This is a genomic window from Kitasatospora sp. NPDC058218 (assembly GCF_042882445.1).
Lineage (GTDB): Bacteria > Actinomycetota > Actinomycetes > Streptomycetales > Streptomycetaceae > Kitasatospora.
In genome coordinates, this window is sequence record NZ_JBHVWC010000001.1 from 104,671 (window position 1) to 185,509 (window position 80,839).

The following is an 80,839-nucleotide window of genomic DNA, read 5'->3' on the forward strand; positions in this document are numbered from 1 at the left end:
GGTGCAGGGGCCGGATCATCCGGACACCCTGGGTGCACGGTGGTGGCAGGCCTCGACGCATCGGGAGGCCGGGGATCACCGGCGGGCCGTCGAGCTGTTCGGGGCCCTGGTCGCGGACCGTTCCCGGGTGCAGGGGCCGGATCATCCGGACACCCTGGGTGCACGGTGGTGGCAGGCCTCGACGCATCGGGAGGCCGGGGATCACCGGCGGGCCGTCGAGCTCTTCGAGGCCCTGGTCGCGGACCGTACCCGGGTCCAGGGGCCGGACCACCCCGAGACGCTGAACACCCGCGCGGGCCTGGCCTGGGCCTGCCGGGCAGCCGGGCGGTACCGCCGCTCCGTCGAGGTCTGCGAGGCGCTGATCGCGGACCTCACCAGGATCGAGGGCCCCGACGGCCCGGGGACGATGGAAGCCCGGGCCGGTCTGGCCTGGGCGCGCCGGGACGCGGGGGAGCACGGGCGGGCCGTGGAGCTCTGCGAGGCCCTGGTCGCCGACCGGGCCAGGGTGCACGGCCCCGACCACGCCGAGGCGCTGAACGCGCGGGCCGATCTGGCCTGGGCCTGCCGGGTCGCCGGGCGGTACCGCCGGGCCGTCGACCTCCACGAGGCCCTGGTCACGGACCGCACCCGCCTCCAGGGCGCCGACCACCCCGAGACGCTGGAGGAGCGCGCGTCGCTGGCCCGCGCCCACGACGATGCCGGCGACGGCCACCGGGCCCTCGCCCGCTACGCGGAGCTGGTCGCCGACCGCACCCGCACTCTCGGGCCCTCGCACCGGGACACCCTCAACACCCGCTGGTGGCAGGCGGTGGCCCAGCTGAAGGCGGGGGAACCCCGCCGCGCGATCGGGCTCTTCGAGGCCCTGCTCGCCGACTGGGCACGCGTCACCGAGCCCGACCATCCCGACATCCTCAACACCCGGTCCCGCCTGGCCGGGGCGTACGGCGCGGCGGGCGACCGGCTGCGCGCCGTGGAGCTCTACGAGGCCCTGCTGGCGGACCGGCTCCGGTACCAGGGCCCCGACCACCCCGAGACCCTCAACGAGCGCGGTCTGCTCGCCCAGGCCCGCGAGGAGGCCGGGCAGTTGCGCCGGGCCCTCGGGGACCGGGAGCAGCTGGTCGCCGACCGGGCCAGGGTGCAGGGCGCCGACCACCCGGACACCCTCGGTGAGCGCTACCGGCAGGCGCTGGCGGTCCGCGAGGGCGGCGCCCACCTGCGGGCGCTCGACCTGTACACCGCCCTGCTGCGGGACCGGGAGCGCATCCAGGGGCCGGACCACCCGGACACGCTCGGGGTGCGCGGCGCCGTGGCCCGGATCAGCCGGGACGTGGGCGACCACCGGCATGCCGTCGAACTCATCGAGGTGCTGATCGCGGACCGTACCCGGGTCCAGGGCGCGGACCACCCGGACACCCTCGACGAGCGCGGCAGCCTCGCCCACACCCACCGCGTCGCCGGTCGCAGGCGCCGCAACGCGGTCGACCGGGAGCGGCTCGTCGCGGACCGCACCCGGGTCCAGGGCCCGTCCCACCCCGAGACCCTGGAGGAGCGGCACGCCCTCGCCCACGCCCTGCGGGCCGGCTGGGACCACACGGCCGCCGCCCGGCTCCTCGAAGCGGTGATCGCCGACCGCACCCGCGTCCTGGGGCCGGACCACCCGGACACCCTCGACGCCCGGGACAGCCTCGCGCTCAACCTCGACGAGGCGGGCCGGTACGCCGAGTCGGTGGACCGCTACCGCGAGCTGGTGGCCGCGGCCACCGCGGCGCTCGGCCCGGACCACCACCAGGTGCTGGGCAGCCGGGGCAGCCTCGCCGACGTCCTCGGACGGGCCGGCGACTACCGGGCCGCCGTCGACGAGTGGTCCGCGGTGGCGGCCGCCTGCGGCCGGGTGCTGGGCGCCACGCACCCCGACGTGTTCCTGAGCGGGCAGCGGCTCGCACTCGCCTGTCACCTGACCGGCGACACCCGGGCGGCCGTCGGCCTGCTGGAGTCGCTCGCGGACGGGGCGGCCGCATCCCTCGGCGACGCCCACGACCTGACGCTGGCCACCCGGGACATCCACGCCCTGCTGCTCGCCGAGGGCGGTCGCCCGCTGCGGGCCGTCGTCCTCCTGGAGGAGCTCGCCGAGGACGGCGCGGCGAGCCACGGCGCGCGCCACCCCGTCACGCTGAGCATCCGTCAGAGCCTCGCGCACGCCCGGCACCGGGCCGGCGACCACGCCGGTGCGGTCCGGGTGTACACGGAGGTCGTCGCCGGCCACGCGCCGGTGGCCGGCCCGCACCCGCCGGGCCGGACCGCGCTGATCGCGGACGGCCACCGCGGGACCGACGAGCCCGTGCTGGCGGTCGGAAGCCGGTACCCCGGGGGCGTCGAGTTCCTCCCCACGCTGGCGGTCGGGCTCGCCCAGGCGCTCGCGGCGGCCGGCCGGCCGCAGCCGGCGGCGGACCTGCTGAACGCCGTCTGCGCGGGGCGGGACGCCGTCATGGGCCCCGGCCATCCGCTGGCCGTGGAGAGCCGGACGGCGCTGGCCCAGCTCCGCCAGGGCGGCGCCGGGCCGCTGCCGGTCGAGCCCGCGAGCCTCGCCCCGGCGCTGCCGCCGTCGGCGTCCGCCCCGGTGCCTCCGCCCGCCCCGGTTCGTGCGTCCGCCCCGGATCCTGAGCCCGCCTCTGCACCTGAGCCCGCCGCCCCGGCTCCTGAACCCGTCGTCGCCCGGCGCGGTCCGGGCACCGAGGCGGTGCGCACGGCCGCCGGGTCGGACCTGCCGACCGGCCCGACCCCCGCCCGGACGGCCTGGCGCCCCCGGATCACCCTGCTCGACGAGCCCGAAGCCGGCGCCCCGGCGCGGCTCGAACTGCGGCTGGAGCCCGCGGCCGACGGAGACCCCGCCGACCGCGACGCCGCCGACCCGGGCCGGCTGCCGGACCTCCACCTGGTGGCGGCCGTCGCCTCCGACGCCGTGATCGATCCGCCGGTCACCGCCTACCGGCCGGCCGGTGCGCCCGCCGCGTTCACGCTCACCCCGGCCGTGGCGGGACGGCACCCGGTCCGGATCACCGTCTACGACCGCGGGCACGGCACCGCCCTCCAGGACCTGGAGGTCGTCGTGGACGCCGCCCCGGCCCGGCCCGCCACCGCCGTCCCGGGTCGGAGCCACGAACCCGGCGGGCGCCACGAACCGAGCCAGGATCAGGACCAGGAGTAGATCGACCATGCCCCGGGACCTCCTCGTCGAGATCCACCAGAACCCGTCCGCCGACTACACCGTGCTGCCGCGCCAGGCCGGCCCGGGCGATCCGCCCGGCACCCGGACGCCGGCCCCGCTGGACCTGGTGGTGGCCCTGCGCCGCCACCGCGACGACGTCCTGCACATCTCCGCGTACCGGCCGGGCCGGCCCTCGCCCCGCACCCGTGAGCACCAGGCCTACCTGACGGTGTCCGTGGCCGAGCTGCTACGGATGGCCGCCCGCCTGCGCGGCATCTGGCGGGACCGCCTGGTGGGCTACTGCGAGGTGGACGAGGACGGGATGCCCGTCGACTACCCCTTCGCGGACGCCGTCGACGTGTCCCACCTGGCACCGGCGGCGGAGCGGCAGATGGCCGAACTCGCGGAGGAGGGCCGCTACCTGTTCGAGCGGATGCTCAAGGGGACGGACCCGAACCTGGGCGCGTTCCGGGCCTTCCTCGGCGAGGCGCTCGCCGAGCACGGGCTGCGGGTGCGGTTCGACTCCGAGCTCCACCTTCCGTGGCCCATGCTCGCCGTCGACACCGGCTCAGGGGAGCCCTGGACGGACTTCCTCGGCCACCGGCACCAGATCGAGCAGACCGGCGCCGCCTACCCGGCCGTCCAGGCGCCCTACCCGCCGCGTGAACGGCCCGTGACCAGTCTCAACACCGACGACACGCTCGAACTCGTCGGCCGCGCACCGGAGGTCCGCAAACTGCTGGAGGACCGCTCCCAGCTGACGGTCCGCACCGAGTCCACCGGCCTCCTGGAGGCGCTCTCCTGCGCGGTGCTGGACGAGGACGTCATGTACTTCTGGTGCCACGGCCAGTTCATCGAGAACGACTCCCCCTACGCCCAGCTAGCCGTCCGGCTCTCCGACGACCGGCCCATCGACGCCGACCTGGTGCGGCGCCACCGCGAACGCCACCGCGACCTGCCCGACGCCACCTTCAACCCGTTCGTGCTGCTCAACGCGTGCCACACCGGGCAGGCGGCGGCGGCCGAGCTGGAACACCTGGGCCAGGCGCTGGTGGAGCTGGGGGCGGACGGCGTGCTCGGTCCGCAGATCGAGATCCCGCAGGTGTTCGCCTCCGAGTACGCGCTCGCCTTCCTCGACCTCTACCTGGCGGGGGGCCGGACGGCGGGCGAGATCACCCGGGAACTGGTCCGGCGCTTCACCCGCGACTACCGCAACCCCCTCGCCCTCACCTACTCGCTGCACTGCGGGATCGACAGCATTCTGGAGCTTTCGTCATGACGGCCACCGTCCGCACCGCCCGCGCCGTCCGCCGCGACGCGAACCTCCGCCGACCGTCGGCGGCCACCGTCCGACCGGTGACGGTGGACCTCGACGAGCAGGGGCGCCTGCTCGTCCCGGGCACCCGCACCCCGGTGCCGGAGGCCAGGGTCGCCGAGCACCTCGCCCGCCACCTGCGGGTGCCGGCCCGGGCGACCGACCTCTACGTCTACGTCCACGGCTGGCAGACCGCGCCGGCGGCGGCGGACCGTTCGGCGGCCGCGCTGATCGCCCGGGCCACCGAGCTCCACCGCACGGCGCCGGTCGACTACCCGGGGCTGGAACGCGGCTACCGGCCCTGGTGCGTGGTGGTGCGCTGGCCGTCGTCCAGCGCCCCCTCGCCGGCCGGCTACCGCCGGATCCGCGACCGCGCGCACGCCATGAGCGCCCCCGGCCGGGGGCAGGCGGGCTACGTGCTCGGCCATCTGCTCGGCTACCTCGACGCCGGCCGCACCGATCCGGCCGACCCCGCGGTGCTGGCGAACCGGGCCGGCCAGTACCTCCACCTGGTCGGGCACTCCTTCGGCGGCCGGTTCCTCTGCGAGGCCGTCCAGCGCGCCGCCGACCGGCCCACCAGAGGGCCCAGGGTGCTGGGTTGGAGTGCGGCCGCGGACCCCGCGCGGCCGTTCACCGCGGACAGCGCGCTGATCTTCCAGATGGCCGCTCCGCGCGACGCCTTCGACCGGCTGTTCCCCGACCTGTTCGCGGCGCCCGGCCGGTCCGGCGCGCCGCTGCGCGGCCCGCTCGTCCTCACCCACTCCCGCTGGGACCGGGCGACCGGCTTCTGGCACCTGCGGGCCGAGGGGCGGCCCGGCATCGGCCACTCCGGCGCGGGGGTGGCCCCGGTGCGGCAGTACAACGCCGCGCTGCGGCCGACCGGCGCGCCGTACTCCCGGCAGATGCTGGACCACCCCCTGGTCAACATCGACGCGAGCGACGTCTACCGGGGCGGCCTCGCCGCCCGGCTGGCGCCGGCCGGTGCGCACTCCGACTTCCACCACCCCGAGTCCGCCCACCTGTTGCTCAGCCTGGCCTCCCTCTCGCGCTGACCCCGGGGCACCGGTCGGCACGCCGGCCCGTCCGAGTGCGCGGACGGGCCGGACCGGGGCGGGCGGGCGGCTCAGGCGTCCTGCCGCGCTGCCCGGGTGACGGTGCAGCGCAGGCCGCGGAAGGTGGAGGAGCCCATCTCGGCGTTCTCGTCCTCGTTGGTGGTCAGCAGGTTGACGTTGGCCTCCCGCCAGCCGCCGTCGGCGCCGCGCTCCGGGTACCACCAGGCGGCCGGGGCCATCACCACCTCGGGGGCGATCCGGTCGGTGAGCAGCACGCGCAGCCGGATGCGGCCGGTGCGGGTGGCCAGCTCGGCCCAGTCGCCGTCGGCCAGGCCCTCGCGGGCGGCGGCCTCGGGGTGCATCTCCAGCCGGGGCTCGGGCTCCTTGGAGCGCAACGAGGGCAGGTCGCGGAACTCGGAGTTGAAGTAGAACGGCGAGTGCGCCGAGGTGAGCAGGTAGGGGCCGTCGTCAGGCCCGCCGACCGGCGGGCCGGGGACGGGCAGCGGCGGGTAGCCGAAGGCCCGCAGGGCGTCGCACCGCAGGCCGACCTTGCCGCTGCGGGTGCCGAAGCCGCGGCTGCGGTACTTGTGGTACTCCAGCGTGGTGGCCCGGTAGTGGAGTTCGGCCAGCTGCCGCCAGTCCATGCCGATCGGCTCCAGCCGGGTGTCCAGGGAGTCCCGGGCGTCGGGCCAGAAGTCGGCGGACAGGCCCAGCCGGTGGGCCAGCTCGGTGAGGATCCACTCGTCGGAGCGGGTGTCGCCGACCCGGGCGAAGGCCCGGCGGGCCGCGACGTAGTGGGCGTGCTCGACGATCTGGTCGCGCTCCAGCCAGCCGCCGACCGGGAGGACGACATCGGCCATGGCGGTGGTCGGGGTGAGCCGGAGGTCGGCGACGGCGAGGAAGTCCAGCCGCTCCAGGGCCCGCCGCACCCGGTCGGAGTCGGCGTAGTTGAGCAGCAGGTTGCTGCCGTGCACCAGCATGGTGGTGACCGGGTGGGGGGCGGTGGGTTCGAGCACGGCGTCCCAGACGGAGCCGGGGTGGGCCCAGCCGGACATGGCCAGGATGCGGTGCCGGTCGCCGCCGAGGCGCTTGGCGGCCTGCTCCGGCGCCAGCAGTTCGGCGCGCGGGAAGGACCGCCGGCCGTCGATGCCGGGCGGGTCCCACAGGACGTCGCCGCCGGGCGCGTCGAGGTTGCCGCAGATCGCCGAGAGCAGCAGGACGGCCCGGCAGGTGTGGAAGGAGTCCCGGTGCTGCTGCGGGCCGGTGCCGAGCTCGATCGCGGCGCTCGGCGCCGCCGCGTAGGCGAGGGCGGCGGCCCTGATCCGCTCGGCCGGCACGCCGGTCCGCTCGGCGACGGCCTCGGGCGACCAGTCGGCGACGTGGGCGGCGAGGTCCTCGAAACCGACGGTGTACTTCTCGACGAACGCGTGGTCGTAGGCGTCGGCCTCGATCACGGTGTGGATCATCGCCAGCGCCAGCGCCGCGTCCCCGCCCGGGCGGACCTGCAGGAACTGCTCGGCGCGGGCGGCCAGCGACGTCCGCCGCGGGTCGACCACGATCATCCGGGTGCCGTCGCGCACGGCGGCGAGCAGCCGGGTGCCGATCACGCCGTCCCCGTGGGTGAGCGCCTTGTTGGAGCCCCAGACCAGCACCAGGTCGGGCCGGCCCTCGTAGTCGCAGAAGGTGAAGCCGCCCGCGGTGAGGATGCCGGCCATCACCCGGGGGTAGAAGCAGACGTGCGCCGGGCCGAGCACGTTGGGCGTGCCGAAGCTGTTGGCGAACCGGAAGAGCCACTCCTGGTAGTTGCGGTCGGTGCCCTGGGCCAGCACCACCGCCTCCGGGCCGTGCTCGACCCGGGCCCGGTCGAGGGCGGCGACGGTCCGGTCCAGCGCCTCGTCCCACCCGATCGGGCGGAACTCGCCGCTGCCGCGCGGTCCGGTGCGCAGCAGCGGAGTGGTCAGCCGGTCGGGGTGGTTCAGGTGTTCCAGCGAGGCACGGCCCTTGGCGCAGAGGAAGCCGTGGTTGTTCGGGTTCTCCGGGTCGCCCTCGATGGCGGTCAGCCGGCCCTCGTCGACGGTCACGATGGCGCCGCAGCCGCCGTGGCACATCCGGCAGATCGTCCGGTGCCGGCCGTCCTCGGCGAGCACCTGGACGACCGGGAGCGGCCGGCGGTGCCGGTCGGCGGGACTCTGGGCGGTCATACGGGCCTCCGGGGCGGGCGGTGGACGGGCGCGGACGGGGAGCGGGCGGTCAGCCGCGCGGGCGGCGCCCGCCGAGTTCGGCGTGCTGCTGCAGGAGGCTCCGGCAGGTGTCGTCGTCGATCGGCCGGATCGCCTCGCGCAGGGTGAGTCCGGAGACCCGGGGCAGGCGTGCGCGCAGCCAGTCGGCGATCTCCTCGGGGTGGTGCTTGGCTCCCTCGCGCAGTGCCCACCCCAGCGCCTTGCGCACGAAGAACCGGGAGTCGGTGAGCAGCGGGTCGGCGAGGTCGGCGAAGGCGGGGAAGTAGTGCGGGAACTCGCCCCGGTCGCGCAGGGCCAGCAGGTAGGACAGGATGCCGCCGCGCCGCACCCACTGGTCCTCGTCCCGGCTCCAGCGCAGGAAGTCCTCGGCGGTCTCGGGCAGCCGCAGCAGCAGGGCGCCGGCGCCCTTGGGGGCGATCAGGTCGACGTGCGCCCAGGTCTCGCACTCGCGCAGCAGCTGCTCCAGGTAGCCGGTGTCCGCGCGGACCAGCAGGTCGGAGCGGGCCTCCAGGAGCAGTGCGGCGCAGGAGCGCGATTCGTGGACCGGTGGCGCCCAGAGCTCCTCGGTGAGCTCCAGCAGGGTGTCCCGGTCGAGCCCGGGGTGGCGGCGGACGAAGCCGCGCACCACGGTGCGCATGGCGGGCAGCGGCACGCCGATGTGCTCCAGGCTGCTCTTCAGGTAGGCCTTCTCGCCTTCGGCCCGGCCGGGCACGGCGCTGTCCTCCAGCTCGGACCTGAGCCGGTCGGCCAGGACGGGGGCGGGCGGGGTGTCGAACGTCTGGGGGGTCTTGCGGGTCACCGAGGGAACTCCGGTCGGACGGGGCCGGACGGGCCGGGCGCCAGGGCCCGACCCGTCCGAACGCTGATGGTTCTCTTGGGGATTGACGTTACGTCAGTCTGCGTCGTGGTACGGGTAGCGGAGCTCGCCGGCCCACAGGTACTCGGAGGCGGGGCGGCCGCTGCGGCCCTCGGTGTAGCGGAACACGTCCTGCCAGATCGCGCTGACCTTGTCGTTGCGGTAGGCGATGCTGGGCCCCTGCTGGTCGTACCAGCGGACGATCTCCAGGAAGAACGGGCCGGTGGCGTCCTCGCCGAAGTAGACCACGGCGCGGTCGCCGGTGGTCAGCTTCTCGTCGCGCAGGGTCGGCCAGTCGCGGGACATCAGCTCGTGGAACTCGGCGACCTTGTCCGGGCGGACGAGGTAGTGGGCGAGCCCGGTGTAGGCGTCCTCCTCCGGGAGGTCGGGCTCGTCCTGGAAGTAGCCCATCCGGTGCACGATCGGGTAGTCCACCGGCGGCCGGCCCTCGCGGGCCTCGGTGATCGCCGCCATCTCCTGCCAGATCGCGTTGACCTCGGGGGTGTTGAAGGCGCGGCTGACCGCGTTCTCGTCCACCCAGGTGACGATCTCGAAGAAGACCGGACCGTGCTCGCTCTCGCTGTGGTAGACGGTCGCGGGCTCGTCGGTGACCAGGCCGTGGGCCTTCAGGGCGGGCCAGTGACGGGCGATGATGTCACGGGCCTGCTCGGCACAGCCGGGCTTGACCATGTACGTCGCCATCATGTGCGTGGACAGCACCACGGGGGGCTGGGACATCGGGTGACTCCTCGGTTCTCTTCGTTCGGTGCGGATCGGTCGGTGTGGGTCGGATCGGTGCGGGTCGGTGGGGACGGGTGGGACGGGTCCGGTGGGCTCAGGCCTGCTCGGCCGCCGCCGGGGCGCTGCCCGTGGCCCTGGCGGCGGGTGGTCGCGGGGCCCCGAAGGCCGGTGCCGGGACGTCCCGGATGAGCAGCAGGGCGAGCACCCAGCCGACGGCCAGCAGGCCCACCGGCAGCAGCAGGCCGCTGTGCATCGCACTGGTGAAGGCCTGGGCGAAGGCGTCCTGGACCTTGGCCGCCTGGGCCGGGTCGGCGCCGGCCAGGGCGGGCGGCGGGCCGCCGCTGCCGATCTTCAGGGCGCCGTCGGTGAGCGGGGCGAACGCCTGCTTGAAGCCCTCCCGGGCCTCCGGGGGGAGTGCGAGGGCCTGCTCGTCCACCCAGCCGCGCAGGCCGCTGGAGAGCCGCAGCGACAGGATCGCCCCGATCGCCGCACTGGCCAGCAGCCCGCCGATCTCCTGCGCCGTGTTGACCAGCCCGGACGCCACCCCGGCCTGCGGCGGCGGGACTTGGCGCATGCCGACGCTGAACAGCGGCGAGAACACCAGGCCCATCCCCAGGCCGGCCAGCACGAACGGGCCGAGCAGCGCGAGCGTGCCGGTGTCCGTCCCGGTGACCAGGACGAACGCGCCGAGCCCGGCGGTGAAGCAGGCCAGCCCGGTCAGGATGACGGCCTTGCCCGAGCCGCGGTCGGAGAGCTTGCCGCCGACCCCGGCGACCAGTGCCGAGGTGAGCGGCATCGCCGCGATGGTGAAGCCGGCCCGCAGCGGGGACATCCCGAGCACGGTCTGCAGGTAGAGCGAGATCGGCAGGAAGGCGCCGAGCATCGAGAAGCCCATGATCGCCGCGACGATGTTGGCGGAGGCGAAGTTCCGCAGCCGCAGCAGGTCGAACGGGATCAGCGGACCGGAGCGCTGGTGCCTGCGCTGGTCCAGCACGAAGTAGGCCAGCACCAGCAGCCCCGCCGCGATCGCCGCCCAGGCGGTGGCGTTCCACTCCAGGCGTTCGCCCTCGATCAGGCCGAAGGCGAGCGCGGTGAGGCCGAGGACGAGCAGGGCGGTCGGCACCACGGCGAGCGGCTGCCGTTTGCCGGGCCGGTAGTCGTGGACGTGCCGCAGCACCAGGTAGGCGGTGGCGATGCCGATGGGCAGGTTGAGGTAGAAGATCCACCGCCAGTCCAGGTAGCTGACGATGACGCCGCCCAGGGTCGGACCGGTCAGCACCGCGAGCCCGGAGAGCGCGCCCGTGAACCCGAACGCCGCGCCCCACTTGGAGGGCGGGAAGACCATGGTGACGATCGGCAGGATCTGCGGGGCGAGCATGGCCCCGCCGATGCCCTGGACGGCACGGGCCGCGATCAGCACGCCGGCGTTGGGCGCCACCCCGCACAGGCAGGAGGCGGCCACGAACACGGCCAGGCCGTAGAGGTAGACCCGGCGCGGGCCGAACAGGTCGCCGAGCCGGCCGGCGACGATGAGCAGGGTGGCGTAGCCGAGGATGTAGGCACTGAACACCCACAGGCCCTCGTCCAGCGAGGCGTGCACGCCGGACATCACGTGAGGCAGCGCGATATTGACAATCGTCATATCGAGCAGCGTCATGAAGAAGCCCATACTGAGCACGCCGAGGATGAGCCAGGGACTTTTGTCCCGGCTTTGCGGGGTGGGCATAGGTGGCTCATTTCTTGGAGCGCCGGAAGCCGTCGGACGAAGCGGGCACCGGGCTCCGGAAACGGGGAAGCACGGAATGTCCGCCGGTCTCGGCGGGCCGGCGCGAAACGGTCGCGAAGGGTGGTCGCGGCGGGTGGCCGCCCCCGGATCGGCCGACGCGGATCAGTTGACGCGGATCGGTCGGCGCGGTTCAGTCGGCACGGCGCAGGACCACCGCGTTGGCGTCCAGCTTGAGGACGTCGGTGTGCAGCTGGAAGGGCATCAGCGGCCCGGTGCTGAACCGGTCCGCGGGGAAGTGCCGGGTGAGCGCGGGGGCGTCCACCGGCTTGAACGGGAACATCTCCTGCCGGCTGCCGCGCAGGTAGAGCAGGCCGCCCGGGCTCAGCAGCCGGGCCACCTCGGTCGCGTAGCGGTCGCGGTCCTCCGGGCCGAGGTGGTGGAAGCAGCCGCGGTCGACCAGCAGGTCGAACTCCTCGTCCGGCAGGTCGAGTCCGCGGACGTCGCCGACCGACAGCTCGATCTCCAGGCCCAGTTCGGCGGCCCGCGCGGCGGCCAGGCCGACGGCCTCGCCGCTGATGTCCACCCCGGTCGCGCGGTACCCGGCCCGGGCCAGCGCGACGGTGTCCCAGCCGGTGCCGCAGCCGAGGTCCAGGGCGCGGGCACCGGGGGCCGGCGGGGTGGCGGCGAGGAAGCCGACCAGGTCGGGGGAGGGAGCGCTGAGCTCCCAGTACTGGTGGTGGTCCCCGGCCCTGTAGGCCCGGTCCCAGTCCATCGTGGTCGTCGTGGTCACGGTCGTTGACCCCTTCCGGAGGCGCGCCGGACCGCACCGTACGGTCGGCGGGGCACGCCGGCGGCGGGCGTGCGCGGGGGGAGGAGGCTGCCGCCCACGGCGCCGGCCGCGGGGGTCGCGGTGGCGTACCAGCCGATCACCTCGGGGCGCCCGGGCGTCAGCACGGGCGAGCCCCGGTAGACCTCGTACCGGGGCCAGTTGGCGCGCAGCGTGAGGTCGGCGGCCGGTGTGACGTGCCGGTGCCGGACGGGCGGTTCGGCCTGGGCCGAGCCGCCCCGCCACAGCATCAGCCGCTCGCTCAGGACGGGCAGCACGCGGATGCCCAGGCTGTCCCGGCGCGGATCGAGCAGGGACAGCCCGGCGACCCGGTCCCGGGGCACCGACAGGCAGGCGTCGAAACGCCGCCGGTCGGGCGCCGTGGACTCCGGGTCGTCGTACAGGACTTCGATACCGACGGTGCGGTCGTCGGAAATCCCGCGATTGAACAGAAAGGCGGTGAGGCGAAGCCAGGTCGCCTCCCGCGGAGTCCCGTTGGACGGATGGCGGAGACTGATCACGAGAAGTGGTCTGGGGAGCACCGGGAACCATTCTCCGGCCCCCTGGAAATGCGCACCCAATGTGTGCGTCTTATTCACAGGGGTGACGCTATCAACGCGTCAGCGCCCGCGTTTGACTGTCCTGGACACGTTCGGAACTTATTCCGGACCGATCCGGCCCGGCCGGGCCGACGCCGGGGCCGAAACCGGGCCCGACGCCGGGGCCGCCCCGGGCCGCAGCAGCGCCGCCGCCCGGGCCACGCTGCGGGCCAGCTCGTCCACCCGCGCGCCCAGCTCGGGATCGGCCGGCTCGCCGCCCGGCAACGCCGTCCGCGCCTGCGGGACGGCGACCTGCTCGGGCACCATCCAGGCCCGGTACCAGCGCGCCACCAGGCGCAGGTGGTTGAGCGCGTTGGAGTTGTTGCGGCCGCCGAGCGCGCAGATCGCCCCGAAGACCTTCCCCTCGACGTGCTCGAAGTCCAGCAGGTCCAGGGCGTTCTTCAGAGCCCCGCCGATGGTCCCGTGGTACTCCGGCCCGGCCAGGATGATGCCGTCGGCGGCCCGGAACTCCTCCCGCAGCAGCTTGACGTCGGGGCGGCTCGGCCACGGGTCCTGCTTGTCGCCGTTGCAGAACGGCAGGTCCAGCTCGCGCAGGTCCAGCACGGAGGTCCGGCAGCCGTCGGCCTCCAGCACGGCGATCGCCCGGCGCAGCAGCAGCTGGCTGGTCGAGCCGGGGCGCAGCGAGCCGCCGAGACCGAGGATCCTCGGCCCCGGCGGGCGGGCGCTCACTCCGCCTCGCAGATGGCGTCCGCCGGGCAGCAGTCCATCGCCTCGTACACCAGCTCCTCCTCGTCCTCGTCGGCCGGCTGGCGGGCGACGAACGTGTAGCCGGCCTTGTCGTTGCGGACGAAGGAGTCCGGGGCGATGCACCGGCAGGTGTCGCAGTCGGTGCACTCCGCGTTGACGTAGAACCGCCCGGGCGCGTTCTCCGGCAGCCGGGCCGGTACCGGGTAGCCGGTCATGCCTGAACCCGGCCGGCGTGGACCAGTTCCAGCACCCGGTCGGTGTCGGTGCGCAGCAGGTGGCCGTAGGTGTGGCCGAGTTCGTCCTCGGGGGCGTAGGCCAGCACCTCGACGCCGTCGAAGCCGGCCAGGTAGTCGAGCACCCGGCGGACGTGGTCGGGGGTGTCGACGCTGAGGCCGAGGTGCGACATCAGCGCCCGCTTGCGCTCGGGCGGCTCCTCGGCCCAGGCACCGTAGGCGCGGCAGGTGAAGAACTCCACCTCGGTGCCGTGCTCGGTGGTGAGGTTGATCCAGTGCCCGGGGGTGCCGTGCACCCGCGGCGCGATGTGCGAGGGGCCGGCGGACACCCGGCCGAGGCCCGGACGGGCCCGGACGGTCTCCAGCCAGGCCTCGTACTCCTCCTCGGCGCGGTAGTCGCCCAGGTAGACGGCGACGTGGTGCAGGCCGGTCAGCCGCAGGGTGCGCGGGTCGAGAGGCTGACCGAAGAAGGCGAGCAGCGCGTCGGCGGTGCTGGTGGCGGCGGCGCGGTCGGCCCAGTCGAGGACCTCCTTCAGGGCGGGCTCGCGGTCGGCCCCGGTGGGCAGGTGCTCGGCGGCGGGGTAGAGCAGGCTGGGTGCCATGGCGAATCAGCTCCGTGGGGCGGTCAGGTAGTCCGTGATCAGGGTTTCCAGGTCCTGGTGGCCGGCGTACGGCTTCAGCAGGTCCTGGTACAGCTCGGGCCGGCGGCCGTGCAGGCAGAAGTAGAGGCTCTTGCGGAACGACAGGTCGACCTCCCGCAGTTCGCGGATCCGGTCGAGGTCGAGCTCGGCGATCAGCACGCCCTCCTCCTCGTCCAGCGAGCCGACCAACTGCTCGGGGGAGGCGACGGTGCTGTGGCCGGCCACCGAGATGGAGACCGTCCGCCCGGCGCGCTCGCCGGTCACCTCGCCGACGGCGCTGGCCAGCAGGGTGTAGCAGACGTTGAAGGAGGAGTTGGCCTGGATGCACGGCCGGGTGATCTGGATGTTGCCGCGCAGCGCCGCTCCCGGCACCGCGATGATCTCGGCGCCGCGCATCGCCAGCGTCCGCGGCACCTCGGGGATCCAGAAGTCGGAGCAGACGCAGATCCCCAGTCGCCCGAACGGGGTGTCCACGATGACGAGTTCGTCGCTGGGCGAGACGGTGACCATCTCGGCGGCGAAGCGGTGGGTCTTGCGGGCCTTGGCGGCGATCCGGCCCTGGTCGTCCAGCAGCACGGCCGTGTTGTAGTACCGGTCGTCCTCGCGCTCGACGACCGTGCCGCAGAGCAGGTAGCAGCCCTTGGCGCGGGCCACCTCGGCGAGTTGGTCGAAGACCGGGCCGGGCACCGGCTGGTCGATCACGCCCTTGAGGTGGGCGCGGCCGGGGAAGTAGAAGGGCGGGCCGAGGAAGAACTCCGGCAGGATGATCAGCTCGACGTCCTGGACGGTGTCCAGCAGGGCGAGCGTCCGGGCCAGGTTGACCTCCGGGTCCGGGTCCCAGAAGGTCTGGATCAGCGCGACCCGGGGCCGGCTGGTGGCGAGGTTGCGGTCGACGGTCATCGGGTCAGGCTCCGTCCGGGGTGCCCGGGGACGCCGGGGCGTGGTCGGGGGTGTCCGGGGCGCTCCGCACCCCGAGGGCTTCGGCGGCCCAGTCGGGCAGCGGCCCGTCCGGGTGGGTGGCGGCGGTCAGCGCGAGGCCGAGCGGCGAGCGGCGGAAGTCGGCGGCGAACGGCGCCGCCTCGCGCATCCGGCGCAGTTCGTGCAGGTCCAGATCGGCGGTCAGCAGCACCTCCTCGCGGTCCGCCTCGGCGAGGACCGGCTGCTGCTTGCGGAAGTCCCGCGAGTAGGCGCCGATCGCCAGCGGGCTGCGCAGGATCGCGCTGCGGCCCATGTAGGTGAGCCCGGCGAGGGTGTTCTCGCCGGTCGCGCTGGCGAACAGCACGTAGGCGCAGTTCTCGGCGGCCCGGGCCAGCAGCATCTGTCGCACCGGTTCGGCGAACGGCCGCAGCAGCACCGAGGGGGCCACGATGACCTCCGCCGACGCGGCGAACAGGCCGCGCAGCACCTCGGGGAACTGCACGTCGTAGCCGAGCGCGAAGCCGATCCGGCCGAGCGGGGTCGGGAAGACGCGGGCACCGGTGGCGCCCGTGATGAAGTGCGCCTCCAGGTCGTAGACCATGGTGCGCCGCGCGGTGCCGACGAGCACCCCGGTGTCGTCCAGCAGCACGGCGGTGCTGTGCACGTGCTCGCCGGCGCGCTCCAGCACGCCGGCGGCGATCCAGACGCCGAGCTCGCGGGCCAGGCCGGCCAGCCACTCGGTGAGCGGCCCGGGCACCGGCTCGGCGATCTCGTGGCTCTTCGGCAGGTTGAGCGCGGTGGCGAACACCTCGGGCAGGACGACGAGCCGGCAGTCGTCGTCGGCCGCGGCGCGCACCAGCTTCTCGGCCCGCGCCAGGTTCTCCGCACGGCGGTTGGTGGCGACGGACAGCTGGACGACGCCGACCCGGTACCGGCGCAGGTCCGCGGTGGGCATGGTCGTGCTCCTTCCGAAGGAGGGGAGGTGCGGTGCCCGCCACTGCGGCGGGCACCGCACCCGTGCCGGGGCGGACCGTCAGTCGAAGATCCGCTCGTAGATGCCGGGTTCGCCGACGGTGTACCCGGTGTCCCGGGCCCGGGAGGAGACCACCAGGTTGATGCCTTCCTTGGTGACGCTCCAGTCGCCCAGGCCGACCTGGTCGAGCAGCTCGCGCATCTCCTCGGTGGAGTACGAGGCCCGCAGCGAGGTCATGAACGCGTTGGCGTCACCACCGGCGTACTGCAGGACGAAGGAGACCATGCCCTCGTCGGCGTCGCGGGCCAGGTCGTACAGCAGGACGGCGCCGCCGGGGCGGCAGACCCGCGCCAGCTCGGGCAGGATCCGGGCCGGCTTGTCCCAGCGGTTGATCGCGCAGAAGCTGAACACCACGTCGAAGCTGTCGTCCGGGTACGGCAGCCGGCTGTACCGGGCCCAGTCGCAGGCGAAGTCGCCGCCGTAGGAGACCAGGTTGGCGAAGATGGTGTTCTCCCGGGCGACCTCCAGGAAGGAGTCGTTGCTGTCCAGCCCGGTGAAGGTGGAGTCGCGGTGCTGGGCGGCCAGGCGCAGCGACAGCAGCCCGCTGGCGCAGCCGATCTCCAGGACGTCCTTGTCGGGCCCGCAGTCCGGTCCGATCAGCTTCATCATGTGCTGCATCGGGATGATCATCGAGGTGCGCACGCTGCGGTCGTACGCGCGGCACTCCTCGGCGGTCTCGAACGGGTCGCCCTGCGGGGCCCGTTCGGCGAGGTCGAAGATCCGGCCCCGGCGGGCGCGGCGCGCGGTGGTCTCAGAACTGGACAAGGGGGAGCCCCTTCCGGCCGTCGGTGCGGTCGATCTGCCACTTGAGGATCTCGGTGCTCGCCGAGGTCGGCTGCGGGAGCCGGTAGTTGGCGTCCGAGTAGAAGCTCTTGGAGATGTTGTCGATGTAGTACCAGCCCTTGGGGTAGGTGACCTGGATCGCGTCGTCGTCGACCTCCAGCAGCCCCTTGGCCACCAGGTCGTCGACCTTGTCCTTGAAGTACTCGTACGGGTCGACGCCGTGCCGCTCGCGGTAGACCGAGCGCTTGACCCGCAGCAGCTTCAGCCCCAGGACGAGGCTGCGGCAGCGCTGCTCGTGCTCGTCGGTGTAGGCGCCCATCACCACCGGCAGCCGGCCCTCGTTGCAGCGGCTGATGTACGACTCGATGTCCGGCTCGTTGAGGTACATGTGGTTGTTCAGGTAGCCGTAGGCGCCCGAGCCGATGGCCACCATGTCCCCGCACCGGCCCCAGATCTGCGACAGGTGGTCGGTCAGGTAGAAGGTGTCCGTCTCCAGGCCGCGGTACGGCTTGCTGCCGTCCTTCACGACCGGGTAGGTCTTGACGCCGGCGGCCTCCCACTCGGGCCGCATCGGCTCGATGAAGTCGTTGTAGGTGAGCGCCAGGTAGCCCGCGTCCATCAGCGTGGTGTGCAGGTACTGGTACATCTCGTCGGCCTCGCGGGTGCTCGGGCAGGGTGGGGTGGCGCCGCTCTGCAGCGCGAAGAACACCTCCGAGCCGGGCATGACCGCGTAGTTGTAGACGGAGAACGACGTCACCGGGAGGTCCATCAGGGTGCGGATGTCCTGCGCCCACAGGTCCGGGGTCTGGCCGGGGATGCCGATCATGTAGTCGATGCAGAGGTTCTCCAGGCCGCTGCGGTCGATCAGCTCGATGGTGCGGGTGGCGGACTCGCCGGTGTGCGCCCGGGCCCGGCCGAGGTAGCGCAGCAGCGGGTCGTGGAAGGTCTGGACGCCCAGGCTCATCCGGTTGACGCCGTGCTTGAGCAGCACGTCCAGCTTCTGCTGGTCGACGTCGACGGGGGTCGACTCGATGGTGATCGAGCAGTCCGGGCTGAAGTTGAGCCGCTGCTTCATGTAGCCGAGCAGGTCGTCGAGCTCCTCGGCGCGCAGCGTGGTCGGGGTGCCGCCGCCGAAGTAGCCGGAGGTGAACACGGTGTCCCGGACGTGCGGCAGCTGCGAGTACAGGTCGATCTCGCGCTTGAGCGCCTGGATGTAGCGCCGCACCAGGGTGTTGCGGGTGGAGAACTTGTTGTACGGGCAGCTGGTGCAGACCTGGTTGCAGAACGGGATGTGCACGTAGAACGAGGTGGTCTTGGGGAACTTCTCCCGGGTGGCGTAGATCTGGTCCGCCGTCAGCGGCTTGACGTCGCACGGGTACCAGCGGACGAACTCGATGTCCCGCTCCGGGTAGTCGCGCCAGAAGCTCGGGGTGTCGAGGAAGTTCCGGGTGATCGCTTCTTGGGTCATGTGTCTCTCCGGTCGTCAGGTGGCGCGGTGGTGCTCGACGGTGAGTGCCATCGGGCCGTCCGGGCCGACCGCCCAGTCGGCCATCCCTGCGGCGTCGAGCCGTTCGCGCAGTTCGGCGCCGGTCCAGGCGCCGCGCAGGGAGTCCAGGTAGGTGCGCAGGCGGTACCGGCCGTCGGGCGAGTCGTCGGCGGCCATCTCGCGCAGGGTGTATTCGAGGATGAACGGGTCCGGGTCCCGGCGCAGGTCGTTGACCAGCAGCCGGCCGCCGGGGGCCAGGGCCTGCGCCAACCCGCGCAGCAGGGGGGCCGGTTCGACGCACTCGCCGAGCGCGTGCACGCTGTAGACCAGCGGGTGGCGCCGGGCGAGGGCGGCGGGCAGCGGGCTCCCGGCCGGCCAGTGGTCGACGGGTGCCGCGTCGCCGAGGCGCTCGCGCAGCGGGGCGACGGCGCCCGGGTCGGTGCAGAGCACCCGCAGGTCGAGCGGGCGGCGCGCCAGCAGCAGGCCGGCGAACCCGCCGTAGCCGGGGCCGACCTCCAGCACCGGGCCGTCCGTGCGGGTGCTCTCCAGCAGGTCGAGGAACTCCTCCTTGTACTGGTTGCGGGCGGCCACGTACCGGTCGTACGCGAGGCGGTCCGCCTCGTCGGAGAGCCGATGGCGGGTCGGCGTCCGGACGGCCGGCAGCAGACCGGTGGTCACGTCGCTCACACCTCCCTCAGCAGGGCGAACAGCTCCCGCTCGGTCTCGGCGACGGAGCTCAGGGCCGCCCGCAGCTCGCCGGCCAGCCGCTCGCGCACCGGGCCGAGCCCGGCCGCCGCGGCGGCCCGCAGCCCGGGCAGCCGCTCGCCCAGCAGCGCGGCCCGGGCGAGGGCGGCGGCGCCGCCGTCCAGCAGCTCCGCCTCCCGGGCCCGGTAGGCGGCGCCGAGTTCGGCGAAGTCGGGCGTCCAGTCGGGCAGCAGCAGCGCGATCACCCGCTCCCAGCGTCCGGCGCTGTCGGCGCAGAGCAGGGCGGCGTCGGCCAGCCGGTGGTCGTCGGTCAGTTCGGCCGCCTCGGCCAGGAACGCCCGGAAGAGGTTGCGGAAGGCGTTCCCGCCGGTGCCGGCCAGCTCGAAGTCGACGTAGGCTCCGGCCAGTTCCTCCACCACGGCGTCGGCGGCGGTGTCGCTGAGCAGCAGGTGCTGCAGGCCGGCCCCGTAGGAGTCGAGGCCGCGCAGCCCGAAGCTGGGCACGGGCGGGTGCAGCATCGCGCGGCAGGAGTGGCGGATGCCCTGGCGGATGTCGTCCTCGGTGGGGTGCCGGGCGGCCTTCCAGTCGGCGCGCAGCAGGGCGTGGCGGGGCGGGAAGGGCTGGTGGGCGGAGGCCCGGGCGGTGGCGAGTTCGGCCGTGGTGAGGGTCTGCGGGCGGGCCGGGCGGTCCGAGACGGTGACGGTGCCGCGCTCGCGGTCGTGTCCGAGGACGACGATCGCGTGGCCGCCGAAGTGCCGGGTGGCCTGGAAGTACGGCAGGTGGAAGAGGTCCGCGTAGATCACCGCCGGGCCGCCCCGGTCGAGTTCGGCCAGCAGGTCCTCCCGGGCCCGGTCGGGGTCGTCGGTGACGGCGACCTCCAGGTCCAGGCCGACGCCGGCCGCCATCCGCCGGGTGAACTCCGGGAACGGGCCGTTGCGCCCGCCGGTGAAGCCGCGCCCGCCGGGCGGCGCGGGCATGTGCATGAAGTTGATGCCGCCGGCCACGCCGAACAGCATCGCCTCGCTGACCGGCAGGCCGTGGGCGGCCAGCTGCTTGCGCATCGAGGCGGTCTCGCAGTGCGCGCCGCCGTGCGGCACGTCCGGCGGGGTGGTGGTCATGCGGGTCCTCCCGGGGTGACGGGGCGCTCGGCCCAGGCGGCCCAGCCGAGCGCGTCCGGCGGGACGAGGGTGGTCGGCGGGGCGGCGGGCACGACGGTGATCGGTGGAGCGGCCGGCGGCCGGGCGGCGGCCGTGGCCTCGGCGGCGATCTCCTCCAGCACCGAGCGGGTGTAGGGGTTGGCGTCCGAGGGCGGGTAGTCCAGCGCCGTCCCCACGAAGACGTTGCGGACCGCCGCCCGCACGATGTCGGTGGGCAGGCCGCGCCCGGTCAGTTCGGCGGCCAGGTCGGCGCAGGCGCGCAGGGCGGCCTTGGTGGCGGCCCGGTTGGCCGGGCCGACGCACGCCTCCGGCCCGAGCACCACCTCGCCGAGGTCGGCGGCCAGGGTGCGCAGCAGTCCGATCCGGCGCGGCGCGGAGGTCACCAGGACGGTCTTGAGGCCGAGCGCCACCGCCGTGAACTGGCAGACCGGTTTGAGGCCGACCACCTCCACGCCCAGGTCCGGCAGGTCCTCGGTGGGCACGCTGGTCGCCATGTTGACGAACAGCGCCCGGCGGCCGACCTGCCCGGTCAGCGCGGCGAGCCGGCGCAGCGCGGCCGCGGTCTCCTGCGGCGGGACGCAGAGCAGCACGGTGTCGGCGGCCGAGAGGATCTCGCGCTGGTCCATGTCGGGCAGCGAGAGCTCGGCGGCGACCCGCCGGGCCACCGCGGGGTCGCTGTCGTTGAGCAGCACCGGGAAGCGCTCGGCGAGCCGGTCGGCGAGCACCGCGCCGAGCCGGCCGAGGCCGACCACGGCGATCGTCCCGGGGTCGTTGTGCCGGGGTTCGGCCGGGTTGCCGGGGCGCGGGCCGAGCGTCATGAGACCGCCTCCAGGTCCTCGATGGTCAGGCTGCCGGGCTTGAGCATCCGGTCCATCGCCCGCCGCACCTGGGCCCGGTCGATCGGGGCGACCGCCGCGGGCACCCCGAACTCGGCCGTGACCCGCTCGGCGACGGCGGCGCAGAGCGCCGTCGGGTCCTCGCCCTCGGCCTCCACCCGGATCTCCAGCCGGTCCCCGGCGACACCGGAGGCCCAGTAGAGGCCCGCGCCCCCGGTGGCGAGCACGGTCTGCTCCAGCGCCAGCTTGTTGATCCGCTGCCCGCCGACGATCAGCTGTTCGCTGACCCGCCCGTGGTGCGAGAGCACCCGGCGCGGGCTGCCGCAGGCGCAGGGCTCGGCGGAGACGGTGACGAAGTCCCCGCTGCGGTAGCGCAGCAGCGGCATGGCCCGGCCGGCGAGCGAGGTGATGACCAGTTCGCCGGCGGTGCCGTCGGGCACCGGTTCGGTGGTCTCCGGGTCGATCACCTCGAACAGGTGCCGGTCCTCCGTCAGGTGCAGGCTGCCCCGTTCGCAGACCAGGCCGAGCGAGTTGGTCTCGGTGGAGCCGTAGGCGTTGGAGAGCCGGACGCCCCAGAGCGCGGCGATCTTCTCCAGCTTGGCGGGCGAGCAGGTCTCGCCGACGTAGAGGAAGGTCCGCAGGCCGATCTCGGCCGGGTCGCGCCCGGTGTCCTTCAGCATGTCGTAGAGGCGCAGCGCCCGGCTCGGCGTGCAGACCAGGGCGGTCGGGCGGACGGTCCACATCATCTCGACCATCCGCTCGAACGGGCAGACCAGGCTGAGCGTGCCGACCGGTACCACGGCCGCGCCGTTCTGCTCCAGCGCCCGGTCCAGGTCGTAGGAGGCGAAGGCCAGCTCGTAGGGGATGGCGATGAAGGCGAGGTCGCCGGGGCCCAGGACGTGGCCGACGGACTGCTCGACCGCGACGTTGCCGCGGATCCAGTCCTCGTAGGTGATCATCGACGAGGTGGGGCTGCCGGTGGTGCCGGTGGACTCGCCGTAGCGGATCAGCTCCTCGCGGCCGACCGCGAGCAGTCCGAACGGGTAGGCGCCGCGCAGCTCCGCCTTGGTGGTGAAGGGCAGCGTCCGCAGCTCCTCGACGGTGCCGGGCCGCAGCGTTCCGTGGTGCTCGGCCCAGTGGTCCCGGTAGAACGGCGAGTTGGCGAAGGCGTGGTCCAACTGGCGCCGCAGCAGCGCGAACTGGTGGTCGGGCACCTGGTCGGGGCTGAGCTTCTCGAAGGCCGCCAGATCGGCGAGCGCGGCCTCGCGGATCTCCGGATAGCGCAGGTGCGGGGGGCGGTCGGCGGTGGTCACCGGGCATCCTCTCCAAACATCAGCTGGGTCTTGATCCGGGTGCGGGGGTCGAGTGCGAAGGCCTCCGCCGCCCGCTCGGCGGGCAGTCGGTGGGTGACCAGCAGGGCGGCCTCCTCGCGGTGGCCGGCCAGGAACTCCTGGGCCCGGTCGAAGCCGCCGGTGCCGCCGATCGAGCCGACCAGCGTCAGCGCGTTGGCCACCAGCAGGTCGGTGCGCAGCGCCGCGCTGCGGCGCAGCCCGAAGCAGAGCACCCGCCCGCGCGGGACGGCGCAGGCCAGTGCGGTGGCGAGGCCGTCGGCGCCGCTGGAGCAGTCCACGGTGAGGTCGTAGCGGGCGGTGGCGGTGAGCGCGGCGTAGCCGCCGGCCGCGCGCGCGGCGGCGTCCGGTTCGGGTGCCCCGGTGCGCACCCGGGCGCTCGGCAGCAGCTGCCGGACGGCGGCGGCCTTCGCCTCGTCCGCCTCCAGCAGCTCCACCTCGCCGGCCCCGTACGCCCCGGTGAGCAGCAGGTAGGAGGCGAGGCCGAGGGCGCCGGCGCCGATCACCAGCACCCGCTCGTCGGGGCGCGGGGCGATCCGGTGCAGGCCCTGGGCGGCGACGGCGAAGAACTCGGAGAGGGCCAGCAGCCCGGGGCCCAGGCCGTGGGTGTCGGGGTAGAGGTAGCGGCGGTCCACCGTCCGCAGGCGGGTCGAGAAGCCGTCCACGGTGAGGCCGAACTTCTCGATCCGGGTGCAGACGTTGCGGTCGGTGCCGCACCGGGGGCAGTCGCCGCACCAGCGAGAGCAGTCGCCGGTGACCCACCGGCCCAGCAGCGCGCGGCCGTTGCTCCCGGTGTCGACCACCAGGCCGGACCACTCGTGGCCGAAGCGCAGCGGGTAGCTGCTCGGGCCGCCGTAGGCGCCGTCGTACAGCGCCTGGTCGCTGCCGCACAGGGTGACCCGGTCGACCTCGACCAGCACCTCGTCCGGGCCGAGCGGCGCGGTCGGCGGTTTCGCCTCGTCGACGGTGAGCCGGCCGGGGCCGGTCAGCCGCAGGTCCGCCCCGGCGCTCACCGGGCACCTCCCGCGGGCGGGGTCGGGAGCGGCGGCAGGTGCTCGCCCAGCTCGGCCTCGATCCGCTCGCTCTCCGCGCGGGCCATGGTGATGCGCTCGCGCAGGCTGATCGAGTTGAGCCCCCACCACAGGTACCAGTTGTCGTTGGCGAGCACCCGCGCCTGGATCTCGTCGAGGAGGGTGTCGTCCTCGATGACCGCGCGGGAGCAGTAGTACTTGGGCACGATGAATCGCTCCGTTCCGGTGATCATTCCCTCGGCGACGGCGGTGGAGTGCAGGGCGGTGCCCCGGCAGACCCGCAGGCCGAGCGTCCAGAAGGCGTGCACGTCGGGCGTGGCGGGCGGGACGAGCTGCTCCATCACGTCGAAGGTCTCGCGGACCGACGCCCGGTCGTCGCCGGGGCTGCCGATGAACAGGCAGTGCTCGACCCGGATGCCGGCCTCGACGAACCGGCGGTGGGACTCGACGATCTGGCGCTGGCGGAAGTTCTTCTTCAGTCCGCGCAGGATCCGGTCACAGGCCGAGTCGGTGCCGAACTCCACGTAGTAGCAGCCGGTCCGGGCCATCAGCTCGACCAGCTCGTCGGTCACGTTGCCCGGGTTGACCATGCAGGACCAGGGCATCTCGATGCCCCGCCGGACGAACTCCCGCAGGACCTCCAGCGAGTAGTTGAGCGGCAGGTTGAACACCCCGTCGACGATCTCCAGGACCTCCAGGCCCTCGTCGCGCAGCCGCTCCACCTCGTCGGCCACCCGGGAGACCTCGTCGAACTTCACCCCGGTGCCGTCCACCAGGAAGTTGCTGCAGAAGACGCACTCCAGCACGCAGCCCTTCTTGGTCTGGATGGTCGCCGGCACCTTGAGGCTGCGGTCGTGCGTCTCGTACGAGTAGCTGAAGTACCGCTGGTCGTACAGCGCCGGGTCGGGGCGGGCCGCCTTGCGGTAGTCGATCCGGAAGACCGCGTCGCGCCGGTGGTAGCCGCCGCCCGGGAGTGGGCGGATCACCCCGGGCACGTCCAGCGGCTCCTCGCCCCGGGCCAGGTGGTCCAGCAGCGGCTGGACGGACTCCTCGGCGAAGCCGGTGATCCCGTAGTCGGCCCGGACGAAGTCCATCAGGTCCTCCGGGACGGTGGAGAACCCCGGACCGCCCAGCAGCACGGTGACGCCGGGCAGTTCGTCGCGCGACCAGTCGGCCACCTCGCGGGCGAGCGGGGTGTAGACGACCGGCTCCAGCATGCTCTGCGAGTCGACGTTGCGGATCGAGATCCCCACCACGTCGGGCTTGAACGCGCCGACCGCCGCCCGCACCACCGGCTCGTCCTCCTCCTCCCACATCAGGTCCAGCGTCTCGACCCGGTGCCCGGCGGCCCGGGCCTGGGTGGCGATGGTGACCATGCCGATCGGCAGCACCGGCCGGAAGGACTTCAGCTTGTTGATCGAGACGAAGAGGACCTTCACGGCCGGCCCCCGTCGACCTCGGCGAGCACCGCGACCAGGCGGCGCAGCTGCCGCTCGCTCTGGTGCCAGTGCACGACCAGCCGCAGCAGGCCGAGCCGGCGGGCCACCGAGGCGATCAGGCCGCGCTCCTCCAGGGCGTCCACCAGCTTCTCCGGGCTCGGGTGGCGGACGGTCACCACGGTGAGCTCGGGCCGCGGGGCCACCTCGAAACCGGCCCCGGTCAGCAGCTCCACCAGCAGCGCGCGCCGCTCCCAGAGCCCGGCCACCGACGCCCGGTAGCCGCTGCGGCCCTGGGCGCGCAGCGCCGCCCAGGTGCCCAGCAGCGCGCCGCCGGGCCGGGTGCCGAGCAGGGCGTGGTGGTCGAAGGTGCCGCGGTAGTGCGAGGAGGTGCGCAGCGCGTCCGGCGCCTCCCGGTCGCGGAACAGGACGTGGCCCGCGGGGATCGGCGCGCCGCCGTACTTGTGCGGGTCCAGCGTGATCGAGGAGACGCCCGGGACGGCGAACCCGATCGGCGGCAGCGGCTCGCCCAGCTCACGGGCGAACGGCACCAGGAAGGCGCCGGTGGCGGCGTCCACGTGCACCGGCACGCCGAGGGCCGAGGCGTGGGCGGCGATCGCCGGCACGTCGTCCACGGCGCCCGACTCGGAGCTGCCCGCGGTGGCCACCACCAGCGCGGTGTCCGGGGTGAGCAGCGGCAGCAGCCGCCCGGTGTCGACCCGCAGCCGCTCGTCGGAGGGGACCCGGACCACCTCCACCGGCAGCAGCGCGGCGATCTTGTCGAAGGAGAAGTGCGCGCTGTCGCCCAGCAGGACGCGGGCCGGCGCACCGGCCCCGAACCGGGCCCGGTGGCGCCGGACGGCGGCGAGCACCGCCAGCAGGTTGGCCTCGGTGCCGCCCGAGGTGGCCACCCCGGACGCCCCCGGGCCGTCCATCAGATCGGCCAGCATGGCCGTCACCTCGGCCTCGGCGCGGGGCAGCGAGGGGAAGATCCGGTTGTCGCCCAGGTTGGCCTGCTGGTGGGCGGCGAACACCTGCTCGGCCACCGGCAGCGGCGTCGAGCAGATCGAGTTGAAGACCGTGCCGTCCCGGTAGTCGTGGTCGTCCGCGCAGAGCCCGGCCAGCTCGGCCAGCACCTGCTCGACGGGCGCGCCCCGGTCGGGCAGCCCGTGCGGGCGGGTGCCGGCGGGCTCACCCGGCGGCGGGGACCCGGTGGGGGACGGCGAAGAACTGGGCAGCGTTGCCATGAGCGAGAGCCCTCACGATCTGCTCGGGGACACCATGGAGTCGGAGCCGGTGCACCGTCCGGGCCAGACCCAGCGGGTCGGCCGAGCCGAAGTGCAGGCCGGTGTTGAGCATCAGCCGCTCCGGGCCGAACCGCTCCAGCAGGCCGAGCACTTCGCGGTGCGACTGCTTCTCGCGGACCTGGAACAGCGCGTCCTGGCGCGGGGCGACGGCGATCCCGTACCCGCCGAGCCCGCGCAGCGCCGGGTGCTCGGCCAGCAGGTCGATCCGCTGCTCGTCCAGGTCGAGCAGGGCGATCGTGGCGGGGTCGATGCCGGCCCGCTCCACCGCGCCCGCCAGCGGCGCCAGCATCTCCCGGAAGGCCGGCAGTGCGGGCGGCGACTCGACCAGCACCGGCACCGCGCGCGCCGACGCCAGCTTCAGCTGCCGCTCCAGCACCTCCACCTCGTCCGGTCCGCCGCCGCGCAGCGACACCTCGCCCAGCGCCCGGACCCTCGGGTGGTCCAGGTACTGCTCCAGCACCTCGATCCCGGCCAGCGCGCCGCGCAGGCCCGCCATGTCGGCGGCGTGCACCGCGAGCGCCACGTGCAGGTCGATCCCGTACGCGGCGGCCCGGGCGGTCTCGGCCCCGGCGAGCCGCTCGAACCGGGCGGCGAAGGCGCTGGCGGAGTCCCGGGCCTCCAGCGAGGCGGAGCACGGCGCGAGCGCGGTGAGCACCCCGCTGACGGCCATCAGCTCGTAGTCGTCCGCGTTGCGCAGGTCGGTGTGGATGTGGTGGTCGAACAGCGGGGTCAGGCCGGTGCCCTGCAGGGCCCGGGGGGCGAGCGGCGGCGGGGGCGGTGGCGGGCCGGGGCGGTCGGCGGGCACGGCCGGTTCAGCCCTGCGGGCCGGCGGCCGCGGCGGCGATCGCGGCGGTCAGCACCTCGCGGCTGCGGCGCAGCGCGTGCGCGTAGCGGTCGGCGTGGTTGTACAGCTCGACGCTGACGTAGCCGTCGTAGCCGCCGCGCCCCAGCACCGAGAAGAAGCCGGCGAAGTCGATGTCGCCGTCCCCGGGGATCTCGTGGTGGTGCACCCGGCCCTTGATGTCCTCGACCTGGATGATCTTCGTGTAGGGCAGGTTCCGCTCGACCGAGCCGAGGTAGTCCTCCTCCACCACCCGGCAGTGGCCGAGGTCCTGGGCGAGGGCGAACCGGTCCGAGGCCAGCGCGTCGGCCAGCCGGGCGACCCCGTCGTTGCTCTCCAGGAAGAACTCCGGCTCGGGTTCCATCGCCAGCACCGCGTTGCCGGGGCCCTCCAGCACCTGCCGCACGCCCTCGTCCAGCCACTGCCGGGCCTGCTCCTCGCCCACCTCGGGCTTGCGCTTGCCGGTGGCGAAGTTGACGTACGGGATGCCGAGTTCGTCGGCGATCCGGACCGCCCGCAGGACGAGGTCGACGCGACGGGCCCGGCCCTCGGCGGTGGGGTGGATCAGCGAGGGCTCGAACCGCTCCTCGCCGAGCAGGTTGTCGGCGCCCGCGGCCAGGCAGCAGGCCGTCAGTCCGGTGCGCTCCAGGGCCTTGCGGATCGGCGCGGCCTCGGCGGGGCCGAAGGCGAACGGGTCCAGGTGGGCCGGGTGGAGCGAGAGTTCGATCCCCTCGTAGCCGGCGTCGGCGACCGCCTCGATCGCGCGTTCCACCGAGATCGTCCGCAGGCCGTTGGCGTTGTAGGCAAGCTTGACCACGACAGTTCTCCTTCTCCGTGCTGACGGTTCGTCAGGTGCGTTGACCGGGGCGGGCCGTCGGGGCGCGCCCCCGCGTGGTGGTCCGGTTCACTTCTCCGCGGTGGCGTGCACGTGGAAGTCGTGCCAGGTGCGCAGCTCGATCCGCCGGAAGCCGGCGGCGCGCAGCATCTCCTCCACCTCGTTCAGCGAGAAGCGCAGGTGCACCTCCTCGGGGCCGGCGCCGTCGGGCTGGCGGGCGTACCAGGCCTCGATCTCCCGGTTGCGTTCCTTGTCGGCGGTCTTGCGGTAGTCCGCCAGGGCGACCCGCCCGCCGGGGCGCAGCACCCGGTACATCTCGGCGATGGCGGCCGGTGCCTCGCCCGCCAGCTCGTGCAGCACGTAGGTGGAGATCACCAGGTCGGCGGCGGCGTCGGCGACGGGCAGTGGTACCACCGGGCTCACGGTGCGGGTCAGCCGGTCGGCCACGCCCTCCCGGGCGGCCCGGGCGGCGAGCACGTCCAGCAGCTCCGGGCTGCCGTCGACGCAGTGCACCGAGCCCTGCGGCCCGACCAGCCGGGCGGCGGGTACGGCCGCGTAGCCCGTCCCCGCGCCGACGTCGACCACCTGCTGGCCGGGGGCGGCGCCGACGCTGCGCAGCAGGTCCTGCACCTCGCCGAGGGCCCAGCGCAGCGGGCCGTCGAGCCGGTAGACCGTCTCGGCGATCTCCGGGGCATGCGCTTCGTACATGGATGACTCCTTCGGGAGGCCGAACAGGCCGTCCGGGCCTGCGGGTTCGGCGGTCGACGGTGGGCGCGGGGTGCTCCGGGCAGGGCGTTCGGGGTGCTCAGGCCTCGGCGAGGACGCTCTTCAGCAGGGGCTCGGGCACCGGCGTCTCGTGGTCGCCGTCGACGATGTGCACCCGGCCGACCTCGGGCACCAGCACGAACCGCACCGCGCTGCCCGCCCGGCGCTTGTTGTCGCTGAGGATGACCTCGACGATCCGCTCCGGGGTGAACTCCCGGGGCACCGCGGTCGGACTGCCGATCAGGGTGCCCAGCAGGTGCTCCTGGCGGGCCAGCACCTCCGGGGCGGTGATCCCGAGCCGGATGCCCAGCCGGGCCGCCGCGCACATCCCGATGCCGACCGCCTCGCCGTGCAGCAGCGCGCCCCCGGAGAGGAACTCCACCGCGTGGCCCACCGTGTGGCCGTACTCCAGGATGATGCCGGCGCCGCGCTCGCCCGGGTCCTGCGCCAGGATCCCCAGCTTGCTGCGGACCACCTCGTGGCAGACCCCGAGCAGGTCGTCCCGGATGCCCGCCACTCCGCCGGCCAGCAGGCCCTCCATCCGGTCGACCCACGCGGCGTCGTTGACCAGGCCGTTCTTCAGCGCCTCGACCAGGGCGCTGCGGTGCTGGCGCTCCGGCTCGCTGCGCAGCATCGCCACGTCGGCCCAGATGAACAGCGGCGCGTGGTAGACGCCGAACTGGTTCTTGCCGAGCGCGCCGTTGATCGCCTGCTTGTTGCTGAGGGTGCCGTCGGTGAGGTTCAGCATGGTGGTCGGGATCTCGACGAAGCGCAGGCCCCGGTAGACCATGGCGGCGGCCAGTCCGGCCAGGTTGCTGATCATGCCGCCGCCGAGCGCGCCGACGATCGAGTCCTTGGTGGCGCCGGCGGCCACCAGCCGCTCGCAGAGGGCGGTGAGTGCGGGCCAGCCCTTGACGCTCTCGCCCTCGGCCACGGTGACGAGGTTGACGGCGACGCCCGCCCGGCCGAGCCGGTGCGCGAGGTCCCGGCCGAACAGCTCGTACAGCGGCTGGCTGGTGACCAGGTAGAACTCGTCGAACGCGTGCCGGCCCAGGTACTCGGGCAGCCGGTCGCCGATGGACTCGCCCAGATAGTACGGGCAGCTCGGGTCGGTCCCGCTGGACAGCTCGATGATGGTTCCGTCGGACACGTCGGTCCTTTCGTGCAGGGTGTCGGAACGGGTGGTGTCGGAACGGGTGGTCCCGGGGTGCCCGGTGCCCGGTGCCGGAGCGCGGGGTGCCGCGGCGCGTGGTCGCGGCCCGGGTGCTCCCGTCGGCGCGCCTCGTGCGCGGGGGTGGTGCTCCGGGTGGTGCGGCCCGGCCCGGGCACGCGGTGGTGTGCTCCCGGCGTGCGTGCTCGGCGGTGCGCTTCGGGCGGTGTTCGGGCCGGTCGCGTGCGACGCGGGTCAGCGGTGCGCGAGGTAGCCGTCGAGGTCGAGCAGCCCGTTGCCGCTGACGCAGGCCACGATCACCTCGGACCGCCCGGTCTCCCGGGCCAGCACGGCCCGGTCCACGGCCGCGCGCAGCGCGTGGCAGGACTCGGGCGCGATCAGCATCCCCTCGGTGGAGAGCACCAGCCGCCCGGTCTCGAACACCTCCGCCTCCTCGTACGCGACCGCGTCCAGCAGCCCCTCGCCGCGCAGCACGCCGATGATGGGCGAGCCGCTGTGCTGGCGCAGACCGCCGACGTGGGTCTCCGGGAGCTCGTAGTCCCGGCCCAGGGTGTACGACTTGCCGAGCGGGGTGACGCCCTCCGGGTCGGCGTGGTCGTAGCGCAGGGTGCCCCGGGTGAGCCGGGGGGCGCTGGCGGACTCCGCGCCGAGCAGCAGCAGCCCGTCGCCGCGCTCCGCCTTCTCGGCCAGGTAGGGGCCCATGAAGCCGCCGAGGTTGCTGCCGCCGCCGACACAGGCCACCAGCGTGTCCGGCCGTTCGCCGAGGGCGGCCAGCTGGGCCTTGGTCTCCTGGCCGATGACGGTCTGGTGGATCAGCACGTGGGCCAGGTTGCTGCCGGAGATGTAGCGGGTCTCCGGGTGCAGCGCGGCGTGGCTGATGGCCTCGCCGATCGCGGTGCCGAGCGAGCCCAGCAGGTGCCGCCCGTCGCGCAGCAGGGCCTTGCCGACCGGCGTCCGCTCGCTGGGGGAGGCGTGCACCTCGGCGCCGAGCATCTCGATCAGCGCGCGCCGCCCGGGCTTCTGGCGGGCCGAGACCCCGGCCCAGTAGATGACGGCCCGGAGGCCGAAGCGGCGGGCGGCCCAGGCCACGGCGTGGCCCCACTGACCGGCGCCGGTCTCGGTGACCAGGGTGTCGACGCCCTGCTCGGCCGCGAAGTGGGCCTGGGCGATGGCCGAGTTGAGCTTGAAGCTGCCGGTGGGCAGCACGTCCTCGCGCTTGAGGTAGATCCGCGCCGGGGTCTCCAGGTGGCGCTCCAGGGCCCGGGCCCGCAGCAGCGGGGTGGGGCGCCCGATCGACGCCAGCTCCTCGCGCACCCGCTCCGGGATCGCCAGGAAGGCTTCGGTGGCGCCGTCCTGGGCCCGGACGGCGTCGAGCCGGATCCGCTGCTGCAGGGCGAGCCGGGAGCCCCAGGCGTCGTGCTCCGCGCCCTCGGGCTCGCGGGGCGGCGGGACGGGGCCGGGCAGGCTGGGGACGAGGTTGAACCAGTGCGAGGGGACCACATGGGGGTCCGCCGCGGCCGGCACCGACACGGGGGTCCACTGGGCGGCTGGAGTCACGATGCATCCCTCTCGTCATCCGGATGGGGGAACCGCGCACGTCAGTTCTCGCAGCGAAACGACCGGGTGAGAAGCGGTTGGAGCGTTGTTGACCGGCTCAGTCAAGCTTTGGATCGGTTGCCGGGGGAGGACTTGACCGCAACGGTGGAAAAGCCGTCCCGGACCGGCCCGCTCCTGGGCGAAGCCCGGGTCAGCGGTCCGGCCCGGCGGCCGGGCGACGGCCCGGACCGCGTCACCGGGCGCGCGGTGACCGTCGCCGCACCGTCTCGTTCGCCCCTGCGGGGGCCTCCGGCCGCCCCGACCCACCGGCGCCCCGGGCGCCCCGATCCGCAGCCGTACGGGAGTTGTGCACCATGAGTACCACCGGCAAGGCCGCCAAGACCGACCACCGCAAGCTCGGCGGCGCCCTGTACAGCGCCAAGGCCGTCCCGCAGCCGCTCGACGTCCCCGAGTTCGCGTTCCTGGCCGTCGACGGCGTCGGCGACCCGCAGCAGAGCCCCGCGTTCGGGCCCGCCGTCGCCGCGCTGTACGCGGCCTCGTACGCCCTCAAGTTCGCCGTCCGGGCCGACACCGGGACGGACTACGCGGTCATGCCGCTGGAAGGGCTCTGGCACAGCGACGACCCGCACTTCGACGCCGTCTCGGTGGACTCCTACGGCCCGGGCGACCGGGCCGGCTGGGAGTGGACCCTGCTGATCCGCCAGCCCGTCCCCTACACCGACGCGCAGCTCGCCGCCGCGCTCGCCAAGGCGGCGGCCAAGGCCGGCGCCGAGGCGGCCGGCCGGCTGCGCCGGGAGTCCTTCGCCGAGGGCCGCTGCGTCCAGGTGCTGCACAAGGGCCCGTACGAGACCGAGCCGCGGACGGTGAAGCTGCTGCACGACTACCTGCACACCGAGGGTCTGCGCGAGGCGGGCCGGCACCACGAGATCTATCTGTCGGACCCGACCAGGACGGCCCCCGAGCGGCGCCGTACCATCCTGCGCCAGCCGGTCTCCTGAGGCGTCGGCACACCCGGGCACGGGCCGGTGGCCTCCCGTGGCCGCCGTGGCGCACCTCCGCGCACCGGCTCCGGCCCGCTGGACAGCCTTGGACGCCCCCCCTAGCATCGTGAGAATCCCCGTCAGGGCCGGTAGCCCGTTCGGGGCCCGTCTTCGCCCGTCCCCGGGAGCCGCCGTCAGGGCGGTGTCCTTTTCCCCGGCCACGCTCCGGGGCGATGTGGATCCGGACGTCCGACCCTGGCGCGCACGGGGGGTTGCCGCGCAGGTAGGCATTGAGGTGCGATCGATTGACATGACATCGGTCGGTCCGTCGTCAGGCGTCGGCCCCACAGGCCCGGAATCGGCTCCGGTCGCCCGTCGGACCCCGCCCGGCGCGGACCCGAGAAGCGGAGGGCTTCAGTCTGCTATGAAGATCGACACGCTGAGCAGCCACGACGAGCGTCTGCGCCGGGCCATCCCCCACATCGTGGCCCAGGTCAGGGACGGTGAGGCGGCCGTCTCCCTGGAGGAACTGGCGATGGCCACCAACACCTCGCCCGACTATCTGCGCCGGGTCTTCCGGCACCAGGTCGGCGAGCCTATCCACCGCTACGTCCGCAGGCTCAGACTCTCCCTGGCGGCCTACCGGTTGGTCTACGGCGACCGCACGATCATCGACATCGCCGTCAGCGCCGGGTACAACTCGCACGCGGCCTTCACCCGCGCGTTCCGGTCCGCGTACGGGATATGTCCCACCGACCTGCGCACCAACCCGCAGAACACCGCCTGGCCCAGCGCCGGCGCGGCCGGCGCCGACATCCGCCCGGCCGCGATCCCGCAGCGCCGGGTCGCGTTCTACTCCCACCTCGGCCCGATCGACAGCGCCGACACCGCCTGGGAGCGGCTGCGCGGCTGGCTCACCACCCACGGCCACTGTCCGGCCCGCTCGAAGGCCCTGGGCGTCTCCTACGACGACCCGGACTTCTTCATCGGCGCCCGGACGCGGCACGACATCTGCGTCCCGGTCCCGGACCGCTTCGACCCGCAGACCCGCGACGGCATGGGCGTCCAAGTGGTGCCCGCCTCCACCGGACTGGCGATGCGTCACGTCGGGCCGCCCGAGCTGATCCCGTTCACCTACATGCACCTGGCGGTCAGCGCCGCCACCAAGGGCATGCAGCGCACCGAGCGTCCGCCGCTGCCGTACTACCTGGAGTTCTCCTCCTTCCCGTCGGCCCACCCCGAGCGCCAGGTCGCGGTGGACGTCTATCTGATGCCGCACTCCTGCCGGGGTTGAGCGGAGCGCGCCCGGGCAGCGGGCACGCCCCCCACACCCCGCGCGGGCCCCGGGCGGTCGCCCGGGGCCCGCGCACTCCTGTCGGGGCTCGCGTCAGGTGCTGTAGACCCCGACCTCGTAGAGCGAGTAGCCCCACTGCGTGCCGCGCTGGAGCCCGTGGACGCGGACGTACCGGGCCGGCACACCGGTGAACCGCGCGGTGTCCAGGCCGCCGTCACCGGTGGTGGTGGACCACACGGACTGCCAGGTGGCGCCGTCGGCGGAGACCTCGATCCGGTACGCCTTCCCGTAGGCGCGCTCCCAGTCCAGGGTGACGCGCCCGACCAGGGTGGTGGCCCCGAGGTCGATCCGCAGCCACTGGTCGTCGCTCCAGTCGCTGGCCCAGCGGGTGCCCGTGCTGCCGTCGATCGCCCGGTCGGGGGCGTAGCTCGTGAACGGGTTCCACTCCGCGGAGCCGGCCGTGGCCGAGGAGCCGGCCGCGAGGTTGGTGCCGGCCCGGTGGTGTTCGGACGCGCCCCAGGTGCTCAGGTAGGACTCGGCGCCCCGGAACAGGTCGTCCACCACGCCCTGCCCGCCGACCAGCCGGATCTCCTCCAGCCAGTCCGGCACGAGGCCGTAGTGCGCGGCGCCGTCGGTGTTGTAGTCCCAGGTGCGCTCGCCGGTGGTCTGCCGGTCGACGACGGAGCCGCCGTCGGTGGTGCGGAACGGGTAGACGACCGGGTTCGGGGCACCGGCGCCGGGCGGGGCGGGCCAGCCGCCGAGGCCGTTCATGTCGGTGCCGTAGCCGTAGCCCACCCCGTACTTGTCGCGCAGCGCGTCGGTGCGCTTGGCCTCCGAGCTGAACGCCTCGGCGCCGTTCATGTACTGGGCGACGAAGCCGCCGAGCTTGTAGACGCGCTCGGTCCAGTCGAGGTCCATCCAGCTGTGCGAGGAGATCACGCCCGGGTACGAGGCCGATTCGAGGATGTCGAAGGCGCGGTCGGCCGCCTTGACGCTCATGTGGTCGACCTCCAGCATCATCTTGCGCTGCATCATGCCGCGCACCGCGTACTCGCCGAGCTCGGTGAGGCCGCGGGTGTTGCACTGCGCGCCGGTGGCGTACGACGGGACGGCCACCCCCGGTGGCAGCGAGCTCTGGGCGCCCGGCGCCGGCGCGAGGCCGATCGGGTTGTCGTGCTGCGGCCCGGCGCACTGCTCCGTCGCCCAGAAGGTGCCGGTGGACAGGAACTGGCCGACGTTGATGGCGGTGCCGAGGGCGCCCTCGTCGAAGCGGACCCCGCACAGCGCGTTGTCGAACTTGTGGCACAGGAACATGCTGCGCACGCCCAGGCCGTAGAGCTCGTCCAGACCGCGGTCGATGTCGGCCCGGCTGCACTGCGCGACGTCCAGGATCTGCTTGCAGCCGAAGGGCTCGGAGGTCTCCACGCCGAGGACGACGGCGAGCTTGCCCTGCTTGACCACCTCGCGGGCCTGCGCGCTGTCGGTGACGATCCGGAACCAGCCCTTGCCCGCCCCGCCGTACATCCGGTCGATGTAGGCCTGCAGCTCGTACGTCTTCCGCGCCTGGAGGCGGATGGAGTCCATCTCGTCGCAGCCGCGGTCCTTGAAGAAGTAGATCGAGCAGATCACCCCGTTGGTGACCAGGTCGTCGACCAGCACCCGCTGGCCGCCGCGCCAGGCCCGCTCGACCCAGGCGTAGTAGTTCTGCTCGTGGGTCAGCGAGTCGTGGGCCGGCCAGTCCTTGAAGGTGGGCCAGCCGACCGGGTCGTGCTTGCCGTCGCCGCCCTTGGTGACGAAGTCGAAGATCGCGAGCGAGCCGTCGGGGTAGTGCTCGGGACAGTCCTTGAGCGCGTCCGCGATCCCCGACTCGGAGAACGTGCTGCCGCACAGGAGCCGGCCGCCGAAGGCCTCGTTGGACATCAGGTGGTCGTGCGCGTCGACGAAGCCGCGCACCCGCCCCTGGGCGTCGGTGCCCCGGAACGGCTCGCCGGTGACGCCGATCTGCGAGTCGGGCGCGGGCCGCGCGACCGGGTTCCACCAGCCCGTCTCGCCCGAGGCCCCGGGCGCGGGGGCGGCGAAGAGCAGGGAGAGGAGGGTGAGGAGGGAGGCCAGGGCCGTGACGAGTCTGCGCCGGCGGTGGGGCTGTGGGGGCATTGGTCACCACTTCGGTCTTCGGTGCGCGGACGACGCGGGGCAGCAGCAGCCCGGCCCGGGGCGCCTGACCGCCCGGCCGGCGACTGTCATGTCCCGCGTACTCGGTGTGACGAGAATCGCCACTGTTGGATTCCGAGTCAATAGCCGTGGACGGATGGCCCGTTGACGCGCCGGCCCGCTCGGTCCCGGGAGGCCCGACGGGTGGGGGTGGCCGGGCGTCCCGACAGCGAATCGCTGCCGGGACGCCCGCGAACCGACTCGACCCGTCGGTCGCGCGGCGGCTCCGGTGCAACGGAGCCGCCGAAATCCCCTGATGCGACGTGGCATCGGCCGGGGCGGCCAGGTCGGGGAACAGCCGCCCCTGCGGCGGCCGTCTCCCGGTCGGATGGACTGTAGACCGGCGCGGTCTGGCGATGCGAGGGGAGCGCCGGACACGAGGGGCCGGACACGAGTTTTGGAACACTCGGACACCGCTGTGGCCAGGGCGGCGACGGGTGACGGACCCCGGCCCGGGCTTCCCGCCGGTTGTGAGGCGCCGGACATCGTGAGGCATCGCCCGGGACGAGTGGTGGCGTGCCCCGGGAGGAGTGCATCATCGGGGGCAGCCCGAGGGGCCGGGAGGGGTGCAACCCACCGGACTCGACCGAGCGGTACCGGGCATGACGTGGCATCAGGTCGGCCCGGAACGAGGCGCCGCCTCGACCCGGGCCTCGAACGTGAGGACTCTTTCGTGAGTCGAGGATCCAGGGACGGCCGGGGATCGGTGAACGGCCGAGGGGCCGCAGACGGCTTCGGCGCGGCGGATCGCACCCGCTCGGCCGCGGCGGCCGGGGTGGTCGTGTCGGTGATGGGCGCGGCCGGGGCGTCGGCACTGGCGGGGATGCGGACGCAGGAGATCGGCGTGGTGCTCGGGCTGGCCGGCGCGGTCGCTGTGCTCCTGGCGCGCGAGTTGGCTCTGCGTCCCCTCGCCACGGCCGGAGTGGTAGCGGCGGTGATGGGCGAGACCGGCGCCCTGGCACTGTCCGGTCTGCAGACCCGGGCGATCGGCGCGGTCCTGGGGGTCGGTGGCGCGGTCGCCGTGCTCCTGGTCCGCGAGCTGCGCCGCACCCGGCGTCCGAACCGATGAGCGGGCCCGTCGAGCAGATCCCCGGGGCCGTGCGCCGGGCGCGTGCGCAGATCCATGTCCACCGCCTCGCCGAGGAGTTGAACCAGGCCCGGATCGCCCGGGGGATGAGCCGGCGTGCCGTCGCGGCGGTGCTGGACGGTACCGCCGGGTGTTCACCGGCCTCGGTGAACCGGGCGCTCGGCGGTGAGACCCTGGTCGGCCGGGCGGCCACCGAGGCGATCGGCGCGGCCGTGGGCGCCCCACCGGACCGGGTGCGCGCCCTGTGGGAGAAGGCGGCCGCCAACCGGACGCCCGTCTACCCGCCGCTCCCCGGTTCCGGTGGGCGGCCGACTCGGCGGACCACGCTCGCCCTGGACCGGCCGCTCGACCTGATCACCCAGCCCCACGAACTCATGGACGCGGTACGGGTGCTCCGGGCGCAGCGCGGCCGCCCCGCGCTGCGCACGATGGCCGCCGCCGCGAAACGGCGTGGGTACGCGGTGGGCCGCAGCACGATCGACGAGTTCCTGACCGGCCGGGCGGTGCCGACCTGGCGCACGCTCCAGGGCTGTCTCGCGGCGCTCGGTGTGGCCGAGCGCGAGTTCGAGCCGTGGCGGGTGGTCTGGTCCCGCGTCACCGTGGTGGCATCGGGTCGGGGGAGCGAGCCGGTCGGAGCCGTGAGCCGGCCGCCGACGGACGGGTACTACGCTCCGGCGGCCGGGTGCGGGCCGGTGGTTCCCCCGCGACCGGGCCCGTCCGTCCCGCCGCCCCGTCGCCCTGCGCCCCGGCTGCCGGACGTCTCCGCGCTACTCCGGGCGGCCCGGTCCGGGATCGTCGGCGACCCGTCCCGACGGCCCGCCGGGCGCCCGCCGGGCGTCACCGCCCTCCTGCGGTTCGCCGAGGAGGCCGCGACGGCGTACGCGGCGGAAAGCCATTTCCTCCCGGCCGTGCCCTTTCCGGGCCCGGCCGTGCCGTGGAGCGGGCACTGCGCGTCGTGCCGGCGGCCGCTGTGGGTGGTGCTGGCCGCACTACGCCCCGGTGAAGGGGCCTGCGGCCACTGTGCCGAGCGTGTGATCCGGGCCCCCCGGTCGGTCGGCTGACCGGTCGGAGCGGTGGGGCCCGGCTCGGGCAGGTGGGCGGAAGCGGGACGGCACCGACGGCGGCGCCGTCCCGTTCGCGTTCCTGGTCGACTCGGGTGGCCCGTCCCCGGTGCCGGCACCGGGGACGGGCGCCGGCCGCGCGCGGGCCTGCCGCCCCTGCGGCGGCCGTCTCCCGGTCGCGACGGCGGTGCGCCCGTGAGCAAGGCCTGTGCAGGGAGAGAGCACCGGCCGTCCCGGAGCCGCCATAACGTCCGTGGTGTTCCGCACGGCAGCCGGGTTCCGGCCCCGCCGAACCGAACCGAACCGGACCGGCCGCGGCCCGCGTCACGGCGGTCCGCGTAGCCCGTCCATCCCGTATCGGAGGAGGCACCATGACGACCAGCGAGAGATCTCCGGCCGAACCGCCCGGTGGCCGGCGCTTCGAGCCTGATCTGCGCCGGATGACGCGGATCAACCTGCGGCCGATCGCCTCACCGATGCCGCTCGGGTTCTACGCGGTCGGGATCGCCTCGGTGCTGGTCGGCTGCTTCCAGCTCGGCGTCTTCGAGGACGGCGCCCGGCGGGCGGTGGGCCTGGCGATCCTGCCGGCGTTCGTCCTGCAACTGGTGGTGGCGGTCTTCGCCCTCGGTGCCCGGGACGCCCTGGCGGCGACCCTGATGGCCTGCTTCTCCGGTCTCTGGCTGGCGAGTTCGCTCGTCCTGGTGGTCGATCCGGTCGGCGGGACCCACGTGCTGGGCGTGCTGAACGCCACGTTCGCGCTGTTCGCCCTGATGATGGCGAGCGTGGCGGGCCGCAAGCGGGCGCTCTGGCTGGTGCTGTGCACCGCGGTGCCCCGGTTCGCGGTGGCCGCGCTGGCCAATCTGACCGGCGTCGCCCGGCTGGGCACCCTCTCCGGCGCGCTCGGGCTGCTGCTCGCCGCCGTGGCCCTCTACACGGCGTTCGCGCTGATGCTGGAGGACATGCGGGGCGAGGAGGTCCTGCCGATCGGACGCAGCGGCCCCGCCCACCACGCGGTGGAGGGCGATCTGACGCTCCAACTGCGCGACCTCGAACGCCAGGCCGGCGTGCGCCGCACCCTCTGAACCCCTCCTGAAAGCGACGATCATGGCTGATTCCATGCCCGTCGGCGGCACTGTGCCCGCTGCCGGTCCGCCCCAGCACCCCGCCGACCTCGTCCTGCGCAACGCGAGGATCCACACCGGGGACCGGGCCCGGCCCGAGGCCTCCGCGCTCGCCGTCCGCGACGGCCGCGTGCTCGCCCTCGGGGACGAGCGCGACGTCGCCGCCCACGTCGGCCCGGACACCCGGGTGGTCGACGGCCTCGGCCGACGGGTCGTGCCCGGGCTCAACGACTCCCATCTGCACGTCATCCGCGGCGGGTTGAACTACGTGCTGGAGCTGCGCTGGGACGGCGTGCGCTCGCTGCGCCAGGGCCTGGCGATGCTCCGCGAGCAGGCCGCCCGCACCCCGAAGGGCCAGTGGATCCGGGTGGTCGGCGGCTGGTCGGCCGAGCAGTTCGCCGAACGCCGGCTGCCCACCCCGGCGGAGCTCGACGCCGCCGCGCCGGACACCCCGGTCTTCGTCCTGCACCTCTACCAGTCCGCGATCCTGAACCGGGCCGCCGTCCGCGCGGCCGGATTCACCCGCGACACCCCGGATCCGCGCGGCGGGCAGATCGTCCGCGGCCGCGACGGCGAGCCCAACGGCGTCCTGCTGGCCGCCCCCGGCGCGCTCGCGCTGTACTCGACCCTGGCCAAGGCGCCCGCACTGGACGAGGCGGACCGCAAGACCTCCACCCGGCACTTCCTGCGTGAACTCAACCGGTTCGGCCTGACCTCGGCGGTGGACGCCGCCGGCGGCTTCCAGAACTTCCCCGACAACTACGCCACCGTCATCGAGCTGGCCCGCGAAGGGCAGCTCACACTGCGCATCGCGTACCACCTGTTCCCGCAGACCGCCGGGCAGGAGATCGACGACCTGCGCCGCTGGGTCGAGACGGTGCGACCGGGCGAGGGCGACGAGTGGCTGCGGCTGAACGGCGCGGGGGAGAACCTCACCTGGGCCGCCGCCGACTTCGAGAACTTCACCGAGCCGCGGCCCGAGCTGGAGGCCGGCTACGAGGCCCGGTTCGAGCAGGCCGTGCGGCTGCTGATGGAGAACGGCTGGGGCTTCCGGCTGCACGCGACGTACGACGAGACCATCCGGCGCGACCTCGCGGTCTTCGAGAAGCTCGCCGCGGACGGGCTCTTCCCGGCCGGCAACCGCTGGCTCTTCGACCACGCCGAGACGGTCTCCCCGCACAGCCTGGAACGGATCGCCGCACTCGGCGGCGCGATCAGCGTGCAGAACCGGATGTCCTTCCAGGGCTCGGCGTTCGTCGACCGCTACGGCGCCGAGGCCGCCGCCCGGACCCCTCCGGTGACGGAGATGCTGGCGCTCGGCCTGCCGGTCGCGGCGGGCACGGACGCCACCCGGGTCTCCTCCTACAACCCGTGGGTGGCCCTGCACTGGCTGGTGACCGGCCGGACCGTCGGCGGACGCGCGCTCCACCCGCCGCAGCGGCTGCTCTCCCGGGAGAGCGCGCTGGAGCTGTACACCCGCGGCGGTGCCCGGATCACCGGCGAGGAGGAGGTGAAGGGGCTTCTGAAGGAAGGTTTCCTCGCGGACTTCGCGGTGCTCTCCCACGACTACTTCACCGTGCCCGCCGAGGACATCCCGCACATCGAGGCCGTGCTCACCGTGGTGGGCGGCCGCCTCGTCCACGCGGTGGCCGAGTACGAGGGCCTGGACGAGGCGGCGCCGCCGATCAGCCCGGCCTGGAGCCCGGTCGCCCACTTCGGCGGCTACCAGGCCTCCCCGCCGCCCTCGACCTCCGGCGCCCGGCAGGCCGACCGCCTGGCCGAGGTGGCGGCCGCCGGGGACGAGCAGTACCGGTGGCGGCTCGCCCGCGGCCTCGAACCCGCCGGCCCGGCCGGCTTCGTGGACCCCTGCTTCGGGGGCTGAGCCGCCGGGCGCCGCCGGGCCGCACCCACCGTCCGACCGACCCTCCCCACCCCGATCCTCCCGACCCCGATCCTCCCGACCCCGACCATCCCCACCCCGATCCTCCCGACCCCGACCATCCCCACCCCGACCCTCCCGACTCAAGGAGCCGACCATGACCGACCGCACCTTCGACCTCGCCGGTGTCTCGGCCCAGCCCAGCCCGGACCTCATCTCGCCCGACAACGCGATGATGCTGTTCGTCGACCACCAGCCGCAGATGTTCTTCGGCGCGGCCAGCGCCGACCGCGCCGGGGTCATCAACGCCACCGTCGGCCTGGCCAAGGCCGCCCGGGTCTTCGACGTGCCGGTGGTGCTCTCCACCGTCGCCGCCGAGTCCTTCTCCGGGCCGATACTGCCGCAGCTGCGCGCGGTCTTCCCGAAGCACGAGATCGTCGACCGCACCTCGATGAACGCCTGGGAGGACGAGGCGCTGGTCGAGGCGGTCAAGGCCACCGGCCGCCGCAAGATCGTGCTCTCCGGCCTCTGGACCGAGGTCTGCCTGGTCCTGCCGGCCCTGTCCGCGCTCGACCAGGGCTACCAGGTCTACGTGGTCGCCGACGCCTCCGCCGGTGTCACGCCGGCCGCGCACGAGCACGCCGTGCAGCGGATGGCCGCCGCCGGCGCGGTGCCGGTCACCTGGCTCCAGGTGCTGCTGGAGCTCCAGCGGGACTGGGCCCGCACCGAGACGTACGCGGACACCCTGGACGTGGTCAAGGAGCACGGCGGCGCGTACGGGATGGGCGTGGTCTACGCGCAGTCCATGATCGACCCGCACGCCGCGGGCTGACCGGGAACGGAACGAGACCATGGACACCGGTCTGCTCGTCCTCCGCCTGGTGACCGGGCTGCTGATCGCCGGTCACGGCATCCAGAAGGTCAGCTTCCGGCTCGACGGCAGCGGCCTGGCCGGCGGGACCGAGGAGTTCCGGCACGACGGCTTCCGCGGCGGGAGACTCACCGCGCTCGCCGCGGGCGCCGGCCAGATCGGCTCGGGCCTGCTGCTCGCCGCCGGAGCGCTGACCCCGCTCGCGGCGGCCGGCGCGGCCGGGGTGATGACGGTCGCCCTGACCGTGAAGTGGCCGCACGGCCTCTGGGTGCAGAAGGACGGCTACGAGTACCCGCTCGTGCTGATCGTCGTCGCGACCGTGCTCGCGCTCACCGGGCCCGGCCGGTACTCCGTCGACCAGGCCCTGGGCCTGGCGCCCTGGGCCGGCTGGTGGGTCGCGGTCACCGTGCTGGGAGGCGTCGGCAGCGGACTCGCCGTCCGCCTGCTGCTGCACCGGCCCGCCCCGGTGGCCGCCCGGCCCTGACGGCCGCGCATCCCCGAGGACGCACCACCACCTCGCGTCCCGACGTCCCGACCTGCTCACCCCTCCACCTGATCACCGCTCCCCGGCCGGGCCCACCGGCCCGGCCGTGGCACCGACACCGAAAGGCGCATCATGCCCTTCATCACGCTCTCCGACGGCTCGCAGAAGTTCTTCAAGGACTGGGGCACCGGTCGTCCGGTCGTCCTCTCCCACGGCTGGCCGCTCAACGCCGACGCCTGGGACAGCCTCGCCGTCGCCGTCGCCGAGGCCGGCTACCGGGTCGTCGCCCACGACCGGCGCGGCCACGGCCGGTCCGGCCAGACCTGGGACGGCAACCACATGGACCAGTACGCGGACGACCTGGCCGAGCTGCTGGAGCAGCTCGACCTCACCGACGCCGTCCTGGTCGGCCACTCGACCGGCGGCGGTGAGGTCGCCCGCTACCTCGGCCGCCACGGCAGCGACCGGGTGCGCAAGGCCGTCCTGCTCGGCGCCGTGCCGCCGCTGATGCTGCGGACCGAGGCCAACCCCGAGGGCACCCCGATCGAGTTCTTCGACGGCATCCGGGCCGGCGTGGCCGCCGACCGGTCGCAGTTCTACTACGACCTCAGCGAGGCCTTCTTCGGCTTCAACCGGCCCGGCGCCGCGGTCTCCGAGGGCAAGCGCCGCGAGTTCTGGCTCCAGGGCATGCAGGCCGGCCTCAAGGGCGCCCTCGACTGCATCGAGGCGTTCTCGGAGACCGACTTCACCGAGGACCTCAAGAAGATCGACATCCCGGTCCTGGTCGCCCACGGCGGCGACGACCAGATCGTCCCGATCGCCGCCTCCGCCGAGAAGGCCGTGAAGCTGCTGTCCCAGGGCGTCCTCAAGGTCTACCCGGGCGCCCCGCACGGCCTGGTCGGCGCGTACGAGACCGCGTTCACCGAGGACCTGCTGGAGTTCGTCGGCGTCTGACTCCGCCGCCCCCGCGGCCCCGCTCACCTGCACGGCAGTCACTTCGTACCCCCAGGGCCCCGCACCTGCGCCGATGCGCGGGTGCGGGGCCCCGCGGGCGTTCCCGGACCGACGCGCGCACGGCTGACGGGCGGTTAGCCTTGTGCCTGCCCGACGACGGGTCGCCGTCCGGCGACCCCGGCCCGACGGGTTCCGCGCGCCGGCGCGGGGAGAACGACAGCCCGGCCGCCCGCGGGTGGCCACCGGCCCGGGGGAGCGACGGTGCAGGAGGTGTGCGGCCCGCTCCTGATCGGTCGCCGGCGGGAGACGGACCGGCTGGACGCGGCGCTGGCCCGGGCGGCGGACGGTGCGGGCGGCTCCGCCGTGCTGGTGCGGGGCGAGCCCGGTGTCGGCAAGAGCACGCTGCTGGAGTGGGCGGCCCGAGAGGCGCGCGAGCGCGGGTTCACCGTCCTGCGGGCGGTCGGCGCCGAGGCGGAGACGGACTTCGCGTTCGGGGCGCTCCACCAGGCGCTCTGGGCCCTGCTGGACGGCTCCCGCACGCTGTCGACCCATCAGCGGGAGGCCCTCGAAAGCGCCCTGGGCGTCCGGGCCGGTACGGCGCCGAGCGGGTTCGCCGTCGGCGCCGCCACCCTGGCGCTGCTCGCCGAGGCCACGCTGGACGGGCCGCTCCTGCTGCTGCTGGACGACCTGCACTGGATCGACTCCTCCAGCGCCACGGTGTTCGCGTTCGTCCGCCGGCGCTGCGCCGAGCTGCCGCTGGTGATCGTCGGCGCGAGCCGGCCGGGCGGCCCGGTGGCCCAGGCGTGGTCGGCCGAGCCCGTCGAGGTGCGGGCGCTCTCCGAGCCGGACGCCGCCCGGCTGCTGCACCGGAGCTACCCGCAGCTGGCGGCGACCGCCGCGCAGCGGGTCCTGCGGGAGGCGGCCGGCAACCCGCTGGCGCTGGTGGAACTGCCGCGGCAGCTGGCCGCCGAACAGCGGCGGGGCGTCGTCCCGTTGCCCGACCGCCTGCCGCTGGGTCGGCAGCTGGAGCGGATGTTCGCCGGACGGCTCACGGCGGTGACCCCGTCGGCCGGCCGGCTCCTGCTGCTGGCGGCCCTGGCCGCCGGCCCGGACTCCTCGGGCGGGGTCTGGCTGCGGGCCGTCGCGGGCCAGGGCGCGCAGGAGGCCCTGGAACAGATCGAGGCCGGCGGCCTGGCCCGGCTCGACCCGGCCGGGCGGCTGGTCTTCCGCCACCCCCTGGTGCGCACGGCCGTGATCGCGGCGGCTTCGCCGGCCGCGCAGCGCGAGGCCCACCGCGCGCTCGCGCAGAGTCTGGCGCCGCACGACCCCCAGCGGCTGGTCCACGAGGCGTCCGCGGCCCTGTTCCCGGACGAGGACCTGGCGCGCCGCCTCCAGGAGGCCGGCACCGGGCTGGCCCGCCGGGGCGGCGACGCCGAAGGAGCGCTGCTGCTCGACCGCGCCGCCGTGCTCAGCGCCGACCCCGACCAGCGTGCCCGCCGGCTCACCTGGGCGGCGGTGATGGCGGCCCGCGGCGGGCAGCTGCGGTACACCGCGGCCCTGGTGGAGGAGCTGAAGAGCGGTCCGGTGCCGGCCGACATCGCCCCGCTGTTCGCCTACGCGGTCGTGTACGTCGACCAGAGCCACCGGATCGACTTCGAGTCCGCCGCCGCACTGCTGCCCGCGGCCCTCGACGCGCTGACCGCACCCGGCGCCGAGCCCTTCGACGGACTGGCCGAGCAGGTCTTCTTCAAACTGCTGCTCACCGCGACCTACACCGACGACCCCAGGGCCTGGCAGGCGCTGGAGCGGCACCACGCGCACGTCTCGGAGCCCGCCCGGCTCTGCCACCGGGCCTGGCTCGACCCGGCCCGGACCGCCGGCGGCGTGGCCGGGGAGCTGAGCGCGGTCGTCGACCGGATGAGCGAGGAACAGGAGGCCGGGGCGGCCTGGCTGCTGCTCTGGACGGCCTCGGCGGTCGACGTGGCCGACGGCGACCTCTGGCGGCGCTTCACCGGCCTGCACGGCTACGCCACGCAGGGCTCCGTCGCCAAGGCCAAGTGCTACCAGGACTTCCTGCGCGGCCGCTGGGACCTCGCCGCCGTGTGCCTGCGCGAGGCCGAGGCCGCCGAGGAACTCGGCTACCACTGCAACGCGCTGATGTTCCGCCACTACCACGCCCACTTCCTCGCCGGCCGCGGCGACGAGGCGGGCCTGCGGGAGACGGTGGAGCTGATCCGACCGGTGGCCGCGCGCGCCGGGATGCGCCTGGTGCTGGACCGGCTGACCCACCTGCAGGGCCTGGCCGCCCTGGCGCACGGGCGGTACGAGGAGGCGTACACGCACTTCACCGGGCTCACCCCGGCCGGGCAGCTGCCCGGCGGCCTGCCCTGGTTCCACCAGCTCACCCTCGACCTGGTCGAGGCCGCCGTGCACACGGGCCGGCGCGCCGAGGCCCGGGCCCACGCCGCCGCCGCGCAGGCCGAGCGGCCCGGCGAGATCTCCGGCCACCACGCCTTCCTGTTCGCCGCGGCCGCCGCCCTGGCGGCCGCGGACGACGCGGCCGACGACGCCTACCGCGCCGCGTACGCCGTGCCGGGCGCCGACCAGTGGGTCTTCGAACTGGCCAGGCTGCGGCTGGCCCACGGCTCGTGGCTGCGCCGCCGCCACCGGGCCGACGCCCGGGAGGTGCTCCGCGCGGCGCACCGGGCCTTCCGACGGCTCCAGGCCGAGCCGTGGGCCCGGCGCTGCGAGGAGGAACTGCGCGCCGCGGGCGGCCCGCTCGCACCGGAGCCGGACCGGGCGCCCGACGCGCTGACCGGGCAGGAGCTGCGGATCGCCAGGCTCGCCGCGACCGGCCTGAGCAACAAGGAGATCGGCCACCGGCTCGGACTCTCGCACCGCACCGTCGCGGCACACCTGTACAAGGTCTTCCCCAAGCTCGGGATCGCCTCGCGGGCGGCGCTCACCCGCGCCCTGGAGGGCCACTGAGTCCCGCCGGGCTCTTCCCGCCAGGCCGCGTCGCGTCCCGTGCTGCGTCGCGTCCCGCCCCGTCACCTGCCGTGCCGGCGGGGCCCTGCGGTGCCCCGCCCGCTGTACCGGCCGTGCACTCCTCGTGCCTCACGGCGCACGGCCGCCGCCGCCGGGCGGAGCGACAGTCAGATGACCTAGGCAACCGCCCGCTCCCCGGACCAGGCTGGTCGTGCGGGGCTTCGGCCGTGAACGCCGAGAGAAGGGGACAGCCAGGTGAACCTGCAGGTCACGACCACTGCGGTGCCGGACGCGGAGAAGGCGGTGCACTGGGGCCGGGCGGTGTCCCACGCCCTGGCGCCGGTGGAGGTGCTGCCACTCGCCGACGGCCCGTTCGACGGCCGCCTGGAGTCGCACCGGCTGGGCTGCCTACGGGTGTCCACGCTGGAGGCGGACGCGACGCGACTGTCCCGGACAGCGGGCCTGATCGCGCGCTCGCCCGGGGCGGAGGCCCAGGTGGCGGTGGGCGTCCAGGTGTCCGGCCGCGCCGTGCTGACCCAGGACGGCCGCCGGGCCGAGATCGCGGCCGGCGACCTCGTGCTGTACGACACCGCGCGGCCCTACTCGGTCGACTACCCGCAGCGCTTCCGCTCCCACGTGTTCCACCTGCCGCACCGGCTGCTCGGTGTGCCGGAGGCCGAGATCCGGCGGGTGACCGGGCGGGCCGTCAGCTCGCAGGAGAGCCTCGGGGCCGTGCTGCTCCCCTTCCTCGACACCCTCGCCGATGCCGCGCCCAGCTACCCGGCGGCCGTCGGCGACCTGCTGGCCGGCAGCGTCGCCGACCTCTTCCTCACCCTCGTCGCCGAGCTCGCGGGCCGGCCGGCCGCCGAGCCCGACGCCGCGAACACCCACCTCGTCCGGCTGGTCCGCACCCACATCGACCGCCACCTCGGTGATCCCGGGCTGACCCCGCAGAGCATCGCCGACGCCCACCGGATCTCGGTGCGCTATCTGCACCGGCTCTTCGAGAAGGAGGGAGTGACGGTGAGCCGGCTGATCCAGCGGCGCCGGCTGGAGGAGTGCGCCCGGGAGCTCGGGCGGCGCAGCCGCAGTGCACCGACGGTCTCGGCGGTCGCCCAGCGCTGGGGGTTCGTCAACCCCGCGCACTTCAGCCGGGCCTTCCGGGCCGCGTACGGGACGTCCCCGCGCGAGTGGCGGGCGCGACGCACCGAGGGGGCCTGACGGGCCGACGGGGCCTGGCCGCCGACGGGGCCTGCTGTACCGACGGGGCCTGATGCACCGACCGGGCTTGCCGCACCGACGGGCCACCGCGTCGGGGCGTGCGCGTCGGGGCGGCCGTGCGCGGAGGGGCGGATTCCGGTTCGCTCTCGGCACCGTTCGCGGGCCGGCCGCCGCCTAGCGTGGCGAGGTGCCGTCCGGGCGCTCCGGCCCCGCCCGGTACGACCTCCGGGCACGGTGGCAGTCCCCCGGCTCGCCGCCGTGCCCGGAACCGCCGCGGCGGCCACCGCACGCCGCGGCGCCGGGCGTGAGGGCGAGGCGACGACCACCCGCGAAGCCGGCCCGGCCGGCCGCTACGCCAGGAGCGCACCCGTGTCCGACAGCACCACCCCCGACGGCCGGAGCCCGGTCCTCGACGACGGCCTCCAGGAGTTCCTGGCAGCCCGCGCGCGGAGGTCGGACGCGTCCGCGCCGCTGGACCTCTCCTTCCTGGCCGACCCGCACCCGTCGGACGGTCACCAGGACACGGACGTCGCCTGGTTGGCGCTGCCGACCCCGGCCGGCCGGGTCCGGATCCAGGTGGTCCGCCCGGTCGACGCCGCCCGGCCGACCCCGGTCGTGCTCTTCCTGCACGGCCTCGGCTGGGCGCTGGGGGACGCCGACAGCTACCGCCACCTGCTGCGCGAGTTCGCCGTGGGCGCCGACGCCGCCGTGGTCCTCGTCGACTACGGGCGCCCGCCCGCCGCCCGCTTCCCGGTCGCCGTCGAGCAGTGCTACGCCGTCGCCCGCTGGATCGCCGCGCACGGGCACGAGATCGGGCTCGACGGGAGCCGGATCGCCGCCGCCGGCGACTCGGCGGGCGCCAACCTGGTCGCCGCCCTGACCCTGCTGCTGCGCCGGCGCGGCGGCGCCCGGCTGCTCCACCAGGTGCTGCTCTGCCCGGTGACCGACGCGGACTTCGACACCCCGTCCTACCGCGCCTTCGCCGAGGGGTACTTCCTCCACCGGGCGGACATGCGCCGCTTCTGGGACGCCTACCTGCCCGACCCGGCCCACCGCGCGCAGGCCACCGCGGCCCCGCTCCGCGCCGGCCTGGAGGAGCTCGCGGGCCTGCCACCGGCCCTGGTGATCACCGCGGAGGCCGACGTCCTGCGGGACGAGGGCGAGGCCTACGCGGCCCGGCTGCGCCGGGCCGGGGTCCCCGTGGTGGCCACCCGCTACCAGGGCGTCCCGCACGGCTTCGTGCTGCTCGACTCGCACTGCCGCACCGACTCGGCCCGCTCCGCCCTCATCCAGGCCGTGGACACGCTGCACATCGCCCTGCACCGCCACTCCTGGTAGTCGTCGCCCGCCCGCCGGTCGTGGTCGCCCGGCGGCCAGTGGGCATGCGCTGACGGCACAGCCGCGCCCCCGCCCCTCCGTACGGTCGACGAGTCCGCGCACCGACCGAACCACGGAGCCCCGCATGCCCTTCCTGACCGTCGCCGAGGAGAGCGCCGCCCCGGTGCGCCTCTACTACGAGGACCACGGGACGGGCCGCCCGGTGGTCCTGGTGCCCGCCTGGCCGCCTACCACGGGGGAGCGGCCCTGGAGCCCTCCGTCCGCGCCACCGCCGCCTGCGCGGATGCCTGGGGCACCGACCTGCGGCCCGACCTGCCCCGGATCGACGTGCCGGTGCTGGTCCTGCACGGCGACGCCGACCGCACCCTGCCACCGGCCGCGTCGGCCGAACCGCTGGCCGCCCTGCTCGCCGACGCCACCCTGCGGATCGTCCCGGGCGCACCGCACGGCCTGATCTTCACCCACGCCGACGAGGTCAACACCGAACTGGCCGCCTTCCTCGCCTGACCGGTGCGTCCTCGCCCGACCGGCGCCCGCGCGGTGCCGGCGGGGCGGAGTTCCTCCTGCTGTTCTTCCTGGTCTCCCACCGCCCGAGCGGCTGGGATGGGAGGGCGGGGCCGCGTCGCCCCGCGCCCCTCCCCTCACCCCGTGTCAGCACACGGCCGCCCGGGCCCGCCCGGGCTGCCGTCGCAGGAGTACCGATGTCAGTCCTCACCCCCCTCCCGCCCCGGAACGTCCCCTTCGCCGCGAGCATCGCCGGCCACCGGCTCGGCCCGCTGCGGGTCTCCTCGATCGTGGCCGGCCCGTGGCCGGTCGCACACGGCCGCAGCGTGGTGCTGTGCGGCCGGGAGGACCACATCACCCTCGTCCTCCCGCAGCACGGCACGGCCGCGCTGCTGCTGGACGGCCACCGGCTGCGGTTGCGGCCGGGTACGTTCGCGGTCGCCCGGGCCGGCCGCCCGGTCGTCCTGGAGGTGTCGGACGCCTACTCCGGCACGGCGTTCCACTGGCCCCGGGAAGCGGCCGGGGTGGCCGAGGAGGACCTGCTGGAGCTGTCCGGGACGGCGTTCGGGACGGACACCGGGACGGCCGCGCTGGTGGCCGCCTACCTGGGGCGCCTCGCCCGTCCGGTGGTCTCGCTGGACCCGCAGCTGGCCGGCCGGCTCGCCACCACGGCCCTGGACCTGCTCACCGTCCTCGCCCACGAGCACCGCCGGCGGTCGGTCGGCCCGGTGCCCGAGGAGCTGCGCGCCACGATCGCCAGGACGAAGGAGTACATCCTGCGGCGGCTGGGGGATCCCGGTCTCACCCCGGAGACGATCGCGGCCGCCCACCACTTCTCGGTGCGCTACCTCCACAAGCTCTTCCAGCACGAGGGCGTCACCGTGGGCCGCTGGATCCAGCGCCGGCGCCTGGAGATGTGCCGGCGCGACCTGGCCCGCCCGTCGGCCCGCCCGGCCACGGTGGCGGCCGTCGCCGGGCGCTGGGGGTTCGTGAGCACCAGCCACTTCAGCCGGGTCTTCCGCGCCGCCTACGGGGTCACCCCGCGCGACTGGCAAGCGGGCACCCGTGAGGACGCCACCTGGCCCGCCCTCCCGGCCTGACCCGCTGAGCGCGGCTGTCACCAGGGGAGCAGCCGGAGTGCCCGTTGCCCACAGGAACACCAGCAACCGCCGTCCAGGGGCTGGAGATCCCGGGCCTGGAGGCTGCCGAGGTCGCGAGCCGTGGGCCGGCCGGGCGGTGTCCGGAGAGGGACAGCCCGCTCCGGACCGAGGCCCTTCGGGCGGGGGTGAAGGGGGAGCGGTCGACGTCTGGGGCGATGGTGGAGCAAGTGTCCTGAAGAGGCCCATCATTTGCGTGTTCGAATGAATGCGTAGCGTATGGTGGTGGCGAATTCCGGTGTGGTTCGTACCGCACCAGACGTTGACTCTGGGGGGAGATCGCGTTGGCGGACGTCAAGGTTGTTCCGCAGGAGCTGCATGCGTCGGCACAGGTGGCGAAGGGCCTCGCCGAAGAACTCGGCAAACCCGTTCAGGCCGCGCTGACCTCGGCTTCTACGACAGGTGGTCAGCTCGCCGGTTGGTCGATCTGCGGCGGGCTCGGGTAGTTGGGGAGCAGTTGGAGTGCGCCGCTCGCGGCGCTTCAGCAGCGGATCGTGGCCACGGGGACCAATCTGGACGCGAACGCCGACGCCCACAGCCACAACGAGCAGGCGGTGACCGGCGCCTGGAGCCAGCAGGGGGCGAAGCAGTGAGCGGCCTCTACGAGCTGTTGGTGAGGTTCGACCCGCAAGGGCTGCGTGACGTGGCGAAGAACTGGAAGGCGCTGGCGCACACCGCGGAGACCGTGGGCTCGCGCCATCGCAACCAGGTGAACGGGCCTCTGCACCAGTACTGGGAGGGCGCCGACGCCCGGGCGGCGTTCCCGTTCATGGCGGGCACCGAGCAGCAACTGGACGTGGTCCGGGTGGAGGCGGAGGCGGTCGCGCTGACGCTGAACACGGTCGCCGACCGGATGTACCAGGCGCGCACGAACCTGACGAACGCGGTGCACCGCGCGCAGGACTGCGGACTGACGGTCTCGGCCGACGGGACGGTCGGCCTTGCGCCGGAGCTCCCGGAGGACCGCAACGACCCGGACGCCCAGGCCGCGCGCCGCAACCTCATGGGCCTCAAGGCCGGGTACCAGACGCGGATCGACCAGGCGCTGAAGGACGCCCGGACGGCGAGCGACCAGGGCAACACCGCCCTCGGGCGCTTGAGCGGGGACATCCTGACCGGCCAACGGGCGAACGGCGCCGTCGCCGAGACGCGCACCGACGCCGCGGACGTGATGAAGGACCTCGGCCTGGTGGAGTCCTACATCCCGGACGGCAAGGACCCGCACAAGAACGCCGAGTGGTGGAAGGGCCTCGCACCAGACCAGCAGGAGACCTACCTCGCCCTGAACGCGGCCAGGATCGGGAACCTGGACGGCCTGCCGGCCACCGTCCGGGACGAGGCCAACCGGCTCGTGCTCGACCAGAAACTCGACGCCCTGCAGGCCGGTACTCCAGCCTCGTTCGGCCTCGACCAGGCGGCGTACGACAAGCGCAAGGCCGCACTGGCCGAGATCAAGAAGAAGCTTGAGGACACCGCCGACGCGAAGGACGAGCAACACCAGATGTTCCTCCTGGGCATCGACCCCGAGGCCTACGGCGGAGACGGGCGCGCCATCGTCTCGACCGGCAACCCGGACAAGGCCACCCACACTTCGGTCTTCGTTCCCGGGACCAACACCGAGCTGCCGGGTGTTCCCGGGCAGATCGACCACATTCGCCGGCTTCAACTCTCGGCTGGCAAGTACACGACGACAGGCGAAACCGTCGCCGTGATCTCCTACCTCGGCTACGACACGCCGGAGAGCATCCCGAAGGCGTCGAACCCCATGCGCGGCCTCGACGCCGCCGACGACATGCGCCGCTTCTCCGACGGGCTCAGGGTGGCGCACGGCGAGCCGAGGACCCATCTCAGCTACATCGCCCACAGTTACGGCAGTTTCGCCGTCGGCGTCGCCGACAGCGAGAAGGGCGGTCTGCAGGCCGACGACATCGTGACTCTCGGCAGCCCGGGCATGGGCGTTCTGAACGCGGACCAGCTGACAGTCAATCCGGACCACCTCTGGGTCGGGGAAGCCACCGACGACCCCACCCGCCTGGTCGGCGGGTTCTCCCTGGGCCCCAGCCCGCACATCGTGGGATTCGGAGGGCACAACATCAACATCGACACCTCGGGGCACGGCGGCTACTGGCAGGACGGCTCGCAGAGCGTGATCAACCAGGGCAGGATCATCGCCGGCCAGAAACCCAGCACGACCCCCAAGGAAGACCCGTTCTGGGGCTCGATCCCCCACTGAGCCCCCGCCTGGGAGAACCCATGACCCGCCCGCCCACCCGCCCATCCGCCACGGCACTGAAGTACCTCGTGGCGGCGACCCTGACAGTCTCAAGTCTTGGAGCCTGCATGGCGAACCCCAGCTCGGGCAAGGACGCCCCCCTGCCGGTCAAGTCCCGCGACGACGCACTCGCCTGGGCGCGACAGATCACCGAGCACCTGGCCCAGACCGCCGGAATCCAGATCAACGCCGAACCGGCTGCCCGGCTCTTCACCCCCTGCGTCGGACGAAACGGAGAATCCGCGCCCGACGACCGCTACATCCTCGACTACGCAGTCCACAGCGACGTCCCCAACACCCAGCACAACGACGTGGTCCGCGAGGTCAGGGACCTCCTCACGAAGGAAGGGCTGAAGATCTCCGACTACCAGGAGACGCCCGCCACCCAGCCGAACTCGATCGTCACCGCACGCCATCCCGAGAGCCGGTACGTCGTCGACGTCTCCAGCACCGCCGGGGACAACCGCATGGTCCTGGGCGTCACCACCCCCTGCCTGAAACCCCCCACCGGACCGGTCGCACCCGCCTCGAACTCGTGAGGGATCGCTCCCAACACGCTTTCCAATTCTCCCGAACGCTGTCCGCCAGCGTTCATACCAGTCCTGACCTGCGGCGGGGCGAACCGCAGAGCAGCGGCTGGACGGGGGTGAACGAGACCAAAGTCGGACTTCTCCGCTCTCCGTGATGGCAAGCCCGCCATAGGCGTCGATGATCAGTGCCGGCACGGGGCCTCGCTCGCCCACCAGCAAGGCGGGCTCGACCTCGAAGAAGATCTTATTGGGGTTGGGGGCGGTCGAGGTCTCGTATGCCGCCGAGCCGCCACACCTTGGGTGGACCAGGGCGGGCCACTTGATCCTCTTCTCGTGGTTGAGAATACTGACGAGATTGGCGGGGCTATTGCGACCAATGGGCTCGCCGCAGCTTCGGCAACTCTCCAGCTTCGTCGAGAGGCGCCGCAAAATCGCCTGCAGATCTACGCCTTTAAATGCGTCTCGTACAGGCTGGTAGGCGTGAATCTTGCGAGGCATGGCTCTCCCTATTCCGGTCCTGCTGGGGTGCCGGTCGTCGGCGTTGGCGGCGAACCAGCGTGGTGCAATGCTCGGCGCGTCGCCGCTCTGCGAGTCATAACCAGGTCTAAGGTCGGCGCAGCGGCCGGCGGAGGGTCGCAGGATGAGACGAGGCCGCCCGGCTGGCCAGGTTGTCATCCCGGGTGCAGGGCGCCCACTCCGCCTTACGTTCCTCGTTCTCAGCACCGATGCGCTGACAGGGATTCTCCTTTTGCTGGCCGGGCAGCACGAAGGATTCGTCATGTCCCACTCCACCGCGCGCGTGCGGGGAATCCAGCGCAGCGCCTTCACCGGCGAGCACCCCATCACGGCCCGCACGGGTCTGGGCCGCGGCTCGATCGGCCTGGACGAGTGCAGTCCTGCTCAGGCACATCTACGCGCGCTGTTGGCGTTCGGCTGGTTCAACCAGGGCATTCTTGCCGCACCGGGTTTTGACTGGTGGCTCGGGTCCACCCTCAACTACGGCACCGTGATTTCTCCTCGGTACGACCACCTCGTCCTCATCGTGTCTGCGGCCCCCAACGTCGCGGACCAGCTCGCAGCCAGCCCGTCGTGGTCCGGAATCCCTGGCTTGCGGTTGGAACGCACTGTGGGATGGAAGACCGTCCTGCTGCGGCACCTGCCTACTGGGGCCAGTTTGGAAATCACCGAGCTGAGTCAACCCAAAGCCCCTCGGCAGACAGGTGATGTGTTGCGCCTCCAGCGACTGCGCTCGGTGGAGCAACCGGTCACGCGCGAAGAGCAGGACAAGCTGGACACTCTCCCGCAGATGACTGTGGCGGCACGACGGCTGCTGGCCGCTGTCGCCATCCGCTCTACACTTCGTGACCCGGAAGGCAGCTGGCACGTGCACTGGTGCCACAACACCCTGAAGCGTCCTCGTGGGCGCAACGATCGGGCAGAACGACGGTTGTGGGGTAGTGGCAACCTATGGTGCCTGGAGTGGATGTCCTACCCGTACCCGTCCGACCTCATCGCGGCAATGAGCCACCCCGTGGCCGGACTCGCAGGCATCGACATCCAACAGGACGGTTCCTCCTGGGTATTGACCTACGAAGGCGCACAACTCCGCCTTTACGACAGGGAAGCACCGCTGTGGTGACCTCGTCGGTCTCGGCGACAACGCAGGACGAGGCGACGCCCTTTCGATGAAGCCGCAGGAAAGCTCGACATGTCCTGCTGGCCATGGGTCGTCGGTGTCCCAGGGGTGGTGAAGGCGCTCGTCGTTGTCGTGGGGGCTGACGATGGTGATGAGGGGCATGGAGCCGGCCGCCATGGAGGTCTTGGCCCGGCCGGGCATCGCCGCACTCGGGGGCGACGATGCCGGAGGTCAGGTAGCCGGGCTCGGTGTCGAAGGTGCCGTGGGCGATGACGCCGCCGGGGACGGTGCCGTCGGCGGTCATCAGGTCCAGGCACTCGCGCAGGTGGTCGAGCGTGGTCGGGTTCCACGGCACGGTGAGGGTCACGGCTACTCCTGGTTGATCGTCAGGTCGGCACCGAGCGCGGCCAACTTCGGCAGGAGGCTGCCGTATCCGCGCCGCAGGTGGTACATCCCTCGGATCGTAGAGGTGCCCTCGGCCGCCAGGGCGGCGATCACGAGGGCGGTTGCCGCCCGGATGTCCTCGCCGGCCACGTCGGCGGCGGCAAGCGCGGACCGGCCCCGGACGGTGATCACCGATCCGCTCGCGTTGACGGTGGCGCCGAACGCGGCGAGGGCGGGCAGGTGGGTGTCGCGCTGGGTGTAGACCGTCCGCCCGGTCCTCGACCTCCCGGTCGAGCAGCGGAACTTCGGCATCGTCAGCAGTGCTCAGCGCGTCCACGCCGCGCTGAGCGCCGATGGCCGTCGCAACGGCATCGTGGGCGCCAACCTGCGTCAGGAGATCGAGGCCTTCACCGCCACGCCGACCTCGGTCCTCGCCCGGTGACCCACGGATAGGCTTCGCAGCCACGACCCCAGTCCACCCTTCCGGCCCCCGCCTGGCCCTGCGCGAGGTCGAACCCGACGACACCGACGCCCTCCTGGCCATCTACGGCGACCCCGAAGCCACCCGGCACCTCAGCTTCGAACCCCGTACCCTCGACCAAGTCCGGGCCATCACCACGCGCTCCATCGCCTCCGCGAACTCCACCCCGCGAACCGAGTACTGCCTCGCCATCACCCGGCTCGGCGAGCACCAGCTGATCGGCTACGCACGTCTGGCCACCGAGCCGCAGCAGGCCGCCACCATCGGCTTCGCCCTCCACTCGGCCGAGTGGGGCAAGGGCCTCGGCACGGAGACCGTCCACCTGCTGTGTGCCCTCGGCTTCAACGTCCTCGGCCTGCACCGCATCTGGGCAGCCCGCTCACCCCTCAACGAGGCATCCGCGCGCACCCTGCTGCGAGCCGGAATGACCGAGGACGGGCGGATCCGCGACCACGTTTTCGTCCACGGGGCCTGGCGCGACTCGATCACCTACTCGATCCTGGAGCAGGAGTGGTCGCCGAACGGCGTGCTGGGGGTCGCCGCCGATCACGAGGGCTGAGTTTCCGGGGATCTGTTCCTACGGGCCTGGCAGCGCAGCGCCTCCGCGACCTCCCCGCTGGCGCTTGGCCGACCACGTGTTGCAACGCCCCCTGGAAACCGCCGCCGGGGCAGGGCCTCCGCCATGGCTGGTCAGCCATGGCGGAGGGTAGAGATTCGAACACGTGCGGGATTGCTCCCAACACGCTTTCCAAGAGAGCGCGCTTGGCCTGCTGGCCCGGGCCGAGACCCGTACGGGGGTCCAGGGGCCCAGGTCAGTCCGCGCTGCCCACCAGGGTGGCTTCGAGCGCGTTGGCCGCCTCCAGCCGGGCCGGGTCGCCGGCGGCCTCGGCGAAGGTCCTGGCCTCGCGGGCGGCTTCGAGGGCGCGTGCGTGCTCGCCGAGCCTGGCCAGGGCCTGCGCCTGGCCGAGGGCGGTGATGGCCTGGAGCAGGGGGACACCGACCCGGGCGGCCACGGTGCGGGCTTCGGCGTAGGTGCGCTCGGCCTCCTGCGCGCGGCCGAGCGCCAGTAGCGACTGCCCCTGCTGGGAGAGCGCGTTGGTCCGGGTGAAGTCGCCGATGTGGGCGGCGGGCGCGGAGGCCGGGTCGGCGAGCAGGCCGAGGATGGCGTCGGTGGTGGCCACCGCGTCGGCGTAGTCGCCGCTGCCGGCCTGGGCGGAGGCCAGGGCCAGCAGGGCCTGCGGCCGCCCTTCGCGGTCGCCCGCCGCGGCGAACAGCTCGGCCGAGCGTCGGGCCCGGGAGACGGCTTCCCCGGACTCGCCCAGCCGGATGGCCGCGGCCGCCGCGTAGAAGTGCGCCCACGCCTCCTGGGTGGCGTCCCCGCCCCGGCGGGCGAGTTCGGCCGCCTGCTCCGCGATGGCGGAGGACTCGCGGGGCTGGTGCGAGCAGTAGTGCACCGCCCAGGCCAGGTAGTTGGCGTGGGTGGCCGCGAGGACGTCGTCGCCCAGCGCGTGCGCCGCCGTGCGGGACAGCCCGAAAACGGTGGGCCAGTGGCCCCAGTTGGTCCAGCGGTCGGAGAACCAGTGCATGGACTCCGCGGTCCGCACCACCTCGTCGTGGCGGCCGGCCGCGGCCGCGACGCGCAGCGCGGCCAGCCAGTTGGCGCTCTCGACCTCCAGCCAGGCCTGCGCGGCCCGGGCCGAGCCGAACCCGGCCGGCGCGGTCGCGCGGTCGGCCGGTGACGGGCCGGGTTGGAACCACTGACCGGCCGCCGCCGCGGTGTCGAGCAGCCAGCGGTGCAGCGCAGCCTCGGCGGCGGCGACCTCCTGCGGGTTCTCCTCCTCCTGGAGCCGCTCGCGCGCGTAGAGCCGCAGCAGGTCGTGGAAGAGCAGCCGGTCGCCAACGGTGTGGCCGAGCAGGCCCAGGTCGAGGAGCTCGTCGAGCATCTCCTCGACCACGTCCGGCCGCAGACCGGTGAGGGCGGCGCCCGCCCCCGTGTCGAAGTCCGCACCCGGGACGAGCGCCAGTCGGCGGAAGAGGCGGCGCACCGGCTCGGAGAGCTGTTCGTAGGAGAGCCGGAACGCCGAGCGGATGCGCAGATCCCCGGCGGTCAGGCGCTGCAGGCGCAGATCCTCGTCCCCGAGCCGCTCGGCGAGGCCGTCCGCGCTCCAGGCGGGCCGGCTGAGCAGCCGGTTCCCCGCGATGCGCAGCGCCAGTGGCAGGTGCCCGCACAGCTCGGCGATCCGCGCCAGCGCCGCCGGTTCGGACCCGTCCGTGCCGGTCGGCCCGCCCGCACCGGCCGCCTCGTCCTCGCGCTGCGCGAGGATCGCGCCGAGCAGCGCGGTGGCGGCGCCGACGGGCAGCGGCGCCAGGACGAGCCGCCGCGCGTGCTCGATCCCGGCGAGCGTGCGGCGGCTGGTCACCCAGACCCGGCCCTGACCCGGGCCCGGCAACAGGGCACGCACCTGGGCCTCGTGGGCGGCGTTGTCGAGGACGACGAGGGCCTGCCGCTCGCGCATCAGCCGGCGGTAGAGCCCGCGGCGCTCGTCGGTCTCGCCCGGCAGGTCGCGCTCGCGGACGCCCAGGGCCCGCAGCAGGCGGCCCAGGGCGTCGTGCGGGGCGACCGGTTCGGTGTCCAGGCCGCGCAGGTCGACGAAGAAGCAGCCGTCCGCGAACCGGTCGGCCAGCCGTGCCCCGGTGTGCACCACGAGTGCGGTCTTGCCCAGCCCGGGCGCGCCGGAGACGATCGAGACCGGTGGACCGGCCGGGGCGCCGGCAGTCCGGGCGAGCCAGCCGGTCTCGGCCTCGCGGCCGGTGAAGTCGGGTACTGCGGGCGGCAGGTCGCAGAGGCCGGGCGCCTCGGTGGCCGAATGCCGCCGCCGGCCCGCGCGGGCCGCGTCCAGCAGCGCCTCGGTGTCGGCCGGGCCGAGCCCGAGGGCGGTGGCGAGGGCCTGGACGGTCCGGGCCTGCGGGCCGCGACTGTGGCCGCGCTCCATGTCGCCGATGGCGCGGCCGCTGACCCCCGAACCCTCCGCCAGCTCCTCCAGGGTCAACCCGGCGTCGTGGCGGTGCGCGCGCAGCAGCGGCCCCAGGGCCGGAGGCTCCGGCTGGCTCATCTGACCCCCCGATAGGTGAGGAATCATCATACCGGTGGACGGCTCTGACCTGCGACGACCTGTGATGACCTGCTGCTTCCGGCCACTGGTCAGGCGGTGCCCCGCCCGGCTGCCACCCCGCGCCGCCGGAGTCGGGAGCGCCACCCCGCGCCGCCGGCCCGGGGGGCCGCGGGCGGGGCGGCGACCGGGGCCGGGCCGCGGCGCCGGGGCGGTCAGCCGACGGCGGCTCCGGCGGCCTCCGGGAGGAAGCCCGGCACGCGGGTGCCCAGCCCGCGCTCCCGTGCCTGCCGGTGGACGAGGCCGGCGAGGGCGAGGTCGAGCGCGCCGAGGCCGAACGGCGAGAAGACGGTGACGCCGTCCTCGGGCCGCCGGAAGGGCTCGTCGGCGCGGAGCACGGCGCCGAGCGAGGTGGTGATGAACTCCCGGTTGCCGACGCGCTGTTCGGCGAGGTGCAGGGAGGTCCCCTCGCGGCACACGTGGTCGGCGTCGTCGACCACGTTGACGGCGCCCAGGATGCTCTCGACGGTCAGGTCGCGCAGCGACACGTGCAGCACCAGGGTGCCGGGCCGGCAGGCCTCGGTGGTCAGGTGCGGGGTGGCGGCGGTGGTGGCCAGGCAGACCAGCCGGTGGGCGGCGAGCGCCGCCTCGGCGGTGTCGGCGACGGCGGTCTTGAGCTCGGGCCAGCGGGCCGCGCAGCGGTCGGCGAAGGCCTCCGCGCGGGAGCGGTCGAGGTCGAACACGGTGACGGCGCCCAGGTCGGGGAGGACGGCCCGGAGGAAGTTCAGGATCTCGAAGCCGATGACGCCGCAGCCGATCAGGGTGACGCCGGTCTCGGGGGTCTCGGAGCCCAGGACGGACGCGGCGAGCGCGGCGCTCGCCGCGGTGCGCCGCGCCGAGATCACCGAGCCCTCCAGCAGGGCTTCCGGGTGCCCGGTGGCCATGGAGTTGAGGATCACCGCGGCGGAGGCGCGTTCCAGGCCGGCGGCGGTGTTGCCGGGGAAGGACGAGATCCACTTGATGCCCGCCACCGGGACGTCCTCGCCGAGGTAGGCGGGCAGTCCGATGATCCGGTTGCGCGGCTCGTCGGGAAAGCGGAGGAACACCGAGTGCGGCAGGGCCGTGCGGCCCCGGTCGTGCAGGACGTAGGCGCGGCGGACGGCCGCGACGACCTCGCTCTCGGCACCGTCGAGGACCTGCCGGACCTCCCCGGCTCCCAGGATCAGCATGGTGCCACCTTCATCGAGTACTCCTTGTCCTTCCACAGGTGGGACACGTCGCCGAAGTGGCGGGCGACCCATTCGTCGTCGTAGATCGTGTCGAGGTAGCGCTCGCCGCGGTCGGGCAGGACGACGGCGCAGCGCGAGCCCGCGGGGATGCGGTCGGCCATCAGGTCGAGCGCCGCCACCAGCGCGCCGGACGAGCCGCCGGCCAGCACGGCCTCCCGGGCGGCGAGCCGCCGGCAGCCGACCACGCAGTCGAGGTCCGTCACGTGGACGACCTCGTCGGCGAGCCCGTCGCGGTAGAGCGCGGGCCGGACGGCCGCGCCGTGGCCGGGAATCAGCCGGGAGGTCGGGACGCCGCCGAAGATGGCGCTGCCCCTGGCGTCCACCGCGACGACGGTCACCGGCAGGCGCAGGTCGCGGACCAGTTCCGCGCAGCCGCGCAGGGTGCCGCACGAGCTCGTCGCGCAGAACAGGTAGTCGATCCCGCCGGGTACCGCGTCCAGGATCTCGCGCATCGTCCGTCGGTGCGCCTGCGGGTTCAGCGGGTTGGCGTACTGGTTGGGCCAGTAGGCGCCGGGGATGCGGGCGGTCAGTTCGCTGATCCGGCGGATCCGGACGGGCAGGTACTCGCCGGTCACCGGGTCGGTGTCGCGGACCACCTCGACCTCGGCGCCGAGCGCCCGCATGATGGCGATGTTCTGCCGGTTGGTGCGCGGGTCCACCACGCAGATGAACCGGAGGCCGTAGTAGGAGCAGACCTGGGCGAGCCCGATCCCGAGGTTGCCGGAGCTGGATTCGACGACCACCGAGCGGCCGGGCACCAGCGCGCCGGTGCGGATCCGCTCGCGGAGCATCTCCAGCGCCGACCTGTCCTTCATGCTGCCGCCGGGGTTGAAGGCCTCCAGCTTGGCGTAGGTGGTGAAGTGCCGGCCCGGGGCGAGCTTGGCGAGTTCGACCAGCGGGGTGCCGCCGATCGTGCCGAGTACGCCGGTCGGCCGGTCGTCAGGTCCCGGCATGATGGCCTCGCCCCGTCGGATCGGGGCGCGGCCCGAGCATGGTGCGGAACACGCTAGTTCCTCCTGTCAGCACTGGATCGAGGGGTTGTCCGGCGGCCGCCGGTCGGCTCGGGGGAGCGGCCCTGGGGTGGCAGGGGCGGCCGGGGGAGCAGTGGGAGCAGTGGGAGCGGGGGAGTCGGGGACGCCGTCGGGCTCACGGCGTCGCCGGGTCGGGCACGGTGCGTACCGTGCGGGCGACCGAGGCGGCGACGGCGAGCAGCACCATCCAGCCCGCCAGGGCCACCGCGGCGGTCCGCGCGCCGGCCGAGTCGAGCAGCAGGCCGCCGAGCAGCGAGCCGATCGGCAGAGCCCCGTTGGACAGCGTGCTCATCGCCGCGAGCACCCGCCCGCGCAGCCGGTCGGGCGTGATGCCCAGCTGGTAGCTGCCGAGCGCCACGTTCCACAGCGGCCCGACGAACCACATCGCCGCGTAGGCGGCGGCGAGCGTGAGCGGGTCGCGGCTGAGGGCGATCACGACCATCAGGACGGCCCAGGCCCAGTTCGCCGCGATCACCAGGGCGGTGAGCCCCAGGCGGCGGGCGAACCACGGTGCGGCCAGCGAGCCGAGCAGGCCGCCGGCGCCGGCGACCCCGACCATCAGGCCCACTCCGGCAGAGGAGGCGCCGACGTCGGTGGCCAGCACGATGGCGACCAGGAACAGGGCCCGGAACATCAGGTTGCTGCCGGCCACCAGCAGGGTCGTGGTGCGCAGGAAGGGGTGCTTCCAGAGCCACCGCAGCCCCTCGCGGACCTGCTCGCCCATGGTGCCGGTGCCGGTGGACCGCTCGGCCTCGAACTCCTTGCGGATGAACAGCAGGCCCGTCAGCGAGACCAGGTAGGTCAGCGCGTCGGCCACGAAGGGCACGGCCCGGCCGAGGCCGAACAGGAGGCCGCCGAGCGGGGTGCCGAGCATCACCGCGCCCCGCCCGCGCGCCTCGTTGCGGGACAGGGCCAGCGAGAGCTGGCTCGGCGCCACCACGTTGGGGACGGCCGCGTGCGCGGCGAGCCCGTGGAAGACGGTGAGCGCGCCCTCCGCGAAGCCCACCGCCAGCACCAGCGGGAGGCTGAGCACGTCGAGCGCCGACGAGACGGCGATGACCGCCGCGCCGAGCGCGCGCAGCGCGTCGCACCAGATCATCAGCCGCCGCCGCGGCCAGCGGTCCACCAGGGCGCCGGCCGGCAGTTGCAGCAGCAGGGCCGGCAGCAGCGCGACGAAGCCGGCCAGTCCGGCGTCGAAGGGCGAGCCGGTGAGGGCCAGGACCAGCAGGGGGTAGGCGATGGTGGTCGCCGTCGAGCCGAGCAGGGAGACGGCCGAGCCGCCCCACAGCAGCAGGAAGTCGCGGTTGCGGTGCAGCGGGACCACCGGCTCGGCGGTCGGGGCGGTCGGGTCCGGCGGGTCCGGCAGGTCGGGCGGGTCCGGCGGCCGCGCCTGGGCGTCCGCCGGTGCCCGCGTGTCGGGGCTGGTCATCTCTCACACACCTCGCGGGGCCCGGCCCGGCCGCTAGCCGGCCGCCCGCTCCATCTGGCGGCGCAGACTGAGCGGTCGCATGTCGGTCCAGACCGTGCCGATGTGCGTCAGGCAGTCGGCCCTGGTGCCCTCGGTGCCCTCCGCGTACCAGCCGAGCGGGAGCTCCCGGTCGGCGGGCCAGACGGAGTACTGCTCCTCGTCGTTGAGGACGACGCGGTAGGTGCGGTCGTCGGTCTCTTCCTCGGCCACGGCGGGCCTCCCTCGGGTGAACTGCCGCGTCACGAACCTCACGTGACCGGTGGCGGCGCCAGCGAGCCTGCCGCACCCGCCGGGCCCGGCTGCAGAGAAGGAGGCGCAGTCACCGCGACGCCAAGGCTGCCGGTGTGACTGCCGGTTGTTCTCTCGAAGGGGCCCCGCCCGGGCGACGACGCTGAGGCGCATGACTGCGAACCCCTCCATCCGGCCCGCACCGACGGACCGAGCCCGGGAGAACGGCGCGGGCTCCGTCCTCCCCCTGACGGTGCCGGCCGACACTCCCGGCACGCCCCTGGCCGAGTACCTCGCGGCCGCCCGACCGTTCGTCCGCGGCCGGCTGCTCGAACACGGCGCGGTCCTGCTGCGCGGGTTCGACGTCGGCGGCGTGGACGGGTTCGAGGCGGCGGTGCGGGCGGTGTCCGGATCCCCGCTGGCCTACGCCGAGCGGTCCTCGCCGCGCAGCACCATCAAGGGGAAGGTGTACACCTCGACCGACTACCCGCCGAACGAGGAGATCTTCCTCCACAACGAGAACTCCTACCAGGCCGACTGGCCGCTGACCCTCTTCTTCCACTGCGTCGAGCCGCCGGAGACGCTCGGCGCCACCCCGCTCGCCGACACCCGCCGCGTCCACGCGGCGATCGACCCCGCCGTCCGCGAGGAGTTCGCGGCCCGCGGCTGGATGGTGGTGCGCAACTTCTCGGACGGCTTCGGCGTGCCGTGGCAGCAGGCCTTCAACACCGCGGACCGCGCCGAGGTCGAGGCCTACTGCGCCCGCAACGGCGTCGTCACCGAGTGGACCGCGGACGGCCTGCGCACCCGCGCCCGCCGCAAGGCGGTGCACCGCCACCCGGTGACCGGGGAGACGGTGTGGTTCAACCACCTCGCGTTCTTCCACGTCACCACACTGGGCGAGGAGGTGAGCGCCGCGCTGCGGGAGATGTACGCCGAGGACCAGCTGCCGACCAACACCTACTACGGCGACGGCCGGCCGGTGCCGGACGACGTCGTCGAGCACCTGCGCGCCTGCTACCGCGCCGAGTCGCGGCGCTTCGACTGGCAGCGGGACGACGTCCTGCTCGTGGACAACATGCTGTCGGCGCACGCCCGCGAGCCGTTCACCGGTCCGCGCCGGATCGCCGTGGCCATGGCCGAGCCCCACTCGTCCCTCGTGACCCCCGACTCGCTCCTGGAGACGTCCGATGCCCACCGGTGACAGCGGCCACCCGCTCTCGTTCGCCCAGGAGCAGTTGTGGTTCCTGGACCAGCTCCGCTCCGGCGCCTCCACCGAGTACCTGATGTGCGAGGCGTTCCGGATCCGCGGCCCGCTCGACCTGCCGGTGCTGGAGGCCGCGTTCACCGAGATCGCGGCCCGGCACGAGGTGCTGCGCTCGCGCTACGGCACCGAGGGCAGCACCGGGGTGCAGTACATCGACGAGCCCGGCCCGGTGCCGCTCGCCGTGGTCGACCTGACCGGGCCGGCGGCGGCCGACCGCGAGGCGCGGCTGCGCGAGCTGCACGCCGCCGAGCTGCGCACCCCGATCGACCTGCGCACCCGGGCGCCCTGGCGGCTGACCCTGGCGCGGCTCGCCGAGGAGGAGGCCGTCCTGCTGGTGACGGTCCATCACATCGCCTTCGACGGCTGGTCCTGGGGCCTCCTGGCGCGCGAGCTGCACGAGCTCTGCGAGGCCTTCGCGGCCGGCCGGCCGTCGCCGCTGGAGCCCGTCCCGGTGCAGTACGCCGACTTCGCGCAGTGGCAGCGCGACACCTGGGCCGCCACCCCCGAGCGGGAGGAGCAGCGGCGCGGCTACTGGCGGCAGCGGCTGGCGGGCCTGGAGCCGCTGGAGCTGCCCACCGACCGCCGGCGCCCGGCCCGCTGGGACCCGGCCGGGGACAGCGTCCCGTTCACCGTGCCCGCGGAGCTGGCGCAGCGGCTGGCGGCGCTCGGCCGGGAGGGCGGCGCGACGACGTTCATGGTGCACCTGACCGCGTTCCAGCTGCTGCTGGCCCGCTGGTCCGGCCGGTCCGACGTGGCCGTCGGCGTGTCGGTCTCCGACCGCGACGAGGTCGCCCTGGAGCCGTTGATCGGCATGTTCCTCAACACCGTGGTGCTGCGCGGTGACCTGTCCGGCCCCGGGTCCTTCCTCGACCTGCTGGCGCGGGTCCGCGAGACCACCCTGGAGGCCTACGAGCACCAGGACGTCCCCTTCGGCTGGGTGGTGGCCGACCTCGCCCCCGAGCGCGACCTCTCCCGCAACCCGGTGTTCCAGGTCGGCTTCGCGCTGCACAACGCCGAGCGCCGCCCGCTGCGGCTGCCCGGACTCGACGTCGCCAAGGTCGAGGCGGCGACCGAGCACTCCGCCTTCGACCTCTCGCTGCACCTGTCCGAGCTCCCCGACGGCTCGCTCGCGGCCCGGCTCATCTACCCCACCGCGCTGTTCGACCGGGCCCGGATCGAGCGGATGGCGGCGAGCCTGCTGCGGCTGCTCGCGGGCATCGCCGACCGTCCGGCCGCCCCCGCGTACGCGCTGGAGACCGTCCCCGACGCGGAGCTGGCGGCGTTCGCCCGCTGGAACCGCACCGAGACCGAGCGCCCGCGGCAGTCGTTGGCCGAACTGTTCTTCGCGCAGGCCCTGGCCACCCCGGACGCGGTCGCCGTGGTGTCCGGCTCGCAGGAGACCGACTACGCCGGGCTCGCCGAGAAGGTCCGGCGGCTCGCCGGCCTGCTGCGCTCGCGCGGCGTCGGCCGGGAGAGCGCCGTCGGCGTCGCGCTGCACCGCGGCACCGACCTGGTCACCACCCTCCTCGCGGTGCTGACCGCGGGCGGGGTCTACGTCCCGCTGGCCCCGGAGCAGCCCGCCGACCGGCTGGCCCACCTGGTCGCCGACGCCGGGGTGAGCCTGCTGGTCACCGAGGACGCCCTGCTCGGACGGCTGCCGGAGCACCCGAACACGCTCGTGCTCGACGCCGCCGGCGGCCACGGCGAGGCGCCGGCCCTCGAACCCTCGGGCGTGGCCGGCACCGAGGCCGCGTACGTGATGTACACCTCCGGCTCCACCGGCCGGCCCAAGGGCGTGATCGTCCCGGAGGCCGCGATCCGCAACCGGGTGCTCTGGTCCGTGGAGCGCTACGGCCTGGGCCCCGGTGACCGGGTGCTGCAGAAGACCACCATCGGCTTCGACGCCGCCGTGTGGGAGTTCCTCTCCCCGCTGGTCTGCGGCGCCGCGGTGGTGAGCGGCCCGCAGGACGCCCACCGCGACCCGGCGGTGATGGCCCGCGCCGTCGCCGAGCACCGCGTCACCGTGCTCCAGGGCGTGCCCTCGATGCTGCGCCTGCTGCTGGACGAACCGGCGCTGGCCGACTGCGACGCGCTGCGCGTGGTCTGCTCGGCGGGCGAGCCGCTGCCCGCCGAACTCTGCGCCCGCCTGCGCGGGATCGTCGACGTCGAGGTGGTCAACACCTACGGCCCGACCGAGTGCGCCATCGACTCCACCGCCTGGCCGTGGGATCCGGCCGAGCCCGGGGACCAGGTGCCGATCGGCCTGCCGCTGCCCAATGTGCGCACCTACGTGGTGGACGCCGAGGACCGGCTGGTGCCGGTCGGCGTGGTCGGCGAGCTGTGCGTCGGCGGCATCGGGCTGGCCCGCGGGTACGCCGGCCGCGGCGACCTCACCGCCGACCGCTTCGTCCCCGACCCCTTCGCGACGGTACCCGGTGCCCGCCGCTACCGCACCGGCGACCTGGTCCGGCGTCGCGCCGACGGTGCACTGGAGTACGTCGGCCGCGTCGACGACCAGGTCAAGATCGGCGGCGTGCGGATCGAGCCCGGCGAGATCGAGGCGCTGCTGGGCGCCCACCCGTCGGTGGCCGCCGCCGTGGTCGCCGCCCACCGCTCCGGCACCGGCGACACCCGGCTGACCGCCTACGTGGTGGCCGCCGCCGGGGCGCGGATCGAGCCGGAGGCGCTGCGCGCCCACCTGGCCGCCGCACTGCCGGAGGCCATGGTGCCGTCCGCCGTCGTCGAGCTCGACGAGCTGCCGCTCACGCCCAACGGCAAGGTGGACCGCCGCCGGCTGCCCGCCGCCGCCGAGCCGCAGCACCCGGCCGAGACGGCCTGGGAGGCCCCGCGCACCCCGGCCGAGGAGACCGTCGCCGCGCTGATGGCGGAGGTCCTGGACGTCGAACGGGTCGGCGCGCAGGACGACTTCTTCCTGCTCGGCGGGTACTCGCTGCTCGCCATCAAGCTCGTGCTGCGGCTGCGGCGCGCCTTCGGGGTGGAGCTGACCGTCGGCGAGCTGTTCCACGCCCCGACCGTCGCCGGGCTGGCCGCCCGGATCGCCGGCGCCGCCGACACCGGCCCGCAGAGCGCGGCGGACGCCGTCCGCCCGGTGGGCCGGGGCGGCCCGCTGCCGCTCTCCTTCGGCCAGCAGCGGATGTGGTTCCTCGACCGGCTGGAGCCCGGGAGTCACGAGTACGTCGTCCCGCTGGCGCTGCGGCTGACCGGTCCGCTCGACACCGGGGCGCTGCGCGGCGCGCTGGACGCGCTCTCCGCCCGGCACGAGGTGCTGCGCACCCGGTACCGCGACGAGGGCGGCGATCCCGTCCAGGTCGTCGACCCCGCCGGGCCGGTCGACTTCACCCTCACCGACCTGACCGACCAGGCCGACCCGGCGCAGGGGGCCCGCGCCCTGGTCGACGAGCTGGCCCGCCGCCCGTTCGACCTCGCGCACGGCCACCCGCTGCGGGCGACCCTGATCCGCACCGCCCCCGAGGACCACCTGCTCGTCCTGACCCTGCACCACATCGCCTTCGACGCCTGGTCGACCAACGTCTACCTGCGCGAACTTGACCTCGCCTACCGCTCGTTCACCGACGGCGGCCCCGCACTGCCGGCCCCCGAGCCGGTCCAGTACGCGGACTTCGCCCACTGGCAGCGCGAGCAGCAGGACGCCGGCCGGCTGGACCACCAACTCGCCTACTGGCGCGACCGCCTGGGCGGCCTGACACCCGTCGAGCTGCCCACCGACCGGGTCCGCTCGGCCGTACGCGACTCCCGCGGCGGCAACGTGGTCGTCGAGGTGGCACCCGAGGTCGGCCGGGCGGTCACCGAGCTGGCCGGCCGGCACGGCGCGACTCCGTTCATGGTGCTGCTCGCGGTGTTCCAGGTGATGCTGCACCGCTACACCGGTCTCGACGACCTCGCGGTCGGCACCCCCGTCGCCGGGCGGACCCGCCAGGAGACCGAGGACCTGGTCGGCTTCTTCACCAACAACCTGGTGATCCGCAACGACCTCGGCGGCAACCCGGCCTTCACCGACCTGCTGGACCACGTCCGCGGCTCGGTGCTCGACGCCTTCGCCCACCAGGACGTGCCGTTCGAGCACCTGGTCGACGCGCTGCGGCCGGAGCGGGACCTCTCCCGCAACCCGCTCTTCCAGGTCATGTTCGAGCACCAGCACCTGGCCGGGGTCCCCGACCGGCTCGGCGCCGTCACCGTGGAACCGGTCCGGGCCGGCCTGGAGATCGCCAAGTTCGACCTCACCGTGACCGTCAAGGAGCGCGGCGGCCGGATGTACTGCTGGTTCGAGTACGCGAGCGCGCTCTTCGACCGGGCGACCGTCGAACGGATGGCGGGCCACTACCTGACCCTGATCGGCAGCGCCGCCGCCGCCCCCGGCGCGCGGATCGGCGACCTCGGCATGCTCACCGACACCGAGCGGCACACCGTCCTCACCCGCTGGGCCGACCCGGCGGGCGACCGGACCGCCGCGCTCGACCCCGTCGAGGAGCACGGGCTCTGCGTGCCCGAGCTCGTCGCCCGGCAGGCCCGGCGGACCCCGGACGCGATCGCCGTGGTCTTCGGCGACCAGCAGCTCAGCTACGCCGAACTCGACGCGCGGGCCGACCGGTTCGCGGCCCGGCTGCGCTCCCTCGGGGTCACCGCGGAGACCGTCGTCGGCTCCCTCCTGGAGCGCGGCGTCGAGGCGGTGGTGGTGCTGCTCGGGGTGCTCAGGTCCGGCGGCTCGTACGTGCCGTTCGACCCGCAGCACCCCGGTGAGCGGCTGGACTTCATGCTCGCCGACGCCGGCCCGGAACTCGTGGTCACCACCGGGGCGTTCGCCGACCGGCTGACCGGCCCCTACCGGGTGGTGCTGGCCGACGGCCCCGACGCCGACCCCGTGGCGGTCGAGCAGGAGCCCGCCCCGATCCGCCCGGAGAACCTCGCCTACGTCATCTACACCTCCGGCTCGACCGGCCGCCCCAAGGGCGTGATGATCGAGCACCGCTCGTACGCCCACCACTGCCGGGTGATCGCCGACCAGTACGGCATCGCGCCCGGCGAGCGGGTGGTGCTGCTCTCCGCGCTCACCTTCGACGTGGCGATGGACCAGATCGCGGCGACCCTGGTGGCCGGCGCCACCGTCGTGGTGGCCGACCCGGTGTTCTGGACCCCGGCCGAGCTGCCCGTCCGGCTCGCCGAGCACGGCGTCACCGTCGTCGAGATCACCCCGTCCTACTACCGGGCCGTCCTGGAATCCCCCGACCTGCACCTGCTGAGCGGGCTGAAGCTGATGAACGTCGGCAGCGACGTGGTCACCGGCCTCGACGCCCGGCGCTGGGCGGAGACCGGCCTGCCAGCCCGCTTCCTGTGCAACTACGGCCCGACCGAGGCCACCGTCACCTGCCTGCTGCACCCGGTCTCCGAGGTGCCGGCGCGGGGGGACGAGGCCTCGGCCCTGCCGCTCGGCCGACCCGTCCCCGGCACCCGCGCGCACATCCTCGACGCCGACCGGCGGCCCGTCCCGGTCGGCGTCCCCGGCGAGCTGTACCTGGGCGGCGTCCGGCTCGCCCGCGGCTACCACCGGCGACCGGAGCTGACCGCGGAGCGGTTCGTGCCCGACCCCTTCGCCGAGGAGCCGGGCCGGCGGCTGTACCGGACCGGCGACCTCGCCCGCCACCGCCCCGACGGCACCATCGAGTTCCTCGGCCGGATCGACCAGCAGGTCAAGGTCCGCGGCCTGCGCATCGAACTCGGCGAGATCGAGGCGGCGCTGGCCCGCCACCCCGCCCTCCAGGAGGCGGTCGTCACCGCCCCGGAGACCGCGCCGGGCGAACGCCGGCTCGCCGCCTACCTGGTGGCGCGGCCCGGCAGCCCGATGCCCGACGTCGCCGAGCTGCGCGGCCACCTGCGCGCGCTGCTCCCCGAGTACATGATCCCCGCGGTCTGGGTGCCGCTCGACGCGCTCCCGCTGACCGCCAGCAAGAAGGTCGACCGCAAGGCCCTGCCCGACGCCTCCGCCGCCCTGACCGGCGGCGCCCGCGAGCACCTGGCCCCGCGCGACCCCGCCGAGGAGGCGGTCGCCGCGATCTGGAGCGAGGTGCTGGGCGTGGAGCGGATCGGAGTCCAGGACGACTTCTTCGCCCTGGGCGGGCACTCGCTGCTCGCCACCCGGGTACTGGCCCGGCTCCGCGAGGCGTTCGCCGTCGAGCTGCCGCTGCGCCTGCTGTTCGAGGCCACCACGGTGGCCCGGCTCACCGAGGCGGTGACCGACGCCGTCGAGGCCGAGATCACCGCGCTCACCGACGAGGAAGTGGCGGGCCTGCTCGCCGAGGAGGGGCACCGATGACCGACACCAAGGACCGCGCACAGCTGCGGCAGGAGCTGCTCCGCCGGCGCCTCGCCGGCCGGGCGGCCGCCGCCCCGGCCGAGGGCATCGGCCGCGCGCCCCGCGGCGCCCCGCTGCCGCTCTCCTTCGCCCAGCGCCGGCTCTGGATCCTCGACCGGCTCCAGCCCGGCTCGACCGAGTACCTGGTGACGGCCTCGCTGCGGCTGCGCGGCCCGCTCGACCGGGCCGCGCTGCGGACCGCGCTCGACGGGATCCTGCACCGCCACGAAGTCCTGCGCACCCGGTACCCGGTGGTCGACGGCGAGCCCGTCCAGGTCGTCGAGGCGCCGGGCGGCGTCCCGCTCGCCGAGGAGGACCTCACCGCCCTGGACCGCAGCGCCGCGGACGCCCGGCTGGCCGACCTGGCCACCGGCGGACGCCGCCCGGTGGACCTCGCCGAGGGCCCGGTGCTGTCCGCCGTGCTCGCCCGGCTCGCCCCGCAGGAGCACGTCCTCCTGCTGACCGTGCACCACATCGCCTGCGACGGCTGGTCCGAGGACCTCCTGGTGCGCGAACTCGCCGAGCGCTACGACGACGCCGTCGCCGGCCGCCCGGCCCGCACCCCGGACCTCCCGGTGCAGTACGCCGACTACGCCGTGTGGCAGCGCGAACGGCTCTCCGACGACGCGCTGCGCCGCCGGCTCGACCACTGGAGCGAGCGGCTGGCCGGCCTGGCGCCCCTGGAACTGCCCACCGACCGGCCCCGCCCGCCGGTGCGCGACGCGGCCGGCGCCCTGGTGCCGCTGGCCGTCCCGGCCGCGACGGCCCGCCGGCTCACCGCGCTGGCCCGGGAACACGGCGCCACCCCGTTCATGGCCCTGCTGGCCGCGCAGGCCGTGCTGCTCGGCCGGTGGAGCGGGCAGCGCGACGTCGCCGTGGGCTCCCCGGTGGCCGGGCGCGACCGCGCGGAGGTGCAGGACCTCGTCGGCCTGTTCCTCAACACCCTGGTGCTCCGGGTCGACCTCTCCGGCCGGCCGAGCTTCGCCGAGCTGCTGCGGCAGGTCCGCGAGAGCGCCCTGGACGCCTACGGTCACCAGGAGGTCCCGTTCGAGCGGCTGGTCGAGGAGCTGGCGCCCGAGCGCGACCCGGCCCGCACACCGCTCTTCTCCACCATGCTGCTCTGGCAGGACGCCGCCGGCGCACCGGCGCCCGCGACGACGGGCGGCCTGACGGTCGAACGGCTGCCGGTCGGCGAGAGCACCGCCAAGTTCGACCTCACCGTGGGCCTGGCCGAACAGCCGGACGGCTCGCTCGCGGGCGGCGTCAACTACGCCGCCGCGCTGTTCGACCGGGCCACGGCCGAGCGGTTCGCCGCCCAGTTCGCCCGCCTGCTGGAGAGCGCCGTCGCCGCGCCCGACGCCCCGCTCGACGAGCTGGAGATCCTCCCCCGGGAGGAGCGCGAGCGCCAGCTCCTCAGCTGGAACGCGACCGGCCGCAGCTACCCCGCCGGCACCCTGCCGCTGCTGTTCGAGGCCCAGGTCGCCCGCACCCCGAACGCGGTCGCGGTGCGGTTCGAGGGCGCCGCGCTCACCTACCGGGAACTGGACCTCCGGGCCAACCTGCTCGCCCACCACCTGCGCACCCTCGGCGTCGGCCCGGAGTCCGTGGTCGGCGTCTGCCTGCACCGCGGCGCCGACCTCGTGGTGGCCCTGCTCGCGGTGCTCAAGGCCGGCGGCGCCTACCTGCCGCTCGACCCGGACTACCCGGCGGACCGGCTCGCCTTCATGCTGGCGGACTCCGGCGCCCTCGCCGTGGTCACCGACCCGCGGCTCGCCCCGCTGGTGTCCGGCGGCGCCCCGCACCTGGTGGACATCACCGCCGAACGGCCCGGCGGCTGGACCCACGACCCGGTCTTCGCGGCGGCCCCCGAACACCCGGCGTACCTGATCTACACCTCCGGCTCGACCGGCCGCCCCAAGGGCGTCCTGGTCGAGCACCGGGCCATCGTCAACCGGCTGCACTGGATGCAGGAGGCCTACGGACTCGACGCCACCGACCGGGTGCTGCAGAAGACCCCGTACAGCTTCGACGTCTCGGTGTGGGAGTTCTTCTGGCCGCTGATCACCGGCGCGACCCTGGTCCTCGCCCGCCCCGGCGGGCACCGCGACCCGGCCTACCTCGCCGACCTGATCGACACCGAGGCGATCACCACCCTGCACTTCGTGCCGTCGATGCTGCGGGCCTTCCTCGCCGAGCCGCTGCCGCCGCTGCCCTCGCTGCGCCGCATGGTGTGCAGCGGCGAAGTCCTGCCCGCCGACCTGGTCACCGCCGTGTACGAGCGGATCGGCTGCGAGCTGCACAACCTGTACGGGCCCACCGAGGCCGCGGTCGACGTCACCGCGATCCGCTGCGAGCCGGGCCGGCCCGTCACCATCGGCCGCCCGATCTCCAACACCCGCGCCTACATCCTGGACGCCGCGCTGCGCCCGCTGCCGATCGGCGTGCCGGGCGAACTCCTGCTCGGCGGCGTCCAGCTGGCCCGCGGCTACCTCCACCGGCCGGAACTCACCGCCGACCGCTTCGTGCCCGACCCCTTCGCCGCCGCCCCCGGCGGACGGCTCTACCGCACCGGCGACCTCGCCCGGTACCGGGCGGACGGCGAGATCGAGTACCTGGGCCGGCTCGACCACCAGGTGAAGATCCGCGGCCAGCGGGTCGAACTCGGCGAGATCGAGGCGGTGCTGACGCAAGCGCCCGGGGTCGCGGCCGCGGCCGTCGCCGTCCACGACGAGCAGCTCGTCGGCTACCTGGTCCCGGCCACGGCCGACGTCGAGGCCGCCCGCGAGCACCTGCGCGGCCGGCTGCCCGAACACATGCGGCCCGTGCACTGGACGACGCTGGAGACACTGCCGCTGACCCCCAGCGGCAAGACCGACCGCAAGGCGCTGCCCGCACCGGAGCGGACCCGCTCCGACCTGGTCGGCGCGTTCGTCGCCCCCCGCAACGAGATCGAACAGACCCTCGCGGACGCCTTCGCCACCGCCCTCGGCGTCGACAAGGTCGGCGTGCACGACGGCTTCTTCCAGCTCGGCGGCGACTCGATGCGCGCCATCCGGGCCGTCGGCGCGCTGCGCGACCAGGGGCTGGCCCTCTCCGTCCAGGACGTCTTCGCCCGGCAGACCGTCGCCGAACTGGCCCCGCTGGCGGCCGACCGGCCGCCGGCCACGCCACTGGAGACCGCCCTGGCCGGTCGCTTCGAGCTGCTCGCCCCGGGGGACCGCGAACGCCTCCCCGACGGCCTGGTCGACGCCTACCCGATGGGCCAGGTCCAGGTCGGCATGGTCTACGAGATGCTGGCCGACCCCGAGCGCAACACCTACCAGAACGTCAGCACCTTCCAGATCGTCGACGACGGCCCGTTCTCCGCCGAGGCGCTGAACGGCGCGGTACGCCTGCTGATCGAGCGGCACGAGATCCTGCGCACCTCCTTCGACCTCTCCGGGTACTCCGAACCGCTCCAGCTCGTCCACGCGGCGGACGGCCTGCACCTGGAGATCGGCGTGGACGACCTGCGCGACCTGCCGGCCGAGGAGCAGCAGGCCGCCGTCCGGCGCTTCCGTGTCGAAGCCCAGCGCACCCCCTTCGACGTCGGGCGCGCCCCGTTGCTGCGCTACCACGCCCACCTCGTCGGCGACCGGGAGTGGCTGCTCACCCACGTCGAGTGCCACGCCATCCTGGACGGCTGGAGCCACCACTCCGTCATCGGCGAGCTGCGGGCCGTCTACCGGCAGCTGGCCGCCGGCACCGGCGCCCCGGCCGCCGCCCCGCCGGAGGTCCGCTACGCCGACTTCATCCAGCTGGAACAGCGCGCCCTCGCCTCCGCGGAGGACCGCGAGTTCTGGCGCGGGCGGATCACCGGCCACGACCGGCTCCGACTGCCCGCCGACACCGCCCCGGCCGAGGCGCACCTGCCCGCCACCGAGGTGCGACTGCCCTGGGCGGAGCTGGAGCCAAGGCTGCGCCGGCTCGCCGCCGACACCCAGAGCTCGCTCAAGACCGTCCTCTACACCGCCCACCTGAAGGTGCTCGGCCTGCTCAGCGGCCAGCGCCGGTTCTTCGCCGGTGCGGTGACCAACGGCCGGCCCGAACTGCCGGGCGGCGACCGGGTCCGCGGCATGTACCTCAACACCGTGCCGTTCGCCGTCGACCTGCGGGCGCCGAGCTGGCGCGCGCTGGTGCGCTCGGTGTTCGCCGAGGAGCTGGCCCTGTGGCCGCACCGCCGCTACCCGCTGCCCGCGATGCAGCGCGAGTGGGGCGGCGGCGAGCCGCTGGTCGAGGTGGTCTTCGCCTACCTGGACTTCCACGTGCTCGACGAGCACCGCGCGGACATCGGCACCGTCACCGACCACAGCCCGAACGAGTTCACCTTCGACGTCTGGACCTTCCCCGGCGAACTGCGGATGACCTGCCGCCCCGGCTGGGCCGGCCGGGAGCGGCTGGCGGCGATCGGCGAGGCGTTCCTGGCCGTGCTCACCGCGATGGCCGACGACGCCGACGCGGACCCGCAGGCCTTCCGCGCGCCCGGCCTCGACCGGCCGAGCGCGCAGGCGCCCGCCACCCGCCCGCTGCCCGAGGTCTGCGTGCCCGACCTGCTCGCGGCCCGCGCCGACCCGGACGCGATCGCCCTGGACGACGGCGAACGGCGCCTGACCTACCGGGAGGTGGACACCGGCAGCAACCAGCTGGCCCACCTGCTGCGCGGGCTCGGCGTCGGCCCCGAGACGCCGGTCGCGATCTGCCTGGACCGCGGCATCGAGGCGGTCCTGGCCATGCTCGGCGTCCTCAAGGCCGGCGGCTACTACGTACCGCTCGACCCCGCCTACCCGGACGCGCGGATCGGCTACGTCCTGGACGACGTCCGCGCCGACGTGGCGATCTGCCGCCCGCAGGACACCGACCGGTTCGCGCGGATCGCCGACCTGCGCTGCGTCCCCCTGGACGCCCGGTGGGCCGGCCTCGCGGTCCTGCCCGAGACGCCGGTCGAGGCCGGCACCCACCCCGACAACCTGGCCTACGTCACCTACACCTCCGGCTCCACCGGCCGGCCCAAGGGCGTCCAGGTCACCCACCGCGCCGTCGTCCGGCTGGTGCACGACCCCAACTACGCCGACCTCGACGCCGACCAGGTGGTGCTGCTGCACGCGCCGCTCGCCTTCGACGCGTCCACGTTGGAGGTGTGGGGCGCGCTGGGCAACGGCGCCCGGCTCGCCGTCTGCCCGCCCGGGGCGACCACCGCCGCCGAACTGGCGGAGGTGATCCGCCGGCACCGGGTGACCCTGCTCTGGCTCACCGCCGGCCTGTTCCAGCACATGGTGGAGACCCACCCGGAGGTCCTGGCCGAGGTGCGGCAGGTGCTCGCCGGCGGCGACGCGCTCTCGCCCTCGCACGTGCGCACCGCCGTCGGGCACGGCGTGGCGCTGACCAACGGCTACGGCCCCACCGAGTGCACCACCTTCAGCACGGCGCTGCGCGGGGTGACCGCGGCCGACGCCGACCGCGGCGTGCCGATCGGCGTGCCGATCACCGACACCCGCGTCCTGGTGGTCGACGACGACCTCGACCCGGTGCCGTTCGGCGTGGCCGGCGAGCTGCTGGTCGGCGGCCCCGGGCTCGCCCGCGGCTACCTCGGCCGCCCCGACCTCACCGCGGACCGCTTCGTGCCGGACCCGTCCGGGGCCCTGCCCGGGGCGCGGTTCTACCGCACCGGGGACATCGTCCGCCGCGACCCCGACGGGACGCTGTCCTTCGTCGGCCGGCGCGACAACCAGGTGAAGATCCGCGGCCACCGGGTGGAACTCGCCGAGGTGGAGGCCATGATCGGCGGGCTCGGCACCGTCCGGGCCGCCGCGGCCGCCGTCCACCCCGGACCGGACGGCCACAAGCGTCTGGTCGGCTACGTCGTCCTCGAAGCGGGCACCGGCCCGCTGGACGTCGCCGTGCTGCGCGAACAGCTCCGGCGGCGGGTGCCCGACTACCTGGTGCCCGGCGCCTGGGTGGAGCTGCCCGCCCTCCCGCTCACCGCCCACGGGAAGATCGACCGGGCCGCGCTGCCCGCGCCCACCGGTCCCGCCCCGGCCACCGCCTCCACGGCCCCGCGCACACCCGCCGAGCGGGCCGTCGCCGAGGTCTGGGCCGAGGTGCTGGGCCTGGAGCGGGTCGGGGTCGACGACGACTTCTACGTCCTCGGCGGCCACTCGCTGGCCATCCTGCGGATCACCGCCCTGCTGCGCGAACGGCACGGCATCGAGCTGACCGTCCGCTCCTTCGTCGCCGACCCGACCGTCGCCGGGCTGGCGGCGGCCGTCGACGCGGCGCAGGCCGGCGAACCGGTCGAGTCGCTGGTCTGGCTCCGCCGGGAGGGCAGCAGGCCGCCCCTGTTCTGCGTGCACCCCGGCGGCGGCAGCGCCCACTGGTACCGCCCGCTGGTGCCGTACCTCGACCCGGACCAGCCGGTCGCGGCCTTCGCCTGGCCCGGCCTCCAGGCCGAGCACGGCGGCCCCGTCCCCTCGACCGAGCAGATGGCCGAGCGCTACCTGGCCGAACTGCGGGCCGCCGCCCCGCACGGCCCGTACCGGCTGTTCGGCTGGTGCGGCGGCAGCGGGATCGCCAGTGAACTGGCCCACCGGCTCACCGCCGAGGGCGAGGAGGTCACCTTCGTCCTGCTCGACCCGGGGCTCGACAACCACGAGCGGCCCGAGCTGTGGAAGGAGTACCGGCTGATCGAGAGCTGCGTGGCCAAGCTGGCGGAACTGGCCGCCGCGCCGCCCGAGCAGGACACCTCCGCACTCCGGCAGGAGACCCTGGCCCTGCTCGAACACCTGGTGGACGACGTCGACCCCGAGGTCGGGATCGTGCTGCCGGAACACGGCGCCGGCGAGGTCTGGCTGCCCTCCGCCCGGATGTGGCGCGAGGTCATGGAGATGTGCCTCACCTACCGCCACCGCCCCTACCCCGGGCGCCTGCACCTGATCGCCAGCGACGAACTGGCCGACGGCAAGCACGAGGTGGCCTCCGGCCAGGCCTTCCCCGAGTACCTCGCCCGCTGGCAGGAACTCACCGGGGACGTCGCCCTGCACCGCATCCCCGGCGACCACTTCGGCGTCATGAAGCCACCCCACCTCGGCCGTCTCGCCGACACGATCACAGCCATCCTCGGCGGGAACGGGGAGGCCACCGCCTGACGACAGCTCACCCGGAAGGGCGGGGCGCACACCGCGCCCCGCCCTTCCGCCGTCGGGCCAGCGAGCGGGTAACGAATTCTGCCGAGATCGACAACCCGCTCGGCTCGCGGACCGGCCGCTGGCATGATCCGGGCATGCACGTCACCCTCCACCCCGGCACGAGCCGGGACAACGCCCTCCAAGCCCTCACGCAGGTCGCCACAGACGTCGGAAACCTGTACACCTCCTATCGGGGGGACGCGGGCGGGCTGCTGCTCACCTACCTGGAATGGGCCAACGATGCCGTGGCCCGACTCACCAACCAGGTCAGCGAACGCGACATCGACCGGCTCGTCCTCACCCGCCGTTACGACCATCTGCTCACGGGTGCGGCCGAGTTCGGAGCGGCCGATCTGACGAAGTTCACCAACAGCCTCGTGCGACTCGAACTTGCTCAACGGGTAGGAGAGTTCGATGCTGTGGTGCGGACGCTTCGGCGGACGATCGAACGCCGGGTCCAGCCGACGCTGAACGCCGTCTTCGACACGAGCATGTACATCCAGCACCCGGAGAAGCTGGAGGCCATCGACTTCCGGAAGCTGGCAGTCGTCTACGAGGGCACGGTCAACCTGATGGTGCCGATGGCCGTGATCGACGAACTCGACCGGCTGAAGGAGTCGAAGGACCAGCAACAACGATGGCGCTCCCGCTACAGCCTCGCGGTCATCGACCGGCTCTTTCCGAACGGCCAGGAGCCGTTCGCCGTTCTCCACCGGGCCGATCTGTCCGAGATTGACGGGGGAGGGCGTGCACGTCCTGAGGTCACTGTCGAGATCGTCTTCGACCCGCCGGGCCACATCCGGCTGCCGAACATCGATGACGAGATCATCGATCGTGCGCTCGCAATGAGGCCGCTCGCCGCAAGCCCGGTGAGGATGTACACCTACGACACCGGGCAGTCGACTCGGGCGAGGAACGCCGGCCTGGTCGTCGAGAAGCTGAGCCTTCCGCTCGGGGAGGAGCCGTCGGCGACCTCGGCCGCGGCACCGGGTCGTGGCCGGCGCGGTTCCGGCTGACGGCACCGCGCCGGTCGGGAAGCGGCCGTCCGAACGTCGGGCCACCAGAAGGGCTGACCGCGCAGTGGCGGTCAGCCCGAGAACGCCCGCCCATGGTGTCAGATCGGGCGGCCCGCTCTGAGGGGCCGGGTTCGGTCCAGCAGCTCACGGACGTGGGGGTTTCGTCGGTAGGGCAGGGTCGCGGAGAGCATCGCGCGGAAGCGGTCGTCGGCCCGGCCGGACTGGACGTGCGGGAAGTCGTCCAGGGCGAGGCTCCAGCTCTGGACAGCCTCCTCCAGCCGTCCGGCTTCGAGCTGCCACTCGGCGATCATCGCGCGATGGCGGACACGGGCCCGGCGGTAGACCGGGGGCCGGACTCTCTCGGAGTGCTGGAGTGCGCGGATCGCGCCTTCGCGGTCGCCAAGCTCGTAGTTGACCTGGCCGACGTGGTACGAGAGCGAGGCGGGGTCGTAGGAGCCGTGGGCCTTGGCCTTGGACTCGGCCTGCTCCATGGCGATCTCGGCGCCGTGGAGCATGGCCAGTGCTCCGAGGCGGTCGCCGGTCTGAGCGAGAGCGTGGGCCTGCTGGCCGGCGAGGAAGGCCCGCATTCTGGGACCGGCCTCGGGTGAAGCGGCCGAGGCGGCGGCGGCGTACCGCAGGGCGACGGCGCCGTGGCCGAGTTCGACGGCCTGGACGCTCATGCCGCGCAGGGTCGTGCAATAGGTGAGGTGGTCGCCGGCGGCCAGCGCCAGTTCGAGCGCCTTGCTGTAGTAGCTCTGGCCGAGCCTGTCCAGGCGTTCGTCCACCGCCATGTAGCCGGTCAGGTAGAGGTGGTCCGCGGCGGCGGACAGCATCGCCTTTCGAACCTCAGAGGTGGCGGTGGCGCGGAGGTACGGAGCGATGTTGTTGACCATGAAGGCTGCGGCCATCGGGCGGGCCGTCCGGCCGCCGAACTGGTCGTCGATCTCGCTGATCCGCTCGGTCATGGCGATCACGCCTTCGACCTCGGCCATGCCGATCCGGGTGTGCGGGTCGGCCTTCAGCCTCTCGAACCGCCCGAGGTGGTCCGGCCAGCCTGGGACGGTGAGGGCGACCGAGTACAGGCTCGCTCCGAGCACACCCCTGCGCGATGGGTCCATGTCCGTGCTCCCCAGGTCGATCAGTCCCGCCACCGTATCCGTGGAGGTGGGCTGAACGTCGGGCTGATCGGCGAAACCGGCCTCGAACACGGTGACCGGCCGCGCCAGGCGGCGGGTCAGCGTCTCAAGTACCACCCGCTGATACTTCGCCATCGGACGGGTGCCCGAGAGCCAGTGGGAGACGGCGGACTCGTCGTACTTCAGCTTGAACCCGGCCTCGGTGCCGGCCCGGTTGACCGCGCGGGCGAACTCGCCGTTGCTGGCCCACCGGCACTCGGCGATCAGCGCGGCGAGTCTGCGGTTCGGTGTCCGTTCGCGTGCCACCAGTGCCCCCGAGAGCCAGGTTTCAAGGGTTTCAGAGATCAGTGATGTTTCTACCGTGTTCACGCCCAGAGCACACCTGTTGACTCATAGTCAGGTCACCGAGGGGGCCCCGTTTCCTGCCGGTGGCCGGTTCCCGGCCTCCGGCATCCACCGGTGCGGGGCACCAGACTCCCCGCCCTGTACCCCCGGGGCGGGAGAACGGCACCCCATCCGGGGTGTCGGCCCGGCCCGCTGTGGCGGGCCGGGCAGCACAACTTCGTTCCCACCGAGAGGAATAACACGATGGAAGAGCAGCACACCACCGAGGCGTTCGGCGACGACGAGCTGATGGTCGAGGTCGGCGACGCGGCCGCCCTGACCGAGGGCCAGGGCCAGGGCAGCAGCGAGGACAAGCGCCGTGCTTACAACAGCTGACCCTTCGCGTGGTGGGGGCCCCCCGCGCCCGGGGGGCCCCCCCGGCGGGGGCCCCCCGCCCACCCCCCCCGCGGCCACCCCCAATCCCGCCCCGGCCGGGCGGCCGCCCCCCCCCCCCCCCCGCCCCGGCCCGGCCCGCCGGGCCCCCCCGCGCCCGGGGC

The 80,839-nt window shown here is 74.1% G+C and carries 60 protein-coding genes; 27 read left to right on the top strand and 33 right to left on the bottom strand.

Annotation, left to right across the window (positions count from 1 at the left end):
- The first annotated feature begins 1 nt into the window (after nt 1).
- The 3 genes from ACFVYI_RS00380 to ACFVYI_RS00390 are packed head-to-tail and all read left to right on the top strand — an operon-like array spanning nt 2 to nt 5,572.
- The gene (locus ACFVYI_RS00380) at nt 2-3,205 is read left to right on the top strand and encodes a tetratricopeptide repeat protein (RefSeq protein WP_387879728.1); all 3,204 of its coding nucleotides are present in this window, start codon (nt 2-4) and stop codon (nt 3,203-3,205) included.
- A 7-nt stretch (nt 3,206-3,212) separates the two neighbouring features.
- Nucleotides 3,213-4,484 (top strand): CHAT domain-containing protein, encoded by a 1,272-nt coding sequence (locus ACFVYI_RS00385; RefSeq protein ID WP_387879731.1) that lies wholly within the window; start codon nt 3,213-3,215, stop codon nt 4,482-4,484.
- On the top strand, nt 4,481-5,572 hold the full coding sequence (locus ACFVYI_RS00390) for a hypothetical protein (RefSeq protein WP_387879733.1): 1,092 nt from the start codon (nt 4,481-4,483) through the stop codon (nt 5,570-5,572). The genes ACFVYI_RS00385 and ACFVYI_RS00390 overlap by 4 nt, the downstream gene beginning before the upstream one ends.
- A gap of 71 nt (nt 5,573-5,643) precedes the next feature.
- Here the strand turns inward: ACFVYI_RS00390 and ACFVYI_RS00395 are convergent, their stop codons facing one another.
- The 25 genes from ACFVYI_RS00395 to ACFVYI_RS00515 all read right to left on the bottom strand — a co-directional run bounded on the left by ACFVYI_RS00395 (nt 5,644) and on the right by ACFVYI_RS00515 (nt 31,352).
- Nucleotides 5,644-7,773, bottom strand: coding sequence for a molybdopterin-dependent oxidoreductase (locus tag ACFVYI_RS00395; RefSeq protein ID WP_387879735.1), 2,130 nt, complete (start codon nt 7,771-7,773; stop codon nt 5,644-5,646).
- Nucleotides 7,774-7,822: 49 nt separating this feature from the next.
- The gene (locus tag ACFVYI_RS00400; protein ID WP_387879738.1) at nt 7,823-8,611 is read right to left on the bottom strand and encodes a DNA alkylation repair protein; all 789 of its coding nucleotides are present in this window, start codon (nt 8,609-8,611) and stop codon (nt 7,823-7,825) included.
- A 93-nt stretch (nt 8,612-8,704) separates the two neighbouring features.
- Nucleotides 8,705-9,406, bottom strand: a complete 702-nt coding sequence (locus ACFVYI_RS00405) for a hypothetical protein (RefSeq protein WP_387879741.1) — start codon at nt 9,404-9,406, stop codon at nt 8,705-8,707.
- A 97-nt stretch (nt 9,407-9,503) separates the two neighbouring features.
- The gene (locus ACFVYI_RS00410) at nt 9,504-11,135 is read right to left on the bottom strand and encodes an MFS transporter (protein WP_387879744.1); all 1,632 of its coding nucleotides are present in this window, start codon (nt 11,133-11,135) and stop codon (nt 9,504-9,506) included.
- A 190-nt stretch (nt 11,136-11,325) separates the two neighbouring features.
- Nucleotides 11,326-11,925, bottom strand: coding sequence for a class I SAM-dependent methyltransferase (locus ACFVYI_RS00415; RefSeq protein ID WP_387879747.1), 600 nt, complete (start codon nt 11,923-11,925; stop codon nt 11,326-11,328).
- The gene (locus tag ACFVYI_RS00420) at nt 11,922-12,482 is read right to left on the bottom strand and encodes a hypothetical protein (protein ID WP_387879749.1); all 561 of its coding nucleotides are present in this window, start codon (nt 12,480-12,482) and stop codon (nt 11,922-11,924) included. The genes ACFVYI_RS00415 and ACFVYI_RS00420 overlap by 4 nt, the downstream gene beginning before the upstream one ends.
- Nucleotides 12,483-12,620: 138 nt before the next feature.
- Nucleotides 12,621-13,250 carry an NADPH-dependent FMN reductase gene (locus ACFVYI_RS00425; protein ID WP_387879752.1) on the bottom strand — a complete coding sequence of 210 codons (630 nt, stop codon included), beginning with the start codon at nt 13,248-13,250 and terminating at the stop codon, nt 12,621-12,623.
- Complete coding sequence (locus ACFVYI_RS00430) at nt 13,247-13,483, bottom strand: ferredoxin (RefSeq protein WP_387879754.1); 237 nt, start codon at nt 13,481-13,483, stop codon at nt 13,247-13,249. The genes ACFVYI_RS00425 and ACFVYI_RS00430 overlap by 4 nt, the downstream gene beginning before the upstream one ends.
- Entirely contained in the window at nt 13,480-14,103 is a 624-nt protein-coding gene (locus tag ACFVYI_RS00435) for a hypothetical protein (RefSeq protein ID WP_387879757.1), read from the bottom strand. Before ACFVYI_RS00435 ends, ACFVYI_RS00430 begins: the two co-directional genes overlap by 4 nt.
- Before the next feature lie 6 nt (nt 14,104-14,109).
- Nucleotides 14,110-15,042: a carbon-nitrogen hydrolase family protein gene (locus ACFVYI_RS00440; RefSeq protein WP_387879759.1), complete on the bottom strand. Its 933-nt coding sequence runs from the start codon at nt 15,040-15,042 to the stop codon at nt 14,110-14,112.
- 4 nt (nt 15,043-15,046) lie between these two features.
- Nucleotides 15,047-16,015, bottom strand: a complete 969-nt coding sequence (locus ACFVYI_RS00445) for a carbon-nitrogen hydrolase family protein (RefSeq protein ID WP_387879762.1) — start codon at nt 16,013-16,015, stop codon at nt 15,047-15,049.
- Nucleotides 16,016-16,093: 78 nt separating this feature from the next.
- The gene (locus tag ACFVYI_RS00450) at nt 16,094-16,858 is read right to left on the bottom strand and encodes a class I SAM-dependent methyltransferase (protein WP_387879764.1); all 765 of its coding nucleotides are present in this window, start codon (nt 16,856-16,858) and stop codon (nt 16,094-16,096) included.
- Entirely contained in the window at nt 16,845-18,344 is a 1,500-nt protein-coding gene (locus ACFVYI_RS00455) for a coproporphyrinogen-III oxidase family protein (RefSeq protein ID WP_387879767.1), read from the bottom strand. The genes ACFVYI_RS00450 and ACFVYI_RS00455 overlap by 14 nt, the downstream gene beginning before the upstream one ends.
- Before the next feature lie 15 nt (nt 18,345-18,359).
- Nucleotides 18,360-19,049, bottom strand: a complete 690-nt coding sequence (locus ACFVYI_RS00460) for a class I SAM-dependent methyltransferase (RefSeq protein WP_387879770.1) — start codon at nt 19,047-19,049, stop codon at nt 18,360-18,362.
- Nucleotides 19,046-20,185 carry a BtrH N-terminal domain-containing protein gene (locus tag ACFVYI_RS00465; RefSeq protein ID WP_387879772.1) on the bottom strand — a complete coding sequence of 380 codons (1,140 nt, stop codon included), beginning with the start codon at nt 20,183-20,185 and terminating at the stop codon, nt 19,046-19,048. The genes ACFVYI_RS00460 and ACFVYI_RS00465 overlap by 4 nt, the downstream gene beginning before the upstream one ends.
- Entirely contained in the window at nt 20,182-21,042 is an 861-nt protein-coding gene (locus ACFVYI_RS00470; protein WP_387879775.1) for an NAD(P)-binding domain-containing protein, read from the bottom strand. The genes ACFVYI_RS00465 and ACFVYI_RS00470 overlap by 4 nt, the downstream gene beginning before the upstream one ends.
- Nucleotides 21,039-22,373 carry a phenylacetate--CoA ligase family protein gene (locus tag ACFVYI_RS00475; protein WP_387879778.1) on the bottom strand — a complete coding sequence of 445 codons (1,335 nt, stop codon included), beginning with the start codon at nt 22,371-22,373 and terminating at the stop codon, nt 21,039-21,041. Before ACFVYI_RS00475 ends, ACFVYI_RS00470 begins: the two co-directional genes overlap by 4 nt.
- On the bottom strand, nt 22,370-23,422 hold the full coding sequence (locus ACFVYI_RS00480) for a zinc-binding dehydrogenase (protein WP_387879780.1): 1,053 nt from the start codon (nt 23,420-23,422) through the stop codon (nt 22,370-22,372). The genes ACFVYI_RS00475 and ACFVYI_RS00480 overlap by 4 nt, the downstream gene beginning before the upstream one ends.
- Nucleotides 23,419-24,879 carry a B12-binding domain-containing radical SAM protein gene (locus tag ACFVYI_RS00485; RefSeq protein WP_387879783.1) on the bottom strand — a complete coding sequence of 487 codons (1,461 nt, stop codon included), beginning with the start codon at nt 24,877-24,879 and terminating at the stop codon, nt 23,419-23,421. The genes ACFVYI_RS00480 and ACFVYI_RS00485 overlap by 4 nt, the downstream gene beginning before the upstream one ends.
- Nucleotides 24,876-26,123 (bottom strand): tyrosine decarboxylase MfnA, encoded by a 1,248-nt coding sequence (gene mfnA / locus ACFVYI_RS00490; RefSeq protein ID WP_387879785.1) that lies wholly within the window; start codon nt 26,121-26,123, stop codon nt 24,876-24,878. Before mfnA ends, ACFVYI_RS00485 begins: the two co-directional genes overlap by 4 nt.
- Entirely contained in the window at nt 26,068-26,988 is a 921-nt protein-coding gene (locus ACFVYI_RS00495; protein ID WP_387879787.1) for a deoxyribonuclease, read from the bottom strand. Before ACFVYI_RS00495 ends, mfnA begins: the two co-directional genes overlap by 56 nt.
- 7 nt (nt 26,989-26,995) lie before the next feature.
- Nucleotides 26,996-27,841, bottom strand: a complete 846-nt coding sequence (locus ACFVYI_RS00500) for a sugar phosphate isomerase/epimerase family protein (protein WP_387879790.1) — start codon at nt 27,839-27,841, stop codon at nt 26,996-26,998.
- An 87-nt stretch (nt 27,842-27,928) separates the two neighbouring features.
- Entirely contained in the window at nt 27,929-28,567 is a 639-nt protein-coding gene (locus tag ACFVYI_RS00505; protein ID WP_387879793.1) for a class I SAM-dependent methyltransferase, read from the bottom strand.
- A gap of 97 nt (nt 28,568-28,664) precedes the next feature.
- Entirely contained in the window at nt 28,665-29,774 is a 1,110-nt protein-coding gene (locus tag ACFVYI_RS00510) for a 2-deoxy-scyllo-inosose synthase (protein WP_387879795.1), read from the bottom strand.
- A gap of 255 nt (nt 29,775-30,029) precedes the next feature.
- Nucleotides 30,030-31,352 (bottom strand): TrpB-like pyridoxal phosphate-dependent enzyme, encoded by a 1,323-nt coding sequence (locus tag ACFVYI_RS00515; protein WP_387879798.1) that lies wholly within the window; start codon nt 31,350-31,352, stop codon nt 30,030-30,032.
- A gap of 353 nt (nt 31,353-31,705) precedes the next feature.
- Between ACFVYI_RS00515 and ACFVYI_RS00520 the strand changes: the two genes are divergently transcribed.
- Both ACFVYI_RS00520 and ACFVYI_RS00525 read left to right on the top strand, forming a co-directional pair.
- On the top strand, nt 31,706-32,350 hold the full coding sequence (locus ACFVYI_RS00520) for a GyrI-like domain-containing protein (RefSeq protein ID WP_387879800.1): 645 nt from the start codon (nt 31,706-31,708) through the stop codon (nt 32,348-32,350).
- Between the two features lie 406 nt (nt 32,351-32,756).
- Nucleotides 32,757-33,626 carry a GyrI-like domain-containing protein gene (locus tag ACFVYI_RS00525; protein ID WP_387879803.1) on the top strand — a complete coding sequence of 290 codons (870 nt, stop codon included), beginning with the start codon at nt 32,757-32,759 and terminating at the stop codon, nt 33,624-33,626.
- A 93-nt stretch (nt 33,627-33,719) separates the two neighbouring features.
- Here ACFVYI_RS00525 and ACFVYI_RS00530 read toward each other — a convergent pair whose 3' ends face one another.
- Complete coding sequence (locus ACFVYI_RS00530) at nt 33,720-35,780, bottom strand: discoidin domain-containing protein (protein WP_387879806.1); 2,061 nt, start codon at nt 35,778-35,780, stop codon at nt 33,720-33,722.
- Between the two features lie 763 nt (nt 35,781-36,543).
- Here ACFVYI_RS00530 and ACFVYI_RS00535 point away from each other — a divergent pair.
- The 16 genes from ACFVYI_RS00535 (at nt 36,544) to ACFVYI_RS00610 (ending at nt 54,943) form a co-directional block, all read left to right on the top strand.
- The gene (locus ACFVYI_RS00535) at nt 36,544-36,906 is read left to right on the top strand and encodes a hypothetical protein (protein ID WP_387879808.1); all 363 of its coding nucleotides are present in this window, start codon (nt 36,544-36,546) and stop codon (nt 36,904-36,906) included.
- Nucleotides 36,903-37,985, top strand: a complete 1,083-nt coding sequence (locus ACFVYI_RS00540) for a helix-turn-helix transcriptional regulator (protein ID WP_387879810.1) — start codon at nt 36,903-36,905, stop codon at nt 37,983-37,985. Before ACFVYI_RS00535 ends, ACFVYI_RS00540 begins: the two co-directional genes overlap by 4 nt.
- A 371-nt stretch (nt 37,986-38,356) precedes the next feature.
- Entirely contained in the window at nt 38,357-39,067 is a 711-nt protein-coding gene (locus tag ACFVYI_RS00545) for a GPR1/FUN34/YaaH family transporter (RefSeq protein WP_387879812.1), read from the top strand.
- 22 nt (nt 39,068-39,089) lie between these two features.
- Nucleotides 39,090-40,988: an amidohydrolase gene (locus ACFVYI_RS00550; RefSeq protein ID WP_387879814.1), complete on the top strand. Its 1,899-nt coding sequence runs from the start codon at nt 39,090-39,092 to the stop codon at nt 40,986-40,988.
- A gap of 154 nt (nt 40,989-41,142) precedes the next feature.
- Nucleotides 41,143-41,817: a hydrolase gene (locus tag ACFVYI_RS00555; RefSeq protein WP_387879816.1), complete on the top strand. Its 675-nt coding sequence runs from the start codon at nt 41,143-41,145 to the stop codon at nt 41,815-41,817.
- 19 nt (nt 41,818-41,836) lie between these two features.
- Nucleotides 41,837-42,340: a DoxX family protein gene (locus ACFVYI_RS00560; protein WP_387879820.1), complete on the top strand. Its 504-nt coding sequence runs from the start codon at nt 41,837-41,839 to the stop codon at nt 42,338-42,340.
- Nucleotides 42,341-42,472: 132 nt separating this feature from the next.
- Nucleotides 42,473-43,294: an alpha/beta fold hydrolase gene (locus ACFVYI_RS00565; RefSeq protein WP_387879822.1), complete on the top strand. Its 822-nt coding sequence runs from the start codon at nt 42,473-42,475 to the stop codon at nt 43,292-43,294.
- 261 nt (nt 43,295-43,555) lie between these two features.
- On the top strand, nt 43,556-46,282 hold the full coding sequence (locus ACFVYI_RS00570; RefSeq protein WP_387879824.1) for a BREX system ATP-binding domain-containing protein: 2,727 nt from the start codon (nt 43,556-43,558) through the stop codon (nt 46,280-46,282).
- Between the two features lie 255 nt (nt 46,283-46,537).
- Nucleotides 46,538-47,503, top strand: a complete 966-nt coding sequence (locus ACFVYI_RS00575) for a helix-turn-helix domain-containing protein (RefSeq protein WP_387879826.1) — start codon at nt 46,538-46,540, stop codon at nt 47,501-47,503.
- 369 nt (nt 47,504-47,872) lie between these two features.
- Nucleotides 47,873-48,841 carry an alpha/beta hydrolase gene (locus tag ACFVYI_RS00580; RefSeq protein WP_387879829.1) on the top strand — a complete coding sequence of 323 codons (969 nt, stop codon included), beginning with the start codon at nt 47,873-47,875 and terminating at the stop codon, nt 48,839-48,841.
- A 327-nt stretch (nt 48,842-49,168) separates the two neighbouring features.
- Nucleotides 49,169-49,348 carry an alpha/beta fold hydrolase gene (locus ACFVYI_RS00585; RefSeq protein WP_387879832.1) on the top strand — a complete coding sequence of 60 codons (180 nt, stop codon included), beginning with the start codon at nt 49,169-49,171 and terminating at the stop codon, nt 49,346-49,348.
- Between the two features lie 194 nt (nt 49,349-49,542).
- On the top strand, nt 49,543-50,445 hold the full coding sequence (locus ACFVYI_RS00590; protein ID WP_387879835.1) for a helix-turn-helix domain-containing protein: 903 nt from the start codon (nt 49,543-49,545) through the stop codon (nt 50,443-50,445).
- A 341-nt stretch (nt 50,446-50,786) separates the two neighbouring features.
- Nucleotides 50,787-50,948 (top strand): hypothetical protein, encoded by a 162-nt coding sequence (locus ACFVYI_RS00595; protein WP_387879838.1) that lies wholly within the window; start codon nt 50,787-50,789, stop codon nt 50,946-50,948.
- Between the two features lie 143 nt (nt 50,949-51,091).
- Complete coding sequence (locus ACFVYI_RS00600; protein WP_387879841.1) at nt 51,092-52,735, top strand: alpha/beta hydrolase; 1,644 nt, start codon at nt 51,092-51,094, stop codon at nt 52,733-52,735.
- A gap of 107 nt (nt 52,736-52,842) precedes the next feature.
- On the top strand, nt 52,843-53,313 hold the full coding sequence (locus ACFVYI_RS00605; RefSeq protein ID WP_387879844.1) for a hypothetical protein: 471 nt from the start codon (nt 52,843-52,845) through the stop codon (nt 53,311-53,313).
- Between the two features lie 769 nt (nt 53,314-54,082).
- Nucleotides 54,083-54,943 carry a hypothetical protein gene (locus ACFVYI_RS00610; RefSeq protein ID WP_387879846.1) on the top strand — a complete coding sequence of 287 codons (861 nt, stop codon included), beginning with the start codon at nt 54,083-54,085 and terminating at the stop codon, nt 54,941-54,943.
- 366 nt (nt 54,944-55,309) lie between these two features.
- Here ACFVYI_RS00610 and ACFVYI_RS00615 read toward each other — a convergent pair whose 3' ends face one another.
- Nucleotides 55,310-55,636 carry a hypothetical protein gene (locus ACFVYI_RS00615; RefSeq protein WP_387879848.1) on the bottom strand — a complete coding sequence of 109 codons (327 nt, stop codon included), beginning with the start codon at nt 55,634-55,636 and terminating at the stop codon, nt 55,310-55,312.
- Nucleotides 55,637-55,677: 41 nt separating this feature from the next.
- On the opposite strand from ACFVYI_RS00615, the gene ACFVYI_RS00620 reads away from it, so the two are divergent.
- Nucleotides 55,678-56,364 carry a GNAT family N-acetyltransferase gene (locus ACFVYI_RS00620; RefSeq protein WP_387879850.1) on the top strand — a complete coding sequence of 229 codons (687 nt, stop codon included), beginning with the start codon at nt 55,678-55,680 and terminating at the stop codon, nt 56,362-56,364.
- A 253-nt stretch (nt 56,365-56,617) separates the two neighbouring features.
- Here ACFVYI_RS00620 and ACFVYI_RS00625 read toward each other — a convergent pair whose 3' ends face one another.
- From ACFVYI_RS00625 to ACFVYI_RS00645, 5 genes are all read right to left on the bottom strand, one after another.
- A complete protein-coding gene (locus ACFVYI_RS00625; RefSeq protein WP_387879852.1) occupies nt 56,618-58,918 on the bottom strand; it encodes an ATP-binding protein in 2,301 nt (766 codons plus the stop codon).
- Between the two features lie 212 nt (nt 58,919-59,130).
- Nucleotides 59,131-60,144 carry a 2,3-diaminopropionate biosynthesis protein SbnB gene (gene sbnB, locus ACFVYI_RS00630; RefSeq protein WP_387879853.1) on the bottom strand — a complete coding sequence of 338 codons (1,014 nt, stop codon included), beginning with the start codon at nt 60,142-60,144 and terminating at the stop codon, nt 59,131-59,133.
- Complete coding sequence (gene sbnA / locus ACFVYI_RS00635) at nt 60,138-61,157, bottom strand: 2,3-diaminopropionate biosynthesis protein SbnA (protein ID WP_387879855.1); 1,020 nt, start codon at nt 61,155-61,157, stop codon at nt 60,138-60,140. The genes sbnB and sbnA overlap by 7 nt, the downstream gene beginning before the upstream one ends.
- 193 nt (nt 61,158-61,350) lie before the next feature.
- Nucleotides 61,351-62,664 (bottom strand): MFS transporter, encoded by a 1,314-nt coding sequence (locus ACFVYI_RS00640; RefSeq protein WP_387879857.1) that lies wholly within the window; start codon nt 62,662-62,664, stop codon nt 61,351-61,353.
- Nucleotides 62,665-62,697: 33 nt separating this feature from the next.
- Nucleotides 62,698-62,913: an MbtH family protein gene (locus tag ACFVYI_RS00645; protein WP_387879859.1), complete on the bottom strand. Its 216-nt coding sequence runs from the start codon at nt 62,911-62,913 to the stop codon at nt 62,698-62,700.
- A gap of 190 nt (nt 62,914-63,103) precedes the next feature.
- Between ACFVYI_RS00645 and ACFVYI_RS00650 the strand changes: the two genes are divergently transcribed.
- From ACFVYI_RS00650 to ACFVYI_RS00665, 4 genes are all read left to right on the top strand, one after another.
- Nucleotides 63,104-64,135 (top strand): TauD/TfdA family dioxygenase, encoded by a 1,032-nt coding sequence (locus ACFVYI_RS00650; protein WP_387879861.1) that lies wholly within the window; start codon nt 63,104-63,106, stop codon nt 64,133-64,135.
- A complete protein-coding gene (locus ACFVYI_RS00655) occupies nt 64,122-70,547 on the top strand; it encodes an amino acid adenylation domain-containing protein (protein WP_387879864.1) in 6,426 nt (2,141 codons plus the stop codon). Before ACFVYI_RS00650 ends, ACFVYI_RS00655 begins: the two co-directional genes overlap by 14 nt.
- Entirely contained in the window at nt 70,544-77,767 is a 7,224-nt protein-coding gene (locus ACFVYI_RS00660) for an amino acid adenylation domain-containing protein (RefSeq protein WP_387879867.1), read from the top strand. Before ACFVYI_RS00655 ends, ACFVYI_RS00660 begins: the two co-directional genes overlap by 4 nt.
- A gap of 134 nt (nt 77,768-77,901) precedes the next feature.
- Nucleotides 77,902-78,822, top strand: a complete 921-nt coding sequence (locus ACFVYI_RS00665) for a PIN domain-containing protein (RefSeq protein ID WP_387879869.1) — start codon at nt 77,902-77,904, stop codon at nt 78,820-78,822.
- Between the two features lie 98 nt (nt 78,823-78,920).
- Here the strand turns inward: ACFVYI_RS00665 and ACFVYI_RS00670 are convergent, their stop codons facing one another.
- Complete coding sequence (locus ACFVYI_RS00670; protein ID WP_387880023.1) at nt 78,921-80,267, bottom strand: tetratricopeptide repeat protein; 1,347 nt, start codon at nt 80,265-80,267, stop codon at nt 78,921-78,923.
- Between the two features lie 279 nt (nt 80,268-80,546).
- On the opposite strand from ACFVYI_RS00670, the gene ACFVYI_RS00675 reads away from it, so the two are divergent.
- Nucleotides 80,547-80,678, top strand: a complete 132-nt coding sequence (locus ACFVYI_RS00675; protein WP_387879872.1) for an albusnodin family lasso peptide — start codon at nt 80,547-80,549, stop codon at nt 80,676-80,678.
- Nucleotides 80,679-80,839: the final 161 nt, after the last annotated feature.

Bases quoted from the DNA above. Each gene is read 5' to 3' on its own strand.
- ACFVYI_RS00530 (WP_387879806.1), bottom strand. From the start codon at position 35,780: ATGCCCCCACAGCCCCACCGCCGGCGCAGACTCGTCACGGCCCTGGCC.
- ACFVYI_RS00550 (WP_387879814.1), top strand. From the start codon at position 39,090: ATGGCTGATTCCATGCCCGTCGGCGGCACTGTGCCCGCTGCCGGTCCG.
- ACFVYI_RS00385 (WP_387879731.1), top strand. From the start codon at position 3,213: ATGCCCCGGGACCTCCTCGTCGAGATCCACCAGAACCCGTCCGCCGAC.
- ACFVYI_RS00640 (WP_387879857.1), bottom strand. From the start codon at position 62,664: ATGACCAGCCCCGACACGCGGGCACCGGCGGACGCCCAGGCGCGGCCG.
- ACFVYI_RS00655 (WP_387879864.1), top strand. From the start codon at position 64,122: ATGCCCACCGGTGACAGCGGCCACCCGCTCTCGTTCGCCCAGGAGCAG.
- ACFVYI_RS00410 (WP_387879744.1), bottom strand. From the start codon at position 11,135: ATGCCCACCCCGCAAAGCCGGGACAAAAGTCCCTGGCTCATCCTCGGC.
- ACFVYI_RS00625 (WP_387879852.1), bottom strand. From the start codon at position 58,918: ATGAGCCAGCCGGAGCCTCCGGCCCTGGGGCCGCTGCTGCGCGCGCAC.
- ACFVYI_RS00610 (WP_387879846.1), top strand. From the start codon at position 54,083: ATGTCCCACTCCACCGCGCGCGTGCGGGGAATCCAGCGCAGCGCCTTC.
- ACFVYI_RS00565 (WP_387879822.1), top strand. From the start codon at position 42,473: ATGCCCTTCATCACGCTCTCCGACGGCTCGCAGAAGTTCTTCAAGGAC.
- mfnA (WP_387879785.1), bottom strand. From the start codon at position 26,123: ATGGCAACGCTGCCCAGTTCTTCGCCGTCCCCCACCGGGTCCCCGCCG.
- ACFVYI_RS00660 (WP_387879867.1), top strand. From the start codon at position 70,544: ATGACCGACACCAAGGACCGCGCACAGCTGCGGCAGGAGCTGCTCCGC.
- ACFVYI_RS00525 (WP_387879803.1), top strand. From the start codon at position 32,757: ATGAAGATCGACACGCTGAGCAGCCACGACGAGCGTCTGCGCCGGGCC.
- sbnA (WP_387879855.1), bottom strand. From the start codon at position 61,157: ATGCCGGGACCTGACGACCGGCCGACCGGCGTACTCGGCACGATCGGC.
- ACFVYI_RS00615 (WP_387879848.1), bottom strand. From the start codon at position 55,636: ATGCCGAAGTTCCGCTGCTCGACCGGGAGGTCGAGGACCGGGCGGACG.
- ACFVYI_RS00435 (WP_387879757.1), bottom strand. From the start codon at position 14,103: ATGGCACCCAGCCTGCTCTACCCCGCCGCCGAGCACCTGCCCACCGGG.
- ACFVYI_RS00505 (WP_387879793.1), bottom strand. From the start codon at position 28,567: ATGTACGAAGCGCATGCCCCGGAGATCGCCGAGACGGTCTACCGGCTC.
- ACFVYI_RS00390 (WP_387879733.1), top strand. From the start codon at position 4,481: ATGACGGCCACCGTCCGCACCGCCCGCGCCGTCCGCCGCGACGCGAAC.
- ACFVYI_RS00560 (WP_387879820.1), top strand. From the start codon at position 41,837: ATGGACACCGGTCTGCTCGTCCTCCGCCTGGTGACCGGGCTGCTGATC.
- ACFVYI_RS00430 (WP_387879754.1), bottom strand. From the start codon at position 13,483: ATGACCGGCTACCCGGTACCGGCCCGGCTGCCGGAGAACGCGCCCGGG.
- sbnB (WP_387879853.1), bottom strand. From the start codon at position 60,144: ATGCTGATCCTGGGAGCCGGGGAGGTCCGGCAGGTCCTCGACGGTGCC.
- ACFVYI_RS00520 (WP_387879800.1), top strand. From the start codon at position 31,706: ATGAGTACCACCGGCAAGGCCGCCAAGACCGACCACCGCAAGCTCGGC.
- ACFVYI_RS00445 (WP_387879762.1), bottom strand. From the start codon at position 16,015: ATGCCCACCGCGGACCTGCGCCGGTACCGGGTCGGCGTCGTCCAGCTG.
- ACFVYI_RS00590 (WP_387879835.1), top strand. From the start codon at position 49,543: ATGTCAGTCCTCACCCCCCTCCCGCCCCGGAACGTCCCCTTCGCCGCG.
- ACFVYI_RS00650 (WP_387879861.1), top strand. From the start codon at position 63,104: ATGACTGCGAACCCCTCCATCCGGCCCGCACCGACGGACCGAGCCCGG.
- ACFVYI_RS00455 (WP_387879767.1), bottom strand. From the start codon at position 18,344: ATGACCCAAGAAGCGATCACCCGGAACTTCCTCGACACCCCGAGCTTC.
- ACFVYI_RS00470 (WP_387879775.1), bottom strand. From the start codon at position 21,042: ATGACGCTCGGCCCGCGCCCCGGCAACCCGGCCGAACCCCGGCACAAC.
- ACFVYI_RS00395 (WP_387879735.1), bottom strand. From the start codon at position 7,773: ATGACCGCCCAGAGTCCCGCCGACCGGCACCGCCGGCCGCTCCCGGTC.
- ACFVYI_RS00465 (WP_387879772.1), bottom strand. From the start codon at position 20,185: ATGACCACCACCCCGCCGGACGTGCCGCACGGCGGCGCGCACTGCGAG.
- ACFVYI_RS00555 (WP_387879816.1), top strand. From the start codon at position 41,143: ATGACCGACCGCACCTTCGACCTCGCCGGTGTCTCGGCCCAGCCCAGC.
- ACFVYI_RS00620 (WP_387879850.1), top strand. From the start codon at position 55,678: ATGGCCGTCGCAACGGCATCGTGGGCGCCAACCTGCGTCAGGAGATCG.
- ACFVYI_RS00540 (WP_387879810.1), top strand. From the start codon at position 36,903: ATGAGCGGGCCCGTCGAGCAGATCCCCGGGGCCGTGCGCCGGGCGCGT.
- ACFVYI_RS00605 (WP_387879844.1), top strand. From the start codon at position 52,843: ATGGCGAACCCCAGCTCGGGCAAGGACGCCCCCCTGCCGGTCAAGTCC.
- ACFVYI_RS00675 (WP_387879872.1), top strand. From the start codon at position 80,547: ATGGAAGAGCAGCACACCACCGAGGCGTTCGGCGACGACGAGCTGATG.
- ACFVYI_RS00665 (WP_387879869.1), top strand. From the start codon at position 77,902: ATGCACGTCACCCTCCACCCCGGCACGAGCCGGGACAACGCCCTCCAA.
- ACFVYI_RS00440 (WP_387879759.1), bottom strand. From the start codon at position 15,042: ATGACCGTCGACCGCAACCTCGCCACCAGCCGGCCCCGGGTCGCGCTG.
- ACFVYI_RS00405 (WP_387879741.1), bottom strand. From the start codon at position 9,406: ATGTCCCAGCCCCCCGTGGTGCTGTCCACGCACATGATGGCGACGTAC.
- ACFVYI_RS00545 (WP_387879812.1), top strand. From the start codon at position 38,357: ATGACGACCAGCGAGAGATCTCCGGCCGAACCGCCCGGTGGCCGGCGC.